A 106775-nucleotide genomic window follows, 5' to 3' on the forward strand; every position below is an offset into this window, starting at 1 on the left:
TTCGCGCACCGCGTCGCCCAGACCGGCGGCTTCCAGCTTGGTCTTCACGTCGTCGGGCCGGCCCACGACCAGCGCCTTGCCGAAGCCCGACCGCTGATACGTCACCGCCGCGCGCAAAACCCGCGGATCGTCGCCCTCGGCAAAGATCATCCGGCTTTGCGCCGCGCGGGCCCGGGCGTTCAGGCCACGCAGAATGCTGGCGGTCGGGTCCATACGCGACTTGAGGCTCAGCTCATAAGCCTCCATGTCGATGATCGGCCGCCTGGCCGCGCCGGTGTCCATCCCCGCCTTCGCGACGGCCGGCGGAATGCGATAGATCAGGCGCGGATCAAACGGCGTGGGAATGATGTAGTCGCGCCCGAAGGTCAGCGATTTGCCATAAGCCAGCGCCACCTCGTCGGGCACGTCCTCGCGCGCCAGACGCGCCAGCGCGTGGGCGCAGGCGATCTTCATCTCGTCATTGATGGCGCGGGCGTGAATGTCCAGCGCCCCGCGGAACAGGTAGGGAAAGCCCAGAACGTTGTTGACCTGGTTGGGGTAGTCGCTGCGCCCGGTGGCCACGATCGCGTCAACGCGCACCTCGTGCGCCTCTTCCGGGGTGATTTCCGGATCGGGGTTGGCCATGGCGAAGATCACCGGATTGTCGGCCATGCTGGCGACCATCTCCTGCGTGACCGCGCCTTTGACGGATACGCCCAGAAACACGTCTGCGCCCTTCATGGCCTCTTCCAGCGTGCGCAGCTCGGTCGAAATCGCATGCGCCGATTTCCACTGGTTCATCCCCTCGGTCCGGCCCTGGTAGATCACGCCCTTGGTGTCGCAGACGATGCAGTTTTCATGCCGGGCGCCCATCGCCTTGAGCAGTTCGATACAAGCGATTCCCGCCGCCCCGGCCCCGTTGAGGACGATCTTCACGTCCTCGATCTTCTTGCCCGAGATGTGCAACGCGTTGATCAGCCCCGCCGCGCAGATCACCGCCGTGCCGTGCTGGTCGTCGTGAAAGACGGGGATGTCCATCTCTTCCTTCAGGCGCTGTTCGATGATGAAACATTCCGGCGCCTTGATGTCTTCGAGGTTGATGCCGCCGAAGGTCGGCCCCATCAGCCGCACTGCACGGCAGAATTCGTCGGGGTCCTCGGTGTCCAGCTCGATATCGATCGAGTTCACGTCGGCGAAGCGCTTGAACAGGACCGATTTGCCCTCCATCACCGGCTTGGACCCCAGCGCCCCCAGGTTGCCCAGGCCTAGAACCGCCGTCCCGTTCGAGATCACGGCCACAAGGTTGCCCTTGTTGGTATAGTCATAGGCGGTCTCGGGGTTCTCGGCGATGGCTTCGCACGGAACCGCCACGCCGGGGCTGTAGGCCAGCGACAGATCGCGCTGCGTGGTCATGGGAACGGTGGCCTGCACCTCCCACTTGCCGGGGGTGGGTTCCAGGTGAAAGGCCAGCGCCTCTTCTTTGGTGATCTTCGCTTTGGGCATTTTGACGGTCGGTTCCATGACTTCGGGGCTTTTCGCCTCATACCGCAGGCAGGGGCGCGCCTCAACGACTATGCGATTTCACCTTTCGTCGCGGTTGGGGGATTTGTAAGGTCGCGCCGGAATACGCCAGAGGGGAGCAGCCTTGTCCAACGTCACGCCGATGATGGCGCAATACCTGGAAATCAAAGAGGCCCACAAAGACGCCCTGCTGTTCTACCGCATGGGCGATTTCTACGAGATGTTCTTTGAAGACGCCGTGAACGCCGCCGAGGCGCTGGACATCGCCCTGACCAAGCGCGGCAAGCACAATGGCGAAGACATCCCCATGTGCGGCGTGCCGGTACATTCGGCCGAGGGCTATCTGCTGACGCTGATCCGCAAGGGCTTTCGCGTCGCCGTCTGCGAACAGATGGAAAGCCCGGCCGAGGCCAAAAAAAGAGGCTCTAAATCGGTGGTAAAGCGCGATGTCGTGCGCCTTGTCACCCCCGGCACCCTGACCGAAGACGCCCTGCTGGAGGCGCGCCGCCACAATTTTCTGGCCGCCTATGCCGAGGTGCGCGACGAGGCCGCGCTGGCCTGGGCCGACATCTCGACCGGGGCGTTTCACGTGATGCCGCTGACCGCGGTCCGCCTCAGCCCCGAGCTGGCCCGGCTGGCCCCGTCCGAGCTGATCGTGGCCGATGGCGCCGAGGTTAATCTGCGCGACACGGTCTCAGACCTGGGCATCTCGCTCACCCCGATCGGGCGGGCCAGTTTCGACAGCACTGCGGCAGAAAAACGCATCTGCGGGTTGTTTCACGTGGGCACGCTGGATGCGTTCGGCAGCTTTGGCCGGGCCGAGATCTCGGCCATGGGCGCGCTGATCGACTATCTGGAGATCACGCAAAAGGGCAAACTGCCGCTGCTGCAGACGCCGATGAAGGAATCCGAAGATCGCGTCGTGCAGATCGACGCGGCCACCCGCCGGAACCTGGAACTGACGCGATCTTTGTCGGGCGGACGGGCCGGATCGCTGCTGTCGGTGGTGGACCGCACGGTGACCCCGGGCGGCGCGCGCCTGTTGGAACAACGCCTGTCCAGCCCCTCGCGCAATCTGGATGTGATCCATGCCCGACTGGATGCGGTCGATTTTGCCGCCCAGGACAGCCTGATCGCCGCCGATCTGCGCGAGGCGCTGCGCAAGACGCCCGATCTGGACCGCGCCCTGTCGCGCCTGTCGCTGGAGCGTGGCGGCCCGCGCGATCTGGCCGCCATCCGCAACGGGTTGGCGCAGGCGCAGGCGATTGCCGAGATCTGCGCCGGTCAGGACCTGCCCGTCTTGCTGGCGACCGCGGTGCAGAACCTTGTGGGCTTCGACGACCTGCTCGACCTGCTGGATCAGGCGCTGGTCGCCGACCCGCCGCTGCTGGCGCGGGATGGTGGCTTCATCGCCCCCGGTTTCGACGCAGAACTGGACGAGGCCCGCACCCTGCGCGACGAAGGCCGCTCGGTCATTGCCGGGTTTCAGCAGAAATACGCGGAACATACCGGCATCGCCTCGTTGAAGATCAAGCACAACAACGTGCTGGGCTATTTCATCGAAACCACGGCCACCCATGCCGAAAAGATGCTGAACCCGCCGTTCAGCGAGACCTATATCCATCGCCAGACCACCGCCAACCAGGTGCGGTTCACTACGGTTGAGCTCAGCGAGATCGAAACCCGCATCCTGAACGCCGGAAACTTGGCGCTTGAGATCGAAAAGCGGCTCTATCAAGCGCTTTCTGACGAGATTCTGGCGCAAGCTGCCCGCATCAACCAGGCCGCGCGCGGGCTGGCCGAGTTGGACCTGACCACCGCGCTGGCCGATCTTGCGCGGGGCGAGAACTGGTGCCGCCCGCAGGTGGACGGCTCGCGCGCCTTCGACATCGTCGCGGGCCGTCACCCGGTGGTCGAGCACGCGCTGCGCCAGCAATCCGGTGATGCCTTCATCGCCAATGACTGCGACCTCAGCGCCGAGGACGGTGCCGCCATCTGGCTGCTGACCGGCCCGAACATGGCGGGTAAATCGACCTTCCTGCGCCAGAACGCGCTGATCGCCCTTTTGGCACAGATGGGCAGCTTCGTTCCGGCCGAACGCGCCCATATCGGGCTGGTCAGCCAGTTGTTCAGCCGCGTGGGCGCCTCTGACGATCTGGCGAGGGGCCGGTCGACCTTCATGGTCGAGATGGTGGAAACCGCTGCCATCCTCAACCAGGCCGATGACCGGGCACTGGTGATCCTCGATGAAATCGGGCGCGGCACGGCCACCTATGACGGCCTGTCCATCGCCTGGGCCACGCTGGAACATCTGCACGCCGCCAACCGCTGCCGGGCGTTGTTCGCCACGCATTACCACGAGCTGACCGCGCTGGCCGGCAAGCTGGAGGGCGTCGAAAACGCGACCGTCGCGGTCAAGGAATGGGAAGGCGAAGTGATCTTCCTGCACGAGGTCCACAAAGGCGCGGCCGATCGGTCCTATGGCGTGCAGGTCGCGCAACTGGCCGGCTTGCCAGCTTCGGTCGTCGAGCGCGCACGCGTGGTTTTGGACCAGTTGGAAAAGACCGAGCGCGAGGGCGGCAAGCAAAAAGCGCTGATTGATGATCTGCCGCTGTTTTCCGCTGCACCGCCCCCACCGCCACCGGTTGCGAAGGCCTCGCCGGTCACCGACATGCTGGACCAGATCCTGCCGGACGAGTTGACCCCGCGCGAAGCGCTGGACCTGATCTACAAACTGAAAGAGGCGGCCAGATCCTGACCGCCCCATTCAATTGTCAGTGAAGCGCTGGCCCGTCAGCTGGCCGGGGTCGAGGAAACCCCGACCTGCGCCGGACGCAGCAGGCGGTCATGCAGCATGAACCCTTCGGCCGAGACCTGGATGATCTCGCCCGCCTTGGTGCCGGGCACCGGGGCTTCGAACATGGCTTCGTGCAGGTTCGGATCGAACTTGTCGCCGACCTCGGGTGTGATGACCTCGATCCCGTGTTTCTGGAATACGTCCTTCAACACGCGCATGGTCAGCTCGACACCTTCGATCAGGCCGGCCGCAACTTCTTTTTGCTCGTCCGTGGCCGCCTCGAGCGCTCGTTTCATGTTGTCGTAGACCGGCAGCATGTCGCGCGCCAGTTTGGACCCACCATACTGTTCGGCCTCACGGCGGGCCCTGTCGCCACGCTTGCGTGCGTTTTCCGCATCCGCCAGGGCGCGCATGAACTTGTCGCGCAACTCGTCGCGCTCGGCCTTCAGGGCATCCAGTTCCAGCGCTTCTTCGCTGATCTCGGCCATCTCCTCGGCCAGCTCTTCCGCCTCGGCAGTTGCAATGTCGTCCAGAAAGTCTTCGTTCTTCGGCTCTGCCATCTTTTACCCTCTAGCTCCGATCGGAAATCAGTTTCCCAACCAGTTGCGCCGTGTAGTCCACGATCGGCACGATCCGCCCATAGTTCAGACGGGTCGGCCCGATCACGCCAACGGCGCCGATTATCTTTCGATCAGCGTTCATATAAGGAGACACCACCAAAGAGGAACCCGAAAGTGAGAAAAGTTTGTTCTCCGAGCCGATAAAAATGCGCACACCTTCGCCTTCCTCGGTCAATTCGAGGAATTCGGCTATGTCACGCTTGCGTTCCAGATCGTCAAACAGGACCCGGATTCGCTCCAGCTCCTCTTCCTGACCGGTGTCGCCCAGCAGATTCGCCCGACCACGCACGATCAGACGCGCCGAGTCCGACGCCTCGCCCTCCCAGGCCGCAAGGCCGCTTTCCACAAGCTCGCGGGCCAGCACGTCGATCTCTTGCCTGCGCGCCGCAATCTCGGTCTGGATCATCCGGCGCACATCAGACAGTTTCCGGCCCTCGATCAGGGCATTCAGGAAATTGGCCGCCTCACGCATCGAACTGGGCGTCTGACCCGGTGGTGGCGTGAACAGCCGGTTCTCCACATGGCCATCCGCGAAAACCAATACCACCAGGGCCCGGTCATGGCCCAGGGAAACGAACTCGATATGCTTGATTTCGGATTCGTGCTTGGGTGTCAGCACCAGCGACGCGCCATGCGTGACGTTCGACAAGGCGGCCCCGACGCGATCCAGCATACCGCTGACATCACCGGAATTGCTGCCCAGCGTCTCATCCAGCTTCTTGCGGTCGTCCTCGCCCAGGTCGCCAACTTCCAGCAGGCCGTCGACGAACATGCGCAGCCCAACCTGTGTGGGCACCCGGCCGGCGCTGACATGCGGACTGCCCAAAAGGCCCAGAAACTCGAGATCCTGCATGACATTGCGAACCGTTGCCGCGCTGACTTTTTCACTGAGCGACCGGCTGAGGGTGCGGCTGCCGACAGGCTCGCCGCTTTCCAGATAGCTTTCGACGATCAGGCGAAACACTTCCCGCGACCGGTCGTTCAACTCGTCCAGAATTTTGCTCGCTTCACTCATCGGTGGTTCCCTTGCTGGGTGGTCATTAAATAGCTGCCAACAGAAAGGTCAATCGGGGTTGCATCGCTGCCATGCCGGGCGTTATCCCCAAGCCAGCAGACAAAGGATATCTCATGCGACCCTCTGGACGAGATTTAAGCGAAATGCGCCCGGTTTCAATCGAGACCGGGTTTACCAAACATGCCGAAGGTTCCTGCCTGATCAAGATCGGCGACACCCATGTTCTGTGTACCGCCACGATCGAGGATCGCGTGCCGCCTTTTATCAAGGGGTCGGGCCTGGGCTGGGTCACCGCCGAATACGGCATGCTGCCTCGCGCGACAAACACCCGGATGCGGCGTGAGGCCGCCAGTGGCAAACAGGGTGGCCGGACCGTCGAGATCCAGCGCCTGATCGGCCGCGCCCTGCGCGCCGGGGTCGACCGCGTCGCCCTGGGCGAACGCCAGATCACCGTCGATTGTGACGTGCTGCAGGCCGATGGCGGCACCCGCTGCGCCTCGATCACCGGCGGCTGGGTCGCGCTGCGGCTGGCAGTGAACAAGCTGATGAAGGCCGGAGACGTGATCTCGGACCCGTTGGTCGATCCGGTTGCCGCCGTATCCTGCGGCATCTATGCCGGCCAGCCGGTTCTGGACCTGGACTATCCCGAAGACAGCGAGGCCGGCGTTGACGGCAACTTCATCATGACCGGCTCGGGCAAACTGATCGAGGTGCAGATGAGCGCCGAAGGTTCGGTCTTCAGCCGCGCGCAGATGGATCAGCTGATGGAACTGGCCGAAAAAGGCGTGGCCGAGCTGGTGGCCGCGCAAAAGGCCGCTACCGCATGACCCGCCGGTTCGAAGGCGATCGGCTGCTGGTGGCCACGCACAACAAAGGCAAGCTCGAGGAGATGGCCCATCTGCTCGAGCCCTTTGGCGTGACCGTCGTGGGCGCGGCCGAGATGAACCTGCCCGAACCCGAAGAGACCGAGGACACGTTCGTCGGCAACGCGCGCATCAAGGCCCGCGCCGCCGCACAGGCCACCGGCCTGCCCGCCCTGTCCGACGATTCCGGCATCACCATCGATGCGCTGGACGGCGCGCCGGGCGTGTACACCGCCGACTGGGCCGAAACCGGAAATGGCCGCGATTTCCTGATGGCCATGACCCGCGCCCACACCGAGCTTGAGGCGCGCAACGCCCCGCATCCTCGCACCGCCCAGTTCCGCTGCACGCTGGTACTGGCTTGGCCCGACGGCCATGACGAGGTCTTCGAGGGTGTCGCACCCGGGCATCTGGTCTGGCCGATCCGTGGCAAGGACGGGTTCGGCTATGACCCCATGTTCGTCCCTGACGGATTCGACATTACCTTTGCCGAGATGGATCGCTGGGAAAAGAACAAGATCAGCCATCGTGGTCGCGCGGTGGAACTGTTCGTGAAAGGCTGCTTTGGCGGATGATTGGCGCAACGGGGGCTTTGGCCTGTACGTGCATTGGCCCTTTTGCGAGGCCAAGTGCCCCTATTGCGATTTCAACAGCCATGTTTCCAGAAATATTGATCAAAAACAATGGCTTGACGCCTATCTATCCGAACTGAAGCGCTCGGCCGCCGAAACCCCCGACCGGGTTCTGAACACGATCTTCTTTGGCGGCGGCACCCCGTCGCTTATGGCGCCCGAAACCGTTGCCGCCGTGATCGACACCGCCCGCAGCCTTTGGCGGCCCGCCAATGACATGGAAATCACGCTCGAGGCCAATCCCGGCTCGGTCGACGCCGGACGGTTCGCCGCCTATCGCGATGCGGGCGTGAACCGGATCTCGATGGGCATTCAGGCGATGAATGACGAAGATCTGCGGCGGCTGGGCCGCATCCACAGCGTGGCCGAGGCACGCGCGGCCTTCGACATCGCCCGCACCTGTTTCGACCGGGTCAGCTTTGACCTGATCTATGCCCGCCAGTACCAGACGCTTGAAGCCTGGCGCGCCGAGCTGACCGAGGCGCTGTCGATGACGATCGACCATCTGTCGCTGTACCAGCTGACCATCGAGGCCGGCACCGCATTCGGCGACCGCTACTCTGTCGGCAAGCTGCGTGGCCTGCCCGAGGACGACAGCGCAGCCGATATGTATCTGGCCACGCAAGAGATCTGCGACGCCCACGGCATTCCCGCCTACGAGGTGTCGAACCACGCCGTTCCCGGGGCCGAGTCTCGGCACAACCTGATCTATTGGCGCTATGGCGATTATGTCGGCATCGGACCGGGCGCCCATGGGCGGATCACGGTAGATGGCCAGCGGATCGCAACCGAAACCCATCTGGCACCGACCGCATGGCTGAATGCTGCCACGAAAGGAAACGGCGAAAAGCTGCGGACACCCCTGACCGCCGAAGAACAAGCGAAAGAATACCTCATGATGTGTCTTCGCTTGACTGAGGGACTAGATATGGAGCGTTTCAATCGCCTGTCCGGGCACCCTTTGCCGCAACCCAAACTGGACTACCTGCATGACATCGGAATGATCGCCCACGACGGACCCCGCGTTTCCGCCACTGCTGACGGCCGCGCGGTTCTCAATGCGGTGATCCGTGAGTTGCTGGATTAGTCATGCACTATTTGTGGGCCACATTTGGATTGCTCTGCGTCGCGTTGGCCATGATCGGTGTTGCCCTGCCCCTGCTGCCCACCGTTCCCTTCCTACTGTTGGCCGCCTTCTGTTTCGCGCGCTCTTCGTCACGGCTGCACAACTGGCTGATGTCTCACCGAACCTTCGGCCCGTTGATCCTTGATTGGCAAACCTCGGGCGCAATCCGGCCAGCCGCAAAAAAGGCGGCGACCCTGTCGGTTGCCGCCGTCTTTGGTTTGTCGGTTCTGGTCTCTGTGCCCAGCCATGTCCTGATTATTCAGGCCGTGACCTTGGGCGCGGTGATGATCTTTATCTGGTCACGCCCTAACGGCTGAGCTTTGCGCAGAGATCATCCAGTTGATCCAGGTTTTCATAGGTCAGCACGACCTGCCCGGTCTCGGTTCCGGGCTTGTGGTTGATGACCACCTTCATCGCCAGAATCGCGGAGAGGTCTTTTTCCAAGGCCCGCGTATCCGCGTCCTTACCTGCATTCAGGTCTCGCGACCGCGGTGCGGGACGATCTTTGTCGCCCTGTTGCTGCTTCTTGACCAGCGCCTCGGTCGCGCGGACTGACAAGCCGTCTTTCACGACAATTTTCGCCAATTCGGACGGATTATCCGCCGTGATAAGGGTGCGCGCGTGTCCTGCCGAAAGTTTACCTTCAATAACAAGGCCTTGAACGTCACCTGGCAGGGACAGCAGCCTCAGAAGGTTGGCAATGTGGCTGCGGCTTTTGCCCAGGGCCTCGGCCAGTTTTTCTTGCGTATGACCGAACCGATCCATCAACTGCTTGTACCCAGCGGCCTCCTCCACGGCGTTCAGATCAGCGCGCTGGATATTCTCGATGATGGCGACTTCAAGTACTTCGGTGTCGTCAAATTCGCGCACGACGACCGGAATGTCGTGCAACTGCGCCATCTGCGCGGCCCGCCAGCGGCGCTCACCCGCGACGATTTCATATTCGCCGCCGCCGACCGAGCGAACGATCAGGGGCTGGATGATCCCTTTCTCTTTGACCGAGGCAGCAAGCTCGTCCAGTTGATCCTGCGAGAATGTGCGGCGCGGCTGATTCGGGTTAGCCCGCAGCTTCTCGATCGGTACCTTCATGTCCGGCCGACGTGGTTCAGCCGTAACCCGGCCCTCAGGATCCTGTGATACATCCGCCATCAAGGCGGACAAGCCGCGCCCCAATCCGCGAGGTTTTCCTTTTCTGGCGCTCACTTCGCCCTCCTGACAGCCGCTCAGGCAGCCACTTTTTTGTTCTTTTGCATGATTTCGCGTGCCAGATGCCGGTACGCCATCGCCCCCAGAGACCCAGAGTCATATTGAAGGACCGGAAGTGCAAATGACGGCGCTTCGCTGACCCGGACATTTCTGGGTATCTTGGTTTTAAATACCATCTCTCCCAGATTGTCACGCGCATCCTTTTCGACCTGCCGGGACAAGTTGTTGCGATTGTCATACATGGTCAACACAATACCTTCGATTCTGAGGTCTGGATTCGCGGACTGGCGAACCTCTCGAATCGTCAGCATCAGTTGCGACAGGCCTTCCAGCGCAAAGAACTCGCTTTGCAACGGAACCAACACCGAATGCGCCGCCACCATTGCGTTGACTGTCAGCAGGTTGAGGGACGGCGGACAGTCGATCAGAACGAAGTCAAAACCGAATTTGTCGATCGCCGGTTGCCTGAGCGCGTCGTGCAGCAAGTAGCTGCGTTTTTCATTCGATATCAGCTCAATATCTGCCGAGCTGAGGTCAACCGTGGCCGGAACGATACTGAGGTTTTTGATTTCGGTTTCCTGCACGACGGCCTCCAAGGGCGCCTCGTCCAGGATCAAATCATACGTGGTCCAATCACGATCCTCGACCCCAAGCCCGGTGGACGCATTTCCCTGCGGGTCCAGATCCACGACCAGAACCTTGCATCCTGCCTCGGCCAAACCCGCCGCCAGATTGATCGCTGTCGTGGTCTTGCCAACCCCACCCTTCTGATTGGCAACCGCCATGATACGAGGTCCTGCAGGGCGCGACAGATCAACCACGTGAGACTCCTTTGATCTTCAGGATGACAGCCTGGGGGTCAGTTAAACTATTAGCTGTCTCCGTGGTAAAATTCCATTCCCGTTGGGCCGCGTCGATTTCTTTTTTCCAGGTGGCGCCTTTGGGAAACACGGCCACCCCATCTTCCTTTAAATGCCTGTCACAAAATGACAATAAAGTCGTCAGGTCCGCGAGCGCCCTTGCGGAAAGGACATCAGCGCCCAAAGGATCAACAGCCTCAATCCGTTTTGAAATCACCGAGCAGTTGGCCTTGGTTTCGCGGATGACGGTGCGCAAAAACGCCGATTTTCTCTGATCGCTCTCAACCAGGGTAAATTCCGTCTCAGGCGATGCTTCAGAGGCCAGTATCGCGCAGACCAGCCCCGGAAATCCGCCACCGCTACCCAGATCGACCCAGTGATTCCTTGGCTCAACCAAATGAAAGACCTGGATCGAGTCCTTTACGTGCCGCGACCAGACTTCAGGCAGAGTGCTGCGCGAAACCAAGTTAATCTTTGGATTCCACTTTCGCAGAAGATCGACAAAGACCGACAGCTTTTCGAGTGTTTCACGTGAAACACTCAAGCCATCGGGCGAAGCGCAGGAGTCTCCGTTCATGCCTTTTTTGCTCTCTGACTGCTTCTGAGTTTTGCCAGCACCAAGGTCAAAGCTGCAGGCGTAACACCCTCCACGCGGCTCGCCTGGGCAATGTTTGCCGGCCGCGCGGCCGACAGCTTCTGCTTCAACTCATTCGAAAGGCCTGTGAGCGACGAATAGTCAAAATCCGCGGGTATGGCATAGGTTTCGTCGCGCTTCATGGCTTCAACATCTCGTTGTTGCCGAGCTATATAGTTAGCGTAGAGCGCGTCCCTTTCGATCTGCCGACGGGTGTCTTGGTCGACATCCTCCAACTGCTGGATCAGCGGCACAAGGTCCTCGAAGCACACGTTCGGAAACGCCAAGACTGCCATTCCGTCCCTACGGTTACCATCCTGATTTACTTCGATGCCAGCTGCGCGGATTTCCTTGGGTGTATAGGTCCGTTCGGTCAGTACTGACTTCACAGCATCCAGCTTTTCCATTTTTGTTTCAAAAGCCAGGCGACGATGATCCGATATACACCCAATTTCCAGGCCTTGCGGCGCAAGGCGTTGATCCGCATTGTCCGCGCGCAAGGACAGACGGAATTCGGCGCGCGAGGTGAACATCCGATACGGTTCCGCTACACCCCGTGTGGTCAGATCGTCAATCATCACACCAATATAGCTATTGGCTCGGGTAAAATGAATTGCATCTCGCCCCTGAACTTCCAGCGCGGCATTCAGGCCTGCGACTAAGCCCTGAGCGGCCGCCTCCTCATATCCTGTGGTTCCATTGATCTGCCCCGCAAGATATAGTCCTGGGATATCCGGCAAGGCCAAGGACGCATTCAACACACGCGGGTCCACATAGTCGTATTCAATGGCGTAACCCGGCTGTAAGATCTCTGCAGACTCAAGGCCTTTGATGGATCGGACATACTCGACTTGGACATCCTGCGGCAGCGAAGTCGAAATCCCGTTTGGATACACAGTGTGGTCATTGACCCCCTCAGGCTCTAGGAAAATCTGATGAGAGTCCTTGTCCGCAAACCGAACGATCTTGTCTTCGATCGAAGGGCAATATCGCGGCCCTACTCCCTCGATATGCCCCCCATACATCGCAGAGCGACTCAGGTTCTTCTCGATGATTTCATGGGTTCGGGCGTTCGTGTGAGTGATGCCGCAAGATATCTGCGGCGCCACCGGTGTTTTGGACAAGAATGAGAACATGGTCGGTTCATCATCACCGTCCTGCCGTTCCAATCCGTCCCAGTCGATCGTGCGTCCATCAAGTCGAGGAGGCGTTCCTGTTTTCAGCCGCGCCATCGGCAGATCATAGCTATCCAACCGCTCAGCCAGTCGTACAGACGGCCTGTCGCCCATACGGCCTCCGGGCCTCTGAACATCGCCGATATGGATCACGCCCCGCAGAAACGTTCCCGAGGTCAGAATAACCGCTTTCGCTGGGATTTCAGATCCATCGGACAGAACCACCCCGGCAACACGATGACCGTCCATTCGGAAATCTATGACTTCTCCGGTAATGACTTCGAGGTTCTTGCGCGCCTTTGTTTCCTGCTGCATTGCAGCCCGATACAGCGCACGGTCGGCCTGCGCGCGGGGCCCTTGAACGGCGGGCCCTTTACGGCGATTCAGAAGGCGGAACTGGATTCCCGCCCGGTCTGCAACCCGCCCCATAACGCCGTCCAGCGCGTCGATCTCACGAACCAGGTGGCCTTTTCCAAGTCCACCGATCGCCGGATTGCACGACATGACACCGATGTCGGTTTCCGAAAGTGTCACCAAAGCTGTCTGCGCACCCATCCGGGCCGCGGCATGGGCCGCCTCGGCCCCCGCATGCCCCGCTCCGATAACGACGACGTCAAACTCCGAATGTTTCACGTGAAACACTCCTCATTTACCCAAACAAAAGCTGGCGAATATTTCGTCCAGCAGATTTTCCACATCTACTCGGCCGACCAAAGACTCCAACGCGCGGATGGCGATCCGCAGCTCTTCTGCTGCAATATCGTACAGGTCCGGGCCGGAATCCAGAACTCTGAGTGCTTCGGACAGAGCGGCCGAGGATTTCAGCATTGCAACACGATGGCGTTCCCGGGTGGCAATACCAGAACTTGCGGTTCGCTCTCGCAAGAATACCGATATGTTGTGGATCAGGCGGTCTATTCCCTGACCTGTCTTCCCCGACACACCCTCGGTCCCATCTGAACGAAGGTCGGACTTCGGCAGAACCTGGATGTCGCCGGATTGCATACCGATTCCCAACGCTTCCGGGTCCTCGGTCAGAAAAACGCGAAGGTCGGCATTTTCCGCCCGCTTTCTGGCCAGAGCGATCCCAAGACCCTCTACGTGGTCCTCTGTTTCGCGCAACCCGGCCGTATCCAGCAACGTGACCGGCAAGCCTGCCAGGTCCATCCGCACCTCGATAATATCGCGGGTGGTGCCAGCATATTCCGAAGTAATTGCCGCCTCACGGCCCGCAAGCGCATTCAGCAAGGTCGACTTGCCCGCGTTCGGTGGGCCGACGATAGCCACTTCAAAGCCGGTGCGAATCCGCTCGGCAATCCTCACGCCCTTCGCCTCCCGCTCCAGATCCGCCATGACAGCAGTCACAAGCGATCGGACTTCGGGTGACACATCCGTTGGCACGTCTTCATCGGCAAAATCAATGACGGCCTCCAGCAATGAGGCCGCCCGGATCAAATCCCGCCGCCACCGTTCCGCCAGGTCGCCCAATTCGCCGGCTAGGATGGTCTGAGCCTGCTTGCGCTGGGCCTCGGTCTCTGCGTCGATCAGATCGGCCAGGCCTTCGACCTGAGCAAGGTCCATCTTCCCGTTTTCAAGAGCACGCCGGGTGAACTCGCCCGGCTCAGCCAGTCGCAGATCCGGCATTTCGGACAAGACGCGCAGAACCGCGTTGACCGAAGCCGTGCTGCCATGGATCTGCAACTCGGCCACATCCTCGCCGGTAAAGCTGGACGGACCGTGGAAGGTCAGGACCAGCCCGTCATCCAGACGCGACCCGTCAGGTGCCTGCAACTCACGCAGGCACATGCCACGCAACGGCAAATCTCCACCCGACAGAACTTTGGCCGCGTGGTGCGATTGCGGTCCTGACAGGCGGATCACAGCGACCCCTGCCTTGCCTTGCGCGCTGGCCAAGGCGAATATCGTTTCCATTCGAAGGCCTCGCGTCGGTTACAAGACCGTATCAGGTATTCATCGAGTCGAAGAACTCGGAATTGGTCTTGGTCTGTTTCAGCTTGGACAACAGGAACTCGATCGCGTCGGTTGTGCCCATCGGATTGAGGATACGGCGCAGAACGAAGGTTTTGGCCAGATCGCCCTTGTCGACCAGCAGATCCTCTTTGCGGGTGCCGGACTTTAGGATGTCGATCGCCGGGAACACCCGCTTGTCTGCGATCTTGCGATCCAGAACGATCTCCGAGTTGCCGGTGCCCTTGAATTCTTCAAAGATCACTTCGTCCATCCGGCTGCCGGTGTCGATCAGCGCGGTGGCGATGATGGTCAGCGAACCGCCCTCTTCGATGTTGCGCGCTGCACCAAAGAACCGTTTGGGCCGCTGCAGGGCGTTGGCGTCCACACCACCGGTCAAAACTTTGCCGGAAGACGGCACCACGGTGTTGAAAGCCCTACCAAGTCTTGTGATCGAGTCGAGAAGAATAACAACATCTCGTTTATGTTCGACCAGGCGCTTGGCTTTTTCGATCACCATCTCGGACACGGCCACGTGGCGGGTCGCCGGTTCATCAAAGGTCGAAGATACCACCTCGCCTTTCACCGAGCGCTGCATGTCGGTCACCTCTTCGGGGCGCTCGTCGATCAGCAGGACGATCAGGTAGCACTCCGGATGGTTGCGCTCGATCGAGTGCGCGATGTTCTGCAGGATCACCGTTTTACCGGTCCGCGGCGGCGCCACGATCAGCGACCGTTGGCCCTTGCCGATCGGCGCAACCAGGTCGATCACCCGGGCCGACTTGTCCTTGATGGTCGGGTCCTCGATCTCCATCTTCAGCCGCTCGTCCGGATACAGCGGCGTCAGGTTGTCAAAGGCGATCTTGTGTTTCGCCTTTTCCGGGTCTTCGAAGTTGATCTTGGTCACCTTCGTCAGCGCGAAATATCGCTCGTTCTCTTCGGGGGCCTTGATCTCGCCCTCGACCGTGTCGCCGGTGCGCAGCGAGTGCTGGCGGATCATCTCGGGCGAGACATAGATGTCGTCCGGGCCGGGCAGATAGTTCGCCTCGGGCGAGCGCAGAAAGCCGAAGCCGTCCTGCAGCACCTCAAGCACACCGTCGCCGCCCACGGTCCAGCCCTCATCCGCGCGTTCGCGCAGGATCTGGAACATCATCTCGCCCTTGCGCATGGTCGAGGCGTTTTCGATCTCGAGCTCTTCGGCCATGGCCAGAAGGTCTTTGGGGCTTTTGGCCTTCAGATCGGCCAGATTCAGGGATTCGGTTGTCATGATGATACGGACCTTGGCCGCAAGGGTGCGGCACAGCGTTGAATTTCAAACAGGAAGATGCTCCATCCGGACGGATGGGTTGATCCCTACATAAGGCCGGTCGCCGCCCGAGTCAAACCGGTGCGGAAATAGCCCTCAGAACTTCAGAATGACCGCCAGAACGATGATGACCATCAAAACGGTCGGAACCTCGTTCATCATGCGGTACTGGCGCCCTGTGAGCGTATTGCGGCCTTCGACAAAATCCTTGCGCCGGGCCATCAGCCAGTGATGGAACCAGGTCATGCCGATCACCGCAGCACCCTTGACCCAAGGCCAGGACCAGTCCCACCCGACGATGCCGGGCGTGAACACCATGATGAGGCCACAGACCCAGGCCACGATCATTGCCGGCCGCATGATCACGCGCAGCAGTTTTTCTTCCATTTCAAAGAAGATCTCGGGAGCGCCGTCCACCGCTTGTGCCTTTTCGACGTGATAGACGAACAGACGCGGGAGATAGAACAGCCCCGCCATCCACGAGATCACCGCCATGATGTGCAGCGATTTCACCCAAGGGTACAGTGTGAAGAGAAGATCGGTCATCGGGTTTCCCGGCACTGGTCGGACCCTCCCTAATAAAAAAAATAGAAAAGAGAAAGGATGATGGTTTTGTAGGGTGGGCAAAATCCGTGGATTATTGTTTTGTCCGCCAGTTTTCCCCAGGTGGATGAATAAATTCCAAAACTGGGTGATTCTGGTGATTTCATTTTTTACATAATAAAAACAAGCATTTAAACTATACATCGCGGACCTGTCTTGGGGATAACTCAAGGGACATCTTTTGATGAATAGGAAGTCCCAAGATCCCGAGTTATCCTTGTCCCGACCGGACAGTCTTTGAGCGACTCAGGGAAGTTTCAGGCCTAAATCGCGGGCTTGCGTGTCAACCGGAAAACCATACAAACCGTTCAAGACCAATGATCCACTTACCCACGGGGTTTTCCACATGACTGTCCCCATCGTTCTTGCCTCGGGGTCCGAGATCCGCGCGCAGTTGCTGCGGAACGCCGGAGTGCCGTTTTCCGTCCAGGTCGCCCGCGTGGACGAGGATACCGCCAAACGCGCGCTTCTGGCCGAGGGCGCGCCGCCCCGCGACATCGCCGATGCACTGGCCGAGCTCAAGGCGCGCAAGATCAGTGACAAGACGCCCGGAGCGATGGTTCTGGGTTGTGACCAGGTTCTGGATTTCGACGGACGGCTTCTGTCGAAACCCGAAACGCCCGAAGAGGCGCTGGCGCAGTTGAAGGCGATGCGCGGCAAGCGTCACATGCTGCTGTCGGCGGCGGTGATCTATCAGAACGGCGAACCGGTCTGGCGCCATGTCGGTCAGGTGCGGTTGCGGATGCGCGCCAGTTCGGATGCCTATCTGAAGGGCTATGTCGCGCGCAACTGGGACAGCATTCGCCATGCGGTCGGGGCCTACAAGCTGGAAGAAGAGGGTGTGCGCCTGTTCAGCAGCATTGACGGCGACTATTTTAACGTCTTGGGTATGCCCCTGCTGGAGCTGCTCAATTTTCTAGCGGTCCGAGGGGTGATCGAACAATGACCGACAAACGCATTCCACTGGCCGGAGTCATCGGACACCCGATTGCCCATTCCCGATCGCCTGCCCTGCATGGCTATTGGCTGAAGACCTATGGTTTGCCGGGCCATTATGTGCCGATGGATGTTGCGCCTGCCGATCTTGAAACGGTCCTGCGCTGCTTGCCCAAGGCCGGGTTCGTGGGGGCCAATGTTACTGTTCCGCACAAAGAGGCCGCGTTGCGCCTGGCCGATCATGTGTCGGACCGCGCCTCGGTGGTCGGGGCGGCGAACACGCTGGTGTTCCGGTCCGATGGCTCGATTCACGCAGACAATACCGACGGGTACGGGTTCATGCAGAACCTGCGCGCGGGCGCGCCGGATTGGGTGCCGCAGGATGGCCCGGCGGTGGTGTTCGGCGCGGGCGGGGCCGCGCGGGCGGTGCTGCAGGCGCTGGCCGAGGCCGGCGTGCCCGAGATCCTGCTGACCAACCGCACGCGGTCGCGCGCCGATCACCTTAAAGAGGAATTTGGCCAGCGCATCACCGTGGTCGATTGGGTCCAGGCCGGAAACGTGATCGAAAACGCCGAACTGGTGGTGAACACCACGTCGCTGGGTATGCAGGGTCAGCCCGAGCTGCGCGTCCCGCTGGACGGGTTGCAGCCGGGAACGGTGGTGACTGATCTGGTCTACACGCCGTTGAAGACCCGCCTTCTGGAACAGGCCGAGGCTGCGGGCTGTACCGTCGTCGATGGGCTGGGCATGTTGCTGCATCAGGCGGTGCCCGGGTTCGAGCGGTGGTTCGGCTTGCGCCCCGAGGTTACGGAAGAAACCCGCGCAGCGGTTCTGATATGAGCTTTGCGCTGGGTCTGACCGGGTCGATCGGCATGGGCAAAAGCACTACCGCCGACCTGTTCGCGCAGGAAGGTTGCGCCGTGTGGGATGCCGACGCCGCGGTGCATCGGCTGTATGCGGTGGGCGGCGCGGCGGTCGCGCCGATCCGCGCGGCATTTCCCGACGCGATCGAGGATGGGGCCGTCAGCCGTGACGCGCTGAAACGGACCATCGGCGCCGATCCGACCGCCTTGAAACGGATCGAATCCATCGTCCACCCGCTGGTGGCCCAGGATCGCGAGGCGTTTCGACAGGCGGCCAAGTCGGACATCCTTGTCTTTGACATCCCATTGCTTTTCGAAACCGGCGGCGACGCGCAGATGGATGCGGTGGCCTGCGTTTCGATCCCCCCGGACGAGCAGAAAAGCCGCGTCATGGCGCGGGGCACGATGACCGAGGCGCAGTTCGAGCAGATCCGCGCCAAGCAGATGCCGAATGACGAAAAATGCGCGCGGTCGGATTTCGTGATCGTCACCGACACTCTGGACCATGCCCGCGCACAGGTGCAGGATGTGGTCAGGCAGATCAGGGCAGGATTGGCAGATGCGTGAAATCGTACTGGATACGGAAACCACCGGGTTCGACCCCGAAAGCGGCGACCGGATCGTCGAGATCGGCGCCATCGAGCTGTGGAACCATGTCGCCACGGGCGAGACCTATCACGTTTATATCAACCCCGAACGTTCGATGCCGGCCGAGGCTTTCGGCGTGCACGGCATCGGCCCTGACCTGCTGGAGCCGCCGCAACCTGCCGAACCGGGCCAGATCACCCTGAAGGACAAACCTGTCTTTGCGAAGGTCGGGCAGGCCTTCCGCGATTTCGTGGGGGATGCACGGCTGGTGATCCACAACGCTTCATTCGACATGAAGTTCCTCAATGCCGAGTTGGGATGGATGGGCCTGCCCCCGATTCCGATGGAGCAGGCGCTGGACACGCTGGCGATCGCGCGCAAGCGGTTTCCCGGCTCGCCCGCCTCGCTGGATGCGCTGTGCCGGCGGTTCAACATCGACAATTCGAACCGGGTTCTGCACGGTGCGTTGCTCGACTCGGAAATCCTGGCAGAAGTCTATCTGGAGCTGATCGGCGGACGCCAACCAGATTTTGGCCTGTCTTCGGCGTCTGCCGAAAGCTCAACCGGTGGCGACATTTGGCGCCCCGGTCCACGGCCCAACCCACTGCAGCCCCGGATTACCGAGGATGAGCGCGCTGCGCATGATGCATTTGTCGAAAAGCTGGGCGAAAACGCCCTGTGGTCCCGCACCTGATCTGGGTCAGATGCGGGTTGCCTGATCACGCCTCGGTCTTGTCGGACGCCTCGGCCTGACGGCGCATCAACTCGTTGCGGTACAGACCGACGAAATCGATGTTGTCCAGGTTGACCGGCGGGTAGCCACCGTCGCGGGTGATGTCGCTGACGATGCGGCGCAGGTAAGGGAACAGCATCCGCGGGCATTCAATCATCAGGAACGGGTGCAACTGATCATTTGGCACGCCTTCCACGTGGAACAGGCCGCAATAATCGATCTCGCACAGGAACAGGATGTCCTCCAGACCCTTGGCCTTGGACTTGAGGTTCAGCTTGATCGACACCTCGTACTGGTGATCGGCCGAGCGCTTTTTCGCATCCAGGTTCACCTGGACCGAGATCTCGGGCTGCACGTCGCCCGAGACGCCTTTTTGCGCCATCACGTTTTCAAAGGACATGTCCCGGATGAACTGTCCCAGAATGCGCATCTGGATTTGGGGGGCTGCCTGGGGCTCGGTTGTGCCGGCGGCGGTTTCTTCGGTCATGGATCCGCTCCAAAATTTAAATTCGCCACTGCTTATCAAGTTGGGCCGGGCACCTCAATGCTGGTGCGGCCCTTCCACCCATTTCGACGGTTGTGCGGGTTTTGTGCGCACTTCCGAATACTCTCCGTCTATGATGTCATCCCCACCGAACGGATCACGCGCCGCCCCGTATTGCGGGCCGGGGCCCATCTGGAACTGGGTAATCGTGACCCGTGATTTGAGATACCGAAAAACCGCGGCCCGCACCCCGGGAACCAGCAGCGCAAAGCCGATTGCGTCGGTGAAGAACCCGGGCGTCATCAGCAGAACGCCTGACAGCAGGATCATTGCACCATTGGCTAGCGGTTCGGTCGGGTCGTCCAGTTCGGAAAAGGCGCGCTGCAGCTGACCCATCGCCATGCGACCTTGTGTCCGCACCATCGCGGTACCCAGAACGGCGGTCAAAACCACGATTGCCAGCGTCGGCCACAGGCCGATCAGACCGCCGACCTGGATAAAAAGGGCGATTTCGATGATCGGCACCAATAAAAATGCCAAGAACAGATACATATGCGCTATCCTTTCCCATAGGCCGGGCTGTGGACTTGCCACCAACTGTCACCTACATAGTGGCACGAGGCCGCGTGTACAAAGTCTCGGTGCTGAAAAGAGGACGAAATGAATTCACCCCTGATCCAGCTTCTGGTGCTGGCTGGCATAGCCATCTTCCTGATCCTGCGTCTCAGAAGCGTGCTGGGCACGCGCGAAGGCTTTGAAAAACCACCGGTGCCGCAGCAACCCGACACCGGGAAGTCGCGTCGTGATTTCGAAGTGATCGACGGCGGTCCGGATCGTGACATTACCGACCATGTGCCCGAAGACAGCGAATTGGCGCAGACGCTGGCCGCAATGAAGCGAGTCGAGCCCAGCTTTTCGGTCAGCGAGTTTCTGCAGGGCGCCCGTGGCGCCTATGAGCTGATCGTCATGGGGTTCGAGCGGGGCAATCTGGATGAAATCCAGCCCTTCCTGTCCGAGGAAGTTTTCGAAACCTTCGTGTCGGTTGTCGCCGATCGCGAGGACAAGGGCCTGACGATCGAGGCCGAGTTCATCGGTGTGCGTGAGATGGGCCTGGTGGATGCACAATTCGACAAGGATTCAAACCGCGCCGAGATCACTGTGCGGTTCGTCGGCGAGCTGACGTCGGTCGTGCGTGACCGGGGCGGTGACATCATCGAAGGCAGCCCCAACACGATCAAGCGCCAAAAGGACAGCTGGACTTTTGCTCGCGTCATGGGCGCGGATGATCCGAACTGGCTGCTTGTCGCCACGGACGCATGATCGGAACGCTCCGGTCGCTGATGCTGGTGGCGGTTCTGACCGCCGCCAATGCCGCCGGAGCTGAGGCGACGCGATCCATCCTGTCATTTGCTGACCTTGATGGCTGGGCCGAGGATGACCACGGCGCGGCTTTGTCCGTTTTTCTGGACACTTGCGGGGATCTGGACGATCCGGACTGGCGTTCGTTGTGTGCAGCCGCACGGACATACGAGCCCGATGCCGCGCGCGCCTTTTTCGAACTGTTCTTCCGGCCCATCCTGATCGAGGATGAAAAGGCCCCGCTGTTCACCGGATATTTTGAACCGGAATTGAACGGCTCGCGGACGCGGACTGAAACCTACAGATACCCGGTCTACAAGATGCCGCCCGAGGCGCGGGCGGCTGGGCAATGGCTCAGTCGGCGCGAGTTGCTGACCAGTGACGTGATGAAGGGCCGCGGCTTGGAAATCGCCTGGGTCGATGACCCGGTCGAGTTGTTTTTTCTGCAGATTCAAGGCTCGGGGCGCATCCGTTTGCCGGATGGCAGTTCGGTGCGTGTCGGATATGGCGGGGCCAACGGCCACCCCTATCGGTCGGTTGGGGTTGAGCTGGTCCGGCGCGGTATTCTGGGTGCGCATGATGTGAGCGCCCGGATGATCCAGTCCTGGGTGCGCAAGAACCCCGAGATTGGGACCGAGCTGTTGATGCACAACCCGTCCTACGTCTTTTTCCGCGAGGTTTCGCGGGTGGCTGCAGACCGCGGGCCTTTGGGCGCAATGAACCGGTCGATCACCGCAATGCGCAGCATCGCCGTGGACCCGGCCTATACCCCGTTGGGTGCGCCGGTCTGGGTTGAAAAAGACGGCAAGACTCCGCTGCGGCGCTTGATGATCGCCCAGGACACCGGCTCGGCAATCAAGGGCGCACAACGGGCCGACATCTTTTTCGGAACCGGGGACGCCGCAGGACAGGCAGCGGGCCAGCTCAAGGATCCCGGCCGCATGATCGTTCTGCTGCCGATCCAACGCGCCTATGCCATGCTGCCGGATGAGTTCTGATGACCCGCCGCAAGCTGACCGAAGACGAGATTGAATTGTGGCACAAGGTGACCCGGCAGACCGAGCGGCTGCACCCGGAGATTCCCCAATCCGTTCACCCATCGACATTGCCGAAACCCAAGCCGCGAAAAACCCCAAAAGCGCGGATAGACGCCTTTGAACTGGGTCAGAATGCACCGACAAATGGGCGCGGCCACAGCTTGAAGCCCGCAATCGGCGATAGCCTGCGTGCCGCTCCCGTACAGATGGACAGCAAGGCCTTTGCGCGGATGAAACGCGGCAAGCTGAAGCCCGAAGGTAAGCTGGATCTGCACGGAATGCGGGTCGACACGGCCCATCCTGCTTTGATCCGGTTCATCCTGTCGGCGCAGGCATCGGGAAAACGACTGGTTCTGGTGGTCACCGGCAAAGGCAAGGACAGAGACGAACCCGGCCCAATCCCGACGCCCCGCGGCGTGCTGCGCAACCAGGTGCCTCAGTGGTTGAATTTGCCGCCCTTGGCCCAAGCGGTTCTTCAGGTCAGTCCGGCCCATATCAGCCATGGCGGTGATGGGGCTTACTATGTGTATCTTAGGCGGATCCGCTAAAGCAGCCGCCGGGCCCTGTGAATACCGATCCAGACTATGCCGCACGTTGCCACGAAGAACCAGGCGATCCACAGGAACTGCGTGCTGAGCGGCACGCCCAGATCGATCAGCCCGCCAGTCAGGCCGGGCCCGACAGCAGACCCCAGCACCATGACGGCGGCAGCCATCGCCTTGATCGCGCCGATGTGACGGGTGCCGTAGAACTCGGCCCAGAACGCGGCGGGGAGCGTGCTGTTGGCGCCGACCGAAATGGCAAGACAGGACAAACCGATTACGGCGCCGGGTATTGTCTGGACGAACGCAAACAGTGCAAACCCGGCGGCCATCGGAAGTTGATAGAAGGGCATCATCCGCGCCGTGCCCCATCTGTCCAGCGCCCAGCCCGAGGCGAACATCGCCAAGATCGACACCCCGGTATAGATCGGAAACAACGCAACCAGTTGGATATGGGCCCAGCCCTTGGTCTGCGCCAGATGGACCTGGTGAAAGAAGAACGCAGTGATAAATGCCGAAGGACCCATGAGCGCCGGCATCATGAACCAGAAAAGCGGGTTCAATAGCGTTTCGCGCCGTGTCCAGTGCCGCCCAAGCATCCCGGTCGCGCTGGTTTCCCGAGCCAGGCTTTGCGGCGTCCGTTCCTGACGCAGCATCCGCATCAACGAGGGTATTCCCAACAACGCGATGGCGGCGGACAGCGCCCAAAGAAAATGCCAGTCGACAAAGGCCATGGCGGCGACGAACAGCACGGGCAGCAGGGCCTCACCGACGGCAAATCCCAGCGTTGCGATGGAGAGTGCCCTGCCCCGCGTGGCCGTGAACCACCGGGCCATCGCAACCATGGCAATATGGCTGCACATGCCCTGGCCGAACAGACGCAGCAGAAAGATGACCACGGGCAACAGGATCACCCAATGATTGACCGCCATCGCCAGCGCGGCACACGCAAGCCCAAGCAGGACAGCCGGGCCCAGCACGCGGACACGATAAATATCGGTCAGCCCTCCGGCCCAGATCATGACGATCGCGGAAACAGTCGTGCCCAAGGAATAAAGACCGCCCCATGCGCCGTGGCTGAGGCCGAACTCGGCCCGGATCTGCCCGGCGAAGATCGAAATGAAAAAGGTCTGCCCGAAACTGGACATGAAGGTCAGCAAGACCCCCGCGCCCAACCACGGAGCATTGTCCGCAAGGAATAGGCGGACCCCTCGCCCTATCACGGAGTGCTGACCCGCACCTGCCCGGTTTCGGTCAGAACAACCTCGGTCGCGCCGGCATCGTTTCGCACGGCCGGCGGCACCAGAAGATCAATGCCGCCTTGATCCCGGCCAAACGTCCTGCTGACCCGGCCCGCCGCGTTGAGAATCGACAGAAGTGCCGGAGATGTGGCGGCCACAAAATGCGAGGATTCCGCATCTTTGTTGAAGGCCGTGGTGTCGATGATGCTGACCGGGTACTGCGCCAGCTTCTCGGTCGAGCTGATGTTGCCCAGCCGCTCGCCCTTGGCGGTTCCGCGCAGGCGTCCGGACACGTTCAAGATCTTGTCTTTGCGCGAGACCATGATCACGAATGGCTCGGGCGGAGATTTGATCACCGCCATCTGCGACCGGAACACGTCAACGTCGAGATCGGGCGAGATCAGCAATACACCTTCCAGATTGCGCCGCGACCAGCCTGGCTCGCGCAGCTCAGCCTGGCGCATCATCTCCATGGTCAGCGCGCCTCCCATCGAGTGCGCAACGATCAGCACGCGCGGGACGCCCAGGGATTTCAGCGTAGATATGGTTTGTTGCAGCCCGTCGCGGGCAAACAGCATACTGTCCAGATCATAGGCATAGCCCGACCCGGCCCCTCGGCTGGGCCAGGAATAGACCAACGTCTTGCCGGGCAGGCCGATGTCGTGAGCCAACTGAGCCGCGCGAAAAACGGTTTCGGTCTGGGTGGCGTTGTAGCCATGAACAAATATCGTGACTTCCTTGGCGCCGTTCAGCCGTGCTTTCAGATCCTGCTCGGACGGAAATTCGCGCACACCGGCCAAAACGAACTGCCGGCTCGGGTTAGGGTCCGAATAGGAAAACTCAAGCGTCCCGGGGCGGTGGTTCGGCGGGATCGAGACGGTGGTTTCGAGGAATTGCAGGCGGTCAGCGCGACGATACCCGTATGAGCCATCGGCCTCGCGTGCGCGGGTGGTGGCCGCGAACACGGTCTGCGCCGTTCCGACGTCCAACGCTTCGGGCAAGGTGACCGAGATGGATCGATCAACGCAGCCTCCCAAAACGGAAACCGTGACGAAAATGATCAGATAGCGCAGCACGGATCGATCCCAGACCAACAGTTACGTGCTACGCATAGCGTAACCTGCCGACGCGTCCAGATAATTGCGCAGGATCAACCGGCGAAAACCGGCTGATCATGTTACAGAACGTAACGGCTCAGGTCCGTGGATTTGGTCAGCTCACCAAGGTTTTCATCCACAAAGGGCGCGTTGACCACGATTTCCGCGCCGGCACGGTCCGGCGCGACAAAGGACAGATCTTCGAAAACGCGCTCCATCACGGTGTACAGGCGCCGGGCGCCGATATTCTCGACGCTCTGGTTCACTTCGGCGGCGATCCGGGCTAGCGCGGCGATCCCGTCCTCGGTAAAGCTGACGGTAACGTTTTCGGTGCCCATCAAAGCCGTATACTGGCGGGTCAGCGCGTTGTCCGTCTCGGTCAGGATGCGCACGAAATCCTCTTCGGTCAGCGCACGCAGCTCGACCCGGATCGGCAGACGCCCCTGCAGTTCCGGCAACAGGTCCGAAGGCTTGGCGATATGGAACGCGCCGCTGGCGATGAACAGAATGTGGTCGGTCTTGACCGGGCCATGCTTGGTGGACACGGTCGTGCCTTCGATCAGCGGCAGCAGGTCGCGCTGCACCCCTTCGCGGCTGACATCCCCGCCGCGGGTTTCTGCCCGGGCGCAGACCTTGTCGATCTCGTCCAGAAATACGATGCCATTCTGCTCGACCGATTCCAGCGCCGCGCGGGTGACGGCCTCGTCATCCAGCAACTTGTCGGCCTCTTCCCCGATCAGGATGTCATAGCTTTCGGCAACGGTCATGCGACGCTTGACGGTGCGCCCGCCGAAAGCTTTGCCGAAAATGTCGCCTAGGTTCATCATGCCCATCTGACCGCCCGGCTGGCCGGGAATGTCGAACATCGGCATCGGGTTGGACGTGTCGGCCAATTCAAGCTCGATCACCGTGTCGTCCAGCTCGCCGGATTTCAGCTTCTTGCGGAACATCTCGCGGGTGCTCTCGCGGGCGTCCGAGCCGGCGATGGCCTCGATCACGCGGTCCTCGGCAGCCTGATGCGCCTTGGCCTTGACCTCTTCGCGCATGTATTCACGGGTCTGGATGATAGCGGCATCGGCCAGATCGCGGATGATCTGTTCAACATCGCGGCCGACATAGCCGACTTCGGTGAATTTGGTCGCTTCGACCTTGATGAAAGGCGCGCGGGCCAGCTTGGCCAAGCGGCGGCTGATCTCGGTTTTGCCCACGCCGGTGGGCCCGATCATCAGGATATTCTTGGGATAGACCTCGTCGCGGATGTCATCCGGCAACTGCTTGCGCCGCCAGCGGTTGCGCAGGGCCACGGCGACAGCGCGCTTGGCATCCTTCTGCCCGATGATGAAACGATCCAGTTCCGAGACGATCTCGCGCGGGGTCAGGTCGGTCACAGGGCAGTCCTTTCGATGGTCGGCAGTCAGCTGCGGCTTAGGTAAGCACGGGGTCGGCAAAAACAACCGAGACCGCACATTTGGCCGCGTTGGTTAACAATGACCCGGCGCCAATGCAATTCTTTCCTGACCTCCGTGTTGGGAGATTTCGGTGTCCTCTGATAGGGTTGGCGGAATGTGCGCGGGACCCGGAGAGTGAAATGTCCAAGATTGCCAAGATTACCCTGCTGTTCGTGGTGTTCGTGGACCTGATCGGTCAAGGGCTGGTCTTTCCGATCATCAACTCGCTGATCATGGAGACGAAGTCAGGCTTTCTGCCGGAAAGCACGTCAATGGGCAGCCGTCACTTCTACTACGGTCTGGTGATCGGGTGTTTCTTCCTGTCCTGGTTTCTGGGCGTCGTCTATGTCTCGAAGGTCTCGGATTCCATCGGGCGCAAGAATGCACTTCTGGTCTGCCTGGGTGGCGCGCTGGCAGGCTATGCGATCACGATTGCGGCGCTGTATCTCAATAGCCTGATCCTGTTGATCGTGGGCCGGTCGATCACCGGGTTCACGGCCGGAAACCAACCCATCGCGCAGGCTGCCATGATCGACGGCAGCACGGATGCGGCCGATCGTGACCGGAACATGGGTTATATCGTGACAGGGGTCAGCTTTGGCCTGGTCGGCGGCCCGATCATCGGAGCGGTCCTGTCGGATGCGGCGCTTTTGGGCAGCGTTGCCACGCTCAAGACCCCATTCTACGGCGCGTTTGTCCTGGTGCTTATCGCGATCCTGCTGGTGCTGTTCTTTTTCAAGGATACCCGAACCGAACGCGAACCCTTCGTCTTTCGCCCCCGCGATGTGACCGACAGCCTGGTCGCCGTACGTGGCCACCCCATGGTTCTGAAGATCCTGCCCGTCTACGCGTTCTTCATGATCGCGAACGTCACCTTCTACGTGTTTGTGGACAATTTCCTGACCAGCGCTTTTGGTTACGGCGTGATCGGCGGCAGCATGGCCATGGTCGTCATTGGTGTGGCGCTGGCCTTCTCCAGTACGTTTCTCGTAAAACCAGCGCAGGAACGGTTCAGCAAGCACAACATCATATATGTTTCGCTGATCGTCATGGTGATCTGCGGCTTTGCCTTTGCCTTCAGCCCCAGCGGCGTGCTCAGCTACGTGCCGGTGTTCCTGTTCTATTTCCTGTTCGGCGTGGCCTACCCGACCCTTCTGGGCCTGTTCTCCTCGTCGGTCAGCGAGGCGGATCAGGGCTGGGTCATGGGCGTAACCACGGCCGTGTTCTGCCTGGCCGGTGGAATCATGTCGCTGATCGGCGGCGGGTTGATGAGCATCGATATCCGCCTGCCCTATTACATCGTGATCGCCTCGGCCATTCTGGGGCTGATCGGGATGCACCGCCGGTGGAAGGGCAAGGAGATTTCGGCCCTGCTGGCCTGACCCCTAGCCCGAAATGCTCTCAACCGTCAGGTTGCCGTTGGTGTAGACGCAGATGTCGGCGGCAATTGCCATGGCCTCGCGGGCAACCTCCTCGGCCGACTTGTCGCTGTCCATCATCGCGCGCGCAGCTGCTAGGGCAAAGTTGCCACCCGACCCGATCGCCGCCACGTCATGTTCCGGCTCGAGCACATCCCCGGCCCCGGTGATCACGAATAGATCTCGGCCGTCGGTGACGATCAGCATCGCTTCGAGCTTTTGCAGATATTTGTCGGTGCGCCAGTCCTTGGCCAGCTCGACCGAGGCGCGGGCCAGCTGCCCCGGCGTGGCCTCCAGCTTGGCTTCCAGCCGTTCCAGCAGTGTGAAGGCGTCGGCGGTCGATCCGGCGAACCCGGCGACGATCTCGAACCCGCCGGGCGACAGGCGCCGCACCTTGCGGGCGGTGCCCTTGATCACGGTCTGGCCCAGGCTGACCTGCCCGTCACCCGCGATGACGATCTGGCCGCCTTTCTTGACGCCGATGATCGTGGTGCCGTGCCAACCGGGAAAGTCGTTCTCAGCCATTCAAGCCTCCGTATCCGTTGATGCCCTATATGGGCCGGGGGCGCGATCCGCGCAACCCGTTCTCAAACTGCCTAAAAGATATGCAATCCGTGCATCACGGGGTTGTCGGACCAGCAATTGTGAGTCGCCTGTCGCAAGACTAGATGAGGCTTACAACCGACACAGGGTCGGCTGTTTCAAAAAAGGAATGCGCAAATGGCAACCACCGCAAACATCCATGCGCCGCTCGGAGCAGCTACCATCCTGCGTGTAGTGGACGGCATCTCGCACGCTTTCGAAGCTGTCGCCGAATGGAACACCGCCCGCAAGACCCGCAAGCTGCTGTCGCAACTGAGCGATGCCCAGCTGGAAGATATCGGTCTGGTCCGCGAAGATATCGCAAAGATCTGAATTCAGACCGAATTCGACTAAAGACGAATGGCCGCTTGGATTTCCGGGCGGCTTTTTCTTTTTGCGCAGACCATGCACAAAAAAAGGCGCCCCATGAGGAGCGCCTTTTTTGAGTTCAGTTCGGTATCAGATGGATTCGTCGATCCAGCTTTGCAGGGCGGCCTTCGGGGCAGCGCCTGCGCGGTTCGAAACCACCTGACCGTCCTTGAAGATGAACAGCGCGGGAATTCCGCGTACGCCCATGGCTGCGGCCGAGTTGGGGTTGCTGTCCACGTCGACCTTGGCGATCTTGACCTTGCCGCCATATTCGGCCGCCAGCTCTTCCAGAGCGGGGCCGATCTGCTTGCAGGGTCCGCACCACTCGGCCCAGAAATCCACCACGACGGGGACGTCCGAGTTCTTGACTTCGGCGTCAAAGGTTTCGTCGGTTACGGCTACGGTCGACATATTCTGTCTCCTGAATGATATGCGGTTGGGAGTCGAACGTAGGTGCGCCCATTGGGGAGGTCAAGATATCTGGGCCCGCACCAGCGCATCTGTCACAAGATCGTGTGGCAGCCACATCAGGCGCGCCGTCCGGGTCCACAGAATCGCGGTGCGGATCTCGCGGCCGGGATAGATCTGCGACAGCGCGGCGGAATAGGCGCCCATCTGGCGCAACAGGCCCTCGGGGCAGGTCTCGGCCCGATCGGGAACCGTGGCGTTTGATTTGAAATCAATGACTTGCACCACGTCATCCGTCACGATCAACCGGTCGATCACCCCGTGGATCCGGCGACCGTCCAGAGTGGCCGAGACCGGCACCTCGGCCAGCGCGTCCGGGGCAAAGACGGGGGTCAGGTCCGGTGCGGTCAGCACGCCCGCCGCTTCTGCCAGAAGGTCGCGGCGGTCACCGTCCTGCATATCGGGCAGAAGCCGGGCGCAGAGCTGATCCCACCGGTCGCGCGGCGCCTGGGCCAGATGTTCGAGCAGCAGGTGCAGGCGGGTGCCGCGCAGTTTGGCGGCCTCTTCCTCAAGCCCGATTTCGCCCGGCAGAGCCTTGGCCCCGCCCAGATCGGACGGGCTGAGCGTCTCGGGGTCGGGCGTCGGCTCGGGCGCGGGCCGGTGGAACAGATCCGGTAGGGTATCCTGCATCGGTTCCGGCGTCGGGCGATGGTCCAGTGGCAGACCCTCCCAATCGCCATGCGCCAGACGGCGGATGCCGGTGTCGGGGATCTCCGTTGCCCCTGCCCGGCCCATCGCCTCTTCGACCAGTTGGTACCAGCTGGACCCGTCCCGGCCCAGATCGCCGGCCGCCGCCACGATCAGCCATTTCTCGGCCCGGGTCAGCGCGACGTACAGCAAACGCAGCCGCTCGTTCTCCTCGCGTTGGCGCGCGTCTTCGCGGGCACGGGTGACAAGGCTGGGCGACAGGTCGGCGGGCACCTTCCACAGAGGTGTGCCGTCGGCGACCATGATCTCGGCATCGCGGGGCGGCTGCCGCTTGCCGGTGTCCGGCAGGATCACGATCGGCGCCTCCAGCCCTTTCGAGCCATGCACCGTCATCACCCGGATCATGTTACCCACGCCGGTCATCTGGCGCTTGATCTCAAGGTCGTCGGTCTGCATCCAGACCAGGAAGCCAGTTAGGCTGGGAATGTCCGACCGCTCATAGGCCAGCGCCTGTGACAGCAACGCGTTGATGCCGTCCTCGGCCTCGGCGCCCAGACGGCCCAACAATTTGCGACGGCCGTCATGGCGGGTCAGCACCCGTTCGATCAGGTCATAGGGGCGCAGAAAGTCCACCTGCCCGCGCAGATCGTTCAACACAGCCAGCGTTTCGGGAAAATCTCCGGCCCGATGGCGCAGCGCCGCCCACAGATACTTTTCCGGCCGGCGATGAGCGAGGTCGAACAGCATCTGCTCGGACCAGCCGAACAGCGGCGATTTCAGCACCGTGGCCAGCGACAGGTCATCCTCGGGCGTGGCCAGAAAGCTCAGCAGCGCGGCCAGATCCTTGACCGCCAGTTCCGCGCCCACCTTCAGCCGGTCGGCCCCCGCGATCGGCAGACCCTGGGCCTTGCAGGCGCGGATAATCTCGGCGAACAGGTCCGAGCGGCGCTGCACCAGGATCAGGAAATCCCCCGGCCGCACCTTGCGGCGCACGAATGTGCCGCGCGTGGGGCCGTCTTCGGGGATGGTTTCGCCGGCGTCGATCATGGCCTTGATGCGCGCGGCGATCTGGTTGGCCAGAATCACCGTGTGATGCTGCGCCGCGGGCCGATCGACCGGATCGGTCCAGTCGCCCTCGTCCGCGTCCTCGACCTTTTCCACCACGGGCCACAGATCGACCCGGCCCGGCAGATCGGCCTTGAAGGCGCGGTGCTGCGACTCTTTCTGAAACCCTGCCTCGGCGCGGTTTTCGAACAGGATATCGACCAGCGACAGGATGACGCTGGAGGAACGGAACGAATATTCCAGCGTCCAATCCCACAGTTTAGAGCCTGATTCCTGCAGTTTCCGCCCGAACTCGGCCTGCATCCGGTCAAAGGCCTGCGGGTCGGCCCCCTGGAAGGAATAGATCGACTGTTTCTTGTCGCCGACCACGAAGATCGTCCGCTCGACCTCGGACCGTGCGCCCTCGCCGCTGGTGAATTCCTGCGCCAGTTTCTCGACTACATCCCATTGATCGGGGCTGGTGTCCTGCGCCTCGTCCACCAGGATGTGGTCGATGCCGCCATCCAGCCGGTACAGAACCCAAGCGGCCACCGCCGGATCGTTCAGCAACAGGCGCGCGCGCAGGATCAGGTCGTCGAAGTCCAGCCAGCCGCGCAGTTGCTTGAGGCGCTCATATTCCGGCAGGAATGCCGCCGCGAAGCGGTGCAGCACCATGGATTTTCGGGCTGCCGCCAGCGCCAGGCGTCCTTCCCGCGCGGCCTCGACCCGCCGCATCAGCGCCTCGAGCGGATCCATCTGCCCCGCCAAGACCCCCTCGCGCAGCGCCTTGGTAGGAAAACTGCCGATCTTGGCGGTAAAGGGCTCTTTGGCGGATTTTCCGGTCAGGAACACGTCTTCCAGCTCCGGCAACTGACCCAAGGCGGGTTCGGTGAAGCCCGACAGTTTCTCGGCCGCCTTGGCGTCGGTCTTGCCGCCGCCCGCCAGCGCCGGAAGTATCGACCGGATCAGCTCGACCTCGCCGCCCAGAAACACCTGCGCCAGCAGCGCGTCCTCGTCGAACCCCTCGGGCAGGCCAAAACGGGCCAGCAAGTCGGGCCATTGCAGCGCGGGCGTGAACAGGGTGCGCTTTTGGGCGATTGCGGCGGTCAGCTTGTCAAAGCCGGTATCGGTGATGTGGCGGGCCACGTCCTCGATCAGGCTGGCCTGGGGGCCTTCGGCGAAATCCTCGACGATTTCCTCGCGCAGCAGGGCCGCGGCGCGGTCTTCCATCTCGGAAAACTGCGGGCTGACCCCGGCCTCGAGCGGGAACCGCCGCAGCAGCGAGGCGCAGAACGAGTGGATCGTCTGGATCTTCAACCCGCCCGGCGTTTCGATGGCGCGCGCGAACAGGGTGCGGGCCCGGGCCAGGCGGTCGGGGTCGATCACCCCCTCGACGCCCAGTTCGGTCAGTTGCCGCAGCAACGCCGCGTCGTCCAGCATCGCCCACTCGCCCAGCCGCTTGAACAGGCGGTTCTGCATCTCGCTGGCGGCGGCCTTGGTGTAGGTCAGGCACAGGATGTGCTGCGGCTGAACACCGTCCAGCAGCAGCCGCGCCACGCGGTCGGTCAGAACCCGCGTCTTGCCCGAGCCCGCATTGGCCGCCAGCCAGGTCGACGCATCGGGCCGCGCCGCCTGAACCTGCCGTTCGGTCGCTTCGTCGCGCGGGGTCATGTCAGATCCTCGGGCTTGGTTTCGGCGGTGCGGTCCCATTCGCCGAACCGCGCCAGGTGGTCATAGTCGCCCACGTCGCTGTCCTTGTGCATCATCCGGCGCGACGAAAACCCCTGATCAGGCTCTAAATAAGTGGAAATCAGCTCCTTCAGCTCGGCCAGAACCCTGTCGGGCGGCTCTTTGTCCAAGGGTGCCGGGACCTCTTTGTAGGTGCCGCCCATACCGATGAACACGGCGTTGGCCACGGCCATCGGGTCAAATCCTTCGATCCCGCCCTGCTCGGCCATCGCGGCCTCTATCAGCAATTGCTTGTCGAACTTGGCCTGCTGCGACTCCGAGGGTGGCGTGCCGGTCTTGTAGTCGATGATGGTCAGCGCGCCGCGGCTGTTGCGGTCGATCCGGTCGGCGCGGCCATTCAGGGTGAACCCAAGCGGTTCCAGCGTCAAGCGCATCTTGGCCTCGAAGGCGATCGGACCGCCGTCGCTGCGGCGGCTGATCTCGGCGCGCAGAAAGTCGTCGGCGATCCGCTCGAGCCGCGCCAGCCACAGTTTCCGGGCGGTGGGCCAGGCGACATGCTGATCCAGCAGCGCCTCGGCCCGTTTCAGGAAGTTGTCGCGGGTCAGCAGCGCACCGTCCAGCACGCTGTCCTTGACGAAATGTTCCAGGATCTCGTGGATCACGATGCCGCGCAGCAGGGCGTCGGGCGCCTGTACCAGTGGGTCCAGCGGTTTCAGGCGCAGGACGTGCTTGGCATAGATCGCATAAGGGTCGCGGATCAGCCGCTTGATCTCGGTCACCGAAAGGCGGCGCGGGCGCGCGACCACCGGCGGGCGCGGTGAAGGACGCGGTGCGGCGGCGATCCGGGGCGCCTGTTCCAGCATCTCGGACCAGCGCAGCCATGTCTTGCCCCGGTCGCGCATCTGTTCCAGAGCCGCGCGGCCGCCCTGATCCGGCAGGCCCTGCAACAGGTTGGTCAAACGGTTCAGCCAGCGTGATGGAACGGTTTCGGCATCATCCGAGCGGACCGCGCGGGTCAGCCAGACCTCGGGCGCGCCGATGGCCTGCTGGAAATCATGCGCCGACAGGCCGATGCGCCGTTCCGGCAGCAACAGGCCGGCACGGTCGCGCATCTGGCGGTTCAGCCAGGGGTCTGGCGCGGGGGCCTCGGGCCAGCTGCCTTCGTTCAACCCGCCCAGGATCAGCAGGTCGGCACCCTGAACGCGCGCTTCGAGCGTGCCCCAGATCATGATCCGCGGGTGGGGGGCGTCGCGGTCGCGGACCTCTTGTCCGGCCAGCAGCGCACCCAGCAGATCGGCGAAATCCAGCGCCGTCATCTCGCCGCCGTGCTCGGCCTCGTCCGCAAGGCCCGAGATCACCGCCAGCGCTGCTTGGCCTGCGTTCTTGTCCCACAACTCGCCCGCGCCGTCAGTTCCGGCGCTAGCAATCGCCTCGGCCAGATCGCGCAGGCGCTGCACCCAGTCGGTCAGGGGCAGGGTGCCGCTGATCTGCTGGTTGCAGAAATTGCGGATCAGCCACAGAGCCCACGCATCCGGCACGTCTTTTTCGACGGCAAAACCTGTCAGGCTGGCGCTGTCGGGGAAGGGCGGGCCATTGCGACGCAGGTGCAGTTCCAGATCGCGGCTGTGCAACAGATGCGCGCCGCGGTCGCCGGCGCTGTGGCACAAAGGGTGTTTCAGCAGGGTCAGCAGCGCCTCGGCATCCAGACGGCGCGCGAACAGCCCGGCCACATGACGCAGGAACCGGCCCGGCGGAGACAGTTGCAGCGGCAGGCCGGCGCTGTCGTCGGGCAGGATGTTCCAGCGGTCCAGCGCGGCGCTGACCTGGCGGGTCAGCATCCGGTCGGGGGTGATCAGGGCGGCGGTCTGGCCGGTCTCGGCCGCCTGCCGCAGGCGCAGGGCGATGGCCAGCGCCTCGGCCCGCGGCGATTGCGCCTCGACCAAGGTGATGTTGCGAGTCGCGGCATCCAGATCGCGCAGCTGCGGGCCTTCGCTCATCCAGGCATCGGTGATCGGGGCAGGGCGCAATGCCAATGAAACCAAACGGTTGCGCGCGGGCGAGGGGGGCTGGTCCGGGGTCCAGGATGCGATCTGATCCGGCCCTATCCCCAGTTCGGTCATCAGCTTGCGGAACCGGTATTGCGGGTGATCCTCCGAGGTCATTGCCGAATCCAACCGTTCCCAGACATGAGCGGGTTGGTCGAAATCGTACCCCGGCAGGATCAGCGCCCCCTGCGGCAGCCGCGCCACCGCCTGCATCAGCATCAGCGTGGTCCCGCGCGAGCCGGTGGACCCGGCCAGGATCACGGGGTGTTGCGGCGGCGCGTCCTGCCAGCGGGCGATCAGGTTCTCGACCACGCGGCGTTGGCGGGCCTGCACGTCCAGACTGCCATCCTCGGTCTTCAGGAACTGGTCGGCGATGCCGATGAAGGCCTGCGTCCGTGCCCAATGGCCCGACAGGTCAGTCACGTCCAGTTGCCGGATCGCCTCGGGCGGGACGCCTTCGCCCTGCATCTCTTCGATCAGGGCAGCGAGGCTGTCGGAAAGGTCAAACAGCGACGACCGCGCGGCCAGGTCCGGTTGCTGGTCCAGCAGTCGCGCCACCAGCTGCGTCAGTTCCAGCCGGCGACGCAAGGGCGGTACGGCGGGCGGTACACGATCAAGATCGACGCTTTCGCCCAGATCGGTGACCAGCGAAATGCGGGGCAAGAGGCAGGGCGGACCCTGATCGAACAGCTCGCGCACACGGCGGGCCATGCGGCGGGTGTTCAGCACCAGTTGCACGCGGGCCAGTGCCTCGGGCGGGTGGCCGTCGCAGCGCGCCCGCAGCCCACGCACCAGTGCCTGCGGAAAATCCGCACCGGGCGGCACCGCAAAGACCCGGGGGGTGGCGCTGGAGTCAAACATCGGCCAGCATCTCCTCGGCCAGGGCGATGCCTTCGGGCCGGCCCACATCGCACCAGCGCCCGGGATACTGCAGACCGTACAGCCGGCCATCGCGGTGCATCCGGTCCCACAAGATATTGAGCGAGAACGCTTTTTCCGGAATGTCCGCCAGAACGTCGGTCTTCAGGATCTGAATGCCGCCATAGACGTGACCCGGCCCGCGTTCAAGCCGGCCTTGGGGGTCGATCCTGAAATCTCCGAGGCCTGCATGTCCGATCGTCTGTGCGATCGGCACGCAGATCAACAGAGCGTCCATCCGCGCCGGATCCCAAGCCGCCTTCAGCAACTCCAAAGGGTTGGGCCCGGACCAGATCGCATCGGTGTTCATCGTGAAAACCGGCCCCGGACCCAGCAGCGGCAGGGCCGCGCGCAATCCGCCGCCGGTTTCCAGGATGTCCGGCTGTTCGTGTGAAAGCAGGACACCACGTGGCGCCAAATGATCTGTCAGCTGATCAGCCAGGTAATGCAGGTTCGCGACCACCCGGCGCGGCCTTAGCGCATCCGTCAGGTCCAGCGCATGGTCGATCAGCGGCCGTCCGGCCACTGGGATCAGCGGCTTGGGTCGGGTGCGGGTCAACGCGCCCATGCGGGTGCCGAAACCGGCGGCAAACAGCATGATGGCCTCGGGTGTATCGGTCATCCGGCCCTCAGCCTTGCAAGGTTTTCGGGCGTTGGGGATGGCAGCGCCTGCCGAACCAGATCCGCGACCGAGACCAGCGCCGGATGCTCGAGATCGCGCATCAGATGAGCCCAGGCCGCCGGGATAAGATCCACGTAATGCGGTTTGCCATAGTCGGTGGCAAGGCGGGCAAATCCCCCCAGTATCCGCAGGTTGCGTTGGGCGCCGAGGACACTGTACGCCGTGCGGAAATCATGGTCATCCACACCTGTTGCCGTGATGTAGCGGTTGACCATGCTCATTTCGATTGCGGCGGGCACAGTGCGGCGGACATCCTGCAGCAACGACATCAGGTCATAGGCGGGATGGCACAGCATTGCGCTTTGAAAATCCAGGAGACCGACCCGGCGGACCCCGTCGCGCTCAGGCAGCCAGATCAGGTTCTCGGCATGGTAGTCCCTTAGGGTCACCACCCGCGTGCCCGAGGTTTCCTGCAGCAATATGTCGGCGAACCGATGCTGAAAACGATCATAGGCGTCTTTGTCATAGGCGCCTTGTATCCCTTGGGCATATTTGGTGAAGGCAAGGGACGACAATTCCGCCATGAGGGACGGGTCATAGCTGTCCAACGAGGGCAGGGGTCCAGAGTGCAGATGGATCAGCACGTCGGTTGCGGCCTCGTACAATTCACGCTCGACATCCGGCTGCTTCTCGATCAGGCGGGCAAACAGATCGTCGCCGAAATCCTCCAGCAGGAGGAACCCGCTCTCGGCGTCCTCGGCAAGAATCTCGGGCGCGCTCAGACCGACGGACCGCAAGTATTCGGCCACCCTGACAAACGGTTCCACGTCTTCACCCTTGTCCGGGGGCGCGTCCATCAAAACGGCGGTCTGCCCGGTGTCCGGGTCGGTCAGACGTTCATACCGGCGGTTCGAGGCGTCTCCAGCCAGCGGCGCGCGAGAGGCTTTGGCCCAAGGGGTCCGTGCGATCAGCGCCTCGGCCAGAACTGCGCGGTTGCTCATGCGATCCTCTTCAGTTTTTCGGTCCACTTGGGGTCGGACCACGTCAGGGTCAGGTGTCGGGTTTCTTCGGCAGCGGGGTCGGCATGAAACTGCACCAACAAGGCCGAGGCCGGTTGTAGCGGACCCAGCCTGTCAGGCCATTCCACAAGGCAGATCGCCGTATCAAAGGCCCCGGTCAGGCCCAATTCCTCTATCTCATCCACTGAGGTAAGCCGGTACAGATCGGAGTGCCAGATTTCGCCGGCTTTGCCATCGTAAACCTGAACCAGCGTGAATGTGGGCGATGGCACATCTTCGGGCACAGGCAGTGCCGATTGGATCAGATTGCGTGCAAAATGGGTTTTGCCACTGCCGATTGGGCCGTCCAGCAAAATAATGTCGCCGGGCGCCAAATGGGCGGACAGGCGGCTGGCCAGATCGGCGGTTTCTTCCGGTGATGTCAGAGTGATCGAAGCGGGCGAATTCATGGCGCCACAATGAACGGGGGCCGAACCCTCTGCAACCCGGTTCAGGCGGTGATCTGCAACATATCCGGCGTTTCTCCACGCGCGTGTTCGATCGTGAACCGGACGATGGTTGCGCCATTCTGGATAGGGCTGACCGTACACAAGAGCCGGGTGCCGTCGCGCTTGTACAGATCAGAGCTCCACTCGGCCCGGTTGTTGCGCATTTCGACGAAGTCCCGAATGTCACCCAGAATTGGATTGGCCTGGCATTGCGACTGCCACTGGCGCGTGACGTCCAGAACCGTGGCTGGTTCAAAGCCGACCTCGTCCGAGTCTCCCCACAGCAGCTGGTAGGCGTAGTTGGTGAAAGCCAGTGTCCCGTCATCGGCAAAAACGGCGACGGCATCCGCAAGCTTGTCGAGGATTGACTGCATAAGGTCCATCTCGGACCGGAACCGGCGGGTCAGGGTGATCTCGGCCGTGATGTCCTCGAACAGAAAGGCGACGGCGCCGTCGGGATGGGGGCGACCGCTAACCGAATAGACTGAACCCGACGGCAGTGACCAGGTTTCCTGATAGTTTCCGTCCTCGGCCGCTTCCAGAAGATCGTTCATCTGCCGGCGCCAACTGCGGTAATTCTTGGGTTCGGGCATCATGTGCTGATCCCGAAGGCGGTCAAAAAAGCTTGAGATATTCGGCCGGCAACTCAGGAAGTCGGGCGGCAATGCGGTCAGGTCGATCAAGGCGGGGTTGAACAGCGCCAACTGGCGGTTTCGATCAAAGATTGCCAGGCCGATCGACAGCTGCGCGAAGGTTTTCGTCATCGTCTGGACGAATTTGCGCTGGGCGGTCTCGGCTTCGACAATGGCGTTTACGTCGACCGCGTAATGCAGGTGACCTTCGTCCAGCTCCACAAGCGTCAGATCGAACCACAGCTTGCTGCTGCTGTCCTTCACCGGAATTGAAACGCGGGTCTTCTTGCCGGGCCTCGCTTCTTCGGTCAGTTCCGGGAACATGGGTTGGGTCAGATCCGTGTCCTGCCCGCGGGCCTTGCGGGCCAGCGCAACATAGGCGGCGTTGCACCATCTTACCTTGTTGGCATGATCCAGAAGCCACACCGGGTAGGGCGCGCGGTCCATGGCGAGGCGGATCGGATCGTTCGGATCCCTCCTTGTTGGTTCGGTGATGCCGGTCAGATCACGCAACTGCACTCGTACGATGCCGTCGATCCATTCACACCGAACCTCGCGCTCGACCGTACAATCTATGGCCGAAACCACGATATTGCCTTGCTGGCGGACGGTTTCGTAAGTCTCGGGGAAGGCCGGAAAGTCGCGCTGGAGCAGGCGCCTGAGATCATCCCAGTCATTCACCGCCTCGAACCCGGACAGGGCGATGTCGGAGTGGCTGATCAGGCGGCTTCCGTTGAACAGAAACACTGCATCCAGCAACGAAGCCGGCGCAGACAAACCAAAATTGTCACCGCGCCGCGGACGGCGCGGCATGAGCCACTGTAGGGCAAAGCCCGACGAAACCAGGCTGATCGCCGCAAGTATGATCCAGTCGGCCACAGTGCCGCCTACCCCAAAAACAAACCGGACTCGACTTTGCGCTGAAATAGTTAACGGTGTCTTAACTCAGACCTGGAACCGTTCGTTCACGCCCGACGGCACCGGGTTGTCGCCTGTCTGCGCATCGATCAGTTTGCGCGGCCATGTCACCAGCACGATCGCGCCGCGTCGCTCGGCCTGGTCCGTCACCGCCTGGTAAGGGTCTGACCCATTTGCAAATTTCAGTTCGGCGCCGCTGCGCTCCAAGAGCGTTTTTGCGATGAATAGGCCCAATCCCATACCCTCGTATTCGGGGCGTGTGCGCAGATCGCTTTCGGCGCGTCTGCGGCGCATGAACGGGTCACCGATACGGCCGATGATGTGTGACGGATAACCGCGCCCGTCATCCATGATGCTGACGGTGATCCGGTCCGGCGTCCATTCGGCCTCGACCCAGACTTGTGCGCGGGCAAAGTCCACGGCGTTCTGGATCAGGTTTCGCAGGCCATGAATGATCTCGGGCTTGCGCAGGATCGAGGGCTGCTGGACATCACCGTCAGGCCCGGGGCCTTCGTCAAAATGTACCTGTTTGCCCCTGTGTATGTGGGGCTCGGCGGCCTCGTGGATCACGGCGGACAAAGGTGCCTGGCGCAGGTGCAGGTCATCTTTGCCGGCCCGACCCATGTCGCGCAGTATGTCGCGGCACCGGTCGGCCTGTTCGCGGATCAGGGCGGCGTCTTCCTTCAGGTCGGGGCGGTCGTCCAACTCTTCGATCAGTTCCGAGCTGGTCAGCTTGATGGTGGCCAGTGGCGTCCCCAACTCGTGCGCTGCGGCGGCGACAACGCCGCCTAGGTCGGTCAGCTTCTGCTCGCGCGCCAGGGCCATATGGGTGGCGGCCAGCGCCTCGGACATCGACTGAACCTCGGCGCTGATGCGGTGTGAATAAGCTCCGATGAATACGATAGCGATCACGATGGCGGCCCAGTTGCCGAACAGCAGGATGTCGGGGATGTCCAGAACAAGGCCGAGATCGGTGCGCAGCGGCAGGTGAAACTGGGCCAGAAGCGTCGCCAGCACGATTGCGGCGCCCCCGATGATCAGGGTCGACCGGGTGCTCATGACGTTGGCCGCAATCGTCACGGGGCCCAGCAAAAGCAGGGCAAACGGGTTGTTCAGACCGCCTGTGAGATACAGCAGGAAAGCCAGCTGCAGCAGGTCGAACATCACCATGAGGAAGTTTTCGAATTCCGACAGGCGCTTGTTCTGCGGGAACAGCAGGATGGCGGTCAGGTTGCCCATGACCGAAACACCGATGGCAAGGTAGCACAGCCCAAGCTCCAGCTGGACGTGATAGGTCTGCTGGGCAACGGTGATGGCCGTGATCTGGCCGATGATTGCAACCCACCGCAGCAGGATCAGCGTGCGCAGCCGGATCCAGCTGCTGCGTTCCTGTCCGCGCCAGAGGCTGGTGTTGGAATCCGTCATCGGGCGATTATGTCCTGTTGCGTCCGCTGGTCAACTTGATAGGTGTCCCGGCCGAACCGATCAACAACCCCATGTGTCAGGAATTTCGCCATGACCCGCCTTTATGCCATTCTTGCAACCGTCGTGCTGGCCGTGGGCCTGGGCGCCATGTGGCTGATGACGCGCGGCGGCGGCTCGGATGACAAGTTTGCCCAGTGCCGGTCCAGCCAGATTGCAGGCGGCACCGCAACCATCGGCGGCCCGTTCGAGTTGATCAACTCCAAGGGTGAAACCGTGACCGACAAAGACGTGATCACCGAGCCCTCGCTGATCTATTTCGGTTACACCTTCTGCCCCGATGTCTGTCCTCTGGACACCACCCGCAATGCCGAGGCCGTCGACCTGCTGACCGAGCGCGGTTATTCGGTCACTCCGATCTTCATCTCGGTGGACCCGGATCGGGACACCCCCGACGTCGTGGGGGATTTTGCCTACAACCTGCATGAAAAGATGATCGGCCTCACCGGTACGCCGGAACAGGTCAAGGCCGCGAGCCAGGCCTACAAGACCTATTACAAGGCCCAGGACAAGAGCGACGAGTACTACCTCGTCGACCATTCGACATTTACCTACCTCGTCACGCCGCAGGACGGGTTCCTTGAGTTTTTCAAACGCGACGCGACGGCCGAGCAGATGGCCGACACCGTTGCCTGCTTTGTGGACCAGGCGGCAGAGTAACCGTCGGTTTGACCTTTGGTGTGGCGCTGCTATTACTCATCTCAAAGCCTATCGGCATGAAATAGCAGAAAGACCACACCATGGCAGACATTGCTCAGCTTGACATCGGCCCCGACAAATCCCTGCTTTTGGTGGATGATGACGAGCCGTTTCTGAGACGTCTCGCCAGGGCTATGGAGAAGCGTGGGTTCGAGGTGGAAACCGCCGGATCCGTCGCCGCCGGCCGTGCGATCGCTACCGCCCGCCCGCCTGCCTTTGCCGTGGTGGACCTGCGGCTCGAGGACGGCAACGGGCTGGACGTGGTCGAGGTGCTGCGGGAAAAGCGCCCCGACAGCCGGGTCGTGGTTTTGACCGGATACGGTGCAATTGCGACTGCCGTGGCGGCGGTGAAAATCGGCGCCACCGACTATCTGTCGAAACCTGCCGACGCCACCGACATCACCAACGCGCTGCTGGCCAAGGGCGACGAACTGCCCCCGCCCCCCGAAAACCCCATGAGCGCCGACCGCGTGCGGTGGGAGCACATCCAGCGGGTTTACGAGCTGTGTGACCGAAACGTCTCGGAAACAGCGCGGCGTCTGAACATGCACCGCCGGACCTTGCAGCGGATTCTGGCGAAACGCAGCCCGCGGTAGCGTTTTGCCGATCTGCACTATTCTGGCAACAGGCTTGGGAAATCAAGAAATTAAGGTTCGCCTACAACTTCCACTGAACCTTCGCCAATAAGGTCCTGAAGTTCTGTCGTAGAACGCCTGCCGGTCCGTCCGCTCGTGCGGATTGCTTCACCAGCAATTCGAACAACCTCAGGGGACGAAGCAAATTTCGAGTGACTTGTGCTTTGAGAGTCCTGTACTTGGCTGAGATCAATAACGGTGACTCCTGACCTTGCGAGTTCGGCGGCATCGGCTGCGCCAACACGGTCGACTCCGCCAGAAATGAACTTCGAAAAACTCAAGGCTCCGTCGTCCGAGGATACGAGAACAAAGATTTTCTGATTGTCGTGGGTGATAGTTGAGAGCTGGCTTTCGAATACCGCCAAATCGATATCGGGTGCTGCCAGAATTATGTTTCGAATTTTTTTGTTGGGATTAAACTCGCCAGCAATTTCGGCTTGTGAGATGGCTTCCATCGTAAGGAACGCTCCCATCGAAAACGCGAGTATGTCAAATTGTTGAGCCTGTGATCGCGAAATGATCTCACCGGCTTTCAAAAAGTCTGATCTGGCAGCGAGGGCGCTGTTGATATCGTAGACGTATTTCAGAGTCTCTGCAGCAGACGCCCATGACATCAATACGGGGATCCCGTCATACTCGGTATCCTCGACAAACTGTGCCAATCTAAGGATGGCATCGCTCAGGGTCGTGTTGTAGCCGTGCACAAAGACCAGAACGTTTCTGTCGGAAACGCTGAGGTTCAGTAATTGATTGTCCATTTCAGAAACAAAGGCGGCCTCCGAAACATAGACTTTTGGTTCAACTATGGTGAAGTGCTTTGAGGCAATAGGTGGCAGAGAGCTGGCTCTTTCAATTTTCCCTGCTTTGTGAATTGGCGGGATGGTGACGACTACTGAAGCCAAGCCCAAACCCTCACCGCGGTCACCGGAAAAGAAGACCCCTTCTGCACCGGACGCTTGACGCGTCGTGGCAATGAAGACTGTTTGGCGCTTGGCCTCTTTTACCTCAGATGCAGGAAGTCTTGGATTATCGATCCCTACCAATTCCGGCGGGCGGCCGCATGAAGCCGCTCCCAGCAACATCATCGTGGATAAACACAGAAGCCGGAATGCGCGCGGTAGATCCGAAGTTCCAATTCTGAGGCGTTTCATACAACGACGATCACTCGGCTCGGTTGCGCCTCATTAGACTGACGGTGTCGTTCTTCTGTCAACCGGCGAACGCTGGAGCCGCTTTTTTTGGCTCAAGCAGTGTCTTCTCTGCGGAACGATATTGAGTAAATGAGGCCGTTCTTCGGAGTTTAGTCACACGGACTGCGTGGGCGCCGCAAAGGCAAATATGCGGCTGGGGGCAAGCAAGATTCCGTTACCATTCGAGTTTCATAGCTCCGCCAACAGCTCCGCGTGCCGCGCCGTATATGCCTGCCGAACCTCAACCGGTGGCCTGAGTGTGATCTGCAACCTCTCCATCACCGCCGCGTCCGGTCGGCCAAAGAACTTGGTTGCCTCGGCCTCGGAAAACCCCGCGATCTGGGTGGCCTCCATCCACGCGCTGATTTTGTCGGCTTTCTTGATCTGACGTTTCACCGTTTTCGGCACCGCGGCGGGCAGGCCGAAGCGGATGTGGATTGCCGCCGCCAGCCGGTCGTCCAGCGCGCCGTAACCCGGGCCGACCGCGGCCTTCACCGGCGAGATCATGTCGCCGATCACATATTCCGGCGCATCGTGCAGCAGCGCCGCCAGCCGCCATTTCACCGGCGCCTTGGGGGCGATCCGGCCGAACAGCTCTTCGACCAGCAGGGAATGCTCGGCCACGGAATAGGCGAAATCACCCGCCGTCTGGCCGTTCCAGCGCGCCACGAAAGCCAGACCATGGGCGATATCCTCGATCTCGATATCCACGGGTGTCGGGTCCAGCAGGTCCAGCCTGCGGCCCGACAGCATCCGTTGCCATGCCCTGGGTTGTGTTGCCATTCTGCCATGCCCCATCTTGTCCACCGTGCCCGAGACCCGGTTTTATGCTATGCTTAAGCCATCCTGATCACTGGCTGCCAACAATTTCTTGAGCAATCGTGCTTTGAACCGGCACCTTGTGATCACGACATGAAGACTGAGGGGGGCATACGCTCCTCCCAGTGTGCCCCTCTCGGATTGAAACCCAACCGAAAGGAGCCTGTCATGTTCAAGCGTGTATTCGGACTGGCACTTGTCTTTGGAATGGCTGCGGCCGCGCCGCCTGCATTGGCACAGAACTGCGCCTTGCGCGGAGATTTGATTGCCAAACTGCAGCAAACCTATTCAGAGCAGCTTGCCTTTGGCGGCTTGCAGAACTCGCGAGGCGGACAAACGGTCATGGAGGTATGGGCGTCACGCGAAAGCGGGACCTATACCGTTCTGGTGACCCACGCCAACGGCATCAGCTGCATTGTCGCCGCCGGCACCGATTTCTTTGAAGCGATCCCAAAGATACAAGCCGAGGGGACGCCCAGTTGAACTGAGCGCCGCTCGCGGTCCACTGCCACCCACATTGCCACTTTTCCCCAACGGTGTTAGGGGCTGCCCAAACCGTTGTTGATCGGAATGGAGCATCTGATGGCTGGCGACTACATCGTCAAAGACATTTCACTGGCCGGGTTCGGCCGCAAGGAACTGGATATCGCGGAAACCGAAATGCCGGGCCTGATGGCTCTGCGTGCGGAATACGGCGACAGCAAGCCGCTGAAAGGGGCGCGCATCGTCGGGTCGTTGCACATGACGATCCAGACCGCCGTGCTGATCGAAACGCTGGTCGCGCTGGGCGCGGATGTGCGCTGGGCGTCGTGCAACATCTTCTCGACCCAGGACCACGCGGCGGCGGCCATCGCCGAGGCGGGCATCCCGGTCTTTGCCATCAAGGGCCAGACTCTGGAAGAGCATTGGGACTATCTCGACAAGTCTTTCCTGTTCGAAGACGGCCCGAACATGATCCTGGATGATGGCGGCGACGCCACGCTGTACATCCTGCTGGGCGCGCGCGCCGAAGCGGGTGAGGACATCATCCCCGTCCCGTCCTCTGAAGAGGAAGAAGTCATCAAGGCGCAGATCAAGAAGCGGATGGCCGCCAGCCCGGGTTGGTTCACCAAGGTACGCGATCAGATCAAGGGCGTGTCCGAGGAAACCACCACCGGCGTCAACCGTCTGTACCAGCTGGTCAAGGACGGCCATCTGCCGTTCCCGGCGATCAACGTGAATGACAGCGTCACCAAGTCGAAATTCGACAACAAGTACGGCTGCAAGGAGTCTCTGGTCGACGGTATCCGCCGCGCCACCGATACGATGATGGCCGGCAAGGTTGCCGTGGTCTGTGGCTATGGCGACGTGGGCAAAGGCTCGGCCGCGTCTCTGCGCGGCGCCGGTGCCCGCGTGAAGGTGACCGAGGTCGACCCGATCTGCGCCCTGCAGGCCGCCATGGACGGGTTCGAGGTGGTTCTGCTGGAAGACGTGGTTTCGACCGCCGACATCTTCATCACCACCACCGGCAACAAGGACGTGATCCGCATCGAGCACATGCGCGAGATGAAGGACATGGCCATTGTCGGCAATATCGGCCATTTCGACAACGAGATTCAGGTGGCCAGCCTGAAAAACCACAAGTGGACCAACATCAAGGACCAGGTGGACATGATCGAGATGCCCTCGGGCAACCGCATCATCCTGCTGTCCGAAGGCCGTCTGCTGAACCTGGGCAATGCCACCGGACACCCGTCCTTCGTGATGTCGGCTTCGTTCACCAATCAGGTCCTGGCCCAGATCGAACTGTTCACCAAAGGCGACCAGTACGAGAACAAGGTCTATATCCTGCCCAAGCATCTGGACGAGAAGGTCGCACGCCTGCATCTGGATCGGATCGGCGTCAAGCTGACCAAGCTGGACAAGGAACAGGCGGACTACATCGGGGTCACGCCCGAAGGTCCGTTCAAGCCCGAGCATTACCGGTATTGATCTGTCAGAAATAAGCGGAGAAGGCGGCCATCCGGGCCGCCCTTTTTGTTGCGGTCAGCGGAGCGGCGGCACGAAATCGCCGCGGCCCTGCGGCGTCAGGTCCAGAATGTTCCACAGTGGCCAAGCCGCATCGACATGGCGTGGATGCCAGTCGCTGGGCTGAAAGAACAGCTCGGAGCTCCAGAAATGGTGGATTCCCTGCGCATCGCGTTGAAACACGTTAAGAATCGGCAACTGGTTTCCGTCCTCGGTCTCGGCCAGATAGTCTTTCTGGTACGTTGTATCCAACGCGGAATAGAGCGGCAGATCCTGCCAGCCCATGCGTCGGCTCAGCGCAGCCAAGGCATCCGGTGTATTCTGCGCCACGACCGCAAAGGCGGTTTTTCGGGTCAGATGTGCGACCTGCCCGGTCAGCCCGTCCAGAAAGGCCGAGCACATGGGGCAGGGGTCCTGCGCCTTGGGGCCAAACATCAGCGAATACACGACCAGAGTGTCATGATCACCGAACAGGCTTGAAATCGGGGCAATTTTGCCCCCGAGGTCCCGAAAAGCGTAATCCTGCGGGATTTGGCCGCCCTTGGGCAAGGTCCGGCGCAGCGCGGCCACTTCCTCGACCCGCGCACGCAGATCGGCTTCGGCGGCCAACAGAGCATTTCGGGCGGTTCGGTATTCGGCGCTTTCGTTCGGTAGGGCGATGGTCATGGCAGTCTCCTCGACTCAATGATTAACTAAAATGTTAAATAAAAGTGAAACAATGATCAACCCGCAGGTGCGCGTATCCCTGCCTTGGGGGGAAACCGTCGGATTTTTCCCTTTGTTGAAAAGCTGTCAGCCGTTACCGTTCAGCCAGCGCCGCAAAGGCCGGAACCCAACCCACACAGGAGAGGACAATGGGAAAACGTGACGAGTTGATCGCCAAATACGCGGATGATCTGAAGAACAAATGCGGTATGACGCCGGACATGGACCTGCTGACCAAGGTTACCATTGGATGCGGCCCGGCCATCTATGACGCGGATGCCGCGACCGTCGCCGCCAGCCAGGAAGGTGAGCTGGAGACCGTCAAGAACAACTTTCTGATCAAGAAACTGGGCCTGTCGGATGGCCCCGAGCTGATGGCAGCGATCAACAAGGTCATGGAGACCTATGGCATGTCCGAGCGCAACAAATACCGCGCGGTGGTCTATTACATGCTGACCAAGCATTTCGGCAAAGAGTCGGTCTACGGCTGATCCCGCCGCGACATTCGGAAACGCCCGCCCGACTGGTTCGGCGGGCGTTTTGCATTTGAATTATAATCAATTGATTTCGCGTTTGAAAAACCGCCGTGCCCTGGGCTACATTCAACCCGTGACCAGGACGGTCAGAACCAGAGATTTCTTTGCGTGTGGTGAGTAGGGAGCACGCGGGGTAGGGAAGGTTCTGCATCGTCAGGGCCTTCCCTTTTTTCTCAATCCGCCCGGGTCTGGCCCAGTTCGCAGATCACCGCCCATTCGGCATCCGAGACGGGCTGCACCGACAGGCGTGAGTTCTTGACCAGCACCATATCGGCCAGCCGTGGATCGGCCTTGATCTGGTCCAGCGTGACCGGTTTGGCGAAGGGGCGCACCGCCTTGATGTCCACGCAATCCCACCGGTCGTCGTCGGTGGTGCTGTCGGGGTGGGCCTCGGCGCAGACCTCGACGATGCCGACGATCGCCTTGTCCTTCTGAGAATGATAGAAAAACCCCCGGTCGCCCAGCTTCATCTGCCGCATGAAATTGCGGGCTTGATAGTTGCGCACCCCGTCCCATTCCTCGCCCGCGTCGCCCTTGGCGACCTGCTGGTCCCAGCTCCAGGTCGAGGGTTCGGATTTGAACAGCCAATACGCCATCAGCCGATGACCTTCTTCCACGGGATCAGTTCGACCGATTTGAACAGACCGGCCTTGGCATAGGGGTCGTTGTCGGCCCAGGCCTGTGCGGCGGCCAGATCCTCGACATCCAGGATGACCAGCGACCCGATCATGGCATCGCCGTCCAGCAACGGCCCGGCCTGCGCGACCACGCCGGTTTCTTCGATATAGGCCAGGTGCGCGGCGCGGTTGTCCAGACGGGTCTGCAGGGCGCTGTCCTTGTCGCGGGCGATCAGGGCGATAAGCATGTCATTCCTCCTTGAGTGGGCGATTGAGCAGGGATTGCAGGGCCTCTGCAACACTGTAGGCGCCACGGCTGAGCTGCGCCACCGTCTGGCAGATGGGCATGTCCAGCGCCTCAGTCGTGGCGATGGCGGCCATGGCATTTGCCGTGGCCACGCCTTCGACGGTGGTCGCGGCGTCAAAGGTCTCGTTGCGGCCCAGCGACAGGCCGAACCGGAAGTTGCGCGACAGGTCGGACGAGCAGGTCAGGACCAGATCGCCCAGACCCGACAGGCCCATCAGGGTCTCGGGCCGGGCGCCGCGCATCGCGGCAAAGCGCTGCATCTCGGCAAAGCCGCGGGTCATCAGGGCCGCGCGGGCGCTGTCCCCCAGACCCGCGCCGATGCAGGCTCCGCAGGCGATGGCCATCACGTTCTTCAGTGCGCCGCCCAGTTCGGCCCCGGTCACGTCGGTGGTTCGGTAGAGCCGCAGGTTGGCGGTGGTCAGGGCCTGTTGCAGCCGGGTGCCCAAATCCACGTCGGCGCAGGCTAGTGTCAGCGCCGTCGGCAACCCGCGGGCAATGTCATCGGCAAAGCTGGGCCCGGTCAGCAGGGCGGTGCAGGCGCTGGGCAGCACCTGTTCGATCACGGCAATCGGACCCAGGCCGGTGGATAGTTCGATACCCTTGCAGCAGGCCACAAGGGTGCGACCCTGCAGGTCCGCCGCATGGTCCGACAGGACATCGCGCAGTTTTTGCATGGGCGCCGCCAACAACAACACGTCGCTTTGACAGGCCAGCGTGATTTCAGCGGTCACCGTGATGGCGTCGGGCAGGGTGACACCCGGCAGGCGGGCGTCGTTGCGGCGGGTCGCCTGCATCGTCTGCGCCTGTTCGTCCGACCGGGCCCACAAGGTGACCGGACCCTTGCCCGCCAGTGAGATCGCCAGCGCGGTTCCGAAGGCGCCCGACCCAAGGACCGAGACGCTCATGCCTTGGCCCCCTTGCGCCCGCCGCCCAGCATGGCCGGGCTCGTCTGGTCCAGCGGCCAGCGGGGACGGGCGGTCAGGTCCAGCCCGTCACGCGCGCCCAGCCGGAATCGTTCCAATCCCGCATAGGCGATCATCGCCGCATTGTCGGTGCACAGGTGCAGTGGAGGGGCGGTAAACCGCGCGCCGGCATCCGCGGAAACAGACTCTAACGCAGACCGAATGGCTGTGTTGGCCGCAACGCCCCCGGCCACGGTGATGACCGGCTCGGCCGGGTTGGTTTCAAGATACAGGGCGATGGCGCGGCGGGTCTTTTCGGCCAGCGTATCCACGATCGCCTGCTGGAACCCGGCGCACAGATCGGCGCGGTCCTGACGCGTCAGCCCGCCCTTGTCGGCCACGATCAGGTCGCGCAACCGCATCAAGGCGGTCTTGAGCCCGGAAAAGGACAGATCGCATCCGGGCCGATCCAGCAGTGGCCGCGGAAAGCGAAAACGTTTTGGGTCGCCCTCGCGCGCCTCGGCCTCGACCGAGGGGCCGCCGGGTTGAGGCAGGCCCAACAGGCGCGCGGTCTTGTCGAAGGCCTCGCCGGGGGCGTCGTCGATGGTGCCGCCCAGCCGGGTGAATTGCTCGGGGCTGTGGGCGATCAGGTATTGGCAATGCCCGCCGGACACCAGCAGCATCAGGTAGGGAAAGGCGATCCCGTCCGTCAGCCGCGGAGTCAGCGCGTGGCCGGCCAGGTGGTTGACGCCGATCAGCGGCAGACCGGTGGCCGCGCTGATCCCCTTGGCGCACATCACGCCGGACATGACCCCGCCGATCAGTCCCGGCCCGGCGGTCACGGCCACGGCATCCATGTCCTGCAGGGTCAGGCCCGCCTGCTCCAAAGCCTGCTGCACGCAGACATCCAGCTTTTCGGCATGCGCGCGGGCCGCGATCTCGGGCACCACGCCGCCAAAGGCACTGTGCAGGTCCGTCTGGCCATGCACGACCGAAGACAGAACCTGCGCCGGTTCGCCCTCGGTCTGCCGCACCACGGCCGCCGCCGTGTCGTCGCAGCTGCTTTCCAATCCCAGAACGGTAAGTGTTTGCACCATCGGCCTGAACCATTGCATCATGATCTGGTCGCGGGGTATCACCCCGCGCCGCAGCAAACAATCCTCAAGGCCCGAACGCCCGCCCGTGTACCTGTTGATGACCCGTCCCCGCGCCGCCTCGGAAAGGTTCGTGGCGCAGCTGCCCGAACGCATACGGTCGCGGGTTCAGGTGGTCTATTCCCCCCTGCTAGATATCCGACCGATGGAAAAGGCGGTGGACACGACCGGAGTCCGGGGCCTGATCTTCACCTCGGCCAATGGCGTGGCGGCCGCCGCGGCGCAGGATGTGCGCCGGGATCTGCCCGCCTATTGCGTGGGGCCGGCCACCACCGAAACGGCCCGCCAGGCCGGGTGGGAGGCCCGAATGGCCGGCGAAACCGCCGAGGAGCTGGTCGCCAAACTGCTCAAAGAGCGCCCGGACAGCCCGCTGCTGCATCTGCGCGGCGAACACAGTCGGGGAAACATCGCGGCCCGGCTGACCGAACTGGGGCTGACCGTGCGGGAACAGCCGGTCTATCGCCAGCAGCTGCTGCCTTTGACGCCCGAGGCCCAGGCGGCTGCGGCTGGTTCGGCCCCTGTGATTGCGCCCTTGTTCTCGCCGCGGACCGCGCGACAATTTGCCGACCTCTGGCCCGGACCGGCACCGCTTTTGGTCGCCGCGATGAGCGAACCGACCGCCGAGCCCCTTGAAAACTTGGCGATTGCCCGATTGCGGATTGCCAAACGCCCGACGCCCAAGAAAATGCGGAAAGCCGTGAAAAAACTCGTCAAATACGCGATCCGGCTTGAGGGTGCGATGGGCGCGGATTAACTTGGTTGCGTCTGCGCGTCAGGTTTTATGGGAATCGACAGGGGGAAGTGACGGTGGCTGCCAAGAAAGACACAGACCAGAAACCGGCCGACGATCCCAAGGTCGATGAGGTGCCCGAAGCGGTCGACGCCAAGACTGACGCCTACACGCTTGACCCGGAAGATCGGGTTGAACAAAGCCCTTCCGAAGCCGAAGCCGAAGCCGAAGCCGAAGCCGAAGCCGAAGCCGAAGCCGAAGCCGAAGCCGAAGCCGAAGCCGAAGCCGAAGCCGAAGCCGAACGGGCTACGGCAACCGATCAGCAACCTGAGGCCAAGCGAAGCGGGTTCATGCCGGCGCTGATCGGTGGCGTCATCGCAGCGGCGCTGGGGTTCGCCGCCGGACGCAGCGATCTGCTTTGGCCGGCGGGGTCCGATCCGTCCGAGGCGATTGCAGCGCTTGAGACCAAGGTGTCCGACCAGGCTCAGCTACTGGCTGACCTGAGCAAGCAATTGTCTGGAGTTCCCGACCCGTCCGCTGAAATCGCGGCGCTGAGCACCAAGCTGACACCGATCGAAAGCGATCTTGGCGCGCTCAAATCCAATGTCGACGATCTGTCCGGCAAGCTCGACCCCTTGGCGCAACGCGTCGCACAGCTTGAGGCACGTCCGTTGACCGACGCCGCCTCGCCCGAAACCGTTGCGGCCGTCGAGGCCGAGCTGAAGAAGCTGCAGGAGTCGCTGGCCGCCCAGCGTGCTGAAGTCGAAAGGATGGTCGCCGAAGCGCAAACCCTGGACGCGCAGGCCCAAGCCCGGGCACAGGCGGCAGAGAACCTGGCCGTGCTGTCCAAGGTTCAGGGTCAATTGGATGCCGGCGCACCCTATGCCGATCTGGTGGCCCAGTTGCAGACCGGCGGCGTGCAGGTGCCGGAAGCCCTGTCCGCTCCGGCCGGCGAAGGTGTGCCGACACTGACGGATCTGCGCGAGAGTTTTGCGCCTGCCGCCCGAACTGCGCTGGCAGATGCGCGCGAAGCCGACAAGGGAACGGGCCTTGTCGCCTTTCTTCAGCGGCAGACCGGCGCCCGGTCCGTTTCGCCAAAAGATGGCAATGATCCCGACGCCATCCTGTCACGAGCAGAGGCCGCGTTGGGCAAAGGTGACATCAGCACGGCCTTGACCGAGCTGGGCGCGCTTCCGGAAGCGGCGCAGCCAGCAATGGCCGAATGGATCGCGGCTGCCAAAACCCGCCAATCCGCGGTCGAAGCCGCCAATGCGCTTGTGACAAGCGTGAACTCGAACTGAGGGGCCTGCCATGCTCTGGTCATTGTTGAAGATCCTGGTTTTTGTCGCGATCGTCGGCCTTCTGGCCATGGGGGCAGGCGTTCTGATGGAAACCAGCGGTGGCATCCAGATCACCGCGATGGGAACCGAAGTCACGCTCAGCCCGCTGCAGTCGGTGATCGCGCTGGGCCTGCTGGTTCTGGCGGTTTGGCTGTTCTTCAAGCTGCTCAACCTGCTGATTGCGACCCTGAAATTCCTCAACGGTGATGAAACTGCCCTTTCGCGCTATTTCGACCGCAGCCGCGAGAAACGGGGCTATCAGGCGCTGGCTGACGGGTTGATGTCGCTGGCCTCGGGCGAGGGGCGGACGGCCATGACGATGGCGCACAAGGCAGAACGGCTGCTGAACAAGCCGGAGCTGACCAACCTTCTGGTGGCCCAGGCGGCCGAAATGGTCGGTGACACTAAGAAGGCCTCGGAAACCTACAAGAAACTGGTGACGGATCAGGCCACACGTTTCGTCGGCGTGCGCGGAATCATGAAACAGAAGTTGGCCGAGGGCGACGACGAAACCGCGCGCAAACTCGCCGAAAAAGCACTGGCGCTGAAGCCGCGGCATCAGGAAACGCAGGATGTGCTTCTGAAACTGCAGACCAAGGCGCAGGACTGGGCCGGCGCACGGTCGACCCTGACCGCCAAGTTGAAGTCCGGCGCGCTGCCGCGTGATGTGTACAAGCGACGCGACGCAGTTCTGGCCCTGTCCGAGGCCAAGGGAATTCTGGACGAAACCGCCAGTGTCGAACAGCAGGAGCGCGCGATCGAGGCGAACCGCCTCTCACCCGACCTGGTGCCGGCGGCAGCCATGGCCGCACGGGCCTACATCGCCAAGGGCAAGCCGCGCGCCGCGACAAAGATTCTCAAAAAGGCATGGGAGGCGCAGCCGCATCCGGATCTGGCCCATGCCTTTGCCGAGATCGTGCCCGACGAAACCGCCGAGGAACGGGTCAAGCGCTTTACGGCATTGACGCGCATTCATCCCGAGCATCTGGAAACCCGCCTGATTTTGGCGGAGCTGAACATCGTCGCCGAAGACTTTCCCGAGGCCCGCCGGGCGCTTGGAGATGTGGTCGAGAAAGGTGCCGATGCCCGAGCCTATACCCTGATGGCCGCCATCGAGCGCGGCGAAGGAGCCTCGGACGCGGTGGTTCAGGGCTGGCTGGCCAAAGCGTTGAATGCGCCGCGCGGGCCGCAATGGGTTTGCGACAACTGCCATGACATCGAGGCTGAATGGGCGCCGGTCTGCCCCAACTGTCACAGCTTTGACACGCTCAGCTGGCAGACCCCCAAAACCCCCGAGATCGCCTCGGCGACGGGTGTTCACATGCTGCCTCTGATCGTGGGGGCGTTGGAAGACCGCTCGGATATGGCCGAGGACGCCGAAGTCGAGGATATCCCCGAGCCTGAGATTGTCGATGCCAGCATGGCAGACCAGGCCCCCGAAGAACCTGAGACCGAAGACGCCGGACCGAAACCGGCCTAGCGGGCGGTTTCGACGTCGAACGCGTCGTTCCACAGTTTGAACAACTCTGCCCGGCGGTTCGGGTCGCTGGCCACCAGAAGGGCGGGCGACAGGGGGATGAACCGTCGTGCGCTGGGCGTCAGTCCGGTCTCGGCCGAGTCCATCCGGGACACAAGCCCCGAGGTTGCGAGCAAGTCCTGTGCCTGTGCAGAGAGCAGGAAATCCAGCAATCGGGCTGCGGCAGCGCTGTTGCCTGCATTCTTCGGGATCAGAAAGGCGCGGGACAGAACGAGGGTGTAGTCCTCGGGCAGGATCACCCCAACTGCCGGGTCCTGCGCATTCGCGACATATGAGCCAAGCACGTTGTAGGCGATCAGGAACCGGCCCTCGGCAACGTCGCGAATGATCTCGGCGGAACAACAGGTGGCGATGGCATCTATGCGCGCGAAACCTTCGATCAGTGACCCGAAGGTGGTCGCCTCGAGACTGTCGCCATAGGCAAACAGATACCCCAGCCCCGAGGCCGCGATGTCATAGGTCGCCACCCGGCCGCGCAGAAGGTCGGGGCGGGTGCGCATCGCGTCCAGTAGGGAAAAGCGGCTGCGCGGCACCTCCAGATCGTCCAGACGATCCTTGTTGTAGACGATGACCGCGGGTTCGGTGGTGATCCCCCACAGCTCGTCCCGCCAGCGCCGGGCCGGGGGCAGCGCCTGCGTCTGGGCCGAGCTGTAGCGGTGGGCGCAGGCGGCATTGACCAACCAGACCATCTGCTGAACGGCCGAGGAAAACACCGCATCGGCCGGGCTGTGGCCGGTCTTGCAGGCCGTCTTGCTGTGCTGGAACAGCGCGTTCGAGCCCCATTGTTCATAGGTGATGGTCAGGTCTGGGTTCTGCGCCGCGAACTGTTCCATCACCGGGCGGATAATGCCGATATCCGTGGTCGAGCGCACAAGCAGGGGGGTGGGCCCGGTGCCGAATTCGGTAACTGCTTCCTGCGCCGCGGTGCGGGTACCCAACGTCAGCAGGCACAGGGCCAGCGGGATCAGAAACCGTATCATGCGCCTGTTCCTTCGGTGGCGGCCGGAAAGTTCAGCGATACGCGAAACCCGTCATCGGTGCGGGTCATCTCGACGGTGCCGTCAAAGGCTTCGGCGGTGGATTTGACGATCGACAGACCCAGCCCGCTGCTGTCCTCGCCCGAGCCTGCGTTGCGGTTGAACCGGTCGCCCAACCGGGCAGAGACCGACGTTTCCGGCCCCGGACCGCTGTCGCGCACCCACAGAACGGCGCGGCCACCCTCCAGGCTGGCGCCGATGCTGACCGGGGCCTTGCCGTGGCGCAGCGCGTTGCCCAGCAGGTTCTTGGTGGCCTCGCCCAGCGAAAACGCATCGCCCCGCACCCAGACCGGGTTTTCCCCGATTTTCAGATGCACCTCGACGCCGGGGGCGATCACCTCGTGGTCGCTCTGCTCCAGCGCCTCGAGCGCCACTTCGCGCAGATCGACCAGCAGGCGCGGGGCGCTGTCGATGCGGTGGATGACCATCGCGCGCGACAACAGCTGATCCAGAAGTGTCCCGAGCGACCGCGTGCGATTCAGCAGCCGGTCCAGCGCGCGGTGGCGAGCTGGGGCATCCGGATCCGCCTGCGCGATTTCGGCCTGGACCCGGATCGCCGCGACCGGGGTGCGCAACTGATGGGCGGTGTCGGCGATCAGGTTGCGCATCGACAGAACCTGCCGGTCCAGTCGCCCCATGAACCGGTTCATCGCTGCGATCATGACCTGCAATTCGCGCGGCAGACCGTCGCTGGCCACGGGCGTCAGGTCATAGGGGTCGCGGCGGATCAGGTCGTCCGACATCGCCTCGAGCGGGCGCAGCGCCGAACGGGTGACGAACCAGGACATGATCAGCAGCAACGCGCCGGCAGCCGCCATCGGCAGCAGGGCATCCAGCATCAGCCCCGCGGTCATCGCGCGTCGTGCCAGCAAGGTCTGCCCGACAACGATTTCAACTTCGCCCGAGAAGTCGCGCTCGGCGAACAGGCGGGGCAGTCGGACGAACCGGGCCGGTTCCCCGTTCAGGTCTGCCGCGAAATATTGGGCCGACTGGCTGACGGGCTGCGGGGGCGCGATCACCGTGTCCGGGTCCAGCCCGGTGATGAAGCGCCCGTCGGGCCCGCGCACCGCGTAGTAGATCCGGTCATCCGGGGCCTGGGCCAGCAGTTCAAAGGCCGAAACCGGCAGGTCGACGATGGGCTGGCCGTCCTGGATGCGCACGGATTCGGCGATGTCGCTGGCAGCGCCCAACAGCAGCCGGTCATAGGCCTGACGGGCCGCCAACCGACCGTTGGCCCAGATCGACAGGCCGACCAGCACGCCGCCCAGAACAAGGATCAGCATCACCGCGCTCAGCACCCGGGCGGTCAGGCTGTGGGGCAGGGGCGGCCTAACCATGCAGGCCGATCCGGTACCCGACCCCGCGCTGGGTTGTGATGGTCACACCGCTGCCCGAGAATTTCTTGCGCAGCCGGGCGATATACAGCTCGATCGCGTTCACGCCCACATCGGCATCCTCGAACCCGTAAAGCGAGTCGTACAGCCGCGCCTTGGACAGGAACTGCCGCTCGTGCCGGATCAGGGCGTCCAGCACGGCGGCCTCGCGCGCGGTCAGGTTCAGGCGTTTGCCGCCCAGCGTGGCGCTGCGGTCCTTGGGGGCATAGACCAGCGGGCCCAGCGTGATCTGCTCGCTCTTGCGGTCGGCATCTCGGCGCACCAGCGCGCGCAGCCGCGCCTCGAGCTCGCGCTGGTCGAAGGGTTTGCCCAGATAATCGTCGGCTCCTTTGTCCAGCGCGGCGACCCGGTCCTCGACCGCAGTCAGCGCGGTCAGCATCAAGACCGGAATGCGGTCACCCCCGCCACGGATTTCGTCCAGAAAGCCCAGGCCCGACCCGTCGGGCAGGTTGATGTCCAGCAGGATCGCGTCATAGCCCTGGACCGCGCGGAAATCGCGCGCGGCCTCGACCGAGGTCGCCAGATCGCAGACGACACCGGACCGGCCCAGATGGGCCACGACGCCCTCGGCCAGATCCTCGGCATCCTCGATCATCAATACGCGCATTGTCCCCCCGAACGCCCGTCGCAACATGACAGGTTCGTGACAGCATTATTCGTTAAAGAAAATCAACCTGCAAGGAAGGGCTGCGCGCCCAGCTCCCTGCAGGGACCGGTTTCGTCTGCGTATCAGCAGGCCAAGAAGACCCTAGGAGGAGAACCAAATGAAACTGTTTGGAACCGGCGGCGTCGTAGCCGCTGCCGTATTCGCCCTGACCGGCTTTGCCGCCAGCGCTCAGGAATGTATTGCACCGGCAAACCCCGGTGGTGGTTGGGATTTCACCTGCCGTCAGGTGGGCAAGTCGCTGCAGGATCTGGGCCTGATCGACCAGACCATGCAGGTCGTGAACCTGGCCGGTGGCGGCGGTGGCGTGGCCTTTGCCGAGGTGGTGAACAAGCGCAATGACGACAACAACCTGATTGTCGCCGCAAGTGCCGCAACCGCAACCCGTCTGGCCCAGGGCGCCTATCCGGGCAACACCATGGATCAGGTCCGCTGGCTGGCCGCGATCGGCGCCGACTATGGCGTGATCGCCGTGGCTGCCGATAGCCCCGTCAACACCCTGCCCGAGCTGCTGGACCAGATCAAAGCCGACCCGGCTTCGGTTTCGGTTGCTGGCGGTTCGGCCGTGGGCGGCTGGGACCACCTGAAGGTGCTGATCGCGGCCAACGCCTATGGCATCGACGATGTCCGCTCGGTCAAGTACATCGCCTTTGACGGCGGTGGCGAGGCGGTGACCCAGCTGCTGGCCGGCTCGGTCCAAGCCTTTACCGGTGACATTTCCGAAGCCAAGGGTTTCGTGGATTCCGGCGACATCAAAGTGATCGCGGTTCTGGCGCCCGAGCGTCTGCCCGGTGAATTCGCTGACTTCCCGACCGCCAAGGAACAGGGTGTGGATGCCATCGGCGCCAACTGGCGCGGTTTCTACGCTCCGGGCGGCATGTCGGACGAGGCCTACAACGACTGGGTCGCAAAAATCGGTGACCTGTATGCGTCGGACGAGTGGAAAGAAGTGATGGCCGCCAACGGTCTGGCTCCGCTGGACCTGCAGGGCGAGGACTTCCAGAACTTCGTTGCCGAGTCCGTCGGTCAGATCCAGACCATCTCGAAAGAGATCGGGATCATCAAGTAACCGCACCACTCACGTGCAGGCGGGTGCCGCGACAGCGTGGCGCCCGCACTCTTTTTTCCCGAACAACAGGAGACACCGATGAGTGACCGCATCTTCGGGGTTGTCGGACTTCTTCTTGCCATTGGTTTCGCGATATCCGCGCTGGCGATCGAAGAAAGCTTTCTGTCCGATGCCGTTGGGCCCAAGGCCTTTCCTTTGATCATCGCCGCCATTCTGGGAGTGTCCAGCGCGGTGATCGCCCTGCGCCCGGACGCCGAGCCGGAGTGGCCGGCCCTTGGCCGTCTGGTTGAGATCGCCGCCGCGGTGGTGGTCATGATCCTGTATGCCGAATTTCTGCCCGAGCTGGGCTTCGTCATCGCAACGGCCTTTGCCGCGGCCTACCTGGCCTGGCGATTGGGGTCCGGCCCGATCGAAAGCGTTCTGGTCGGCGTGGGCACCTCGGTTGGCATCTACGTCATTTTCCACCTGGTTCTGGGCCTGTCGCTGGCCAAAGGGCCGCTGGGTTTCTAGGGGGCGATCATGGAAACTTTTGCATCCTTGGCCGATGGGTTCGCCATCGCGCTGACTTGGCAGAACCTGATGCTGGCCCTGTTGGGCTGCTTTCTGGGCACGGTCATGGGCGCGCTGCCGGGCCTTGGCCCGTCGAACGGCGTGGCCATCCTAATCCCACTGGCCTTCACGCTGGGGCTGGGCGCGACGCCGTCGCTGATCCTGCTGACCAGTGTCTATTACGGGGCGATGTACGGGGGGCGGATCTCGTCGATCCTGCTGAACATCCCCGGCGACGAGCCTGCGATGATGACCTGTCTGGATGGGCATCCCATGGCCAAAAAAGGCCTGGCGGGTGAGGCTCTTTCGCTGTCGGGTATCGCCTCGTTTGTCGGCGCGTTCCTGGCGACCTGGGGTCTGATCCTGCTGGCGCCTCAGCTGGTCAAAGTGGCATTGCTGTTCGGCCCGGCCGAATATTTTGCCCTTTTTGCGCTGGCGTTCATGACGCTGGGCGGTGTGTCGTCGACCAACCAGGCCAAATCGGCTTTTGCCGCCGCGCTGGGGCTTGGGCTGGCGACCATCGGCGTTGATACCCAAACGGGCGTGCCGCGCTTTACCTATGGCGAAGTGCATCTGTACGACGGGATCGATTTCTTGGTGGCCATCGTCGGCCTGTTTGCCCTGTCCGAGGTGTTCATTTTCCTCGAACACCGGCATGGCGGGTCTGACGCCGAGGGCAGCAAGCTGAAAATCGGCAAGCTCTACCCTCCGATGTCGATGATCAAGAGCTGCACGCCGACGATGCTGCGCACCTCGTTCCTGGGCTTCATCGCCGGGGTTCTTCCCGGGGCCGGGGCATCACTGGGGTCGTTCATTTCGTACTCGATGGAAAAGCGGCTGGTGGACAAGAAAAACACCTTTGGCACCGGTGATCCGCGCGGTGTGGCCGCGCCCGAGGCTGGCAACAACGCCGCCGCCGGAGGCGCATTGGTACCGATGCTGGCGCTGGGCGTTCCGGGGTCGGGTACCACGGCGGTGCTGCTGGCGGTGCTGCTGGCGCTGAACATCACGCCCGGGCCGCTGCTGTTCACCCAGAACCCGGATGTGGTCTGGGGCCTGATCGCGGCGCTGTTCATCGCCAACTTCATGCTGCTGGCCATGAACATCCCCATGGTGGGCCTGTTCACCCGCGTGCTGATGATCCCGTCGCGCATCCTGATGCCGATCGTGGCCATGGTCAGCTTTGTCGGCATCTATGGCATTTCCGGGTCCAGCTTTGACCTGCTGGTGATGATCGGGTTCGGCGTGATGGGCTGGGTCCTGCGCAAGCTGGACGTGCCGCTGGTGCCGATCATTCTGGGTACCCTGCTGGGCAACGCGATGGAGAACAACCTGCGTCGCGCCGTGACCATCGACAATGGCAACTGGTGGACCCTGATCGACAGCCCGCTGTCCATCGGGTTGTGGACAATCGCGATCATCGGCTTTGTCCTGCCCCTGATCGTGGGCGCCCGGGTCAAGGCCAAGATGCACCAGCGTCGTGACGAAGAAGGAGCGATCAGCGATTGATCTGCCTGTCCGCCGCCCGCCGAAATGGTCGGGCGGCGGATCGTTTGCCGGCCCGTGACCCGCAGGGTCCGCCTGCCGATTGTCCCAGACACTTCGCTTTGCTAACGTCACTCTCGCGTCGGGGAGGGCGTGCAAACCGAAATGCTGGATTACTCGCATAACGCTTGGCTCGTAGCGGCCTCGTTGGCCGTCGCACTCATGGCCGGTTTCACCGGCCTGTATCTGACGCATGGTGCTTCAAAGCTGGATGACCAGAGGCGGAAGTTCGTCGTCGCCCTGGCTGCGGTCATTCTGGGCGGCGGCATCTGGTCGATGCATTTCGTGGCCATGCTGGGCCTGCAACTGCCGATCCTTTTCTACTATGACGCGTTGATCACCCTGATCTCGGCCCTGGTTGCCATTCTGATGGTCGGGCTGGCGCTGCTGCTGTTGCATTTTCGCGCGCGTAGCCCAGGCACGATTGTCGGCGCGGGTGTGATCGTGGGTCTTGGTATCGTGGTGATGCACTATATCGGCATGGCCGGGATGGAGCTGTGTCGCCCCGTCTACACCGCATCAGACGTTGCGATCGCGACCGTGGCCTCGGTGGTGCTGTCAGTGCTGGCGATCTGGGTTGCCTACGACAATCGCACCCAGCGCAATATCCTGCTGGGCACAGTGTGTTTTGGCCTGGCCGTATTCACCATGCACTTTGTCGCCACGGGCCTGACCGATTTTACCGCCAGTGACAATGCAGGTGGCGCAGGCCCGGCTTTGAACAATCAGGTTCTTGCGATGGGGGTGACCGTTGCGGTGTTCCTGATTTGCGGGGCATTCCTGCTGACCGGGATCACCTTTATCGGGCCCGAGCCGGCGGCAGAAGCGCCACAGCCGGAACCGGCTCTGCGCGCCGGCGTCCCGTTCGAGCGCGAGGGCCAGACCTTTTTCACCGAACCAGCGCGTATTGCCGCCATTCGGGCCGAGGGGCACTACACCGTTTTGTATATGGGCGCCGAGAAACTGTTCTGCCCTTGGTCGATCACCGAGGCCGAAACCCGCCTGAAACCAGACGGCTTTTTGCGGGCCCACCGAAGTTACCTTGTGAACCCTAGACACGTTTCCCGGTTTGAGCGGCACAAGGACAACGGCACCTGTTATTTCGACCAGGTCGATGCGCTCAGCAAGGTGCCGGTCAGCCGATCCCGCCTGACGGACATCCGCGAGGCGCTGGGCCTCTGATCGCAACTCGTGCAGCCCATTCGCATTTCGTGAAAGAAGCCGCGCCCCCCGTTCCTGCGCGATAGCCTGCGCGCGCCCTCAGGACTTTGCTTAATCCCAAGGCCCCGACGTGAACGGGCCAAGGGAGGAAAACATGATACCAGCCGGTTTCGAGTATCACCGGCCAGGCGACGTCGCCTCGGCCATCGGCATTCTGCAGGAACACGGGGACGAAGCGCGCGTGATCGCAGGCGGGCACAGTCTGATCCCGATGATGAAGCTGCGCATGGCCGAGATGGGCCATCTGGTCGACCTGCAGGCCATCGAGGAACTCAAAGGCATCGAGGTCGGGTCCGATACCGTGACCTTGGGCGCGATGGTCACGCAGCACGAGTTGATCACCCACGACGGTCTGGCCGACGCGATCCCGCTGATCCGCGAAGCGGCGATGCAGATCGCGGATCCGCAGGTGCGATACATGGGTACGGTCGGCGGGAACGTGGCCAACGGGGATCCGGGCAATGACATGCCGGGTCTAATGCAGTGCCTGAACGCGTCGTTCGAACTGTCCGGACCTGACGGCACCCGCAGCGTCCCGGCCCGCGATTTCTACGAGGCGGCCTATTTTACCGCCCGCGAGGACGAGGAGATCCTGACACGGATTTCCATCCCTGTTCCCGGCCCCGGTATCGGGCAGGCCTATGAAAAGCAGAAACGCAAGATCGGCGACTACGCAACCGCGGCTGCCGCAGTGATGGTTGGTAACGGTCAGGCATCGGTGGCGATGACCAACCTGTCCGACACGCCCGTCTGGTCTGACGCGGCCAGCACGGCACTGGCTTCGGGCGATGTCGACGGCTGCGTGGCCGCGATGCTCGAGGCGATCGACCCGGTGGCCGACAACCGCGGCCCCGTCGAATTCAAGAAACACGTGGCCGCCGTGATGCTGCGCCGCGCCATCGACCGTGCGCAGAGCCGCGCGGGCTGAGGGGAGGAACACAGATGTCGAAGATGCATGTCAAACTCACCGTGAACGGCAAGCAGGTCGAGGGCCTGGCCGAGCCGCGCACGTTGCTGATCCACTTCCTGCGGGAGGATCTGAAAATCACCGGCCCGCATATCGGTTGCGAAACCAGCCACTGCGGAGCCTGCACCGTGGATATTGATGGCAAATCCGTCAAATCCTGCACGACCTTCGTGGCGCAGGTGAACGGGGCCGATATCACCACCGTCGAAGGGCTGACCAATGACGACGGCAGCCTTGGTGTGTTGCAGGAAATGTTCCGCGAGCATCACGGGCTGCAGTGCGGTTTCTGCACGCCGGGTATGATCACCCGCGCGCATCGCCTGCTGCAGGAAAACCCCAACCCGACCGAAGAAGAAATCCGCTTTGGCATGGCCGGCAATCTCTGCCGCTGCACCGGGTACCAGAACATCGTCAAGGCGATCTCGGCCTCGGCTGACATGCTGAACGCGCAGAAGGAGGCCGCGGAATGAACGACCAGACCATGACCCCCGAAGAACGCGCCGCAAACCTCAAGGGGATGGGCAGCTCGCGCAAACGCGTCGAGGACGTGCGCTTTACCCAAGGCAAGGGCAACTACGTCGATGACATCAAGCTGGACGGAATGCTGTTCGGCGCCTTTGTCCGTTCACCCTATGCCCATGCCCGCGTTGTCAGTGTCAACAAAGAGGCCGCTCTGGCCGTGCCCGGTGTCGTGGCCGTTCTGACGGCCGAGGACTTGGCGCCGCTGGGTCTGCACTGGATGCCCACGCTTGCCGGCGACAAGCAGATGGTGCTGGCCGACGGCAAGGTCCTGTTCCAGGGCCAGGAGGTGGCCTATGTGGTTGCAGAAGACCGCTATGTCGCCGCGGATGCCGTCGAACTGGTCGAAGTCGAATACGAGGAACTGCCGGTTCTGACCGACCCGTTCGAGGCGCTGAAATCTGACGTGGTGCTGCGTGAAGATCTGGAAGGTCAGACCGAAGGCGCCCACGGGCCGCGCAAGCATCACAACCACATCTTCACCTGGGAACAGGGCGACAAGGACGCGACCGAAGCCGTTCTGGCCGAAGCCGATGTGGTGGCCGAGGAGATGGTCTATTACCACCGGACACACCCCTGCCCGCTTGAGACCTGCGGCTGCGTGGCCAGCATGGACAAGGTGACCGGCAAGCTGACGCTATACGGCACCTTCCAGGCGCCGCATGCGATCCGCACCGTCGTGTCCCTGATTTCGGGCCTGGCCGAGCACAATATCCGGGTGATCAGCCCCGATATCGGCGGCGGTTTCGGCAACAAGGTGGGCGCTTATGCGGGTTATGTCTGTTCGGTCGTGGCCTCGATCGTCACCGGTCAGCCGGTGAAATGGGTCGAGAACCGGATGGAAAACCTGATGTCCACCGCCTTTGCCCGCGACTACTGGATGCAGGGCAAGATCGCCGCCACCAAAGACGGCAAGATCACGGGCCTGTGGTGTCATACAACCGCGGACCACGGTGGGTTCGACGCCTGCGCCGACCCGACCAAGTTCCCGGCCGGGTTCATGAACATCTGCACCGGGTCCTACGACATCCCGACCGCCTATCTGGCCGTGGACGGCGTCTACACCAATAAGGCTCCGGGGGGTGTGGCCTATCGCTGTTCCTTCCGCGTGACCGAGGCCGCCTATTTCATCGAGCGGATGATCGAGGTTCTGGCCATCAAGTTGAACATGGACGCGGCCGAGCTGCGCCGGATCAATTTCATCAAGGCCGACCAGTTCCCCTATCAGTCCGCGCTGGGATGGGAATATGACTCGGGCGATTACCACACCGCCTGGGACAAGGCGCTGGCTGCGGTTGGATACGAGGATCTGCGTGCCGAACAGGCACAGCGGGTCGAGGACTTCAAGGCCGGCAAGACGCGCAAGCTTCTGGGGATTGGTCTGACGCATTTTACCGAAATCGTCGGGGCAGGGCCTGTGAAGAACTGCGATATTCTGGGCTTGGGGATGTTCGACAGCTGCGAAATCCGCATCCACCCGACCGGGTCAGCCATCGCGCGGCTGGGGACGATCTCACAGGGCCAGGGTCACGCCACGACCTTTGCCCAGATCATCGCCAGCGAGATCGGTCTTCCAGCCGACGACATCACGCTGGAGGAAGGAGACACCGACACCGCGCCCTATGGCTTGGGCACCTATGGCTCTCGGTCCACGCCGGTTGCTGGGGCTGCAACAGCCATGGCTGCACGCAAGATCCGCGCCAAGGCGCAGATGATCGCGGCCTATCTGCTTGAGGTTCACGACGACGATGTCGAATGGGACGTGGACCGGTTCGCGGTCAAAGGCGCGCCCGAGCGGTTCAAGACCATGAAAGAGATCGCCTTTGCCGCTTACAACCAGGCCATCCCGGGGTTGGAGCCGGGTCTGGAGGCCGTCAGCTACTATGACCCGCCCAACATGACCTATCCGTTCGGCGCCTATATCTGTGTCATGGAGATCGATGTCGATACCGGCGAATGGGAAGTCCGGCAGTTCTATGCGCTGGACGATTGCGGAACCCGGATCAACCCGATGATCATCGAAGGTCAGGTTCATGGCGGTGTGACCGAGGCGCTGGCCATCGCGATGGGTCAAGAGATTGCCTATGATGAGATGGGCAACGTCAAGACCGGCACGCTGATGGACTTCTTCCTGCCAACCGCCTGGGAAACGCCCAACTATACGACCGATCACACGGTGACCCCCTCGCCGCATCATCCGATCGGCGCGAAGGGTGTCGGCGAAAGCCCGAATGTGGGTGGCGTGCCGGCGTTCTCGAATGCGGTGCATGATGCGTTCCGACCGTTTGGCCTGGTTCAGAGCCACATGCCGCATGACCATTGGCGGATCTGGAAGATCGCCAACGGCTTGGGGATGCACGGGTAATCGGTTTCGGACCGGCGGGGCCCGGTCCGACCGAACGGAGGGGGTGCTGACCCTCTCCGACCCCCTCGGGATATTTTGGTCAAACGAAGATTGGACCCTGGTGTGACACTGAGTGACGTTCAGAACGGTTTGGCCCAGCAGGGCTATGTTGCCGACGACCGGTTGGCGATGGCGTTGCATTTGGCCCAGACCCTAGGACGACCGCTGCTGCTGGAGGGTCCGGCCGGCGTCGGCAAGACCGAAGTGGCCAAGGCACTGGCGGCGTGGCGAGACGCCCGTTTGATCCGCTTGCAGTGTTACGAAGGGTTGGACGCCAGTCACGCGATCTATGAGTGGAACTACCAGCGGCAGCTGCTGGCCATCCGAGCCTCCGAGGCGCGCGGCGGAACCAGCGAGGCCCAACTGTTTTCCGACGACTATCTGCTGAAGCGGCCGTTGTTGGAGGCGATCAGCGCCGATGATCCGCCCGTTCTGCTGATCGATGAGATTGACCGGGCCGATGAAGAATTTGAGGCCTATCTGCTTGAAATCCTGTCGGACTTTCAGATCACGATCCCGGAACTGGGGACAATTTACGCCAAAACGCGACCCATCGTCATTCTGACCGCAAACGGCACGCGCGATCTTTCGGACGCGCTGCGGCGGCGGTGTCTGTACAGCTTTTTGAACTACCCGTCCGGCGAGACCGAAATGGCCATCCTGCGGGCACGGATGCCCGAAGTCGAAGGGCTGTTGGCGCGCCAGATCATCGGAGTGGTTCAGAACCTGCGCAAGGAAGATCTGGAAAAGACACCCGGCATTGCCGAAATGCTCGACTGGGCCGCGGCCCTCTCGGGTCTTGGCGTCAACGATCTGTCCCAATCACCCGAGGCCGTACAGGCCACTCTGGTCTGTCTGCTGAAGACCGCTGCGGACTATGATGCCGTTCCACCCGAGGTGATGGATCGCCTGATCGGAAAGGTCGCGTGATGCAGGTAACACGGTTTCCATCGCGAGCGCACGGATTGGCCGACCGTATGGCGGGATTCGTGGCGCATCTGCGCGGGAACGGTTTGCGGGTCGGACCGCGTGAGACCGGAGATGCGCTGGATGCGCTGGCCTCGGTCGAGGCCACCGATGTCGGACAGGCGCGGGATGCCTTGTGTGCCCTGATGTCCGGGGATGCCGAGGATTGGCGGCGCTTTGACGATTTGTTCGATGCCTATTGGTTCAACGCGGGCAAGCAGCGGAACGGTGTCGCACAGAACACCCATGTCAAGGTCCAGTCGGCCAAGCCGATGATCTGGCAGACCGAAGATCGCGGAGATTCCACTGACGATTCCCCCGATGCGCAGGATGCCAGCACCCCGGATTCCGGGGATGGACAGGCCGAAGGAACGGACGGGAAGCTGATCGCAACCCGGACCGACAACCTGTCACGCCGGGATCTGCGCGAGTTGATGGATGAGCAATCCCTGCGCCGGGCCGAAGCCGCGGCCCTCGCCCTGGCGCGGGCGATCCGGGATCGACGTTCGCGCAGGCGCAAACAGGCGCGGCGGGGTCCGGTGCTGGACATGCGTCGCATCCAGCGGGCGAGCCTTGCGCGCGGAGGCGAGCCTTTGGAGCTGTTTCGCCGTGCCCGACCGCCTCGCCCGATGCGGATTGTCGCGCTGTGCGATGTCAGCGGGTCCATGACCGTCTATTCGCGTGTATTTCTGGCCTTTCTCAAGGGCCTTGTGGCCAGCGGAACGGATGCGGATGCCTATCTGTTTCACACGCGGTTCATGCGGGTCACCGATGCATTGCGGGACCACGACAGCTTGCGCGCCGCTGGGCGGTTGTCGCTGATGGCCGAAGGTTTTGGCGGCGGCACGGACATCTCCGGCAGTCTCGAAAGGTTTCTGGACGGATATGGTGCGCGGGCGCTGAATGGGCGCACCATCGTGCTGATCCTTTCGGATGGCTATTGCAGTTCTGACCCGCAGGCGCTGGGCGCGGCTTTGGCGAGGATCCGGCGCAAGGCGCGCAGGATCGTCTGGCTGAACCCTCTGAAAGGTTGGGAGAATTATCAGCCCGTCGCCGCCGCCATGCAGGCCGCCTTGCCCCATCTTGATGCGCACCTTCCGGCAAACACGCTCGACGCGCTGGCCGCGTTGGAGCCCGAGTTTCAAAAGTTGTGAGAGGAACCGATCATGCCTGGTTTCGACATTTTCGACACGATTGACCAGTTGCGCAGCAGCGGTGAGGCGTTCTGCGTCGCAACGGTGGTGCGGACGGCAGATGCGACCTCGGCCAAGGCGGGCGCCAAGGCGGCGATCACCCGGGACGGGCGGATTCTCGGCCATCTGGGCGGAGCCTGTGTCCAGCGGGCGGTGCGCGCCTCGGCACAGGAAGCGCTGGCCAGCGGTGCGTCGCGGATGATCCGCGTGAAACCCTCGGACAAGGTGGTGGCAATGACCGATCCGGATGGCGTTCAGACCTTCAAGAGTGGCTGCCCATCCGGCGGTACGGTCGATCTGCTGGTCGAACCCTATCAACACGCACCCCGCCTGGTGATCTTTGGCGATACCCCGATTGCCCATGCGTTGGCGGCTCATGCGGCATTGGCCGGGTTGCGCGTATTCGTTTCGTTTGAGGCCAGCGACGAAGCGGCGCAATCATGTTTCGACCCAAACGACGTGGATGCGTTGGGGGTTGAGCCCCGCGATTTTGTGGTCGTCGCCTCGCAAGGCCAGAACGACAGGGCCGCGTTGGCCTCGGCGCTGGGTACGCCAGCAAGGCGGGTGTCGATGGTGGCCAGCCAGCGCAAGGCAAAGGTGCTGTCGGCCAGGTTGGTATCGCAGGGCATGGACACCGAGAAGGTTGCGCGCCTGAAGTCGCCTGCCGGGCTGGATATCGGGGCCATTGATCCGCATGAAATCGCCTTGTCGATCCTGGCCGAGATCGTGCGCTGGCGAAATGCGGACACCGCCGAGGAGACAACTCATGATGAAAAACTTGCGTAGCTGGGTGGCGCGGCTATGGCCGCCCCGGCCCGCTCAAACCCCCGAGGATGCCGCGGAACAGGCGCTGCGCGTCTTTCCCAGATGTTGCTGAGCAGAGGAATACCCAATGGAACTGACTGACGAAATTCGCATCGCGGCCCCCCGGGACGCGGTTTATCGCGCGCTGAACGATCCCGAGGTTCTGCGGGAATGCATCCCCGGCTGCGAAGAGCTGACCCAGACCGCCCCCAACGAGCTTGAGGCCAAGGTGGTTCTGAAAATAGGTCCGGTGAAGGCGCGTTTCGCTGGCGAGGTGACGCTGGACCAGACCAACGCCCCCGACGGGTTTTCGCTGGTGGGCGAGGGCAAGGGCGGAGCCGCAGGTTTTGCCAAGGGTGGTGCGGACGTCACGCTGACCGAAGATGGTGACGAAACCGTTCTGACCTATACCGCCAAGGTTGATGTCGGGGGCAAGATCGCCCAGTTGGGCAGTCGTCTGATTGCCGGAACGGCCAAGAAGCTCTCGGGCAAGTTCTTCACCCGGTTCGGCGAGGTCGTTGCCGCGCAAACTGCTGCCTGAAGCAGGCGCCCGGCGCCGTTCCGGTTGACGAATTGCGTAAGGGGGGTATGCACCTGCATAGCGTTTGGCGCTGATGCAGCAGGAGACAGTGGTGCCCCCCACCTCGAAAATTGCCGAACTTGAGAATTGGCTGGTGATGAAGCCCGCTGACCTCAAGTCGATTCGTCAGCTGGTCACACGGCTGGAACATGCGCCCAAGGCTCCGGGTTCGGCCGGGCGTTTTTCTGCGGCACAAGCGGACATCGTTACCTCGCTGGGCGCCGATTGGCAGGCGGATCTATTTGAGCCCGAGCACATGGTCAAACAGTACCGCGCATGGTTGGCTGCATTGCGAAGCCGCGGAGTTTCGCAAGCGGTGCCGATCGGGCAGGTCTTTTCTGGGCGCGTCCTCAAGGTACGCGGGCAGAACGCCTATTGCGGCGTTTTTCTGGACTTCTTCAAAGAGACCGGCGCCATCCCGGCGCTGTGCAATGACTGCTACAAAGTGCAGATTTTGCCGCATGACCTGCGTGCGATGTTCCAGACCTATGCTCTGCTGCTGAAGCTGGATCTACCCAATGACAACGCCCGCAAATGCATGATCGAGCTGCGCGACGGGATCAAGTTTCCGTACAAGGCCTATATCTATTGCGACACCGTTGATGACGTGCGCGCCTGCCTGCAGGCGTTCCGCGATCTTCAGGCCAAGCATGGGATTGAAGGAATCAGCAGCAAGATCTCGCACGGATGTTCGGAATACGGGCAGAAGTATCCAGCATTCAAATTTCCGGAAACCGATGACGCGCCCGAGTTCGTTCCCGATCCGCAATGGCCCGCTATCGAAAAGGCCTATTTCAGGTCGATCAAGCTTCCGGCACAGGCCCGGGACAGCAACACCCGTGAGCATGTGAGCCTGCGCGATGTCTTCGCCTTCTGCACATGGGTCAAATACGCCGACCTGATCGGCGACCCGACCAGCGAGGCCTACGCGGCGCTGCGCGGACCGGACCTTCCCCAGCAATTCATCAAGCGGGTGCGGTCTCAGGCAAAGATCCGTCGCCGCGAGATGGAGGAATTGCAGAAGACGGAATGAGAGCCGACCACCCGTTCGAGGGTGGTTTGCGCGGTCGTCAAATCTTTTCGGGGATATGGTGCCCAGGAGAGGACTCGAACCTCCACGTCCATACGGACACTAGCACCTGAAGCTAGCGCGTCTACCAATTCCGCCACCTGGGCAGGTGTCGTGGAGGGGCGTTTAAGCCTACTCGCCGAGGGCGTCAACAGGATTCGAACGGATTATCGAAAGTTTTTTTTCGGTCACCTTCTCGCGGCGCGATCCCGTCGGTTCCGGCAGTGTTTTTTGCCTTATGCGCGGCGTTATTGCGCCTTGTTTGCCGGGCTTTGGAGCGGTAGATCGGAACAAGACCTACACAGCAGGAGCCCAACCATGTCCAAACTGGTCACGATTTACGGTGGATCGGGATTCGTCGGCCGCTATATCGCGCGACGCATGGCGAACGAAGGGTGGCGTGTACGGGTGGCGGTCCGCCGTCCGAACGAGGCAATCTTCGTCAAGACCTATGGCGTCGTGGGCCAGGTCGAGCCCATTCTGTGCAATATCCGCGACGATGCCTCGGTGGCCAGTGCGATGCATGGCGCCGATGCGGTCGTCAACTGCGTGGGCGTTCTGAACGAACTGGGCAAGAATGGATTTGGCGCCGTGCAAGCCGAAGGCGCGGGCCGCATCGCCCGTCTGGCGGCCGAGCAAGGCATTTCCCGTATGGTCCACATTTCGGCCATCGGTGCTGACGCGAATTCCGACAGCGAATACGCCCGCACCAAGGCGGCAGGTGAGGCTGCCGTGCTGACCCATATCCCCGATGCCGTGATCCTGCGACCCTCGGTGATCTTCGGGACCGAAGATCAGTTCTTCAACCGTTTCGCCGGCATGACCCGTATCTCGCCCTTCCTACCGATCTTTGGTGCCGACACCCGGTTCCAGCCGGTGTTTGTGGATGACGTGGCGCAGGCCGCGGTCAAGGGTGTGTTGGGTCAGGCCGCACCTGGCGTCTACGAATTGGGTGGGCCTGAGGCCAAGACCTTCCGTGAGCTGATGCAGCAGATGCTCGGGGTGATCCACCGCCGCCGCATCATCATCGGTCTGCCGTTCTGGGTTGGGCGGATCATGGCCGGGGTTCTGGACATGCTGAAATTCATCAGCTTCCAGCTGTTTCCGAACAACATTCTGACCCGCGACCAGTTGAAGAACCTGCGCCGTGACAATGTGGTGTCCGAAGGAGCAAAAGGTTTTGCCGATCTGGGGATCGAGCCTGCTTCGCTGGAATCGGTTCTGCCGGAATACCTGTGGAAATTCCGCCCTTCGGGTCAGTACGACGACATCCAGAACTCGGCCCGGAACCTGCGCATCTGATCAGCTGTAAGCGACAATCAGCAGGATCGTACCGAGGATCACGCGATAGATCACATATGGCGTGAAGCTGACGCTACGCAGCAGACGCATCATCAGGTTCAGCGCCAACAGGGCCGAAACAAAGGCGAACACGGCTGCAATGGCGCTGTCCTTGGCCAGCTGAGCGTTGGCCTGCCCGATCACGTCCAACGACAGCAGCGCGCCCGAGGCGATGATTGTAGGGATTGACATCAGCATCGCGATGCGCGCGCCGTCCTCGCGGGTATACCCCAAGTGTCGCGCGCCGGTGATGCAGATCCCCGACCGCGAGGTGCCGGGAATCAGCGCCAGGACCTGCCACAGACCCAAAATAACCGCGTCACGCAGCCCCCAGTCGCCGGCCTCTTTGGTCTGGGGGCCTTTTTGGTCCATCCAATACAGCAGCAGTCCGAAGCCCAACATCGTCCACCCGATCACCGCCACGGACCGCATCGCACTGCTGAGGCCGGTCAGGTGCAGGATGGCACCAACGATAACGGTCGGGATGGTGGCTACGATCAACGCCAGGGCCAGTCGGGACTGTGGGGTGTCGATGCGCCCGCGCAAAGCACGTGGCAGGCCCGCAAGGGCCAGTTTCACGTCGCTCCAGAAATACAGAACCACCGCGCCCAATGTGCCCACATGCACCGCGACGTCGATGGCCAGGCCCTGGTCTTCCATTCCGGTGAGGCTTGGCAGCAGGATCAGGTGGCCTGATGACGAAATCGGCAGAAACTCGGTGATCCCCTGGATGATCGCCACCAGAATCAGCTGAAAAAGACTCATCTGCCCGCCCGTGTTTGCGCCCGTGTTCTTTGCATTCAAGGCGTATAAGCGCGATCAGCAAAAGGAAAGTCAGGATTTAGGTCCGAAGTGGTCCTAAAAATGAACAGAAAGTCGCCCAAAGAGATCGATCTTTCCGATTTTTTCCAATTTAGGTCAGCACAATTGACTTTTCATCCGAATTGGCTTCGCATAAAGAAATCCGACCAAGCCAATTCATGGAGTCTGACCGTGGCCAAGCAACCGATGCTGAAATTTGTGCAGATCGATCGTGACATGCCTGAAAAGCGCGCCGCAACCGATCGCAGAGCGGACTTTCATGAAATCTATGCCGAATACGCCGCCGAAAAAGCCGCCGAGCAGGCCAGCCGTTGCAGCCAGTGCGGTGTGCCGTACTGTCAGTCGCACTGCCCGCTGCACAACAACATCCCGGACTGGCTGCGCTTGACCGCTACCGGACGGCTGGAAGAAGCCTATCAGACAAGCCAGGCCACCAACACCTTCCCCGAAATCTGCGGCCGCATCTGCCCACAGGACCGCCTGTGCGAAGGCAACTGCGTGATCGAGCAATCGGGCCATGGCACCGTCACCATCGGTGCGGTCGAGAAATACATCACCGACACCGCGTGGGAGGAAGGCTGGGTCAAACCTGTCGCTCCAACCGCCGAACGTCCCGAAAGCGTGGGCATCATCGGGGGCGGTCCCGGTGGTCTGGCGGCAGCGGACATGCTGCGCCGGGCCGGAATCCAGGTCACGGTCTATGACCGCTATGACCGCGCGGGTGGGCTGCTGATGTACGGCATTCCGGGCTTCAAGCTGGAAAAGGACGTGGTTCAACGCCGCAACGACCTGCTGGCCGAGGGCGGCGTGACTTTCGAGCTGAACTGTGACGTCGACGCTGCCAAGTTCGCCGAGATCCACGCAAAACATGACGCCGTGATCATTGCGACGGGTGTCTACAAGTCGCGGGATCTGTCCATGCCTGGCAGCGTCCTGCCCGGTATCGAAAAGGCTATCGATTTCCTGACTGCCTCGAACCGCAAAAGCTTTGGTGACGAGGTTCCCGAGTTCGACGATGGCCGCCTGAACGCCAAGGGCAAGAAGGTGGTCGTGATCGGTGGCGGTGATACGGCGATGGATTGCGTCCGCACCTCGATCCGTCAGGGTGCGACCTCGGTCAAATGCCTGTATCGCCGCGACCGGGCGAACATGCCGGGTTCACAGCGCGAAACCCAGAACGCTGAGGAAGAGGGCGTGATTTTCGAATGGCTCAGCGCGCCCAAGGGGTTTGTTGGCGACGAGCGTGTTACCGGCGTGATGGTGCAGAAGATGCGCTTGGGTCAACCCGACGCCACCGGCCGTCAGGCCCCCGAAGTGATCGAAGGCGCGGATTACGTCGAAGAGGCCGACCTGGTCATCAAGGCGCTGGGCTTCGAGCCCGAGGACCTGCCCACCCTGTTCGGCCAGCCCGACCTGCCCGTGACCCGCTGGGGCACCATCAAGGCCGCGTTCGAAACCGGCGAGACCGAGATGGACGGCGTCTATGCCATCGGTGACATCGTGCGCGGTGCCTCGCTGGTGGTCTGGGCGATCCGCGACGGCCGCGACTGCGCGCAGGCCATCATCGACCGGTTCAACGGCAAGGCCGCGCTTGCGGCCGAATGATCCCGCAGCCCAGCGACAGGAGGGACAGGATGCCCGAATTGCAAGGCCAATGCATGTGCGGCGCAGTCACCGTGACCGCGACCCCCGCCCGCGACGCGCTGGGCGCCTGCCATTGCGACATGTGCCGCCGCTGGACCAGCAGCGCGCTGGTCACCTTTCCGGCGCAGCCGGGCTATGCGGCGCTGGGGCCGGTCAAGACCTTCACATCGTCGGACTGGGCCGAACGCGCCTTCTGCGAAGAATGCGGATCGGCCCTGTGGTACCGGATCACCCTGCCGGGCGAGATGCACGGCCAGACACAGATCGCGGCCGGCCTGTTCGACAACGCGGCCGGCAACACGCTGAAACTTGAACTCTACATCGACAAAAAGCCCGAGGGTTACGCGTTCGCAGGTGAACGCCGCCAGATGACCGAAGCCGAGGTCATGGCCATGTACGCCCCGTCGGAAGAAGGAGACAGCCAATGACGAAATTTGATGCCGATTGGGTCCGGGCCGAGGAAGCCAAGCGCAAGTGGATGGCCGAAAATGGCCTGTATTCCGAGCAGGAAGAGCATTCTTCGTGCGGGGTCGGTCTGGTGGTTTCGGTCGACGGCAAGAAAAGCCGCAAGGTGGTCGAGGCCGGGATCGATGCGCTCAAGGCGATCTGGCATCGCGGCGCGGTGGATGCCGACGGCAAGACCGGCGACGGCGCGGGCATCCATGTGCAGATCCCGGCCCCCTTCTTCTATGACCAGATACGCCGCACCGGGCACGAGCCCAAGATGGACGAGCTGATCGCCGTGGGGCAGGTGTTCCTGCCGCGCACCGATTTCGGCGCGCAAGAGCGCTGCCGGACCATCGTGGAAACCGAAGTTCTGCGGATGGGCTATTACATCTATGGCTGGCGCCACGTGCCGGTGGATGTCACCTGCCTGGGCGAAAAGGCCAACGCGACCCGGCCCGAGATCGAGCAGATCCTGATCTCGAATTCCAAGGGCGTTGACGAGGACACGTTCGAGCGCGAGCTGTACGTCATCCGCCGCCGGATCGAGAAAGCCGCCGCCGCCGCGGGGATTTCGGGTCTGTACCTGGCCTCGCTCAGCTGCCGGTCGATCATCTACAAGGGCATGATGCTGGCCGAGCAGGTCGCCGTGTTCTACCCCGACCTGATGGACGAGCGTTTCGAATCCGCCTTTGCGATCTATCACCAGCGCTATTCCACCAACACCTTCCCGCAATGGTGGCTGGCGCAGCCGTTCCGCATGCTGGCCCACAATGGCGAGATCAACACGCTGAAGGGCAACATCAACTGGATGAAAAGCCACGAGATCCGCATGGCCTCTGCGACCTTTGGCGACTATGCCGAAGACATCAAGCCGATCATTGCGGGCGGATCGTCGGATTCGGCGGCGCTGGATTCGGTGTTCGAGGTTCTGGTGCGCGCGGGCCGCTCGGCCCCGATGGCCAAGACGATGCTGGTGCCGGAAAGCTGGTCGAAACAGGCGGTGGAACTGCCGCAGTCCTGGCGCGACATGTATTCCTACTGCAACTCGGTGATGGAGCCGTGGGACGGCCCCGCCGCGCTGGCCATGACCGATGGCCGCTGGGTCTGCGCCGGGCTGGATCGCAACGGCCTGCGCCCGATGCGCTATGTCGTCACCGGCGACGGTCTGGTGATCGCCGGGTCCGAGGCGGGTATGGTCCCGATCAACGAGGCCAGCGTTAAGGAAAAAGGTGCGCTGGGTCCGGGCCAGATGCTGGCCGTCGACATGAAGAAGGGCAAGCTGTACCGCGACAAGCAGATCAAGGACAAGCTGGCCGCGGCCCTGCCGTTCGGCGAATGGGTCAGCAAGATCAACGATCTGGACGAAAAGCTGGCGAAGGTTGCCGAAAAGCCGCTGTTCACCGGTGAAGAGCTGCGCAAGCGCCAGATCGCGGCAGGCTACACGGTCGAGGAACTGGAGCAGATCCTCGCACCGATGGCCGAGGATGGCAAAGAAGCGATCGCCTCGATGGGCGACGACACGCCCTCGGCGGTTCTGTCCAAACAGTACCGGCCGCTCAGCCATTTCTTCCGCCAGAACTTCAGCCAGGTGACCAACCCGCCCATCGACAGCCTGCGCGAATACCGCGTGATGTCGCTGAAGACGCGGTTCGGCAACCTCAAGAACGTGCTGGATGAAGACAGCAGCCAGACCGAGATCGTGGTGCTGGAAAGCCCCTTTGTCGGCAACGCCCAGTGGGAAGAACTGGTGGCGAATTTCGATGCGCCGCTGGCCGAGATCGACTGCACCTTCGAACCCGGCAACGGCGCGCTGAGCGCCGCGTTGGCCCGCATCCGCGCCGAGGCGGAGGAGGCCGTGCGTTCGGGCGCGGGTCACCTGGTGCTGACCGACCAGTATTCCGGCCCCGGCAAAGTGGCGATGCCGATGATCCTGGCCACCAGCGCGGTGCATTCGCACTTGATCCGTCAGGGCCTGCGGACCTTCTGCTCGCTCAACGTGCGCTCGGCGGAATGCATCGACCCGCATTATTTCGCGGTGCTGATCGGCTGTGGCGCGACCGTGGTGAACGCCTATTTGGCCGAGGATTCGTTGGCCGACCGGATCGAACGCGGGTTGCTGGAAGGCAGCCTGACTGAAAACGTCGCGCGTTACCGCGAGGCGATCGACCAGGGCCTGCTGAAGATCATGGCCAAGATGGGCATCTCGGTGATCTCGTCCTATCGCGGCGGCCTGAATTTCGAAGCCGTGGGCCTGAGCCGCGCCATGGTGGCCGAATATTTCCCCGGCATGACCAGCCGGATTTCCGGCATCGGCGTCACCGGCATTCAGTCCAAGGCTGAAGGAATCCACGCCAAAGGCTGGGAGAGTGGCTTGGATGTTCTGCCTATCGGTGGCTTCTACAAGGCCCGCAAATCGGGTGAGACCCATGCGTGGGAAGCGACCTCGATGCACATGATGCAGATGGCCTGCAACCGCGCCTCGTACGAGCTGTGGAAGCAGTACTCGGCCAAGATGCAGGCCAACCCGCCGATCCATCTGCGCGATCTGATGGATTTCAAACCGCTGGGCAAGCCGATCCCGATCGAGGAGGTCGAGTCGATCACTTCGATCCGCAAGCGCTTTGTCACCCCGGGCATGTCGCTGGGTGCGCTCAGCCCCGAGGCGCACAAGACGCTGAACGTGGCGATGAACCGGATCGGTGCGAAATCCGACTCGGGTGAAGGTGGGGAAGATCCCGCTCACTTCGTGCCTGAGCCGAATGGCGACAACCCCTCGGCCAAGATCAAGCAGGTGGCCTCGGGCCGGTTCGGCGTGACCGCCGAATACCTCAACCAGTGCGAAGAGCTGGAAATCAAGGTGGCCCAGGGTGCCAAGCCCGGCGAGGGCGGCCAGCTGCCCGGCATGAAGGTCACCGATCTGATCGCGCGCCTGCGTCACTCGACCAAGGGCGTGACGCTGATCTCGCCGCCTCCGCACCACGACATCTACTCGATCGAGGATCTGGCGCAGCTGATCTATGACCTCAAGCAGATCAACCCGCGCGCCAAGGTGACGGTGAAACTGGTGGCGTCCTCGGGCGTGGGCACGATCGCCGCCGGGGTGGCCAAGGCCAAGGCCGACATCATCCTGATCTCGGGCCACAATGGCGGCACCGGGGCATCCCCCGCGACCAGCATCAAATATGCCGGCCTGCCGTGGGAAATGGGCCTGACCGAGGCGCATCAGGTTCTGGCGATGAACAACCTGCGCGACCGGGTAACCCTGCGGACCGATGGCGGCTTGCGCACCGGGCGCGACATCGTCATGGCGGCGATGATGGGGGCCGAGGAGTACGGCATCGGCACCGCCGCCCTGATCGCGATGGGTTGCATCATGGTGCGCCAGTGCCAGTCAAACACCTGCCCGGTGGGCGTATGTACGCAGGATGAATCCCTGCGCGCCAAGTTCACCGGCAATGCCGACAAGGTGGTGAACCTGATCACCTTCTACGCACAGGAAGTGCGCGAGATCCTGGCCAGCCTCGGCGCACGGTCGGTCGACGAAATCATCGGTCGGGCGGATCTGCTGGCGCAGGTCAGCCGCGGTTCGGCGCATCTGGACGATCTGGACCTGAATCCGCTGCTGATCACCGTCGATGGCGCGCAAAACATCGTCTATGACCGTGACAAGCCCCGCAACGCGGTGCCTGATACGCTGGACTCTGAAATCGTGCGCGACGCTGCGCGGTTCCTGAAGGATGGCGAGAAGATGCAGCTGTCTTATGCCGTGCAGAACACGCACCGGACGGTCGGCACCCGCGTGTCCAGCCACATCGTGCAGAACTTTGGCATGCGCAACACGTTCCAGCCGGACCACCTGCATGTGAAACTGCAGGGCTCGGCCGGCCAGTCGCTGGGCGCCTTCGCCGCGCCGGGGCTCAAGCTGGAAGTGTCGGGCGACGCCAACGACTATGTGGGCAAGGGCCTGTCGGGCGGTACCATCGTCGTGCGCCCGCCGCAGGTCAGCCCGTTGCAGGCCGACCGGAATACGATCATCGGCAACACGGTCCTGTACGGCGCGACCGACGGGTACCTGTTCGCGGCTGGCCGTGCTGGTGAACGCTTTGCCGTGCGCAACTCGGGTGCCACCGTGGTGGTCGAGGGCTGCGGCTCGAACGGGTGTGAGTACATGACCGGCGGCGTTGCGGTGATTCTGGGTGACATCGGTGCGAACTTTGGCGCGGGGATGACGGGTGGTATGGCCTATCTGTACGACCCCGAAGGCAAGGCGCAGTTGCTGATGAACATGGAAACCCTGGTGACCTGCCCCGTAACGGTCGAGCATTGGGAGATGCAGCTGAAGTCGCTGATCGAGCGCCACGCCGCGGAGACCGGCAGCCGCAAGGCCGCCGATATCCTGCAGCACTGGGATGTCGAGCTGTCGAACTTCCTGCAGGTCTGCCCGAAGGAAATGCTGAACAAACTCAGCCACCCGCTGAGCCACGAGGCAGCGGCGGTTCCGGCCGAATAAGACCGCCTGTGAAACCTGCCCCGCGTGTTTGAAAAGACACGCGGGGTTTTCGTTTTGTGCCCTCCCGTTTCCGGATTTCTTGAAAAAACACTGCGTGCCGCTAGGCCTGTACACGGAAAGTTTGGAAATTTCGCCAATGCTTCCGCTTGCCGCCAATTTCGCCAGGGAGTCGTCGCATGCCCACGACCTATCTTGACCAGTTCTTTGCCATGGATCCGGCCAGCCCGCCGGCAACGGGGACCCTTCTGACGGTTGAGAAGTACAATCTGGTCGACCAGAACGACGATGGCGACATCGACAGTTCCGACAATGACTCGGTCAACGGCATTGATGTCACCCGATCCTGGCCGGGCGACACGGTGACGATCAACGTGTCCGGTGTGGGAAACGTCACCTACACGGGAATCACCTTCTATCTGGCTGATGGCAGCCGCGTGTTCACCCCGACGGACGGTCAGGTGCTGCAAGAGGGGACGCTAGTCTCGACGACTTTCGTCAATACCGAAGGTCCCTTGGTGGTTCCGGGTGAGCTTGGGCCGCCGTGTTTTACTGCCGGAACAATGATAAAGACACCCGATGGATTGCGCCGCGTCGAGGATCTGCAGGCCGGTGACCTGGTCACGACGGTCGACAATGGTGCGCGGGCCCTGATCTGGGTCGGCAGAACCGCCGTCGCGGCCGAGGGCAACGCCGCACCGATCCGCTTTGCCGAAGGGGTTTTGGGACTGGACCGTGACACTCTGTTCTCGCCCCAGCACCGGATGCTGATCGACGATTGGCGCGCGGCTTATTTCTACGGCCACCCCGAGGTTTTGATTGCCGCACATTCCCTGGTCAACGGCACGACGGTGACCCGGGTCGAAGGTGGAGAGATCGAGTATTTCCACCTGTTGTTCGACCAACACGAGATCGTCATCGCCAACGGCGCCAAAAGCGAAAGCTACTATCCCGGCCACGCCGTTACGCGGTCTGACCGGGAAACCCAGGCCGAGCTGTTGCGACTGTTTCCGCAGTTGGCAGCGGTGGAAGATGGTGGTCCGAAAACCGCCCGTCCGGTGGTGCGCCCGCGCGAAGGGCGGCTGATCGCGTCATAATTCCGTTCCAAATACCGGTGCTGCGGCGTATAGCAGGAACATGGCGAAGAAAGCAGCGCGCAAATCCCGCGGTAAGTCCAAAAAGGCAACCCGGTCTCGGAAAACGGAAACGCTCATCGTTCGGATTCGGCGGTGGGCACTGCGTGTCGTCGGTGCCCTGGCCGCGGCGTTCGTGGCGCTTGTTTTGCTTTATACCGTGGTCAACCCGCCGATCACCCATACGATCTGGTCCGAGTGGCGCCGCCTGGGCAAGGTGGACCGGGAATGGGTCGCGATCGAGGATATGTCTCCGCACATGGCCCGGTCGGTCGTTGCGGCCGAGGATGCGAATTTCTGCCTGCATTGGGGTTTTGACGTGAACGCGATCCGCGATGCGCTTGAAGATGGTGGCAACCGCGGGGCGTCGACCATTTCTCAGCAGGTGGTCAAGAATGTCTTTCTGTGGCAGGGGCGCAGTTGGGTGCGCAAGGCGCTTGAGACCTCCATGACCCCGGTCGTCGAAATCTTCTGGAGCAAGAAGCGCATTCTCGAGGTGTATCTGAACGTGGCGGAGACCGGTGAGGGCCTGTTCGGGATCGAGGCGGCCGCCCGCAAGAATTTCGGTGTCAGTTCCGCCCAACTCAGCCCGGTGCAGGCGGCGCGGCTGGCGGCAATCCTTCCGTCACCGCGAAACCGTTCGGTCACGGACCCGTCGGTTTACACCCGCAGACGAGCCGCCGCGATCCGCGATGGAGCGGCCACCATCCGCGCAGATGGTCGCGCAGATTGCTTCGAGGATTGAAACTTCTGCCCGTCAGCGGCTATTGCTGAGCGGTACTCAATTGGTTCGAATGGATCCACATGGCGCGTTTGTTTCACGTTCCCCTGTCCCCCTTTTGTCGAAAAGTCCGCCTGTCACTGGCGGAAAAGAAGATCGAAGTCGAATTGGTCGAGGAAAAGTACTGGGAAAAATCCCCGGACTTCTTGCGCAGAAACCCTGCGGCCAAGGTCCCGGTTCTGCGGCTGGACGGCCGGGTGATGTCAGAAAGCGCGGCGATCTGCGAATACATCGAAGAGACACGGCCGGAACCGGCATTGATACCGAAAACTCCGGAAGCCCGGTTCGAGGTGCGCCGTCTGGTCAGTTGGTTTGATGACAAATTCCACCATGAGGTGACATCCAAGCTGCTGTACGAGCGGGTGAACAAGAAAGTAACCGGTCAGGGTTATCCCGACAGCAAGAACGTCAAGGAAGGCGCGCGCGCGATCAAGTTCCACCTGGATTACATGGCCTGGCTGCTGGATCAGCGGCGCTGGCTGGCGGGGGATCAGATGACATTGGCCGATTTTGCCGCTGCCGCGCACTTGTCGTCGCTGGATTACATTTCGGACGTGGATTGGAACCGCAGCCAGGTGGTCAAGGACTGGTACGCCAAGATCAAGTCACGTCCGGCCTTCCGGTCGATCCTGGCGGATCAGGTGCCCGGCTTCCGCCCGCCCGCTCATTACGCCGACCTGGATTTCTGATAGGTTGGGGCAGGGGGCTGTGCGCACCCTGTTGGCCCGTTGGGCCAATTCACCCCCGAGGATATTTTGGGCCAGATGAACAGCGCAACGGCATTGAAGGACAGGTTGGTGGCGCAGGCCCGGGCCGAGGGGTTCGTGTCGTGCCGGATCTGCCGACCCTGGGACGTGCCGGAACTGCCTGCGCGGTTGGCCGCCTTTCTGGCGGCGGGCTATCACGGGCAGATGAGTTGGATGGCCGAGCGGACCCATTGGCGGGGGGATCCGGCGGAGCTGTGGCCCGAGGCGCGCTCGGTCATCATGCTGGCCGAGAGTTACACGCCGGATCATGATCCGACCGAGGTTCTGGGCCGACCCGATCGCGGGGCGATCTCGGTCTATGCGCAGAACAAAGACTACCATGATCTGGTCAAAAAGCGGCTGAAGCGGCTGGCCCGGTGGCTGATTGCCGAAGCCGGGGGCGAGGTGAAGGTGTTCGTCGACACCGCGCCGGTGCCCGAGAAAGCACTGGGCCATGCGGCCGGGTTGGGCTGGCAGGGCAAACACACCAATCTGGTCAGCCGGGAGTGGGGCAATTGGGCCTTTTTAGGGTCTGTTTTCACCACTCTGGACCTGCCGACGGACCCGCCGGAAGTGGATCATTGCGGGTCGTGTCGGGCCTGTCTGGATGCCTGTCCGACGGATGCCTTTCCGGCGCCCTATCAACTGGATGCGCGGCGCTGCATTTCCTATCTGACCATCGAGCACAAGGGGCCGGTGGATCAGGAGTTGCGCGGCAAGCTGGGCAACCGGATCTATGGCTGTGATGATTGCCTGTCCGCCTGTCCGTGGAACAAGTTCGCGGTGGCGGCCAGTGACATCCGATATGCCGCGCGCCAAGACCTGATGGCGCCGCCGTTGGCGGAACTGGCCGGGTTGGACGATGCGGCGTTCCGGGCCAGATTCTCGGGTTCTCCGATCAAGCGGATCGGGCGCGACCGGTTCGTGCGAAACGTTCTGTATGCCATCGGCAATTCCGGGTCGTCGGAGTTGATTCCGGTCGCGCAGGCGTTGATCGAGGATGCCGACCCCACGGTGGCCGACGCGGCGCGCTGGGCGGTCGAACAACTGTCGTGAATGCCGCAAACAGGCTGGACGCGTCGGTTCAAACCGCTACACCCGTGACTGCGAACAGGATGGAGATCCCGATGGCGTTGGCTTTGGGCGTGGATACCGGTGGAACCTACACCGATGCGGTGCTGATCCGGGACGAGGAAGAGGTGATCGCCTCGGCCAAGTCCCTGACCACACGCGAGGATCTGGCGATCGGCGTCGGGCGGGCGATCCGGGCGGTGCTGGACCAGGCGCAGGTCGCGCCCGTTCAGATTTCGATGGCGTCGCTGTCGACGACGCTGGCCACGAACGCGCTGGTCGAGGGGCAGGGCGGGCGCGTTGCGCTGATCTATGTCGGGTTTCGCGACGGCGATCTGGACAGGCACGGGCTGCGCGATGCGCTGAAGGGTGACCCGGCGCTGGTGATCGCGGGTGGGCACAGCCATGCCGGGGCCGAGGCCGCGCCGTTGGATACAGGGGCGTTGCGCGAATTTCTGGACCAGCAGTCCGGGATTTCCGGGTTCGCGGTTGCGGCCCAGTTTGCCACCCGCAACCCCGCGCACGAGCTTGAGGTCGCGCGGATCATCACTGAGAAAACCGGCGCGCCGGTGACCTGCTCGCATCAGTTGTCGGCCAAGCTGAATGGGCCGAAACGTGCGGTGACGGCGGTGCTGAATGCACGTCTGATCGGAATGATCGACCGTCTGATCGGCCGGGCGCAGGATGTTCTGCTCGAGCTGGGCATCGACGCGCCGATGATGGTGGTGCGCGGGGATGGCGCCTTGATGAGCGCCGAGCAGGCGCGGGAGCGGCCGATCGAAACGATTCTCAGCGGTCCGGCGGCCTCGATCGTGGGGGCGCGCTGGCTGACCGGAGTTCAGGACGCACTGGTGTCGGATATCGGAGGGACGACGACCGATGTGGCTCTGATCCGCGACGGAAAGCCGGCGATCGACCCGGCGGGCGCACGGGTCGGCGGGTTCCGCACCATGGTCGAGGCGGTGGCGATGCGCACGCATGGTCTGGGCGGTGACAGCCAGGTGCATGTGGTAACCGAGGGCCTGCGCGGCGGCGTGTTCCTGGGTCCGCGCCGGGTGCTGCCGGTGTCGCTGATCGCGGCTGAGGCGCCCGAAGTGGTCCATGCCGCGCTGGACGAGCAGTTGCGCGCGACCACGGTGGGCGAGCACGACACCCGTTTCGCCCGCCGCGTGCCCGGCATCCACGCCGAGGGTCTGGGCCCACGCGAGGCGGGGCTGTTGGAGCGGCTGGGGGACAAGGTTCTGCCCCTGAGCGCCCTGCTGCGCACCCGGATGGAAAACGGTGCTCTGACCCGGCTGGTGGATCGCGGGATCGTTCAGGTCTCGGGGGTGACGCCGTCGGATGCCAGCCACGTTCTGGGGCGCCTGTCCGATTGGGATAAGGGTGCCGCGCGCAAGGCGCTGGAGTTGATTGCGCGCCGGCGTGTGGGGTCGGGCGACCGGCTGGCGGGCTCGGCCGATGAACTGGCCGGGATGATCGTGGATCAGTTGACCGAACAGACCGTTTTGACCCTATTAGAGACTGCTTTTGCGGAAGAGGCCGAGGCGTTCGGCCTGCCGCCCGAGGATCTGGCGCGCCATGTGCTGACCCGGCGGGGCTTGCACGGGCATCGCGGTCTGCTGGCGTTGGACACGAGGCTGAACGTGGATGTGGTCGGGCTGGGAGCCTCGGCGCCGAGCTATTACCCGGCGGTCGGCGAGCGTCTGCGCTGTACCATGGTGCTGCCCGACCATGCCGGGGTGGCCAATGCGATCGGGGCCGTCGTGGGGCGGTTGACCATGCGGCGAGCGGGCACGGTGACCGCTCCGTCCGAAGGCCGGTACCGCGTGCATCTGAACGACGGGCCGCAGGATTTCCCCGAACCCGAACCCGCGCTGGCCCTGCTGGAGGCCGAACTGCGGCGCGAGACCGAAAGCGCCGTGCGCGAGGCCGGGGCCGAGGATATCCGCGTGATCGTCAACCGCGACATCCGCACCGCCCGGATCGAAGGCAAGGATGTCTTCGTCGAGGCGATGCTGACCGTCGAAGCCAGCGGCCGCCCGCGGGTGGCCGTCGGCTGACCTTTATTCGGCGGCGCTGCTGCGTTTGGGCAGAACCCAGTCCGGGCGCGGGAAGTGGCAGGTATAGCCGTTGGGGATACGCTGAAGGTAGTCCTGATGCTCGGGCTCGGCCTCCCAGAAATCGCCCGCGGGTTCGACCTCGGTCACGACCTTGCCGGGCCACAACCCGCTGGCATCCACATCGGCGATCGTGTCCAGCGCGATCTGTTTCTGCGTTTCGTCGCAGTAGTAGATGGCCGAGCGATAGCTCATGCCGATGTCATTGCCCTGGCGGTTCACGGTGGTCGGGTCGTGGATCTGGAAGAAGAACTCGAGCAGATCGCGATAGGTGATCTGCGCGGGGTCGAACCAGATCTCGATCCCTTCGGCATGGGTGCCGTGGTTGCGATAGGTCGCGTTGGGCACGTCACCGCCGGTATATCCGACGCGGGTGCGCAAAACGCCGGGCAGCTTGCGGATCAGGTCCTGCATGCCCCAGAAGCAGCCTCCGGCCAGAACGGCGCGTTGTTCGGTCATTTCGGGTCCTCCACTTGATCGAGGTATTCGCCATAGCCCTCGGCCTCCATGTCGTCGCGATGAATGAACCGCAGCGCGGCCGAGTTGATGCAATAGCGTAGCCCACCCTGGTCAAGCGGACCATCGGGAAACACATGGCCAAGGTGGCTGTCGCCGTGTTTCGAGCGGACCTCGGTCCGGATCATGCCCAGCGAGCGGTCCTCAAGCTCGGTGACGTGGTCATGCACGATGGGTTTGGTGAAGCTGGGCCAGCCGCAGCCCGATTCGTATTTGTGGGTCGAGGCGAACAGCGGCTCGCCCGATACGATATCCACGTAAATGCCGGGTTCCTTGTTGTTCAGGTGTTTTCCGGTGCCGGGGCGTTCGGTCCCGTTGCGCTGGGTGACGTGGAATTCCTCGGGCGACAGGGCCGCGACAACCGATGGATCTTTGGTATATTTGGGCATGGGTCCTCCGGCGTTTCATACGTTGCCGAGATATTTGGGGTGCGCCGCGACAAAAGCAAAGTCCTGTTTCATCCGGCTCGCGCGATCGTGCGGGTGATCTGCCGCCGTGCTTCGAGCGTATCATTATCAAAGAGGAGGTCACGCCATGTTCAGAATGTTGCTGTTGTCTGCCTTGTTGTTGATCGGTCGAACGGTGCAGGCCGCGCCCGTGTCCGGAGAGTTTCCTTCGATCGATGGCGGCACGCTGTCGCTGTCGGACTGGCGCGGCCAGCCGGTTCTGGTGGTCAACACGGCCTCGCAATGCGGGTTTACCGGGCAGTATTCCGGGCTGCAAAAGCTGCAGGACACCTATGGACCCGAAGGTTTGGTGGTTCTGGCAGTCCCGTCGGATTCCTTCAACCAGGAACTGGAAACCGCCAGCGAGGTCAAGGAGTTCTGTGAGCTGAACTATGACCTGACCCTGCCCATGACCGACATCACCCCCGTGACCGGCCCGCAGGCCCACCCGTTCTACAAGGCGGTCGCCGCCGAGACCGGGTTTGTGCCGGTCTGGAATTTCAACAAGATCCTGCTGAGCCCCGAAGGCGAGGTCGTGGCGACCTTTGGGTCGACGACCCGGCCCGACTCTCGCAAGCTGCGCAGTCAGGTCGAGGCGCTGCTGCGCTGAACTGGCTGGCGTGACAACTGCACGGCCAGAATGCCCAGCGTGGTGACCGCAACACCAACGACGTCCATTGCGCCCAACCGTTCACCCAGCAGAATCGCGGCGATCGCGACCCCGAACACCGGGTTGAGGAAATGGAATGTCGCCGCGCGGATCGGTCCGATCCGGTTGAGCAGCAGGAACCAGATCAGCGTGGCCAGCAGGCCGGGGAACAGGGTCGTGTAGGTGAAGGCCAGCGCCAGCGGCCAGGTTGGTCGGACATAGATCGTCTCGAACAACGGGGCGGCGACAAACAGAACCGCCGAGCCGACGAACATCTGCAAACCGACGACCATCATGAAATTCCCGCCCGAGGTCGCCCCGCGCACGGCCAGCGTGGCGAAGGTCAGCGCCAGCGCGCCCAGCCCGCAGAGGGCAACGCCAAACAGGTCGATCCCTGCGCTGATCCGGCTGCTCATGATCAGGGCCACGCCAGCGAACCCGGCCAGCAGACCCACGACACCCAGCGGGCGCAACCGTTCCCCGAACAGCAGCCAACCGGCCAGAGCCACCAAGAGTGGCATGGTCGACGCGATGATCGCCGCGACCGACGCCTCGACCGTTTGCATCGCATAGAAATTCAGACCCAAATACAGGGCATTCTGGCAGATTCCGAACAGGATGGTCGCGTACCATTGCGACCGCGTCAGGCGCCAACTCTGGCCCATGGCCGCGGCGATGGCGACACCCAGGATGCCGGAAATCAGGAAGCGAACCGCCAGTGAAAACAGCGGCGAGGCATCCGCGACGATGATCCGCGCCGAGGTAAAGGCCGACGACCAGATGAAGGCAAAGGCCAGCCCCATGGCGATGGCGCGCAGATCCATGACCGCTCCTGTTTGAATGTGCGGCGACTGTTTCCGATTTTCCCGCAGGCCACAAGCGCCCGAGCGTCAAAAAAGACACATGGTGCGCGCAAGTTTTCCCTGGGCGCCGGTTTTATTGATTGACCAGCCAATTAAAGATATCCGCTCGGTGATCTGACATCTAAAGGGAGGTTTGTCGGTGCTATTGGAATACATCCTGTCATTCGGGGTCCTGCTTGCTCTTGGGCTGGTAGCTTTCTTCGTCGTGAAATGGTGGAACCTGCGGTGCGTGGGCGTGACACCTGTTCATCTGTTCACTTTCATCGCGATCCTGTTCACATCCGGCCTGGATGTCGGGCTGATCATGTTCCCGCTCACCGAATTCGGCGGCTATGCCGAAGATCCGGCCTATGCGTTCGCAAACCCGCTGGCGATCGAGTTCGGGTTCTGGGGTTTCCTGATCTGGGCCTTCTATTTCCTGACGGCCTTCTATTTCTGCGTCATCGAGCCCCGAGTGCAGTTCTTTGAAATCCCGGTGGTCAAGCTGATCAACAATGTGGTGATCATCGGGACCTGCGCTTTCACCGCCAGCCTGTTCCTGATCTACCTGCCCGGATACCTGCCCGAAGTTGGCGATGGCGAGTCCGTAGTGACCACGTTTTACATCATCGTATTTGTCGTCATTCTGGCCGCGGCCTATTCCTCGACTGACCTGAAATACGTGCGGATTCTTTCTGTCGGCTCGACGTTTCTGTTTCTGGCGCTGATCCTTGGCATGTGGGCCGCGGCCGGTATGGGCGTTGCGGGTTTCGTGGAAACCAGCAGCAATATCGGGGCGTATTTCGCCAATATCCACAAGTTCATACTGCCTCTGACCGACTATCACGCCTTCTACCTGTTTTGGTGGTTTGCCTGGTCGATCATGATCGGTCAGTTCACCTCGCGCTTTGTCGGAGGGCTGACCACCTGGCAATTGCTGGCGGCGCTGCTGATCTTTCCGTCGATCCCCTTGGCGATCTGGTTCAGCGTGCTTTACTACTATCACCTGAACGGCATCAGCACCGCAGGCATCACCAACATCGCGATGGTGATCGTCGGCGTGACCTTCGTGATTAACTCACTGGACTCGCTGATCAGGCTCTATACCGACAACCTGAACATGACGGTCGAACGCTTCGGCAAGACGGCCTATGTTGCCGGAAACGTGGTGCTTCTGTTTGTGCTGACGCTTCTATTCCAGAGCCAGTGGCTGCAGATTCAGTGGATCGGCGCCGTGGTGGTTGGCCTCTACCTCGCCTGCGTGGTCTATATCCTGATCGTCAAGCGTACAGAGGTGATGAGCATCGACTCGATGCCCGAAGATCGGGATCTGGATTTCCACAAGGTCGAGACTGTTCACTGACCTCGACCAACGACAACACCGGGTCTGGTCCAACAGGCCCGGTAAACAAACACCATAGAAAAAGGGCCGCGATTTCGCGGCCCTTGATCGTTTTCCCTAAGGCGTGGATCAGCTGTTGACGCTGTCCTTCAGGGCCTTGGCGATGGTCATCTTCACAACCTTGTCGGCTTCTTTGGTGAAGGTCTCACCAGTGGCCGGGTTGCGAACCTGACGCTCGGGGCGCTCGCGGCAGTAGATCTTGCCGACGCCCGGCAGGGTCACAGCGCCTCCGGCCGAAACTTCGCGGGTGATCAGGCCAGTGATCGCCTCCAGCGCCGCGTTCGCGGATTTCTTGTCGGTTCCCATTTCCTCAGCGAGAGCAGCAACCAGCTGAGTCTTCGTCATAGGCTTTGCCATTTCTTGGTCTCCTTAACGTGCCCGATCTATTGGGCCTCACCGCGTAACTGTAACGGGATATTGTGGGCGAACACAACGAATAGTAGCACCGAAACCCCAAAAAATATGGGGATTTCGTTGCTTTTTTGCGTCAGAGGAAGGCCGTTTCGTCGAACGAGCGCAATTTCCGGCTGTGCAAACGTTCCAGCGGCATGCCTCGCAGGTGTTCCATCGCGCGGATTCCGATCGCCAGATGGCGGCTGACCTGGGTTGTATAGAACTCGGACGCCATGCCGGGCAACTTCAATTCTCCATGCAGGGGCTTGTCGGACACGCACAGCAAAGTGCCGTAGGGCACGCGGAAGCGATAGCCGTTTGCGGCGATCGTGGCGCTTTCCATGTCCAGCGCGATCGCGCGCGACTGGCTCAACCGTTGCACCGGGCCGGATTGGTCGCGCAGTTCCCAGTTACGGTTGTCGACCGAAGCCACCGTGCCGGTGCGCATGATCCGCTTCAGCTCATAGCCTTCCAGCTCGGTCACTTCGGCTACGGCGCGTTCCAGCGCGACCTGAACTTCGGCCAGCGGCGGGATCGGCACCCAGACGGGCAGATCGTCGTCCAGCACCTTGTCTTCGCGCAGATAGGCATGGGCCAGCACGAAATCCCCCAGAGCCTGCGTGTTGCGCAGCCCCGCACAGTGGCCGACCATCAGCCAGGCGTGTGGTCGCAGCACCGCGATGTGATCGGTGGCGGTTTTGGCGTTGGATGGGCCGACGCCGATATTGACCAGCGTGATCCCCGACCCGTCGGCGCGTTTCAGGTGATAGGTCGGCATTTGCGGCAGTTTCAGCGGCTGTTCCAGCGGCGCGTCGGGGTCGGTGATCTCGACATTCCCGGTCGAGACGAAACTGGTATAGCCGCTGTTCGGGTCGGCCAGTTGCGCGCGGGCGTAGTTCTCGAATTCCGAGACATAGAACTGGTAGTTGGTGAACAGAACGTGGTTCTGGAAATGGTCCGGATCGGTGGCGGTATAGTGGGCTAGCCGGGCCAGCGAATAGTCGATGCGCTGGGCGGTGAACAAGGCCAGCGGGCCGACGCCATCCTGCGGTTCGTGCACACCGTTGACGATGTCGTCATTTGTGGTGGTCAGATCGGGCACGTCGAACACGTCGCGCAGGGTGAACCCGGCCGCACCCTGATGCGGCACCACCAGATCGGGGTTGCCGGCCACGGCGAAATGCACCGGCATCGGCGTGGTCGAGGGGCCGATGGTCACCGGCTGGTTGTGGTTCTTGATCAGCAGCGCGATCTGCTGTGTGAGGTAGGACCGGAACAGATCCGGGCGGGTCACGGTAGTGGCATGAACCCCCGGCTCGGACACGTGACCAAAGCTCAGGCGGCTGTCCACATGCGCGTAGGATGCCGTACGGATACGGATTTCCGGGTAATAGGCTCTGTACCGGACCTTGGGCGCGCCGCTTTCCATCGCCTCGGCAAAGCTTTCGCACAGAAAGGCGGTGGCCTCGTTATACAGCTCTTCCAGCCGGGCAACGGCTGCGGCGGCATCGGTGAAAATCTCGGGGTCCCGTGGGTCGGGAGTTGTTATTTTTGTCATGCGAGGGGTTCCAGAAGGTCAATTTTTTCGAATGTTCGGACATCCACCAGTCCCAGATCGGATATCCGCAGTTCGGGGATGACGACAAGGGCCAGCAGCGAGTGCTGCATATAGGCGTTGTTCAACTGACAGCCGCAGGCCTGCATCGCCTCGACCATTTTCTGCGCCTTGGCCGCGACGTCCGCGGCAGGGCTGTCGGACATCAGGCCCGCAATGGGCAGTTCGACCAGCGCCAGCTCTTCGCCATCACGGAAGATGGTGATGCCGCCGCCTACTTCGGCCAGGCGATTGGCGGCCAGCGCCATCTGATCGCGGTTGGTGCCGACCACGATCATGTGGTGGCTGTCATGCGCCACAGTCGAGGCCATGGCCATCCGGCCCTGATAGCCAAAGCCCGAAACGAAGGCGTTGGTCACGCCGCCCGTGGCGCGGTGCCGCTCGACCAGCGCGATCTGGCAGACATCGCCTTCGCCCTCGACCAGCCCGCCGATAATGGGCAACTCGGCCTTCAGCGCCTGGGTGGGGGCCTGGTTCTCGACCACGCCGATCACGTTTGCACGCACGCGATTGGCGCCTTCGGGCGCGGAGATCTCGAAATCGGCGGCGGTCAGGGCATGGCCCAGATGCACCGTGTTGCGTGCCCGGTCGGGCCATTCGTAATGCGGGCACTCCACCTTGATCGCGCCGTTCTCGGCCACCACCTGCCCGCGCGCGATGACCATTTCGATCGGCAGTTCGGTCAGGTCCGAGCTGAGGATCACGTCCGCCCGGCGGCCCGGCGTGATCGAGCCGATCTCGCGTTCCAGCCCGAAATGGGTGGCGGTGTTGATCGTGGCCATCTGCAACGCGATCAGCGGGTCGCAGCCACAGGCGATGGCATGGCGCACGACGCGGTTCATGTGGCCCTCGTTCACCAGCGTGCCCGAGTGGCAGTCATCGGTGCACAGGATGAAGTTGCGCGGGTCCAGCCCCTTTTCGGTGACGGCGGTGATCTGGCTTTCCACGTCATACCAGGCCGAGCCCAGCCGCATCATCGACCGCATCCCCTGCCGCACGCGGGCAATGGCGTCGGCCTCGCAGGTGCCTTCGTGGTCATCCGCCGGGCCGCCGGCGACATAGGCTGCAAAATCAGGCCCTAAATCAGGGGATGCATAGTGTCCGCCCACCGTCTTTCCCGCGCGCTGGGTGGCGGCGATTTCGGCCAGCATTTTGGGATCGGAGTTGATCACACCGGGAAAGTTCATCATCTCGCCCAGCCCGATGATGCCGGGCCAGGTCATCGCCTCGGCCACGTCTTCGGCGGTGATCTCATAGCCGGTGGTTTCCAGCCCGGGCGCCGAGGGCGCGCAGGACGGCATCTGGGTGAAGATGTTGACCGGCTGCATCAGCGCCTCGTCATGCATCATCCGCACGCCGCCCAAGCCCAGTACATTGGCGATCTCATGCGGGTCGGTGAACATCGAGGTGGTGCCATGCGGGATCACCGCGCGGGCGAACTCGGCCGGGGTCAGCATGCCGGATTCGATGTGCATATGCGCGTCGCACAGGCCGGGGATCATGTAGCGGCCATTGGCCTCGATGATCTGGGTGTCGGGGCCGATGCAATGGCTGGCGTCGGGGCCGACATAGGCCACACGGCCGGCGGCGATGGCGATGGAGTGATCGGGCAGCGCCTCGCAGCTGTGCACGTTGATCCAGATCCCGCCGCGAATGACCATGTCGGCGGCTTCGCGGCCGGCGGCAACGGCGATCAGGCGGGGGGCGACGTCGGGCCAAGAGGGGAAGGGTGCGTATTCCATGGCACAACTTTCCCGAATGCATCGGAAGGTGCAACCCCTGCCGTGCCACCTTCATGAAACCGTCATCCGACCGGGCACGGGGCAGCAAATGCTTGATCCGCGCTGCGATGCGGGGTCTGGTAGCGACATGGATTATGAAACCATAGATGCGGACAGTTTCGGCCGCAGCCTGCGCGGGATCGGGCTGAACCTGCTGGTGCGCGACGTGCGGGCGGAATGCGCTTTTTTGGAGACTGTTTTTGGCCTGAAATCCCATCAGGTGACGGCGGATTTTGCCATCGTCACCTATGGCGATCAGGTGTTTCAGCTGCATTCGGACGGCACCTATCATTCCAACCCGCTGCTGGGGCTGGTTCCCGAAACGCCCCCACGCGGTGGCGGGATCGAGATTCACCTGTACGACACTGACCCGGACGAGGCGGCGGAGCGCGCCAGGTCCAAGGGCGCGGTCGTGCTGCAGGAGCCGACCGACAAGCCCCATGGCCTGCGCGAGACCTATATTTTGTGCGAGAACGGCTATGCCTGGGTTGCCAGCCGCCCCAAAGACGGCTGAAAGTCAGGCGCGGTGTTGCTCGGCCGCGATTTCCGCCCTGATCCACTCGGCAAAGGCCACGGCACCCGGCGTCTCCTCGGCCTGGGGCGACAGCAGCAGGTAATAGGCTTCGGGCATCGGCGCGCGATGTTCAAAGGGTGCGATCAGGCGGCCTTCGTCCAGCAGGCGCTTTGCGATGGTGTCATGGGCCAGGCACAGCCCGCCGCCGGCCATCGCGACGGACAGGCCGACCATATAGGTCGTGGCATAGGTAATCGGCGAATTTTCCCAGTTTAGGCCCTGATCTTCGGCCCAGCTGGCCCAGTTCGACAGAAGATTCGAACAGTCGTACAGCGGTTGCTGCTGAAGGTTTTCCAGCGTGACCGGATAGTCGGGGGCACAGACGGGGTAGTAGTGATCGCTGCGCAAAAGCTCGGTGCGGACCGTGTCGGCCGGGCGCAGGGAATAGCGGATCTCGACCGCCGCGCCTTCGGCCATCTCGCGCGGCTCCCACAACTCGGTGAAGATGTTCAGGTGGACATCGGGGTGCAGCGCACGGAACGCGGGCAGGCGGGGGGCCAGCCAGTTCACCGAAAAGGTGATGTTGCACTGCACCTGTACGGTATTTTCCTGCTGCCCGGTTACGGCCTGGGTGCCGCGCACCAGCGTCCGGAACGCTTCGCGCACCACGGGCAGATAGGTGATGCCGGCCTCGGTCAGCTCCAATGCGCGGGGGCGGCGGTGAAACAGAGGTTGGCCCAGATAGCCCTCGAGCGACTTGATCTGCTGGCTGACGGCGCTTTGCGTCATGTTCAGATCGCGCGCCGCGCCGGTGAAGGACAGGTGGCGGGCCGCGGCCTCGAACGTGCGCAGCCAGCCAAGCGGGGGAAGAGGGTTCCGGGGTTTCATAATCCGATCATAAGTTCAGCTAATGCCAAAGCGCCAATTTTTTCGTTGGTCAATTGCGCCCCGGCCCGGCACGGTTTTCACCAGCCACCTGAACAAGCCGAATGGAGCCCCCCGGATGAGCGTCACCAGTCTGAAACCGAATATCGACCATTGGCAGGAGCGCGTGGACATGGCCGCCGCTTTCCGCTGGACCGAGCGGTTGAACATGCATGAAGGGGTGGCCAATCACTTCAGCCTTGCCGTGAACGAGGACGGCACGCAGTTCCTGATGAACCCGAACCAGATTCATTTCGCGCGCATCCGCGCCTCGGACCTGCTGCTGCTGGATGCCAACGATCCCGAAACGATGAGCAAGCCGGGCGCACCGGACCCCACCGCATGGGGGCTGCATGGTTCGATTCACCGGAAATGCCCGCATGCGCGTTGCGTGATGCATGTGCATTCGATCTTTGCCACCGTCCTGGCCTCGTTGGCCGACAGCAACCTGCCGCCGATCGACCAGAACACTGCAACCTTTTTCAACCGCTATGTCATTGATGACGAATTCGGCGGTTTGGCTTTTGAAAGCGAGGGTGAGCGTTGCGCGACAATGCTGCAAGACCCGAAAAAGAAGGTCATGATCATGGGCAACCACGGTGTGCTGGTGATCGGCAACAATGCAGCGGATGCCTTTAACAGACTCTATTATTTCGAGCGTGCCGCCGAGACGTATATCCGCGCCCTTCAGACGGGCCAGCCATTGCGGGTGCTGTCGGATGAAATCGCGGAAAAGACCGCGCAGGAGCTGGATGACTACCCGGGGCAGGCCGAGGCGCATCTGCGTGAAATAAAGGCCGTTCTGGATGCGGAAGGCTCGGACTACGCCACCTAGAGGGTTTTGTCATGACCGATGCCCCGCATGATCCCGAAGCCGCCCGCTGGCACTATCGGCCGTCTGACCCTGTTGCGTTGAACCCTTTGTTCAGTTGGCCACCGCGCCCGATCGCCGTTTTAAAATGGTATTCCGGGGCGTGGCTGCCGATCACAGCGCTGACCCTGTGCATGGGGCTGGCCGTGATTGCTTATGTGCTGTTCCTGCCGCCGCTCGAGGCGATGCAAAGCTTTGCGCCCGGCTGGATGTTCCGCGTCTGGCTGCTGAACATGGTGCCTCAGATCCTTGTTGCGGGTGGGCTGCACTGGTGGCTCTACATGCGCAAGGGGCAGGGTATGTACAAAAAGTTCGATCGTCGCGACCTGACCCGCGACAACGGAACCTTCACCTTCCGCAATCAGGTCTGGGACAACATCTGGTGGACCCTGGGCAGCGCCATGACGGTGGCGACCGTCTATCAATGGGGTATCTACTGGGCGATGGCCAACGGGTATGCGCCAACGGTCACTTGGGCCAGCGCGCCGGTCTGGTGCGTGGTCTGGATGCTGTTCATTCCGATGTGGTCGGGTCTGCATTTCTATTGGGTGCACCGGCTGGAGCATCACCCGAAACTGTACAAGCATGTGCACGCCGTTCATCACCGCAACGTCAATGTTGGGCCGTGGTCGGGCATCTCGAACCACTGGTACGAGAATCTGCTGTATTTCACGACCTATTTCATCCACCTGATCGTGCCCTCAAACCCGTTGCATCTGCTGTTTCATGTCTATTTCCAGCAGATCAGCCCGGTCCTGTCCCATTCGGGGTTCGAAAAGCTGAAAGCAGGGGACACGGATGCCGCGCGGGCAGGCGATTTCTTTCACCAGCTGCACCACCGGTATTTCGAGTGCAACTACGGCACGTCCGAGATCCCGTTCGACAAGTGGTTCGGCACCTACCACGACGGGTCGGCCGAGGCGACGACGCGGACGCGGGCCTACAAGAAACAGATGTATACCTAGCCGGACCGGCTGCGCAGGGCTCGTGGACTGAGACCGAACTCGGCCCGAAAGGCGCGGGTCAGCGCGCTGGGGTCTTCATAGCCCGCGCGCAGAGCGATTTCGGCGATACTCAGGTCGGTTTCCGCGGCCAGCTTGCGCGCAAGGTTCAGACGCATCCGACGATAGACCTTGGCCGGCCCGGCCCCCAGGTCCGCCCGCATCCGGGACTCCAGTGCTTTTTGCGACCGTCCCACGCGCCGGGCGATCTCGGGGATCGGCAGAGGGGTCTCGAGATTTTCCTGCATCAGTGCCAGCGCCTTGTTGACATGCGAACTGGCCGAGCCTGCGCCGCCGGAATGTGACCGGGCGGAGTCGCGCGTCATGAACAGCTGCGCGACTTCCAGTGCCAGCGCCTGACCGTGATCCTGCCCGATCAGGTGCATCACCAGATCAAAGGCGGCCATCGCGCCCGAGCAGGTGATGCGGTCACCGTCGATGACATAGCGCTCGCGGCAGGTCTCGACTTCGGGGAAACGCTCGGTGAACGCGGTCAGCTCCTCCCAATGGATCGTGGCGCGGTGGCCGTTCAGCAATCCGGCCTGGGCCAGCAGCCAACTGCCGGTGTCCAGCCCGGCGAGGGTGCGAAAGCGCCGCGTCGCCGCACGCAACCCCGCCTGGGTGCGCCAACCACCGTGTGCTTGAAACCCGTAGGAGGGCATCACCAGCAGCATATCCCCATCCGCATCCGTAAGCGCCGCATGGGGCGCCACCTGCAACCCTGAGGACGACGTGACCGGCCTCGGATCCAGTGAAAGGAATTGCCAGTCATACAGTCGCTGCCCTGACAACGTGTTGGCCGCGCGCAGCGGCTCGACTGTGTTGGCCAGGCAATGGTTCGAGAACCCGTCGAACAGAAGTACCCCGAATCGCTGCGGTGCGGCGGGTGATTTGGTCCATTTCTGCATGATTGAAGTCTAGTTCTGCATTATTGAGACCTCAAGCCGCGTCAGGATTGTCGCACGCCCAGGAATCGGAGACCCGCGATGCAATTTGGCCTGACCGACGAGCAGGAGATGATCGTCTCGACTGTCCGCAGCTTTGTGGAGAATGAGATCTATCCCCATGAAGAGCTGGTCGAACGCACCGGCGAGGTGCCGAAAGAGATCGCCGACGAGATCAAGCGCAAGACGATCGAACTCGGCTTCTACGCCTGCAACTTTCCCGAAAGCGTTGGCTGCGCGGGGCTGAACCATCTGGAATTCGCGCTGGTCGAACGCGAGTTGGGGCGCGGGTCGATGGCGTTGAACCATTTCTTCGGGCGGCCGCAGAACATCCTGATGGCCTGTCAGGGGGATCAGATCGAACGCTATCTGATGCCCGCCGTGCGTGGCGAAAAGATGGACGCGCTGGCGATGACAGAACCGGGCGCGGGTTCGGACGTGCGGGGCATGAAATGCTCGGCCGTGCGCGATGGCGGCGATTGGGTGGTGAACGGCACCAAGCATTTCATCTCGGGCGCGGAACATGCCGATTTCATCATCGTCTTCATCGCCACGGGCGAGGATCAGACGCCGAAAGGTCCCAAGAAGCGCATCACCGCCTTTCTGGTCGATCGCGGCACGCCGGGCTTCACCATCCGCGACGGCTACAAATCGGTCAGTCATCGCGGTTACAAGAACATGGTGCTGGATTTCGACGACTGCCGCCTGCCCGACGCGCAGGTGCTGGGCGAGGTCGATGGCGGGTTCGAGGTGATGAACACCTGGCTGTATGCCACTCGCATCACCGTGGCGGCCATGTGCGTGGGCCGCGCCCGCCGGGCCTTCGACTATGCGCTGGACTATGCCGCCACCCGCCAACAGTTTGGCCAGAAGATCGGCAAGTTTCAGGGCGTCAGCTTTCAGATCGCCGACATGATCACCGAGATCGACGCCGCCGACCTGCTGACCCTGGCCGCCGCCGACCGGCTGGACAAGGGCCTGCCCGCCAACCGCGAGATCGCCTCGGCCAAGCTCTATGCCTCGGAAATGCTGGCGCGGGTGACCGATGCGGCGATCCAGGTGCATGGCGGGATGGGCCTGATGGACGACTATCCGCTGGAACGCTTCTGGCGCGATGCCCGGGTCGAGCGGATCTGGGACGGCACCAGCGAGATCCAGCGCCACATCATCAGCCGCGATCTTCTGCGCGCGTTGGGGGCGTGAACATGACGCCGGGCCTGAGCGGCGCGGCGGGTGCGCTCGCGCCGGGAAAGCTCGCCGCGCTGAGGCGGATGCTAGGGTTCCGCTCGCTGGCGGTGATTGGCGGGGGCGCATGGTGCGCCGAGGTCATCCGGCAGGTGCGGAAACTGGGCTTCACCGGCCCGGTCTGGCCGGTGCATCCCAAGGCCGACGAGGTGGCGGGCGAGCGCGTCTTTGCCACGATCGAAGACCTGCCCCAAGCGCCCGACGCGGCCTTTGTCGGCATCAATCGCCGCGCCACCATCGAGGCGGTCGAGGTTCTGTCCCGCATCGGCGCGGGCGGGGCGGTGTGTTTCGCCTCGGGCTTTACCGAGGCGCAGGCCGAGGACGCCGATGGGGCCGACTTGCAGGTGCAGCTTGTTACTGCAGCGGGGGACATGCCGATCCTCGGTCCCAACTGTTACGGCTTCGTCAACGGTCTGGACCGGGTGGCGATCTGGCCCGACCAGCACGGGTTGCGCCCGGTGGAGAGGGGCGTCGCGATCCTGACGCAAAGCTCGAACATCGCCATCAACATGACCATGCAGCGCCGGGCGCTGCCGCTGGCCTTTATGCTAACCTGCGGGAATCAAGCGCAGACCCATCAGGCCGAAATCGCCATGGCGCTGCTGGAGGATGACCGGATCACCGCCATCGGCGTGCATGTCGAAGGCTTTGGCGACCTGCGCAAGTGGGAGGCGCTGGCCGCCAAGGCGCATGACTGTGGCGTGCCGATCGTGGCGCTCAAGGTGGGGCGGTCGGAACACGCGCAGGCAGCGACCATTTCGCACACGGCATCGCTGGCGGGGGACGATGCCGGGGCGCAGGCGTTTCTGGACCGGCTGGGAATCGCGCGGCTGGGGGACGTGCCCGAGTTTCTGGAAACACTGAAGCTGTTGCATGTCACCGGGCCGCTGGACGGGACCGGAGTGGCGACGATCAGCTGTTCCGGTGGCGAGGCCAGCTTGGCCGCCGACATGGCCGAAGGATCCGGCCTGCACTTTCCGCCGCTGACCGCGGATCAGGTCTCGGGCCTGCGCGCGGCGCTGGGGCCGATGGTGGCGCTGGCCAATCCGCTGGACTACCACACCTATGTCTGGCGCGACGCTGACGCGATGGCACGGGCGTGGTCGGCGATGACGGGGCCGCATGTGGCGATGACGATCTCGATCGTTGACTACCCTCACACCGATGCCGCCGATTGGGACTGCGCCACCCGTGCGGCGTTGACCTGCGCAAGCGAAACCGGTCGTCCCTTTGCCGTGGCCGCGACCTTGCCGGAACTGATGCCCGAGGACGTAGCCGAGCGGTTGATGGCGGGCGGTGTCGTGCCCTTTGCCGGGCTGCGTGAGGCGCTGGCGGCGACACGCGCTGCGGCCCGCCCGCATCCCCAACCGCAGGAGCCTGTTCTGCTGCCCGCCGCCAATGCGGCCACAACCGCTCTGACCGAGGCCCAGGCCAAGGCCGAACTGGCCGCTTGCGGCGTGCCGATTCCCCGCTCGGTCGTCGCGCGGGCGGATCGGGCGGGAAAGGCGGTGGACGGTCTGAGCGGACCCTTTGTGGTGAAAGGCGTTGGCCTGGCGCACAAATCCGAACATGGCGCGGTGCAGCTGGGCGTTTCTGCACAAGATCTGCCCGAGGTCGCGAGATCAATCGGCACCGATGAGGTTCTGATCGAGGAAATGGCCCCGGCCGGGATTGTCGAGCTGTTGATCGGCGTCACCCGCGACCCGGCGCATGGCTATGTGCTGACCCTTGGGGCGGGCGGGGTTCTGACCGAGCTCCTGCGCGACTCTACCTCGATCCTGATCCCGTCCACGCCGTCTGCGGTCCGCGACGCGCTGGGCAAGCTGGCCTGTGCGCCCGTGTTGAGCGGATATCGGGGCAAGCCCGGCGTGGATATCGATGCGGTCGTGCGGGTGGCCATGGCGGTGCAAAACTACGTCATTGCCAACGCGGCGGTCGTGGACGAAGTTGAAATCAACCCTCTCATCTGCGCGGCCGACAGTGTGGTCGCCGTTGATGCCCTGATCCGAAAGGCATGACCATGAACCCGATCAAAACCCACCGCGATGGTGCAATCCTTCAGGTCACGTTGGACCGGCCCAAGGCGAATGCCATCGATTTGGCGACCAGCCGTGTCATGGGCGAAGTGTTCCGCGACTTTCGCGACGATCCCGACCTGCGCGTGGCGATCCTGACGGGGGGTGGCGAAAAATTCTTTTGCCCCGGCTGGGACCTGAAGGCCGCGGCCGAGGGCGATGCGGTGGACGGCGATTATGGGGTCGGCGGTTTCGGCGGCTTGCAGGAGTTGCGCGACATGAACAAGCCGGTGATTGCCGCCGTGAACGGCATCGCCTGCGGCGGCGGGCTGGAGCTGGCCCTGAGCGCCGACATGATCCTGGCCGCCGATCACGCCACCTTTGCCCTGCCGGAAATCCGCTCGGGCACGGTGGCGGACGCGGCCAGCGTCAAGCTGCCCAAGCGCATCCCCTATCATATCGCGATGGAACTCTTGCTGACCGGCCGCTGGTTCGACGCCGAAGAAGCGCACCGCTGGGGCTTGGTGAATGAGATAGTTCCGGCCGACCGGCTGATGGACCGGGCATGGGACCTGGCGCGCCTGCTGGCAAGCGGCCCGCCGCTGGTCTATGCCGCGATCAAGGAGATCGTCCGCGAGGCGGAGGATTCCAAGTTCCAGGACATCATGAACCGCATCACCAAACGCCAGCTGCGCACGGTCGATGTTCTCTATGGTTCCGAGGACAATCTGGAAGGGGCTCGCGCCTTCGCCGAAAAGCGTGACCCGGTCTGGAAGGGCCGCTGAGTCGGATCAGGATTTCTCGAACAGGGCGATCAGCGCGGTGTCGTCCTTGTTGGGGCCGGCGGCCAGATCGCCGTAGATGCGGACCGTGGTCAGAGCCAGATGTTCCATCCAGCCCTCGGCCTGCAGCTTGTCGAAGGCGGTTGCGAATCCCAGCGCCTCGAAGTGTTTGGCGTTGATCGAAAAGGCGAATTGTGCCCCGGGCCGGGCCACCCGCAGCAGGGCCGGCAGAACCTCGGGGCCCAGATGGCCGTGGGTGAAGGTACCCGACGACACGATGCCCGAATAACTGTCGCGCGGAACGGGGATGCCCTCGTTCAGGTCGGCCTCGATCGCGTCGCGGTAGATGTCCTTGCGCATCGCCTTGTCCAGCATCTCGGCACTGATGTCGGTGGCGTCGATCGGCCCCACGCCCAGATCGGCCAGAACCGCGCCGCACAGGCCGGTTCCCGCGCCCACATCCAGCACCGGGCCCTGCCCTCCGGCGCCGACAAAGGCGCGGGCGGTGTGGATGTGCAGTTGGTAATCCTCGCGCGCGGCGAATCCGCGATCGTAATCTCCGGCCCATTCGGCATAGAGCCGTTTGTTGTCTGCCGGAGTTTTCAGCGCATAGGCCGCGTGCAGGCTGGGTTTGTCATCACTCATGACACCATGAAGGCGCAGGCGGGGATTCGAATCAAGTGCGGCCATCCGGCGCTTGCATCCCGCCCGCGGCGCGATCATCAAGGGGCCATGACTGGAACGCTTTTTTCATTCGGGCACGGCTATACCGCCCGCGCCCTGTCGCGCCGGCTGGCCCCCAAGGGTTGGCGCATCGTCGGAACCACCCGCGATGCCGCCGAGAAGGACGCCATCCGCGCCGCCGGAGCCGAACCGCTGGTCTGGCCAGGCGAGGCCCCCGATCTGGACGGGGTCACGCATCTGCTGATTTCGACCGCGCCCACGGCCAAGGGAGATCCGGTTCTGGCCGCCCTGCGGGATGAGATCGCCGCCCGCGCCGGGCAGTTCGACTGGGTCGGGTACCTGTCGACCACCGCCGTCTATGGCGACCACCAGGGGAACTGGGTCGATGAAACCACCCCGGCGACCCCGACGGCCGAGCGGGGGCGCTGGCGGTTGCAGGCTGAGCAGGACTGGACCGCGATCCCCGGCCTGCCGCTGCACATCTTTCGCCTTGCGGGCATCTACGGGCCCGGGCGGGGGCCGTTTTCTAAGCTAAAGAAAGGCGGGCTGCGGCGGATCATCAAGCCGGGGCAGGTGTTTTCGCGCATTCATGTCGAAGACATCGCGCAGGTGCTCGAGGCGTCGATGCGCCGTCCCGATCCGGGCGCGATCTACAATGTCTGCGACGACGAACCGGTGCCGCCGCAGGACGTGATCGGCTATGCCGCGCAGCTTCAGGGCCTGCCGCTGCCGCCTGCGGTGGATTTCGACACGGCCGACCTGACGCCGATGGCCCGCAGTTTCTACAACGAGAACAAGCGCGTTCGGAACGACCGGATCAAGACCGATCTGGGCGTGACGCTGAAATACCCCAACTACCGCGTGGGTCTTGAGGCGCTCCACGCGGATCAGGCGTTGAACGGCGACTGATCAGACCACATCCGCCAGGATCATGTCGGCAGCCTTTTCCGCGATCATGATCGTTGGCGCGTTGGTGTTGCCCGAGACCAGCGTCGGCATGACCGAAGCATCGACCACCCGCAGCCCCTGTAGCCCACGCACGCGCAGCTGCGAATCGACCACCGCCATGTCGTCCACCCCCATCTTACAGGTGCCCACGGGGTGATAGATCGTATCGGCCCGCGCGCGGATGTGGCCTTCCCAATCCGTGTCGGTTTGGGCGGTGTCGGTGCCGAACATTTCCTTGTGGCGGTATTTGGCGAGGGCCGGAGCCTCGAGAATTTCGCGCGTCATCCGCGCGCCCTTGATCATCGTGTCCAGATCGCGCGGGTCGGACAGATAGGCCGGGTCGATCGCCGGGGCGGCAAAGGGGTCGGCGTTGTGCAGCGAAACGGTGCCGCGGCTTTCGGGGCGCAGTTTGCAGATATGGCAGCTGAACCCATAGCCCAGATGCAGCTTGCGCGCGTGGTCATCCACCAGCGCGATGGTGAAATGCAGCTGGATGTCCGGGCGGTCCAGATCCGGAGCGGTCTTCAGAAAGGCCGCCCCTTCCGCAAAGGGGGTGGCCGCCATCGACACGCCGGTCTTGCGCCAGCGCATAAGGTGTTTGATCAGCCCCACCGTACCGGCGGCGCCGATGCCGAAATTGTCGGTGTCCTTCGTCTTGTAGGCCAGGATGAAATCTAGGTGATCCTGCAGGTTCTTGCCCACGCCCGGCAGCGCGTGGTGGACGGTGATGCCATGCGGGGTCAGGTCCTCGGGGTCGCCGATGCCCGAAAGTTGCAGCAGTTGCGGCGATTTCAGCGCGCCCGAGCAGACCAAAACTTCGCGCGCGGCGGTGACGGTGAGATCGGCGCCCTTGCCGCCCTGGCGGTAGATCACGCCCGTGGCGCGGTGGCCGTCAAAGGTGATCTCGCGCGCCTGTGCCCCGGTGATGACCGTCAGGTTGGGCCGGTCCATGACTGGAAACAGATAGGCCGCGGCGGCCGAGCACCGCTCGCCGTTTTTGGCGGGGTCGTGGAACTGGGTGACCTGGTACAGCCCCGCGCCTTCGTTTTCGCCGCGATTGAAATCGTCCGTCACCTTGTGCTGCAACTGGGCGGCGGCCTCGACGAAGGCGCGCGTGATCGGGCGTTCTTCTTTCTGGTCTGACACCTGAAGCGGGCCGTCGGCGCCATGCAGGTCATCCGCGCCGCGTTCGTTGTTCTCGGACCGTTTGAAGTAGGGCAGAACGCTGTCCCAGTCCCAGCCCTCGCAGCCCAGATCGGCCCAGCCGTCATAATCCTGCCGCTGCCCGCGCACATAGAGCATTGCGTTGATCGCGCTGGACCCGCCCAAGGCGCGGCCGCGCGGCTGATAGCCCGTGCGCCCGTTCAACCCCGGTTGCGGCACCGTTTCAAAGGCCCAGTTGTTGATCTTGGGTCGTCCCGGCAGCATGGCGACCACAGCGGCAGGCATCCGCACCAGAATGCTGTTCCCGCCCCCGCCCGCCTCAAGCAGGCAGACCCGCGTGCCCGGATTGGCGCTCAGACGGTTGGCCAGCACACATCCCGCGGACCCTCCGCCGACGATGACGTAGTCGAATTGCATGGCGATCCTCCCCTGTGGCCCGCGCGGTGTCGCGCGTCACAGCCCGCAGTTTGAAGCACCGGCGGCAAAACGCAATCGGGGCGGCGGGGAACGCCGCGTCATGTGGATGGTGATCGGTTTGAAAGAACTCGGCATAGCCATAACCAATAGCTATCAAATCAATCCGAAAACAAAATTTTTTCTCATGGCTGGGATTTGCTATGACTCGGCGTATTCCAGCGGACTGCGGTCCGCCCCTTTTTGACGTGCCATACGCACGGTTGCCTCGCAAACAGACTGACACCAGCCAGGATCGGAGATTGAGATGGACGGAAGCGACAACCCCAACACGGGCAAATGCCCCATCATGCACGGCGCCGGAACCCGATCGAACCGGGACTGGTGGCCCAACCAGCTGAACCTGGCGATCCTGCACCAGCACCAGCCGGCCGGCAATCCGCTGGGGGCCGAATTCAACTATGCCGACGCGTTCAAGAAGATCGACTATGACGCGTTGAAACAGGACTTGTATGACCTGATGACGGATTCGCAGGACTGGTGGCCGGCGGATTACGGCCATTATGGCGGTCTGTTCATCCGCATGGCCTGGCACAGCGCCGGCACCTACCGGACGGCTGACGGGCGGGGCGGCGCCTCGACCGGGAACCAGCGGTTCGCGCCGCTCAACAGCTGGCCGGACAACGGCAACCTCGACAAGGCCCGTCGTCTGCTGTGGCCGATCAAGCAGAAGTACGGCAACCAGATTTCGTGGGCCGACCTGATGATTCTGGCCGGCAACTGCGCCATTGAATCGATGGGCGGCAAAACCTTCGGCTTTGCCGGCGGCCGGGAAGATATCTGGGCGCCCGAGGAGGACATCTATTGGGGTGCCGAGACCGAATGGCTGGCCCCGACCGAAAACCCGCACAGCCGCTACTCGGGCGAGCGCGATCTGGAAGATCCGCTGGCCGCCGTGCAGATGGGCCTGATCTATGTGAACCCCGAAGGCCCGGACGGAGAGCCGGACGTGCTGGCCTCGGGCCGTGACATTCGCGACACCTTTGCCCGGATGGCAATGAACGATGAAGAGACCGTCGCACTGGTTGCCGGTGGCCACACATTCGGCAAGGCGCATGGTGCCGGGGACCCGGCGCTGGTCGGCCCCGAACCCGAGGCCGCGCCGATCGAAGAGATGGGCTTTGGCTGGATCAACAAATTCGGCACAGGCAAGGGTGACGACACCACGACCAGCGGAATCGAGGGCGCCTGGACCGCGAACCCGATCAAGTGGGACAATGGCTATTTCGACCTTCTGTTCGGTTATGACTGGAACCTGACCAAAAGCCCTGCCGGAGCGTGGATCTGGGAGCCGGTCGGCGTCAAGGAAGAGGACATGGCACCAGCTGCGCATGATCCGTCGAAAAAGGTCAAGACGATGATGACCACCGCCGACATGGCGATGCGCATGGATCCGATCTATGGGCCGATCTCGAAGCGGTTCCACGAAAACCCCGACGAGTTCGCCGACGCCTTCGCTCGCGCTTGGTTCAAGCTGACCCATCGCGATATGGGGCCAAAGGCGCGCTACATCGGTCCCGAGGCGCCAGCAGAAGAGCTCATCTGGCAGGACAACGTGCCGGCGGTGGACCATGATCTGATCGATGCCGCGGACGTGGCCGACCTGAAAGCCCGGCTGCTGGATTGTGGCCTGTCGGTGTCGGAATTGGTCGCGACGGCATGGGCCTCAGCTTCGACCTTCCGCGGCTCGGACAAGCGCGGTGGCGCCAACGGTGCCCGCGTCCGGCTAGCGCCCCAGAAAGATTGGGACGTCAACGAGCCCGAGAAACTGTCCAAGGCGCTGGATGCTCTGGCGGCGGTGCAAGCCGAGTTCAATGCCGCGCAGTCCGGCAACAAGAAGGTCTCACTTGCGGATGTAATCGTGCTGGGCGGCGTTGCGGCGATCGAAAAAGCCGCCAAGGCTGCCGGGCATGACATCGATGTTCCCTTTGTGCCCGGCCGTACGGATGCCACACAGGACCAGACCGATGCCGAGTCCTTCGCCCCGCTTGAACCAATCGCGGATGGGTTCCGGAATTACCAGCGCAAGGAGTACAGCGTGTCTCCTGAAGAGTTGCTGGTGGACAAGGCGCAACTGTTGACCCTGTCGGCACCCGAGATGACCGTCCTGGTCGGCGGTATGCGCGTTCTGGGTGCGAATTTCGGTGGCACGGTGCATGGCGTCCTGACAGACCGGGTCGGGGTTCTGAGCAATGACTTCTTTGTCAATCTGCTGGACATGCGCACCGAATGGAAGCCGGCGGCAGACGCCAAAGGAGTGTATGAAGGCCGGGATCGGGCTTCGGGTGAGGTGAAGTGGACCGGAACCCGCGTTGACCTGGTATTCGGTTCCAATTCACAACTCCGGGCTCTGGCCGAGGTTTACGGCCAGAAAGATGCCGACGCCAAATTTGTCGGTGACTTCGTATCGGCGTGGACCAAGGTGATGAACGCGGACCGCTTCGACCTGACTTGAGGGCGGAACAGCTCCCATGATCAGCGCCGCCAGGGGAAACCGTGGCGGCGTTTGTCGTGTCCGAGTCCTGGTCTTGCCAAGACGCGCGGCGACGAATCCATCCGCACCGCGTAGAGGGACCCTGAAAAATGGACGGCGCATACCGCAAAAATGGGGAATACCGTGGGATTTATTAAGCTAACCTATTGTTTTTATTAACACAGGAAAGTTTCCGCCGAGAATTGCGAAGTTTTTTCAAAATGGGGGTTGCAGGTCCCGGACCTAATCCGTAAATACCCCTTCACCGGCGCTGCTGAGGCGGTGTTGGTTGGTCGGAGTGACGGCCTGACGGACTGGAAAGACGGTTGAGACGCCTGGGAGAGACCGG

General features: G+C 62.5%; 99 protein-coding genes and 1 tRNA gene (1 of these 100 only partly in view). 54 read left to right on the forward strand and 46 right to left on the reverse strand.

Annotated features, from left to right (window positions below; translation table 11 throughout):
- Positions 1-1482: the 5' portion of an NADP-dependent malic enzyme gene (locus ACR0CU_RS12795; RefSeq protein WP_170447226.1), read on the reverse strand. The gene continues 774 nt to the left of window position 1, outside the view; only the first 1482 of its 2256 coding nucleotides appear in the window; it begins with the start codon at positions 1480-1482; its stop codon lies beyond the left edge, outside the window.
- 160 nt (positions 1483-1642) lie between these two features.
- On the opposite strand from ACR0CU_RS12795, the gene mutS reads away from it, so the two are divergent.
- Positions 1643-4258, forward strand: a complete 2616-nt coding sequence (mutS, locus tag ACR0CU_RS12800) for a DNA mismatch repair protein MutS (RefSeq protein WP_170447815.1) — start codon at positions 1643-1645, stop codon at positions 4256-4258.
- Positions 4259-4293: 35 nt separating this feature from the next.
- Here the strand turns inward: mutS and ACR0CU_RS12805 are convergent, their stop codons facing one another.
- Together ACR0CU_RS12805 and hrcA are read right to left on the reverse strand one after the other, a co-directional pair.
- Entirely contained in the window at positions 4294-4857 is a 564-nt protein-coding gene (locus ACR0CU_RS12805) for a nucleotide exchange factor GrpE (RefSeq protein WP_093963902.1), read from the reverse strand.
- 10 nt (positions 4858-4867) lie between these two features.
- A complete protein-coding gene (gene hrcA, locus ACR0CU_RS12810) occupies positions 4868-5932 on the reverse strand; it encodes a heat-inducible transcriptional repressor HrcA (RefSeq protein WP_170342649.1) in 1065 nt (354 codons plus the stop codon).
- Positions 5933-6045: 113 nt separating this feature from the next.
- On the opposite strand from hrcA, the gene rph reads away from it, so the two are divergent.
- From rph to ACR0CU_RS12830, 4 genes are read left to right on the forward strand one after another with little or no spacing between them, the layout of a single operon-like run.
- Positions 6046-6759, forward strand: coding sequence for a ribonuclease PH (rph, locus tag ACR0CU_RS12815; RefSeq protein ID WP_170364355.1), 714 nt, complete (start codon positions 6046-6048; stop codon positions 6757-6759).
- The gene (gene rdgB, locus ACR0CU_RS12820) at positions 6756-7370 is read left to right on the forward strand and encodes an RdgB/HAM1 family non-canonical purine NTP pyrophosphatase (RefSeq protein WP_170447224.1); all 615 of its coding nucleotides are present in this window, start codon (positions 6756-6758) and stop codon (positions 7368-7370) included. Before rph ends, rdgB begins: the two co-directional genes overlap by 4 nt.
- The gene (gene hemW / locus ACR0CU_RS12825; protein WP_480643156.1) at positions 7360-8514 is read left to right on the forward strand and encodes a radical SAM family heme chaperone HemW; all 1155 of its coding nucleotides are present in this window, start codon (positions 7360-7362) and stop codon (positions 8512-8514) included. Before rdgB ends, hemW begins: the two co-directional genes overlap by 11 nt.
- 2 nt (positions 8515-8516) lie before the next feature.
- Positions 8517-8870 carry a YbaN family protein gene (locus ACR0CU_RS12830; protein WP_170361108.1) on the forward strand — a complete coding sequence of 118 codons (354 nt, stop codon included), beginning with the start codon at positions 8517-8519 and terminating at the stop codon, positions 8868-8870.
- Here ACR0CU_RS12830 and ACR0CU_RS12835 read toward each other — a convergent pair.
- The 7 genes from ACR0CU_RS12835 to ACR0CU_RS12865 all read right to left on the reverse strand — a co-directional run bounded on the left by ACR0CU_RS12835 (position 8860) and on the right by ACR0CU_RS12865 (position 16248).
- Positions 8860-9756 carry a ParB/RepB/Spo0J family partition protein gene (locus ACR0CU_RS12835; RefSeq protein WP_170447220.1) on the reverse strand — a complete coding sequence of 299 codons (897 nt, stop codon included), beginning with the start codon at positions 9754-9756 and terminating at the stop codon, positions 8860-8862. The genes ACR0CU_RS12830 and ACR0CU_RS12835 overlap by 11 nt on opposite strands.
- A 20-nt stretch (positions 9757-9776) precedes the next feature.
- Positions 9777-10580 carry a ParA family protein gene (locus tag ACR0CU_RS12840; RefSeq protein WP_311201679.1) on the reverse strand — a complete coding sequence of 268 codons (804 nt, stop codon included), beginning with the start codon at positions 10578-10580 and terminating at the stop codon, positions 9777-9779.
- A complete protein-coding gene (gene rsmG / locus ACR0CU_RS12845) occupies positions 10573-11196 on the reverse strand; it encodes a 16S rRNA (guanine(527)-N(7))-methyltransferase RsmG (RefSeq protein ID WP_170447215.1) in 624 nt (207 codons plus the stop codon). The genes ACR0CU_RS12840 and rsmG overlap by 8 nt, the downstream gene beginning before the upstream one ends.
- Positions 11193-13061 carry a tRNA uridine-5-carboxymethylaminomethyl(34) synthesis enzyme MnmG gene (gene mnmG / locus ACR0CU_RS12850; protein WP_170447213.1) on the reverse strand — a complete coding sequence of 623 codons (1869 nt, stop codon included), beginning with the start codon at positions 13059-13061 and terminating at the stop codon, positions 11193-11195. The genes rsmG and mnmG overlap by 4 nt, the downstream gene beginning before the upstream one ends.
- 12 nt (positions 13062-13073) lie before the next feature.
- Positions 13074-14360, reverse strand: a complete 1287-nt coding sequence (gene mnmE, locus ACR0CU_RS12855) for a tRNA uridine-5-carboxymethylaminomethyl(34) synthesis GTPase MnmE (protein WP_480643159.1) — start codon at positions 14358-14360, stop codon at positions 13074-13076.
- Between the two features lie 31 nt (positions 14361-14391).
- Positions 14392-15663, reverse strand: a complete 1272-nt coding sequence (rho, locus tag ACR0CU_RS12860) for a transcription termination factor Rho (RefSeq protein WP_093963893.1) — start codon at positions 15661-15663, stop codon at positions 14392-14394.
- Positions 15664-15798: 135 nt separating this feature from the next.
- Entirely contained in the window at positions 15799-16248 is a 450-nt protein-coding gene (locus ACR0CU_RS12865) for a CopD family protein (protein ID WP_170342619.1), read from the reverse strand.
- Between the two features lie 403 nt (positions 16249-16651).
- Here ACR0CU_RS12865 and ACR0CU_RS12870 point away from each other — a divergent pair, with 403 nt between their 5' ends.
- The 4 genes from ACR0CU_RS12870 to dnaQ are packed head-to-tail and all read left to right on the forward strand — an operon-like array spanning position 16652 to position 19386.
- On the forward strand, positions 16652-17251 hold the full coding sequence (locus ACR0CU_RS12870) for a Maf family protein (RefSeq protein WP_170370397.1): 600 nt from the start codon (positions 16652-16654) through the stop codon (positions 17249-17251).
- Complete coding sequence (locus ACR0CU_RS12875; RefSeq protein WP_480643162.1) at positions 17248-18081, forward strand: shikimate dehydrogenase; 834 nt, start codon at positions 17248-17250, stop codon at positions 18079-18081. The genes ACR0CU_RS12870 and ACR0CU_RS12875 overlap by 4 nt, the downstream gene beginning before the upstream one ends.
- On the forward strand, positions 18078-18671 hold the full coding sequence (gene coaE / locus ACR0CU_RS12880) for a dephospho-CoA kinase (RefSeq protein ID WP_170447203.1): 594 nt from the start codon (positions 18078-18080) through the stop codon (positions 18669-18671). Before ACR0CU_RS12875 ends, coaE begins: the two co-directional genes overlap by 4 nt.
- Positions 18664-19386: a DNA polymerase III subunit epsilon gene (gene dnaQ / locus ACR0CU_RS12885; protein WP_170342610.1), complete on the forward strand. Its 723-nt coding sequence runs from the start codon at positions 18664-18666 to the stop codon at positions 19384-19386. The genes coaE and dnaQ overlap by 8 nt, the downstream gene beginning before the upstream one ends.
- Positions 19387-19411: 25 nt before the next feature.
- On the opposite strand, the gene secB is transcribed toward dnaQ, so the two are convergent.
- Positions 19412-19912, reverse strand: a complete 501-nt coding sequence (gene secB, locus ACR0CU_RS12890) for a protein-export chaperone SecB (RefSeq protein ID WP_170342607.1) — start codon at positions 19910-19912, stop codon at positions 19412-19414.
- 54 nt (positions 19913-19966) lie between these two features.
- On the reverse strand, positions 19967-20461 hold the full coding sequence (locus tag ACR0CU_RS12895; RefSeq protein WP_170340668.1) for an FxsA family protein: 495 nt from the start codon (positions 20459-20461) through the stop codon (positions 19967-19969).
- A 108-nt stretch (positions 20462-20569) separates the two neighbouring features.
- Here ACR0CU_RS12895 and ACR0CU_RS12900 point away from each other — a divergent pair, with 108 nt between their 5' ends.
- From ACR0CU_RS12900 to ACR0CU_RS12910, 3 genes are read left to right on the forward strand one after another with little or no spacing between them, the layout of a single operon-like run.
- Complete coding sequence (locus ACR0CU_RS12900; protein ID WP_170340666.1) at positions 20570-21229, forward strand: Tim44/TimA family putative adaptor protein; 660 nt, start codon at positions 20570-20572, stop codon at positions 21227-21229.
- On the forward strand, positions 21226-22266 hold the full coding sequence (mltA, locus tag ACR0CU_RS12905) for a murein transglycosylase A (RefSeq protein ID WP_170447201.1): 1041 nt from the start codon (positions 21226-21228) through the stop codon (positions 22264-22266). Before ACR0CU_RS12900 ends, mltA begins: the two co-directional genes overlap by 4 nt.
- Positions 22266-22853, forward strand: coding sequence for a Smr/MutS family protein (locus ACR0CU_RS12910; RefSeq protein WP_170363948.1), 588 nt, complete (start codon positions 22266-22268; stop codon positions 22851-22853). The genes mltA and ACR0CU_RS12910 overlap by 1 nt, the downstream gene beginning before the upstream one ends.
- Here the strand turns inward: ACR0CU_RS12910 and ACR0CU_RS12915 are convergent.
- From ACR0CU_RS12915 to hslU, 3 genes are all read right to left on the reverse strand, one after another.
- The gene (locus ACR0CU_RS12915; RefSeq protein ID WP_217356820.1) at positions 22850-23995 is read right to left on the reverse strand and encodes an MFS transporter; all 1146 of its coding nucleotides are present in this window, start codon (positions 23993-23995) and stop codon (positions 22850-22852) included. The genes ACR0CU_RS12910 and ACR0CU_RS12915 overlap by 4 nt on opposite strands.
- A 71-nt stretch (positions 23996-24066) precedes the next feature.
- On the reverse strand, positions 24067-25164 hold the full coding sequence (locus ACR0CU_RS12920) for an alpha/beta hydrolase (RefSeq protein ID WP_170342596.1): 1098 nt from the start codon (positions 25162-25164) through the stop codon (positions 24067-24069).
- A 101-nt stretch (positions 25165-25265) separates the two neighbouring features.
- Entirely contained in the window at positions 25266-26573 is a 1308-nt protein-coding gene (gene hslU / locus ACR0CU_RS12925; protein ID WP_170447197.1) for an ATP-dependent protease ATPase subunit HslU, read from the reverse strand.
- 200 nt (positions 26574-26773) lie between these two features.
- On the opposite strand from hslU, the gene ACR0CU_RS12930 reads away from it, so the two are divergent.
- Positions 26774-28015, forward strand: a complete 1242-nt coding sequence (locus ACR0CU_RS12930; protein WP_170447195.1) for an MFS transporter — start codon at positions 26774-26776, stop codon at positions 28013-28015.
- 3 nt (positions 28016-28018) lie between these two features.
- Here ACR0CU_RS12930 and hslV read toward each other — a convergent pair whose 3' ends face one another.
- Positions 28019-28576: an ATP-dependent protease subunit HslV gene (hslV, locus tag ACR0CU_RS12935; RefSeq protein WP_093963878.1), complete on the reverse strand. Its 558-nt coding sequence runs from the start codon at positions 28574-28576 to the stop codon at positions 28019-28021.
- Between the two features lie 195 nt (positions 28577-28771).
- On the opposite strand from hslV, the gene ACR0CU_RS12940 reads away from it, so the two are divergent.
- Positions 28772-28966 (forward strand): DUF1127 domain-containing protein, encoded by a 195-nt coding sequence (locus tag ACR0CU_RS12940; RefSeq protein WP_093963877.1) that lies wholly within the window; start codon positions 28772-28774, stop codon positions 28964-28966.
- Positions 28967-29092: 126 nt separating this feature from the next.
- Here ACR0CU_RS12940 and trxA read toward each other — a convergent pair whose 3' ends face one another.
- The 8 genes from trxA to regB form a co-directional block, all read right to left on the reverse strand.
- Entirely contained in the window at positions 29093-29413 is a 321-nt protein-coding gene (gene trxA / locus ACR0CU_RS12945; protein ID WP_093963876.1) for a thioredoxin, read from the reverse strand.
- A 60-nt stretch (positions 29414-29473) separates the two neighbouring features.
- Entirely contained in the window at positions 29474-32833 is a 3360-nt protein-coding gene (gene addA / locus ACR0CU_RS12950; protein ID WP_170447193.1) for a double-strand break repair helicase AddA, read from the reverse strand.
- Entirely contained in the window at positions 32830-35757 is a 2928-nt protein-coding gene (gene addB / locus ACR0CU_RS12955) for a double-strand break repair protein AddB (protein WP_480643166.1), read from the reverse strand. Before addB ends, addA begins: the two co-directional genes overlap by 4 nt.
- Positions 35750-36436: a nucleotidyltransferase family protein gene (locus ACR0CU_RS12960; RefSeq protein ID WP_170447189.1), complete on the reverse strand. Its 687-nt coding sequence runs from the start codon at positions 36434-36436 to the stop codon at positions 35750-35752. Before ACR0CU_RS12960 ends, addB begins: the two co-directional genes overlap by 8 nt.
- The gene (locus tag ACR0CU_RS12965) at positions 36433-37437 is read right to left on the reverse strand and encodes an aminoglycoside phosphotransferase family protein (RefSeq protein ID WP_480643168.1); all 1005 of its coding nucleotides are present in this window, start codon (positions 37435-37437) and stop codon (positions 36433-36435) included. The genes ACR0CU_RS12960 and ACR0CU_RS12965 overlap by 4 nt, the downstream gene beginning before the upstream one ends.
- Positions 37434-37904 (reverse strand): tRNA (adenosine(37)-N6)-threonylcarbamoyltransferase complex ATPase subunit type 1 TsaE, encoded by a 471-nt coding sequence (gene tsaE, locus ACR0CU_RS12970; RefSeq protein WP_170447185.1) that lies wholly within the window; start codon positions 37902-37904, stop codon positions 37434-37436. Before tsaE ends, ACR0CU_RS12965 begins: the two co-directional genes overlap by 4 nt.
- Before the next feature lie 41 nt (positions 37905-37945).
- Positions 37946-39454 (reverse strand): PAS-domain containing protein, encoded by a 1509-nt coding sequence (locus tag ACR0CU_RS12975; protein ID WP_170447183.1) that lies wholly within the window; start codon positions 39452-39454, stop codon positions 37946-37948.
- Positions 39455-39520: 66 nt separating this feature from the next.
- Positions 39521-40918, reverse strand: a complete 1398-nt coding sequence (regB, locus tag ACR0CU_RS12980; RefSeq protein ID WP_093963869.1) for a sensor histidine kinase RegB — start codon at positions 40916-40918, stop codon at positions 39521-39523.
- Between the two features lie 90 nt (positions 40919-41008).
- Here regB and ACR0CU_RS12985 point away from each other — a divergent pair, with 90 nt between their 5' ends.
- Positions 41009-41635 carry an SCO family protein gene (locus ACR0CU_RS12985; protein ID WP_170340640.1) on the forward strand — a complete coding sequence of 209 codons (627 nt, stop codon included), beginning with the start codon at positions 41009-41011 and terminating at the stop codon, positions 41633-41635.
- Positions 41636-41715: 80 nt separating this feature from the next.
- Complete coding sequence (locus ACR0CU_RS12990; protein ID WP_170368977.1) at positions 41716-42270, forward strand: ActR/PrrA/RegA family redox response regulator transcription factor; 555 nt, start codon at positions 41716-41718, stop codon at positions 42268-42270.
- A gap of 50 nt (positions 42271-42320) precedes the next feature.
- Here ACR0CU_RS12990 and ACR0CU_RS12995 read toward each other — a convergent pair whose 3' ends face one another.
- The gene (locus tag ACR0CU_RS12995; RefSeq protein WP_480643170.1) at positions 42321-43394 is read right to left on the reverse strand and encodes an alpha/beta hydrolase; all 1074 of its coding nucleotides are present in this window, start codon (positions 43392-43394) and stop codon (positions 42321-42323) included.
- Between the two features lie 294 nt (positions 43395-43688).
- Positions 43689-44282 carry an HD domain-containing protein gene (locus ACR0CU_RS13000; RefSeq protein ID WP_170361062.1) on the reverse strand — a complete coding sequence of 198 codons (594 nt, stop codon included), beginning with the start codon at positions 44280-44282 and terminating at the stop codon, positions 43689-43691.
- 204 nt (positions 44283-44486) lie between these two features.
- On the opposite strand from ACR0CU_RS13000, the gene ACR0CU_RS13005 reads away from it, so the two are divergent.
- Both ACR0CU_RS13005 and ahcY read left to right on the forward strand, forming a co-directional pair.
- Positions 44487-44801 (forward strand): hypothetical protein, encoded by a 315-nt coding sequence (locus ACR0CU_RS13005; RefSeq protein ID WP_170447181.1) that lies wholly within the window; start codon positions 44487-44489, stop codon positions 44799-44801.
- 99 nt (positions 44802-44900) lie between these two features.
- Complete coding sequence (gene ahcY, locus ACR0CU_RS13010) at positions 44901-46289, forward strand: adenosylhomocysteinase (RefSeq protein WP_170340635.1); 1389 nt, start codon at positions 44901-44903, stop codon at positions 46287-46289.
- Positions 46290-46343: 54 nt separating this feature from the next.
- Here ahcY and ACR0CU_RS13015 read toward each other — a convergent pair whose 3' ends face one another.
- Positions 46344-46991, reverse strand: a complete 648-nt coding sequence (locus ACR0CU_RS13015) for a DUF899 family protein (protein WP_170447179.1) — start codon at positions 46989-46991, stop codon at positions 46344-46346.
- A 188-nt stretch (positions 46992-47179) separates the two neighbouring features.
- On the opposite strand from ACR0CU_RS13015, the gene ACR0CU_RS13020 reads away from it, so the two are divergent.
- On the forward strand, positions 47180-47521 hold the full coding sequence (locus ACR0CU_RS13020) for a DUF2853 family protein (protein ID WP_170363933.1): 342 nt from the start codon (positions 47180-47182) through the stop codon (positions 47519-47521).
- A gap of 218 nt (positions 47522-47739) precedes the next feature.
- On the opposite strand, the gene ACR0CU_RS13025 is transcribed toward ACR0CU_RS13020, so the two are convergent.
- Genes ACR0CU_RS13025 through tsaD form a run of 4 tightly spaced genes read right to left on the reverse strand, consistent with a single transcriptional unit; the run spans position 47740 to position 50489 of the window.
- Positions 47740-48162 carry an EVE domain-containing protein gene (locus tag ACR0CU_RS13025; protein WP_170433495.1) on the reverse strand — a complete coding sequence of 141 codons (423 nt, stop codon included), beginning with the start codon at positions 48160-48162 and terminating at the stop codon, positions 47740-47742.
- Positions 48162-48431, reverse strand: a complete 270-nt coding sequence (locus ACR0CU_RS13030; RefSeq protein ID WP_170447176.1) for a YciI family protein — start codon at positions 48429-48431, stop codon at positions 48162-48164. The genes ACR0CU_RS13025 and ACR0CU_RS13030 overlap by 1 nt, the downstream gene beginning before the upstream one ends.
- Before the next feature lies 1 nt (position 48432).
- Positions 48433-49395, reverse strand: a complete 963-nt coding sequence (locus ACR0CU_RS13035; RefSeq protein ID WP_170447174.1) for an NAD(P)H-dependent glycerol-3-phosphate dehydrogenase — start codon at positions 49393-49395, stop codon at positions 48433-48435.
- Positions 49392-50489 carry a tRNA (adenosine(37)-N6)-threonylcarbamoyltransferase complex transferase subunit TsaD gene (gene tsaD / locus ACR0CU_RS13040; RefSeq protein WP_170447172.1) on the reverse strand — a complete coding sequence of 366 codons (1098 nt, stop codon included), beginning with the start codon at positions 50487-50489 and terminating at the stop codon, positions 49392-49394. The genes ACR0CU_RS13035 and tsaD overlap by 4 nt, the downstream gene beginning before the upstream one ends.
- Positions 50490-50508: 19 nt before the next feature.
- Here tsaD and ACR0CU_RS13045 point away from each other — a divergent pair, with 19 nt between their 5' ends.
- The 3 genes from ACR0CU_RS13045 to ACR0CU_RS13055 are packed head-to-tail and all read left to right on the forward strand — an operon-like array spanning position 50509 to position 54096.
- Positions 50509-51300, forward strand: a complete 792-nt coding sequence (locus ACR0CU_RS13045; protein ID WP_254437578.1) for a uroporphyrinogen-III synthase — start codon at positions 50509-50511, stop codon at positions 51298-51300.
- A gap of 53 nt (positions 51301-51353) precedes the next feature.
- On the forward strand, positions 51354-52577 hold the full coding sequence (locus ACR0CU_RS13050) for a COG4223 family protein (RefSeq protein WP_480643174.1): 1224 nt from the start codon (positions 51354-51356) through the stop codon (positions 52575-52577).
- 10 nt (positions 52578-52587) lie between these two features.
- Positions 52588-54096, forward strand: a complete 1509-nt coding sequence (locus ACR0CU_RS13055; RefSeq protein ID WP_480643176.1) for a heme biosynthesis HemY N-terminal domain-containing protein — start codon at positions 52588-52590, stop codon at positions 54094-54096.
- Here the strand turns inward: ACR0CU_RS13055 and ACR0CU_RS13060 are convergent.
- The 3 genes from ACR0CU_RS13060 to ACR0CU_RS13070 are packed head-to-tail and all read right to left on the reverse strand — an operon-like array spanning position 54093 to position 57191.
- Positions 54093-55133 (reverse strand): ABC transporter substrate-binding protein, encoded by a 1041-nt coding sequence (locus ACR0CU_RS13060; RefSeq protein ID WP_170364288.1) that lies wholly within the window; start codon positions 55131-55133, stop codon positions 54093-54095. The two genes, ACR0CU_RS13055 and ACR0CU_RS13060, sit on opposite strands and share 4 nt — an antisense overlap.
- Entirely contained in the window at positions 55130-56527 is a 1398-nt protein-coding gene (locus ACR0CU_RS13065; RefSeq protein WP_170447163.1) for a sensor histidine kinase, read from the reverse strand. The genes ACR0CU_RS13060 and ACR0CU_RS13065 overlap by 4 nt, the downstream gene beginning before the upstream one ends.
- Entirely contained in the window at positions 56520-57191 is a 672-nt protein-coding gene (locus ACR0CU_RS13070) for a response regulator transcription factor (protein ID WP_170447161.1), read from the reverse strand. Before ACR0CU_RS13070 ends, ACR0CU_RS13065 begins: the two co-directional genes overlap by 8 nt.
- 157 nt (positions 57192-57348) lie before the next feature.
- On the opposite strand from ACR0CU_RS13070, the gene ACR0CU_RS13075 reads away from it, so the two are divergent.
- From ACR0CU_RS13075 to ACR0CU_RS13130, 12 genes are all read left to right on the forward strand, one after another.
- Positions 57349-58317 carry a Bug family tripartite tricarboxylate transporter substrate binding protein gene (locus ACR0CU_RS13075; protein ID WP_170361035.1) on the forward strand — a complete coding sequence of 323 codons (969 nt, stop codon included), beginning with the start codon at positions 57349-57351 and terminating at the stop codon, positions 58315-58317.
- A gap of 78 nt (positions 58318-58395) precedes the next feature.
- Positions 58396-58827, forward strand: coding sequence for a tripartite tricarboxylate transporter TctB family protein (locus ACR0CU_RS13080; protein WP_170447159.1), 432 nt, complete (start codon positions 58396-58398; stop codon positions 58825-58827).
- Between the two features lie 9 nt (positions 58828-58836).
- Positions 58837-60375 carry a tripartite tricarboxylate transporter permease gene (locus ACR0CU_RS13085; protein WP_093963852.1) on the forward strand — a complete coding sequence of 513 codons (1539 nt, stop codon included), beginning with the start codon at positions 58837-58839 and terminating at the stop codon, positions 60373-60375.
- Positions 60376-60516: 141 nt separating this feature from the next.
- On the forward strand, positions 60517-61593 hold the full coding sequence (locus tag ACR0CU_RS13090) for an MHYT domain-containing protein (protein ID WP_093964360.1): 1077 nt from the start codon (positions 60517-60519) through the stop codon (positions 61591-61593).
- 133 nt (positions 61594-61726) lie between these two features.
- Positions 61727-62560 (forward strand): FAD binding domain-containing protein, encoded by an 834-nt coding sequence (locus ACR0CU_RS13095; protein ID WP_170447157.1) that lies wholly within the window; start codon positions 61727-61729, stop codon positions 62558-62560.
- Positions 62561-62574: 14 nt separating this feature from the next.
- Positions 62575-63069 carry a (2Fe-2S)-binding protein gene (locus ACR0CU_RS13100; RefSeq protein WP_093963851.1) on the forward strand — a complete coding sequence of 165 codons (495 nt, stop codon included), beginning with the start codon at positions 62575-62577 and terminating at the stop codon, positions 63067-63069.
- On the forward strand, positions 63066-65483 hold the full coding sequence (locus ACR0CU_RS13105; RefSeq protein ID WP_170438855.1) for an aerobic carbon-monoxide dehydrogenase large subunit: 2418 nt from the start codon (positions 63066-63068) through the stop codon (positions 65481-65483). The genes ACR0CU_RS13100 and ACR0CU_RS13105 overlap by 4 nt, the downstream gene beginning before the upstream one ends.
- A gap of 168 nt (positions 65484-65651) precedes the next feature.
- Entirely contained in the window at positions 65652-66452 is an 801-nt protein-coding gene (locus tag ACR0CU_RS13110) for an AAA family ATPase (protein WP_254430346.1), read from the forward strand.
- Positions 66452-67642 (forward strand): vWA domain-containing protein, encoded by a 1191-nt coding sequence (locus tag ACR0CU_RS13115; protein ID WP_170447811.1) that lies wholly within the window; start codon positions 66452-66454, stop codon positions 67640-67642. Before ACR0CU_RS13110 ends, ACR0CU_RS13115 begins: the two co-directional genes overlap by 1 nt.
- Positions 67643-67654: 12 nt before the next feature.
- Positions 67655-68467 carry an XdhC family protein gene (locus tag ACR0CU_RS13120; protein WP_170447156.1) on the forward strand — a complete coding sequence of 271 codons (813 nt, stop codon included), beginning with the start codon at positions 67655-67657 and terminating at the stop codon, positions 68465-68467.
- A gap of 106 nt (positions 68468-68573) precedes the next feature.
- On the forward strand, positions 68574-69026 hold the full coding sequence (locus ACR0CU_RS13125) for an SRPBCC family protein (protein WP_093963846.1): 453 nt from the start codon (positions 68574-68576) through the stop codon (positions 69024-69026).
- A 73-nt stretch (positions 69027-69099) separates the two neighbouring features.
- Complete coding sequence (locus ACR0CU_RS13130) at positions 69100-70098, forward strand: hypothetical protein (RefSeq protein WP_170447153.1); 999 nt, start codon at positions 69100-69102, stop codon at positions 70096-70098.
- 56 nt (positions 70099-70154) lie between these two features.
- On the opposite strand, the gene ACR0CU_RS13135 is transcribed toward ACR0CU_RS13130, so the two are convergent.
- A tRNA-Leu gene (locus ACR0CU_RS13135) sits at positions 70155-70241 on the reverse strand.
- 211 nt (positions 70242-70452) lie between these two features.
- On the opposite strand from ACR0CU_RS13135, the gene ACR0CU_RS13140 reads away from it, so the two are divergent.
- Complete coding sequence (locus ACR0CU_RS13140; protein ID WP_170342505.1) at positions 70453-71436, forward strand: complex I NDUFA9 subunit family protein; 984 nt, start codon at positions 70453-70455, stop codon at positions 71434-71436.
- Here the strand turns inward: ACR0CU_RS13140 and ACR0CU_RS13145 are convergent, their stop codons facing one another.
- Positions 71437-72240 (reverse strand): undecaprenyl-diphosphate phosphatase, encoded by an 804-nt coding sequence (locus tag ACR0CU_RS13145; RefSeq protein WP_170342503.1) that lies wholly within the window; start codon positions 72238-72240, stop codon positions 71437-71439.
- Between the two features lie 228 nt (positions 72241-72468).
- Between ACR0CU_RS13145 and ACR0CU_RS13150 the strand changes: the two genes are divergently transcribed.
- From ACR0CU_RS13150 to ACR0CU_RS13185, 8 genes are all read left to right on the forward strand, one after another.
- A complete protein-coding gene (locus ACR0CU_RS13150) occupies positions 72469-73902 on the forward strand; it encodes an NAD(P)-dependent oxidoreductase (protein WP_170447152.1) in 1434 nt (477 codons plus the stop codon).
- A gap of 29 nt (positions 73903-73931) precedes the next feature.
- Positions 73932-74369 (forward strand): GFA family protein, encoded by a 438-nt coding sequence (locus tag ACR0CU_RS13155; RefSeq protein WP_005979708.1) that lies wholly within the window; start codon positions 73932-73934, stop codon positions 74367-74369.
- Positions 74366-78898 carry a glutamate synthase large subunit gene (gene gltB / locus ACR0CU_RS13160; RefSeq protein ID WP_480643180.1) on the forward strand — a complete coding sequence of 1511 codons (4533 nt, stop codon included), beginning with the start codon at positions 74366-74368 and terminating at the stop codon, positions 78896-78898. The genes ACR0CU_RS13155 and gltB overlap by 4 nt, the downstream gene beginning before the upstream one ends.
- 176 nt (positions 78899-79074) lie before the next feature.
- Positions 79075-79992 carry a Hint domain-containing protein gene (locus ACR0CU_RS13165; RefSeq protein ID WP_170405462.1) on the forward strand — a complete coding sequence of 306 codons (918 nt, stop codon included), beginning with the start codon at positions 79075-79077 and terminating at the stop codon, positions 79990-79992.
- A 40-nt stretch (positions 79993-80032) separates the two neighbouring features.
- A complete protein-coding gene (mtgA, locus tag ACR0CU_RS13170; protein WP_480643182.1) occupies positions 80033-80773 on the forward strand; it encodes a monofunctional biosynthetic peptidoglycan transglycosylase in 741 nt (246 codons plus the stop codon).
- A 59-nt stretch (positions 80774-80832) separates the two neighbouring features.
- Positions 80833-81498, forward strand: a complete 666-nt coding sequence (fzlA, locus tag ACR0CU_RS13175) for an FtsZ-binding protein FzlA (protein WP_480643184.1) — start codon at positions 80833-80835, stop codon at positions 81496-81498.
- A 75-nt stretch (positions 81499-81573) separates the two neighbouring features.
- A complete protein-coding gene (gene queG / locus ACR0CU_RS13180) occupies positions 81574-82611 on the forward strand; it encodes a tRNA epoxyqueuosine(34) reductase QueG (RefSeq protein WP_170447144.1) in 1038 nt (345 codons plus the stop codon).
- A gap of 71 nt (positions 82612-82682) precedes the next feature.
- On the forward strand, positions 82683-84686 hold the full coding sequence (locus ACR0CU_RS13185) for a hydantoinase/oxoprolinase N-terminal domain-containing protein (protein WP_170447809.1): 2004 nt from the start codon (positions 82683-82685) through the stop codon (positions 84684-84686).
- A gap of 3 nt (positions 84687-84689) precedes the next feature.
- On the opposite strand, the gene msrA is transcribed toward ACR0CU_RS13185, so the two are convergent.
- Positions 84690-85202, reverse strand: coding sequence for a peptide-methionine (S)-S-oxide reductase MsrA (gene msrA / locus ACR0CU_RS13190; protein WP_170342491.1), 513 nt, complete (start codon positions 85200-85202; stop codon positions 84690-84692).
- Positions 85199-85648: a peptide-methionine (R)-S-oxide reductase MsrB gene (msrB, locus tag ACR0CU_RS13195; RefSeq protein ID WP_005979690.1), complete on the reverse strand. Its 450-nt coding sequence runs from the start codon at positions 85646-85648 to the stop codon at positions 85199-85201. The genes msrA and msrB overlap by 4 nt, the downstream gene beginning before the upstream one ends.
- A gap of 145 nt (positions 85649-85793) precedes the next feature.
- On the opposite strand from msrB, the gene ACR0CU_RS13200 reads away from it, so the two are divergent.
- Positions 85794-86315 carry a glutathione peroxidase gene (locus ACR0CU_RS13200; RefSeq protein WP_170370431.1) on the forward strand — a complete coding sequence of 174 codons (522 nt, stop codon included), beginning with the start codon at positions 85794-85796 and terminating at the stop codon, positions 86313-86315.
- On the opposite strand, the gene ACR0CU_RS13205 is transcribed toward ACR0CU_RS13200, so the two are convergent.
- Entirely contained in the window at positions 86291-87178 is an 888-nt protein-coding gene (locus ACR0CU_RS13205) for a DMT family transporter (protein WP_170447142.1), read from the reverse strand. The two genes, ACR0CU_RS13200 and ACR0CU_RS13205, sit on opposite strands and share 25 nt — an antisense overlap.
- A 184-nt stretch (positions 87179-87362) precedes the next feature.
- On the opposite strand from ACR0CU_RS13205, the gene ACR0CU_RS13210 reads away from it, so the two are divergent.
- Entirely contained in the window at positions 87363-88559 is a 1197-nt protein-coding gene (locus ACR0CU_RS13210; protein ID WP_170342886.1) for a BCCT family transporter, read from the forward strand.
- A gap of 108 nt (positions 88560-88667) precedes the next feature.
- Here ACR0CU_RS13210 and ACR0CU_RS13215 read toward each other — a convergent pair whose 3' ends face one another.
- From ACR0CU_RS13215 to ade, 3 genes are all read right to left on the reverse strand, one after another.
- Complete coding sequence (locus tag ACR0CU_RS13215; protein ID WP_170340577.1) at positions 88668-88955, reverse strand: HU family DNA-binding protein; 288 nt, start codon at positions 88953-88955, stop codon at positions 88668-88670.
- 130 nt (positions 88956-89085) lie between these two features.
- Positions 89086-90549 (reverse strand): AMP nucleosidase, encoded by a 1464-nt coding sequence (locus ACR0CU_RS13220; protein ID WP_170340576.1) that lies wholly within the window; start codon positions 90547-90549, stop codon positions 89086-89088.
- Positions 90546-92348 carry an adenine deaminase gene (gene ade, locus ACR0CU_RS13225; protein WP_480643188.1) on the reverse strand — a complete coding sequence of 601 codons (1803 nt, stop codon included), beginning with the start codon at positions 92346-92348 and terminating at the stop codon, positions 90546-90548. The genes ACR0CU_RS13220 and ade overlap by 4 nt, the downstream gene beginning before the upstream one ends.
- A gap of 127 nt (positions 92349-92475) precedes the next feature.
- Here ade and ACR0CU_RS13230 point away from each other — a divergent pair, with 127 nt between their 5' ends.
- The gene (locus ACR0CU_RS13230; RefSeq protein WP_170447136.1) at positions 92476-92901 is read left to right on the forward strand and encodes a VOC family protein; all 426 of its coding nucleotides are present in this window, start codon (positions 92476-92478) and stop codon (positions 92899-92901) included.
- A gap of 3 nt (positions 92902-92904) precedes the next feature.
- On the opposite strand, the gene ACR0CU_RS13235 is transcribed toward ACR0CU_RS13230, so the two are convergent.
- Complete coding sequence (locus ACR0CU_RS13235) at positions 92905-93789, reverse strand: LysR substrate-binding domain-containing protein (protein ID WP_170447135.1); 885 nt, start codon at positions 93787-93789, stop codon at positions 92905-92907.
- Between the two features lie 115 nt (positions 93790-93904).
- On the opposite strand from ACR0CU_RS13235, the gene ACR0CU_RS13240 reads away from it, so the two are divergent.
- A complete protein-coding gene (locus ACR0CU_RS13240) occupies positions 93905-94660 on the forward strand; it encodes a class II aldolase and adducin N-terminal domain-containing protein (RefSeq protein WP_170447133.1) in 756 nt (251 codons plus the stop codon).
- A gap of 11 nt (positions 94661-94671) precedes the next feature.
- Positions 94672-95661 (forward strand): sterol desaturase family protein, encoded by a 990-nt coding sequence (locus tag ACR0CU_RS13245; RefSeq protein WP_170447131.1) that lies wholly within the window; start codon positions 94672-94674, stop codon positions 95659-95661.
- Here ACR0CU_RS13245 and ACR0CU_RS13250 read toward each other — a convergent pair.
- Positions 95658-96605 carry a GlxA family transcriptional regulator gene (locus ACR0CU_RS13250; protein WP_170368944.1) on the reverse strand — a complete coding sequence of 316 codons (948 nt, stop codon included), beginning with the start codon at positions 96603-96605 and terminating at the stop codon, positions 95658-95660. The two genes, ACR0CU_RS13245 and ACR0CU_RS13250, sit on opposite strands and share 4 nt — an antisense overlap.
- A 78-nt stretch (positions 96606-96683) precedes the next feature.
- On the opposite strand from ACR0CU_RS13250, the gene ACR0CU_RS13255 reads away from it, so the two are divergent.
- From ACR0CU_RS13255 to ACR0CU_RS13265, 3 genes are read left to right on the forward strand one after another with little or no spacing between them, the layout of a single operon-like run.
- On the forward strand, positions 96684-97844 hold the full coding sequence (locus ACR0CU_RS13255) for an acyl-CoA dehydrogenase family protein (protein WP_170447129.1): 1161 nt from the start codon (positions 96684-96686) through the stop codon (positions 97842-97844).
- A 2-nt stretch (positions 97845-97846) separates the two neighbouring features.
- On the forward strand, positions 97847-99904 hold the full coding sequence (locus tag ACR0CU_RS13260; RefSeq protein ID WP_170447807.1) for an acetate--CoA ligase family protein: 2058 nt from the start codon (positions 97847-97849) through the stop codon (positions 99902-99904).
- Between the two features lie 2 nt (positions 99905-99906).
- Complete coding sequence (locus ACR0CU_RS13265; protein WP_437436374.1) at positions 99907-100686, forward strand: carnitinyl-CoA dehydratase; 780 nt, start codon at positions 99907-99909, stop codon at positions 100684-100686.
- A gap of 6 nt (positions 100687-100692) precedes the next feature.
- Here the strand turns inward: ACR0CU_RS13265 and ACR0CU_RS13270 are convergent, their stop codons facing one another.
- Positions 100693-101328 (reverse strand): class I SAM-dependent DNA methyltransferase, encoded by a 636-nt coding sequence (locus tag ACR0CU_RS13270; protein ID WP_170447125.1) that lies wholly within the window; start codon positions 101326-101328, stop codon positions 100693-100695.
- 87 nt (positions 101329-101415) lie between these two features.
- On the opposite strand from ACR0CU_RS13270, the gene ACR0CU_RS13275 reads away from it, so the two are divergent.
- The gene (locus tag ACR0CU_RS13275; RefSeq protein WP_480643192.1) at positions 101416-102276 is read left to right on the forward strand and encodes an SDR family oxidoreductase; all 861 of its coding nucleotides are present in this window, start codon (positions 101416-101418) and stop codon (positions 102274-102276) included.
- Here the strand turns inward: ACR0CU_RS13275 and ACR0CU_RS13280 are convergent, their stop codons facing one another.
- A complete protein-coding gene (locus ACR0CU_RS13280) occupies positions 102277-103896 on the reverse strand; it encodes a GMC family oxidoreductase (protein ID WP_480643195.1) in 1620 nt (539 codons plus the stop codon).
- Here ACR0CU_RS13280 and ACR0CU_RS13285 point away from each other — a divergent pair.
- Both ACR0CU_RS13285 and katG read left to right on the forward strand, forming a co-directional pair.
- Positions 103895-104140, forward strand: coding sequence for a hypothetical protein (locus ACR0CU_RS13285; RefSeq protein WP_170447121.1), 246 nt, complete (start codon positions 103895-103897; stop codon positions 104138-104140). The genes ACR0CU_RS13280 and ACR0CU_RS13285 overlap by 2 nt on opposite strands.
- Before the next feature lie 60 nt (positions 104141-104200).
- A complete protein-coding gene (gene katG / locus ACR0CU_RS13290) occupies positions 104201-106408 on the forward strand; it encodes a catalase/peroxidase HPI (protein ID WP_170447119.1) in 2208 nt (735 codons plus the stop codon).
- Positions 106409-106775 lie beyond the last annotated feature (367 nt).

Source organism: Ruegeria sp. BC2 (genome assembly GCF_056539245.1).

What these genes read in the sequence shown, in the direction of transcription:
- ACR0CU_RS13255 (WP_170447129.1), top strand. Translation starts at nt 96,684, where the DNA reads ATGCAATTTGGCCTGACCGACGAGCAGGAGATGATCGTCTCGACTGTC.
- ACR0CU_RS12895 (WP_170340668.1), bottom strand. Translation starts at nt 20,461, where the DNA reads ATGTATCTGTTCTTGGCATTTTTATTGGTGCCGATCATCGAAATCGCC.
- dnaQ (WP_170342610.1), top strand. Translation starts at nt 18,664, where the DNA reads ATGCGTGAAATCGTACTGGATACGGAAACCACCGGGTTCGACCCCGAA.
- ACR0CU_RS13005 (WP_170447181.1), top strand. Translation starts at nt 44,487, where the DNA reads ATGTTCAAGCGTGTATTCGGACTGGCACTTGTCTTTGGAATGGCTGCG.
- ACR0CU_RS13215 (WP_170340577.1), bottom strand. Translation starts at nt 88,955, where the DNA reads ATGGCAAAGCCTATGACGAAGACTCAGCTGGTTGCTGCTCTCGCTGAG.
- ACR0CU_RS13100 (WP_093963851.1), top strand. Translation starts at nt 62,575, where the DNA reads ATGTCGAAGATGCATGTCAAACTCACCGTGAACGGCAAGCAGGTCGAG.
- ACR0CU_RS12990 (WP_170368977.1), top strand. Translation starts at nt 41,716, where the DNA reads ATGGCAGACATTGCTCAGCTTGACATCGGCCCCGACAAATCCCTGCTT.
- ACR0CU_RS12985 (WP_170340640.1), top strand. Translation starts at nt 41,009, where the DNA reads ATGACCCGCCTTTATGCCATTCTTGCAACCGTCGTGCTGGCCGTGGGC.
- ACR0CU_RS13015 (WP_170447179.1), bottom strand. Translation starts at nt 46,991, where the DNA reads ATGACCATCGCCCTACCGAACGAAAGCGCCGAATACCGAACCGCCCGA.
- addA (WP_170447193.1), bottom strand. Translation starts at nt 32,833, where the DNA reads ATGACCCCGCGCGACGAAGCGACCGAACGGCAGGTTCAGGCGGCGCGG.
- ACR0CU_RS13245 (WP_170447131.1), top strand. Translation starts at nt 94,672, where the DNA reads ATGACCGATGCCCCGCATGATCCCGAAGCCGCCCGCTGGCACTATCGG.
- ACR0CU_RS13235 (WP_170447135.1), bottom strand. Translation starts at nt 93,789, where the DNA reads ATGAAACCCCGGAACCCTCTTCCCCCGCTTGGCTGGCTGCGCACGTTC.
- ACR0CU_RS12805 (WP_093963902.1), bottom strand. Translation starts at nt 4,857, where the DNA reads ATGGCAGAGCCGAAGAACGAAGACTTTCTGGACGACATTGCAACTGCC.
- ACR0CU_RS13085 (WP_093963852.1), top strand. Translation starts at nt 58,837, where the DNA reads ATGGAAACTTTTGCATCCTTGGCCGATGGGTTCGCCATCGCGCTGACT.
- ade (WP_480643188.1), bottom strand. Translation starts at nt 92,348, where the DNA reads ATGGAATACGCACCCTTCCCCTCTTGGCCCGACGTCGCCCCCCGCCTG.
- ACR0CU_RS13045 (WP_254437578.1), top strand. Translation starts at nt 50,509, where the DNA reads ATGATCTGGTCGCGGGGTATCACCCCGCGCCGCAGCAAACAATCCTCA.
- ACR0CU_RS13025 (WP_170433495.1), bottom strand. Translation starts at nt 48,162, where the DNA reads ATGGCGTATTGGCTGTTCAAATCCGAACCCTCGACCTGGAGCTGGGAC.
- tsaE (WP_170447185.1), bottom strand. Translation starts at nt 37,904, where the DNA reads ATGAATTCGCCCGCTTCGATCACTCTGACATCACCGGAAGAAACCGCC.
- ACR0CU_RS13285 (WP_170447121.1), top strand. Translation starts at nt 103,895, where the DNA reads ATGGCGATCCTCCCCTGTGGCCCGCGCGGTGTCGCGCGTCACAGCCCG.
- addB (WP_480643166.1), bottom strand. Translation starts at nt 35,757, where the DNA reads ATGTTTGACTCCAGCGCCACCCCCCGGGTCTTTGCGGTGCCGCCCGGT.
- gltB (WP_480643180.1), top strand. Translation starts at nt 74,366, where the DNA reads ATGACGAAATTTGATGCCGATTGGGTCCGGGCCGAGGAAGCCAAGCGC.
- ACR0CU_RS13115 (WP_170447811.1), top strand. Translation starts at nt 66,452, where the DNA reads ATGCAGGTAACACGGTTTCCATCGCGAGCGCACGGATTGGCCGACCGT.
- rdgB (WP_170447224.1), top strand. Translation starts at nt 6,756, where the DNA reads ATGACCCGCCGGTTCGAAGGCGATCGGCTGCTGGTGGCCACGCACAAC.
- ACR0CU_RS13110 (WP_254430346.1), top strand. Translation starts at nt 65,652, where the DNA reads ATGGCGTTGCATTTGGCCCAGACCCTAGGACGACCGCTGCTGCTGGAG.
- ACR0CU_RS12865 (WP_170342619.1), bottom strand. Translation starts at nt 16,248, where the DNA reads ATGACCGATCTTCTCTTCACACTGTACCCTTGGGTGAAATCGCTGCAC.
- ACR0CU_RS12830 (WP_170361108.1), top strand. Translation starts at nt 8,517, where the DNA reads ATGCACTATTTGTGGGCCACATTTGGATTGCTCTGCGTCGCGTTGGCC.
- msrB (WP_005979690.1), bottom strand. Translation starts at nt 85,648, where the DNA reads ATGCCCAAATATACCAAAGATCCATCGGTTGTCGCGGCCCTGTCGCCC.
- ACR0CU_RS13105 (WP_170438855.1), top strand. Translation starts at nt 63,066, where the DNA reads ATGAACGACCAGACCATGACCCCCGAAGAACGCGCCGCAAACCTCAAG.
- ACR0CU_RS13220 (WP_170340576.1), bottom strand. Translation starts at nt 90,549, where the DNA reads ATGACAAAAATAACAACTCCCGACCCACGGGACCCCGAGATTTTCACC.
- ACR0CU_RS13125 (WP_093963846.1), top strand. Translation starts at nt 68,574, where the DNA reads ATGGAACTGACTGACGAAATTCGCATCGCGGCCCCCCGGGACGCGGTT.
- rph (WP_170364355.1), top strand. Translation starts at nt 6,046, where the DNA reads ATGCGACCCTCTGGACGAGATTTAAGCGAAATGCGCCCGGTTTCAATC.
- ACR0CU_RS13185 (WP_170447809.1), top strand. Translation starts at nt 82,683, where the DNA reads ATGGCGTTGGCTTTGGGCGTGGATACCGGTGGAACCTACACCGATGCG.
- rsmG (WP_170447215.1), bottom strand. Translation starts at nt 11,196, where the DNA reads ATGAACGGAGACTCCTGCGCTTCGCCCGATGGCTTGAGTGTTTCACGT.
- ACR0CU_RS13260 (WP_170447807.1), top strand. Translation starts at nt 97,847, where the DNA reads ATGACGCCGGGCCTGAGCGGCGCGGCGGGTGCGCTCGCGCCGGGAAAG.
- ACR0CU_RS13145 (WP_170342503.1), bottom strand. Translation starts at nt 72,240, where the DNA reads ATGAGTCTTTTTCAGCTGATTCTGGTGGCGATCATCCAGGGGATCACC.
- ACR0CU_RS13155 (WP_005979708.1), top strand. Translation starts at nt 73,932, where the DNA reads ATGCCCGAATTGCAAGGCCAATGCATGTGCGGCGCAGTCACCGTGACC.
- ACR0CU_RS12875 (WP_480643162.1), top strand. Translation starts at nt 17,248, where the DNA reads ATGACCGACAAACGCATTCCACTGGCCGGAGTCATCGGACACCCGATT.
- mutS (WP_170447815.1), top strand. Translation starts at nt 1,643, where the DNA reads ATGATGGCGCAATACCTGGAAATCAAAGAGGCCCACAAAGACGCCCTG.
- secB (WP_170342607.1), bottom strand. Translation starts at nt 19,912, where the DNA reads ATGACCGAAGAAACCGCCGCCGGCACAACCGAGCCCCAGGCAGCCCCC.
- ACR0CU_RS12910 (WP_170363948.1), top strand. Translation starts at nt 22,266, where the DNA reads ATGACCCGCCGCAAGCTGACCGAAGACGAGATTGAATTGTGGCACAAG.
- coaE (WP_170447203.1), top strand. Translation starts at nt 18,078, where the DNA reads ATGAGCTTTGCGCTGGGTCTGACCGGGTCGATCGGCATGGGCAAAAGC.
- ACR0CU_RS13270 (WP_170447125.1), bottom strand. Translation starts at nt 101,328, where the DNA reads ATGAGTGATGACAAACCCAGCCTGCACGCGGCCTATGCGCTGAAAACT.
- ACR0CU_RS13250 (WP_170368944.1), bottom strand. Translation starts at nt 96,605, where the DNA reads ATGCAGAAATGGACCAAATCACCCGCCGCACCGCAGCGATTCGGGGTA.
- ACR0CU_RS13205 (WP_170447142.1), bottom strand. Translation starts at nt 87,178, where the DNA reads ATGGATCTGCGCGCCATCGCCATGGGGCTGGCCTTTGCCTTCATCTGG.
- katG (WP_170447119.1), top strand. Translation starts at nt 104,201, where the DNA reads ATGGACGGAAGCGACAACCCCAACACGGGCAAATGCCCCATCATGCAC.
- ACR0CU_RS12995 (WP_480643170.1), bottom strand. Translation starts at nt 43,394, where the DNA reads ATGATGTTGCTGGGAGCGGCTTCATGCGGCCGCCCGCCGGAATTGGTA.
- ACR0CU_RS13075 (WP_170361035.1), top strand. Translation starts at nt 57,349, where the DNA reads ATGAAACTGTTTGGAACCGGCGGCGTCGTAGCCGCTGCCGTATTCGCC.
- ACR0CU_RS13070 (WP_170447161.1), bottom strand. Translation starts at nt 57,191, where the DNA reads ATGCGCGTATTGATGATCGAGGATGCCGAGGATCTGGCCGAGGGCGTC.
- ACR0CU_RS13240 (WP_170447133.1), top strand. Translation starts at nt 93,905, where the DNA reads ATGAGCGTCACCAGTCTGAAACCGAATATCGACCATTGGCAGGAGCGC.
- ACR0CU_RS13030 (WP_170447176.1), bottom strand. Translation starts at nt 48,431, where the DNA reads ATGCTTATCGCCCTGATCGCCCGCGACAAGGACAGCGCCCTGCAGACC.
- mtgA (WP_480643182.1), top strand. Translation starts at nt 80,033, where the DNA reads ATGGCGAAGAAAGCAGCGCGCAAATCCCGCGGTAAGTCCAAAAAGGCA.
- ACR0CU_RS12915 (WP_217356820.1), bottom strand. Translation starts at nt 23,995, where the DNA reads ATGTCCAGTTTCGGGCAGACCTTTTTCATTTCGATCTTCGCCGGGCAG.
- ACR0CU_RS13275 (WP_480643192.1), top strand. Translation starts at nt 101,416, where the DNA reads ATGACTGGAACGCTTTTTTCATTCGGGCACGGCTATACCGCCCGCGCC.
- ACR0CU_RS12960 (WP_170447189.1), bottom strand. Translation starts at nt 36,436, where the DNA reads ATGACCGATACACCCGAGGCCATCATGCTGTTTGCCGCCGGTTTCGGC.
- ACR0CU_RS13055 (WP_480643176.1), top strand. Translation starts at nt 52,588, where the DNA reads ATGCTCTGGTCATTGTTGAAGATCCTGGTTTTTGTCGCGATCGTCGGC.
- hslV (WP_093963878.1), bottom strand. Translation starts at nt 28,576, where the DNA reads ATGGCTGAGAACGACTTTCCCGGTTGGCACGGCACCACGATCATCGGC.
- fzlA (WP_480643184.1), top strand. Translation starts at nt 80,833, where the DNA reads ATGGCGCGTTTGTTTCACGTTCCCCTGTCCCCCTTTTGTCGAAAAGTC.
- ACR0CU_RS13065 (WP_170447163.1), bottom strand. Translation starts at nt 56,527, where the DNA reads ATGGTTAGGCCGCCCCTGCCCCACAGCCTGACCGCCCGGGTGCTGAGC.
- ACR0CU_RS13165 (WP_170405462.1), top strand. Translation starts at nt 79,075, where the DNA reads ATGCCCACGACCTATCTTGACCAGTTCTTTGCCATGGATCCGGCCAGC.
- ACR0CU_RS13130 (WP_170447153.1), top strand. Translation starts at nt 69,100, where the DNA reads ATGCAGCAGGAGACAGTGGTGCCCCCCACCTCGAAAATTGCCGAACTT.
- tsaD (WP_170447172.1), bottom strand. Translation starts at nt 50,489, where the DNA reads ATGGTGCAAACACTTACCGTTCTGGGATTGGAAAGCAGCTGCGACGAC.
- ACR0CU_RS13000 (WP_170361062.1), bottom strand. Translation starts at nt 44,282, where the DNA reads ATGGCAACACAACCCAGGGCATGGCAACGGATGCTGTCGGGCCGCAGG.
- ACR0CU_RS13280 (WP_480643195.1), bottom strand. Translation starts at nt 103,896, where the DNA reads ATGCAATTCGACTACGTCATCGTCGGCGGAGGGTCCGCGGGATGTGTG.
- trxA (WP_093963876.1), bottom strand. Translation starts at nt 29,413, where the DNA reads ATGTCGACCGTAGCCGTAACCGACGAAACCTTTGACGCCGAAGTCAAG.
- mltA (WP_170447201.1), top strand. Translation starts at nt 21,226, where the DNA reads ATGATCGGAACGCTCCGGTCGCTGATGCTGGTGGCGGTTCTGACCGCC.
- ACR0CU_RS13120 (WP_170447156.1), top strand. Translation starts at nt 67,655, where the DNA reads ATGCCTGGTTTCGACATTTTCGACACGATTGACCAGTTGCGCAGCAGC.
- ACR0CU_RS13060 (WP_170364288.1), bottom strand. Translation starts at nt 55,133, where the DNA reads ATGATACGGTTTCTGATCCCGCTGGCCCTGTGCCTGCTGACGTTGGGT.
- ACR0CU_RS12900 (WP_170340666.1), top strand. Translation starts at nt 20,570, where the DNA reads ATGAATTCACCCCTGATCCAGCTTCTGGTGCTGGCTGGCATAGCCATC.
- ACR0CU_RS12930 (WP_170447195.1), top strand. Translation starts at nt 26,774, where the DNA reads ATGTCCAAGATTGCCAAGATTACCCTGCTGTTCGTGGTGTTCGTGGAC.
- mnmE (WP_480643159.1), bottom strand. Translation starts at nt 14,360, where the DNA reads ATGGAAACGATATTCGCCTTGGCCAGCGCGCAAGGCAAGGCAGGGGTC.
- ACR0CU_RS13230 (WP_170447136.1), top strand. Translation starts at nt 92,476, where the DNA reads ATGGATTATGAAACCATAGATGCGGACAGTTTCGGCCGCAGCCTGCGC.
- hrcA (WP_170342649.1), bottom strand. Translation starts at nt 5,932, where the DNA reads ATGAGTGAAGCGAGCAAAATTCTGGACGAGTTGAACGACCGGTCGCGG.
- ACR0CU_RS12870 (WP_170370397.1), top strand. Translation starts at nt 16,652, where the DNA reads ATGACTGTCCCCATCGTTCTTGCCTCGGGGTCCGAGATCCGCGCGCAG.
- ACR0CU_RS12965 (WP_480643168.1), bottom strand. Translation starts at nt 37,437, where the DNA reads ATGAGCAACCGCGCAGTTCTGGCCGAGGCGCTGATCGCACGGACCCCT.
- ACR0CU_RS12940 (WP_093963877.1), top strand. Translation starts at nt 28,772, where the DNA reads ATGGCAACCACCGCAAACATCCATGCGCCGCTCGGAGCAGCTACCATC.
- regB (WP_093963869.1), bottom strand. Translation starts at nt 40,918, where the DNA reads ATGACGGATTCCAACACCAGCCTCTGGCGCGGACAGGAACGCAGCAGC.
- ACR0CU_RS13140 (WP_170342505.1), top strand. Translation starts at nt 70,453, where the DNA reads ATGTCCAAACTGGTCACGATTTACGGTGGATCGGGATTCGTCGGCCGC.
- queG (WP_170447144.1), top strand. Translation starts at nt 81,574, where the DNA reads ATGAACAGCGCAACGGCATTGAAGGACAGGTTGGTGGCGCAGGCCCGG.
- ahcY (WP_170340635.1), top strand. Translation starts at nt 44,901, where the DNA reads ATGGCTGGCGACTACATCGTCAAAGACATTTCACTGGCCGGGTTCGGC.
- ACR0CU_RS13035 (WP_170447174.1), bottom strand. Translation starts at nt 49,395, where the DNA reads ATGAGCGTCTCGGTCCTTGGGTCGGGCGCCTTCGGAACCGCGCTGGCG.
- ACR0CU_RS13265 (WP_437436374.1), top strand. Translation starts at nt 99,907, where the DNA reads ATGAACCCGATCAAAACCCACCGCGATGGTGCAATCCTTCAGGTCACG.
- msrA (WP_170342491.1), bottom strand. Translation starts at nt 85,202, where the DNA reads ATGACCGAACAACGCGCCGTTCTGGCCGGAGGCTGCTTCTGGGGCATG.
- ACR0CU_RS13080 (WP_170447159.1), top strand. Translation starts at nt 58,396, where the DNA reads ATGAGTGACCGCATCTTCGGGGTTGTCGGACTTCTTCTTGCCATTGGT.
- ACR0CU_RS13200 (WP_170370431.1), top strand. Translation starts at nt 85,794, where the DNA reads ATGTTCAGAATGTTGCTGTTGTCTGCCTTGTTGTTGATCGGTCGAACG.
- ACR0CU_RS13095 (WP_170447157.1), top strand. Translation starts at nt 61,727, where the DNA reads ATGATACCAGCCGGTTTCGAGTATCACCGGCCAGGCGACGTCGCCTCG.
- rho (WP_093963893.1), bottom strand. Translation starts at nt 15,663, where the DNA reads ATGACAACCGAATCCCTGAATCTGGCCGATCTGAAGGCCAAAAGCCCC.
- ACR0CU_RS13090 (WP_093964360.1), top strand. Translation starts at nt 60,517, where the DNA reads ATGCTGGATTACTCGCATAACGCTTGGCTCGTAGCGGCCTCGTTGGCC.
- ACR0CU_RS13020 (WP_170363933.1), top strand. Translation starts at nt 47,180, where the DNA reads ATGGGAAAACGTGACGAGTTGATCGCCAAATACGCGGATGATCTGAAG.